The organism is Telluria sp. RB2R28 (genome assembly GCF_059685835.1).
Map to the genome: position 1 here is coordinate 1 of NZ_JCASIK010000006.1, position 115,343 is coordinate 115,343.

Genomic DNA, 115,343 nt, shown 5'->3' on the forward strand with positions numbered 1-115,343 from the left:
CGCCATTCTCAATCGGTTCACCCGGTTGGGCACGCCTACGACTATGGCGGTGAGCATGCCGTAATTCCGCCTGGGGTTTGGGGAATTACGAACTCTGCTGATTTATGCAACAAAGCCGTATGAGATCGATCTTAATTCCACCTATCTACAAGCCATCGGCTATGTCCGAAGCGGTACGCTGGTCTGTTCGTCACAAGGTGATATCCCAACACCTCTTGGTAGTGCTTCGTTCCGAACTTCAAATGGCGTCAGACTGTATCTGGACATTCCTTTGGGGCAGGAAACCCGCAGTGCCCTGGTTGCTATCGAACGAGGTGGCATTGCAGTAATCGCTCACCGAGATCTGCCTTTAGATACTTGGATTGAAAAGTCTGGAGTTTCTGTCGCGGTAATTCACCTGGAGCGTCCCAAGAGCGCCAGACCTGCCATCACTCGTGGTTATATCGACAGCAATTGGGGCAGGCGTTTGAGTTTCGGCATCGAAACGACATTTGTCGACCGAGGCTATTTGGTCGCGATTGTGCGTTCGGTGCGTGTCCCATCCGTCGCCATTGTGGCTCTCCCCATTTCCCATGTCCATGTGCAAACCAACAAGATTGCGGCTCGTCTGATTCCCGCTGGCTTTGTCACAGGGCTTGCTGTTGCCGGTATGCTTTTACTACTGACGCGACGCCAATTATCGGTTGCTTCTTCTTTACGATACGCTTTACGCCACAATGAGTTCTTTCTTCTTTACCAGCCCTTGATCGATCTTGCGACAGGCAGGTGCGTTGGTGTGGAGGCCCTGCTACGTATGCGCCGTGGCACGGGTGAGATAATTGGACCGGACTTATTCATCCCAATTGCTGAAGAAACTGGCTTGATCACCCGGTTAACTGAACGGGTTATACAACTGATCGAACAAGATACAGGCAATTTCCTTGCACTGCACCCGAACTTTCATATTGCGATCAACATTTCGTCTGACGACCTCCAGAGCGAAAAATTGTTATATGCGATCGACAGGTTTTTAGAGCGCACCCGTGCTGTGCCATCGAATCTCATTGTCGAAATTACCGAACGTGGCTTTATCGATCTTGCGCTCGCAACGCGGGCCCTTGCGGCCCTGCGAGCGCGCGGGATTCTAGTCGCCGTGGACGACTTCGGTACCGGTTATTCCAGCCTGTCGTATCTTGAGTCACTCGACCTGGACCTGCTCAAGATCGACCGGTCATTCGTCCAGACCATCGGTACTGGCGCCCCGACCAGTCAAGTGGTAGGACACATCATTGCAATGGCTAAAACCATTGGTTTAAGGATGATTGCCGAAGGCATCGAGACACAAGAACAGGCGGCATTCGTTGCCGAACAGGGGGTCGAATACGCGCAAGGATGGCTCTTCGGGAGACCTATGACATTTGCCAAGATTCAAGAAACGTTGGCAGCACAAAATGACGTTCCATCGTTAGGAAGGTAGCAAATTTGTTATCTTGTCGCTCGAATTTTCCTGCCTATGTAAGGTGTCGAGGGTATGTACACTATTTCTGTTGCCAGACAAAGCGGTGTTAAGGAAAACGCACAGGCTATTAATCAGTTGCAAGCGATATTGGTCAGCACGCCGCAAGAAGTACGGCAAAGTCTTCTAAAAGCTAAGGCTGACCAGTGCGCTACTGCTGCGCACGTCTTCGCCAGCTCGTCGAAACCCGCTTCGGGAGACATTGACAAAGACACTTCTCTAGCTTGCGAAACGCTGGCCCACGCTCACGGCCGAGCTCTAGGAACTGGAAGCAGCACTCGAACAATTAACGACCCAGTATGTACTACATCTACGTGAGCAGTTCGGCGTGGCGCCTCAGACGGCTGCAATGTTGATTGCTGTAGCAGGTGATAATCCTGAATGTCTACGTAGTAAGGCCGCACTCGCCGCACTGTGTGGTGTAAACCCGTTACCAGCGTTGCCGGGGAAGACGATCCGTCATCACCTGAATTAAAGCGGCGATAGACAAGCCAACCATGCATTGTTGACTATTGCCATGGTTTTTATGCGAAGCGAGCCATGAACACGTGCGTATGCTTAGCGACGATCGATTCAAGACATGCCTAACAAAGAAAATTATTGCTTGAAGCGATATCTCATCAGGGAGTTGCACCTCTGTATGTTGGTGGATTTGTGGATGAGCGAAGTGACTTCTTGACATGCAAACGTAATACTGCAACGGAAAAATTGTTCTTCGTGCTCAAGGCCAAGCGTCTGAGCAAGAAGCAATAACCGAACCAAGGATGATTACGTGCAGACGTGTTTGACTAAATCGAAAGGTTCTACAATCGACGCCAGCGTCATTCCACTATCGGCTATATAAGTACAGTGCAGTTTGAAAATCTAAAATACGCCTAATGGAAGAGTCCGTGACGATGGGGGAATGCCACTTTCGACATAGTAAGTGCTGGCGACTTGATAGGGGAAGCCCGTACGCGGTTCCCGGATGTGGAAAACATCATAGATAAACCATACTGCACAGGTACAGCTGCTACGGCTACATCACAATCAGGGCGCAGCGCGTCATTTTTCAAGTGAGTGACATGATTAGGCAAGGATATAAGGCGAATCGCAATGATACGTCCGGCCGCCCCGTGCTGCTGGACGCTTTCCTATATCCTTCCGCTGTTTTTTTAGTATTGCTGAGTAACTGCTGCTCTCCCCTCCTGCGAGATCGCGCCGGCCTTTTTTAGGCTCGAAGCGTATGTCCGCCTGCTCTTTACCCAGGTAGTTCACATCCTTCGAGCCACATCATGCCCATTACCGCGCCGTCTTATTAGAACTCGGCATTGTCAGTTTTTTACCGGTTGTTCCGGTATTCAGGAGTATTTCAGTGAGTAATCAACAGGCCAGCTTGACCCCCGATTGCGGCGTGTACGCCAAACATTGCATTGAACGTCGCGGCAAGCGGCGACTGGTCAAGGAGCTGCTGCAACGGCGCGTGAAGACGCGCCGAATATGGGCACGTCTGATGGCCACCAGCGCAGTAGCCGGTGCGCTGGCCGCATTGGCTTCACTGGTGCAATACGGGATGTACGCCTGACAGCGCCAGAGATTAGCCTTGTCCTCTTCAAACCGTTTCGGCAACGGGGCGGTCAACCGATATTCACTACCCGAGGGTTATCATGAAAAACCTATCAAACCTCATCGTGTCTTCCTGCGATCTGCAACAGCTGGAAGCCCTGCTCGACACACTGCCGGGCGGGCCGGGCAAGGCTCAACACGACCTTATTAATGAACTGGAGCGTGCCGAAATTCGGCGCCTGGCCGAGATGCCGCCCGACGTGGTCAGGATGAACTCCAGGGTGCGATTTTCAATGGACGTGCCGCCGACCCAGTTGTCCTTGACCCTGGTCTATCCCCAGGATGCGAACGGCCAGGATAGGATCTCGGTATTGGCGCCGGTTGGCAGCGCGCTACTGGGCCTCGCCGTCGGGGCCACGATAGCCTGGCCGCGTCCGGGGGGCGGCATCGTCAACATCCGCATCCTCGAGATCATGGCTCAACCTGAACCCGACACCGACAACGACACCAAACCCGTGAATGACCTGCCGACAGACAGGCAGGCCTGACCGGACTTAATCGGTACCATACTGGAGGTGCTGGCGTACTAGGTCGGCAACCGATGTCACCTGTAACTTTTCCATCACCCTCCCTTTGTGCACTTCGACTGTCCGTACACTGATGCCGAGCTCTTGCGCAACCTCGCGGTTGTGATTACCTGCGAACACCAGCAGCATGACTTCGCGTTCGCGTGGGGTGAGCGTCGCCGCGCGCCGGCGGTGCTCGCGCTGCGCCTCGGTCTGCTCCCGTTGCCCCGACTGGCGAGCGACTGCCTCCTCGATCGCTGCAATCAGCTGTTCTTCCTGCAGCGGCTTTTCTAGGAAATCGACTGCTTGCGAGCGAAATGCTGCGCGCGCCGAATCGACATCGCCGTGCCCCGTAATGATCAGCACAGGCAGTTTGCACCCTTGTTCCAGTAACAGCTTCTGCAAGGTCAGTCCATCGATGCCGGGCATGCGAATGTCCATCAGTATGCAGCCCCGGTAGTCGCTGGTCCAGGCGCCTAGGAACGCGGCGGCGTCAGCGAAAAAGGCGGTGCGGTAGCCGTTTAGGCTCAGCAGAAGACCCAATGCATCGCGTACTGCCGCATCGTCGTCGATGATGTAAACGGTATTTTCGATTCTCATGGTTGTTGTGTTGAGATTTCTTGGACTGCGCGGGCCGGTAGTGTGAGCTTGAGGACGGCATGCCGACTGGGCTGGACGGTGAGCGTGCCTCCATGGGCTTCGACGATCGAACGGCTGATGGCCAGTCCCAATCCGAGCCCGCTCGACTTGAGCGAGACAAATGGCTCGAAAAGGCGCGCACGGATACTGTCGGCAATACCGGGCCCGGTGTCGGCGATCCGGATCCAGATCGCTTCGCCGTCGACGCCGGCATCGACCGTAATGGTGCGGTCGGCCGCCGCCGATATCCCGGCGAGGGCCTGTACTGCATTGGCCAGCAGGTTGCGTAGCACGATGTCGAGCTGCACGCGGTCGCCCAGCAGCTCGATGTGGGGTAAGTGGTCGACCTGCAGGCAGACGTCATTCATCCTGGCCTGCTCGTCGAACGAACTGACCGCGTCCCACACTAGATCTGCCAGCGCGATCGGTTCCAGTAAGGTGGAGCCGGTGCGAAAGAATTCGCGCAGTCGCTTGAGTACGTTCGATGCACGTTGCGACTCCGCCGCCATCGCCTGGATCGTCTTTTGCAGCAGCGGATTGCCACCATCGCGTTGCATCAGGCGCTGACATGCGCTTCCATAGGCCGACAGTGCAGTAAGCGGCTGGTTCAGCTCATGTGCCACTGCCGCAGCCATTTCGCCCGCCGCAGCCAGCCGTAGAGACTGTTGAAGCTCGTCGCTGGCGCGGCGCGCCAAATCGACGGCGATACCGATCAGGAATCCAGAAAGCGTCAGGGTCAGCACCAGCATCTGGACGTTCGGCATCTGCTCGGCATAGACCAGCGGACGCAGCGTTGCCAAGGTCACGCCGACTTCGAGCACAATGGCGGCACTGACCGCACCGGCCATGCCCTGGCGTGCTGCCGCCCAGGCCAGCGGCAGGATCAGCAGATAGTAGGCAACCGACTCGGGGGCCACTCGTTCCAGCGCTACGCCAAGCACCACTGCGATCAGGACGGTGTAAGCCAGAGTGTCCCAATTGAAGATCCGAGACGTGAAGTTACTGCGTAGCTCGGGCGCAAGCAGGCACCATGCAGCTGGCATGATAACCAGGATTCCGGCGGTCTCGGCAATCGTGTAGCGAGTGAGCAGCGCAATCCATGCCGATTCCTGGCCAGCGCCATCGGCAGGCACCATCTGCGCATACAGCACCGCGCTGAACAGACTGCCCAGGGTCACCGCCGCAGCCCAGAGCAGCAGGCCACGATGGCTGGCGAAGAATGCACTGCCGGGCAAGAAACGGCGCATGTACAGGCCGAGCGCCACGTACATCGGCAAGGGTAACAAGCCGACCACCAGCGACCAGAGCGGCCGCGCCTGCACTGCTGGCGTGATGGCCGCAGCTAGCAACGCCGCAGCGAGCATCGGCAAGATCGCGGCCTTGCCATGCCTGAGCACGGTATAGGCGGCCAGTCCGGCCGCCGGATGCCACACCGGAGCAATGGTCTGGTAACGCGCCTCGGGGCCGCTCAAGATGTCGAGGCCGATATACACGGCGATAAAAAGACAGGCGCGCCAGATCGCTCCGAGCGCGTTACGCATTTGTGGGGTTGGCAGCAGGTATAAAAATTGGGCGGCGAAACGTAAGGCTGAACATGAGCTGCACTCTGTAGGTGTTCGGTTCGGCAGTATAGGGCTTTACAGCCGCCCATGCAGCTCCTTGCGCCGATCGCTTGCCGTTTTCGCCGGCTACCGCCACAAAACCGAACCACCTGAGGGAAGCCCTTAAGTGGCTTGGCGAATGGGCAAGACGGCATACGGTCGTCATACTGTTCTGTGGTCATAGGCATTGGATGGCACTGCCAATCCCTAGATCTGTGTGTAGCGCTGGCATCGTGCCAAGGTCCTGCGCACATCACGTTGATGAGGAGCTTGCTATGTTGTATGGGATTCTGGTCGCGACGAAATCTGGAGATGATGCGGAGCACGTGACGCAACGTGCGGCCATGCTGGCGGGCGGTTTGAAGGATGCCACGCTGGATATCTTCTCGGTGGTGACACCGGCCGGTACGCGCCGCATCGTGTCCTGGATGCGCAGGTCCGAGCATCACGCCGAGCGGTCGGAGCAGGAGCGTGCGATGCGGCGCATGAGCTGCCAGTCGGCATATCTGCGCGAGCAGTACGGCATACGTTGTACGGTCGCCTCCGGCGTCGGGGCGCTGGCGGCCCAGGTGGCGGCGCGGGTCAGGACAACCGCGGCCGACATAGTGGTATTAGGGGCTGGAAACCCTCGCTGGACACAGTCCTCGACCGGGGCCGGCGAAGCAGCCAAGATTGCACACATGAGCGGACGCCCGGTGCTGCTGGTGCGTAACGAGCCGAGCAGCGCCTATGTGCGGATCGCGATTCCGGTCGACTTTTCGGACGACGCCCTGCGCGTCACGGAAACCGTCATGCGGCTTCTGCCCGAAGCGCACATCACTTTCCTACATAGTTATCGAATAGCGGGGCAGGGCACAATGGCCAGTGCAGGCGTCATGGACCAGACTGTCGACAATTTTCGCTTGCGAGCGCAGCGTCGGGCACATGCGGCGTTTTCTATCTTCCTCGAGCGACTCGGCCGGCCGCTGACGAAATTTTCGCTGGTCCTGACCGCCCAGCCGGAAGCGATTGCCACGCGTACCTATCTGCGCACGGTGAAGCCAGACCTTATCGCGTTGGCCGACGGTGCTCATCCACTGCTGTTTGGCTGGCTGAACGAGTCTACGTCGTGGACGGTATTGAACGATACACGCTGCGACATGCTTCTATTGGAACCGGCTTCGGAACTCTGCGTTCGACACACGCCGTATGCACCCTCTATTGGCTGTGCGCCGGCAGCACGCTAACATTCTTAGTAGGCTGCAGTGAGCGGCGCACTACGTGATCCCCCTACGGGCAGTTCCGAATAGTCAAGCCATTCCGAATGGCCGATACTCGCCGCGGTGTTTCGCTACATAGGACGAAGCCGCACTCTAACGCATTCAACATCCAATGGATATCACTAAAAACTTTCTCAAGATGAAGCAGCCTTGTGGCAGCGGACTGCGATGGTTTCTGCGCCACTACGAAAAAGGATCTGATTATCAGAAGCTGCTCGACGCTCTCGTCGATGCGGACCGTGTCGACGACGCTGCCTGGCTGTTGACCCAATTCGGACCAACCAATGAGATTCGCATCGTCGACGATATCGATGCGCAGGCTGTTGTCTTCGCCGGTCGCCTCGAAGTACGCGGAAATATCAACGTCGACACGCAATTGCGTACAGGACGCACTGTTCACGCGCATGGGGCAATCGTCGCGGGGACGTCGATCACTTGTGGAGGCGACCTGATCGCCGGTGCCGGCATCCGGTGTGGAGGCGTCATAGAGTCCAGCGAAGGCATCGACGCGCAATGGGGCGTCGATGCGACAGGCGTGATCCGTACACGCGGCGACCTTCGTTGCGGCTGGTCGATCGTTTGCCACGACGGTTTGTTTATTGGCGGGAACTGCTTAGCAGGACATGACATCGATGTCTCAGGGCCTGTCGTGTGCAGCAAAGGTATCCGTGCAGGACAAGCGATTACTGGCCGTGACGTGATCCGCGCAGCCCAAGGTATCGAAAGCGGTGCCGCAATTTTGTGCGAAAACCACCTAGAAGCGAACTGGGGAATCAAGGCACGCTCCGGCATCTTCGCTCATGGCGCCATAAAGGCCGGAGAAAGCCTGCAGGCAGGGGAAGAGATTCGTGCGGGCGAGGGGCATGCAATCTACGCGGGGCTGAATGTTAGGGTAGATGCTTGGCAGTCAAGCGCGCGGGTGAATGCGCGGACCAAGCCGGAAAGGTTACTGAGTGGCTGGTGGTGCAGTACATAATTACCGCGCCATGTCTTACCAGCCTGCTTGCCCCGAGCGTGCATTGGCATGGTCTGGACCGCTCGCATGAACTGGTACTCCCCCCATTTTTAGAGCACGTAAAAGTGTAGGTTAAGTGGCGAGCGCCAATTTCCGTTTTGGCTTTATACCACCGAGCACCATGTTCTGCCGCTCGAAATCGTAGGTCCACAGCCAATTGGTAGCAAATTCCTGTACTTCTTGTAGGGGCAGCTCGACGTTAAGTAGACACTAAGCCGCTGATACGATAACCAAGATGCCGGCAGTTTCGGCGACCGTTTAGCGTGTGGGTAGCTCGATCCAAAGTGGTTTTTCGCCGGCGTCACCGATTTTCACTATCTGGCATAAAGCACAGCATTGAATAGGCTACCGATCGTCACTGATGCGGCCCGTAGCAGCAAACCGCGATGAATGGCGTAGAAGGCGCCGCCGGGCAGAAAGCGCCTCATGTAAAAAAAGCCAGGTACCAAATACGCTGGTAAGGGCAACAGCCCGACCGTCAACGATCAAAGCGGTTCAGCCGGCGGCCCAGGCCTAATGGCTACTGTAAGCAGCGCTGCCGCGAGCAATGTCAAGACTATGCACTTACCACATCAGGATAGCGAACCCGGCCACAGGATTCACACCGAGCAATGGTCTGGTAGCGTGCTTCAGGAACACTCAGTATGTCGAGGCTGACATACGCCGCGATAGAAAGGCAAGCTCGCGAGGCGGTTGCGTACGATGTGGCATGATGCATAACGGCATGTACACGTCTGGCGCAGGCATGGACATTACCCTCATTTGGAGGGTAGTGGGTAGGAGGCGCACGCATTGCACTCGTGATCGATTAAGCAGTATAGGACTTCAGAACCGCGATCTGGCACCTTCCATGCTGGCCCCTTTGTGACAACTGTCACACTGGCAGCGCACCGTAACAGCCGACTTGAAGGAAGCCACTGTTCAGCAAAGAGACCATAGGATGGCTACCGCAACTTTATCTGGTGTTAATTAAGCCGGCACGCACTACACGTTTTCTCTGCAAGATTTTGACGAGACAGCATAACCTTAGTTTCGGGGGACCTGTATTGCTATGTATGTATGTATGTATGGTTGAAACAAAGCCGCTAGCTGAATCATTTGCATTCAATCGCGTTTAGTTGTACGATGTCATACAACTTAAGATCAGTCGACTTCTGGAACTAGTGCTCCTCGTATGGTAAGTGGCGCACTTCGAGTGATAGAAGATTTGTATGACAAACGTAGTGTTGTACGATGTCCTATAACTTGCCAACGGCTACGCTACTCTCACCTTTTATCCGGGAAATCACCGCTCATGTACACTCCGCAAGATGTTAAACAGATACTCTCATCTGGCTTACTTTCGTTTCCAATCACCGACTTTGACGCCAATGGCGACTTTCGGCCAGATACTTATACCCAGCGCTTAGAGTGGCTGTCTACGTACGGCGCCACTGCCCTTTTCGCCGTCGGTGGTACGGGCGAATTTTTCTCACTCACCGCAGAGGACTACACCCAAGTGGTGACTGTCGCCGTTGAAACCTGCCGCGGGAAGGTACCAATTCTGGCTGGCGCCGGCGGCCCAACCCGCGTGGCAATAAAGTACGCTCAGGAGGCTGAGCGCCTTGGTGCCCACGGCATCCTTCTGATGCCGCACTATCTGACCGAGGCTAGCCAAGATGGCCTTGTGGAGCACGTTGCCGCTGTCTGCGCGTCAGTGAAGTTTGGCGTAGTCGTCTACAACCGCGACCGTTGCAAATTAAACGCTGCGTCGCTCATGAAACTGGCCGACCGCTGCCCGAACCTTATCGGGTTCAAAGACGGGATCGGTGAAGTTGAATCGATGGTTGCCATCCGCCGGAAGCTGGGCGACCGATTCACTTACATAGGTGGTCTGCCAACTGCGGAAGTCTACGCAGCGGCCTATAAGGCGTTGGGCGTGCCTGTCTACTCATCGGCCGTGTTTAATTTCATTCCCAAGACTGCAATTGAGTTCTACGAAGCCGTACGTTCTGACGACTTCGCGACTCAGAACCGGCTGATCGATGACTTCTTCCTGCCTTATTTAGCTATTCGCAACAAGAAGACAGGTTATGCGGTAAGCATTGTGAAAGCCGGAGCCAGCATTGTCGGATACAGCGCTGGTCCCGTGCGTGAACCGCTGACTGACTTGACGCCGGAGGAATTCGAGCAGTTAGCCTCTCTGATTGCAAAGCTCGGCCCCCAATAAGTTGTTTGCTCCGAATAGATAAAGGTGCGAGATGGCGGGAAGAACCCGCCATGCACTCCCAAGTCGGTAAGAAAATTTTTTCTCTTAAGATTAATCGCAGGGTATGGACTATTTCATGCTCGTGCTAAGCAGCGCAGCCTCGCTGCTTGTTGTGAGTTCGGATCTCAACGGGGTTGTCGACTATTTAGTTTCCTTATTCGTTTTGTTATCGTACTAGTGAGTTTCATAATGAATCAAGCAGCTCTGCACGACAGACCGCAGTTTTTCTCAGAACCCAGGGTGGTATTGGCATTGGCAACGCTTTGCTGTGTACTATGGGGCAGCTCGTATCCGGCAATCAAAAGCGGCTATGAGATGCTGGGTATCGCTCAGCAGGATGTCCCGTCAAAGCTTGTTTTTGCTGGCTTCCGCTTCCTGCTGGCAGGCATGTGCCTCATGGTACTAGCGGTCGTTATGGATAAACCAGTTTGGCGGCTAAGCAGGTACCAGTTCAGTCAGCTAGCCATGCTTGGCGTGGCACAAACTGGTATCCAATACGTGTTCTTCTATATTGGCCTGGCTTACACGACCGGGGTTCGCGCCTCGATCCTCAACGCCACCACCACCTTCTTCAGCATTGTCTTGGCACACATTATCTACTATGACGACAAGCTTTCCGCGCGCAAGAGTATCGGTTGCCTGTTCGGTTTTGCTGGCGTATTGACCGTCAACTTTAACGGCGGTCAGCTCGATACTCCCCCGTCCCTACAGGGCGAGGGCTTCATAGTAATCGCCGCGTTCGTGCTGTCGGCTGCGTCAATTTATGGCAAACACGTCTCCCAACACATCGACGCGATGGTGATGACCGGCTGGCAGCTGGCTATCGGTGGCTTAGTTTTATTAGTAGGCGGCTACGTAACCAGTGGCAGCTTAGGTTCCATGACGCTAGCGTCGATTGTTCTGCTGGTCTACCTGGCTTTGCTGTCGGCGGTCGCGTTCACCTTGTGGAGCCTTCTCCTGAAGTACAACCCGGTAGGCAATGTTAGTGCCTTCGCTTTCCTAGTGCCAATATTCGGCGCTGCGATGTCTGCATTTTTCCTGAGCGAGAGCATCTTAGAATGGAAGAACCTCGTAGCGTTAGTGCTGGTATGCGCCGGGATCTGGCTAGTTTCGCGAACAAGAATACCTAACATCGCATCCAACCCGACTAGCGGAAATGCTGATTAATCCAAATTTTTAGAAATCCCATGTCTAACTCATTGATTTATAATTAGAGAAAATTGCATCTAAGAATTAAGTAGAATTTCTTAGAAGGGCGCTCATTAATAGGGCTGATTTTTCGAGAATGCTCAAGAGTTATTAATGACAATCGGAATGCATCAGCATTCCGATCTGCTTGATATAAGTGATGTGCGTTAAAAAAACTCTAAATATCTCGTCAGCCTATGATGGCTTACTAAAGGCACAGTTGGCGCAGTAGACGCCACCACACATTGGACTCAACCCGAGCTTCTTTTAAAGCGTGTCGAAATTTTACTGGCAATACTTCGTGTAGTTACTATTTCATGAACGAGTATCTTCCTGGGTCTTGCTATTAAAATATAGTGGGTTCTTGAGTTTATCTCGCTTTTCTTGGGGCCGGAGTAATTGCGAATGCCGCCGTGGAAATCTGGCTCTTTGCTTTATCCAGTTAGGAGCTTTGGTTTTCGTATTTCGTTGGCAGCGCTGCCACTAGTATCTTTTGAGAATGTGGGCTGAAAAGCCCATCTTGGCCGCCCTACCTTGATAAAAACCACCTTAAGAGCCACGATAAAATCAGAAATTTTCGAGGAAATCTGCGATATATTCCCTAATATCATTTGTTTTTTTACTACTTCCGGCCCAAGCTTTCTAAAAACACAAAATTCGCGTGTTTTCAGGGATCCCTTTACGATCCCCGACCTCAAGAAAATACCGTGGCGATCGGTCTAAAAGGTCGAGTGTCGCTATGTCTGCACCCAATCCTTTTTTATACAGACTAGACCAAATCCAGCCAGTCGGACCAGTAAAGCAGCTTGTCAGGTTGAAAACCCACCGACCACCGCGACATGCAGGAATCTAGTCGAAGCGGCCTCTCGGCCTTTTCCAGTTGGCCCGGCTAGTTCAGGCACGACACGAAGAGAGTTTTTTTCACAAACGACGCGGTCGGTTTCGCTGCGTTACCGCAGCTGACGTAAAGATTCTTGAGGCAGCATTAAGTTGGCGCGCGAATATAGGCACTATGAGTCTGGATTGAACCCCTAACAGCCCAAGACCCTCCCATCTCAAGATTAATTGGAGATTCTCATACGACGTCGCTGACTTTCCTGCGCCACTTCTTCCAGCACCGATTCCAGGTCATCGACATCGACATCCAGTATCTCGGTGCGCCTACGTAATACCGCATCAAGGTCCGCACGTGTGAACATCTCCGTCGCGTCATGGTCGGCCGCAGGTGTCTTGTGAATCGCGCGGTGAGGATAGCGATGCCCGGTGAGCCTGTGATAAACAAGGGCGCCGGCAAGCAGGGCAACAGAATTGAGGCCGATCGGGAACAGTACGAATGCATAGCCGAGTGCATGAATCTTGCTGCCTCCCAGCACCGCTGTGATCGCCACCGCACCGGACGGTGGATGCACGCAGCGAAACGAAAACATCAGCATGACCGTGACTGCCACGGCAACTGCGGCCGCCAGGAGCGGCATCGCAATCAAGTAAGCGCAGCTGACGCCTGTAACTGCGCCGAGCAGATTTCCTCCGATGATCGCCCATGGCTGGGCCAGCGGGCTTGCCGGTACGCCGAACAACAGCACGGCAGACGCGCCCAACGGCGCTGCCAGCAATGGCAGATTGTCGATTGGCCCGCCGAAAAACCAGGCAATTACGCCCGTAAAAAATATCCCGATCAGCGCGCCAAGGCTGCTACGTAACTGTTCACGAGGCGCTATTTGAATCGGGGCAGGGAGGAAGTCGCGACACCATTGCTGAAAGGACGACAAGATGAACTCTTTCTAAAAACTGAGTGGGCTGTTCGGGCTGCGAATATAACAATCCACAACCATAAGGTCCAAGACCGATATGCGATGATGTCGATAAGTAAAACGAATCATTGGAACTTCCGTGCTGCTGCGCCACATCCGCTATTTTCTCGCCGTTGCAGAGCATCGCAACTTCACCCGTGCCGCGGCGGCGCTGCACCTGTCGCAACCGGCGCTGTCGCAGCAGATCAAGCAGCTCGAAGCATTGCTGGGTGTCCAGCTGTTTGACCGAAGCGGGAAAAGCGTGCGCCTGACCGATGCCGGCGAGGCATGGATGGGCCACGCCAAACTCGGCATGCAGCATCTTCACGTCGGCGCCCGCGCGATCCAGGATGTCGGTACAGCACACCGGGGCGTGCTGCGTTGCGCGGCGCCGCCGACGCTATCGCTGTATCTGATCGGTCCGCTGATCGCCCGGTTCCATGCACTGCATCCAGGGGTTACAGTCAGTTTTCTAGAAGTTGCGCAGGAAGACATTGAAGCGATGCTGGCCAACGACGAACTCGACATCGGCATCGCCTTCAACCCGCTGCAGCCGGGTGAACTCGACCACACACCGGTGTACGAAGAGCAGCTCGGCTTCGTGACCGGCGCCAGTCATCGACTCGCCGCCCGGTCTGCCGCGTTGCCGCTGGCGGCGTTCGCTGCCGAACCGCTGGTTTTGCTCAACAAGTCGTTCGCCACCCGCCAGCAAATCGATACGTACTGCGCGTCGCACGGTATCGCGGTAAAGGTCGCCGTCGAAGTCAATGCCATCGGCGCGTTGGTCGAGATCGTCCGTCAGGGAACGCTGGGGACAGTTCTGCCCAACCCGATCTCTGCCGCCTATACCGATCTGCACGCGGTTGCGCTGCAGCCGGCAATGATGTCGCGCCATATCGTCTACGCCTGGCGCAAAGGGGCGTATCGCACGGCGGCAAGCAAAGCACTGGTCGACGTATTGACCGACCTGGTGCGGGATTTGACGTCAGGCGCCTGATGGTCTGTGCTGGCGCGCCACTGACAGTCTTTGCCGCTGCACGGATTTAATTGCCGCGATAAGTCGAATAGCCATAAGGGCTCAGCAGCAGCGGCACGTGGTAATGCGGCACACTGCCGTCAGCCGTAAAGATGACAGGGATCTCGGGGAAGAACGTCGGGCTCTTGTGCTCGGCAAACCACTTGCCGGTCTTGAATGTGACCCGGTAAGTGCCGCGTACCATTGCCACGCCGGCGGGGAACAGGGCAGGGATGCGGCCCTGGGCATTGGTGACGCCTTCGCCGAGCATCGTCCATCCGTCGCCCACGCGTTGTTCGAGGGTGACAGCCACATCGGCTGATGGCAAACCGTCCTGCAGGTTGAGGACGTGGACGCTGAGCGGGTTGATCGCCGTGGCAGGTGCGACAGTGGGTACAGCTGCGGCACTGGCGCAGTGCGCAGCAGCGCCGAGGGTAATAACGAGCAGGGTCTGAATGAATTTCATGCGTTCTCCGTAGAGGTAGGTGTAAAAATAATCGGAACGTCAATGTCGCCAGCGATCAGGGCGTCTTGCGGAACACGTTATCGATTGCAGCCTGTGCGCAGGCTTCGTCTGTGGCCGGTCCGCCAGCGCCGGCAATGCCGATGGCGCCAATGAGCTCGCCGTCAGCCACCAGTGGCACGCCACCACCAAGCAGCAGCAGCGTGTCGACCGTGTTCAGGTTGGCTGCTTCGGCGCTGGCGCGGGCATTGGCGGCCAGTACGCGGGTCGCCGTTCTGGTAGACAGCGCCGTGTAGGCCTTGCGCTGGGCAGCGACGGTGTTGTGCGGTCCCACGCCATCATCGCGGCGCAGGGCAACCAGGTTGCCGCCGCGGTCGACCACGGCGGCGGCCAGCACTTTGCCGTCGGCATGGCAGGCGGTCATCGCCGCGTCGAGCAGGCGGCTGGCGCCCTCGAGTGAAATAGTGCGGTGGGGTACGGTCAGCGAGGCGGCGGTGCTGGCCTGGGGGCAGGCCAGCAACAACACGATCAGCAAACCTGCAGGCAGTGGGTGGTACATGGAATCATCCCGGTGGTGTTCGAATGGCCGAATGGTACGCAGCGCCTGGCGACAACCAGATGACGGCCAGATGACAGTTTTGTCATCTGGCGCGCGGCGGGCAGTAAGATTGCGGCACAAGGAGCCAGGCAATGCGCATACTGATCGTGGAAGATGAACGCAAGGCGGCCGACTACCTGCAAAAGAGCTTGCGCGAGTCCGGCTACATCGTCGAAGTGGCAAGCAACGGTTTTGACGGTCGTTACATGATCGAGGAGTTCGACTTCGATCTGGTGATCCTCGACGTGATGCTGCCCGGCCTTGACGGCTGGGCGCTGCTGCAACTGGTGCGCGCCAGGTCGGCCACGCCGGTGATGTTCCTGACGGCGCGCGACGCCATTGAAGACCGCGTGCGCGGGCTCGAACTGGGCGCCGACGACTATCTGGTCAAGCCATTTTCGTTTGCCGAACTGCTGGCGCGCGTGCGCACCTTGCTGCGGCGCGGGCCGTTGCGTGACATGCAGGAATTTCGCGTCGCCGACCTGCAGGTGGATGTGCTGCGCCGCCGGGTCACGCGTCAGGGCGACCGCATTACCCTGACGGGCAAGGAATTCGCACTGCTGCACCTGCTGGTCAGCCGGGTCGACGAGGTGCTCTCGCGTGCGGTCATCGCCTCGCACGTGTGGCAGATGAACTTCGACAGCGACACCAATGTCGTCGATGTGGCCATCCGCCGCCTGCGCGTGAAAATCGACGATCCCTATCCACTGAAACTGATTCATACGGTACGTGGCATGGGTTACATGCTGGGAGAGACGCCATGAAGCTTGCATTGGCGCCCCGTTCGCTGAGCATGCGCCTGGCGCTGTGGTTTGCCCTGGCAAGCGCGCTGCTGCTGGGGGCCATCGGCGTGTTCTTGTACCGGTCCCTGGCAAGCGAGCTGGCGTGGCGCGACGACATCGCGCTGGCAGGCCGGATCGATCGCATGCGCGCGCTGGTTGCCGACAGCGACAGTATCGAGGCGTTGCGCCGGCGCCCGCAACTGTACGCCAACATGCTGGGCAACCGCGACAACGCCTTGTGGATGCTCAACGCCACGGGGCAGCTGCTGATCGCCGTGAATCCGGGCGGCCTGGCGCTGCCGTCCCTGCCGCCCGCGCCATCGATCCGGCTCACCGATGTTGCAACCGGCCAGGCGGCGCGGCTGGCCTGGGTCGATGTCTGGCAGGGCAACCGCCGTTTCACTGTGGTCGCAGCGAAGATGCTGGCCGAGCGCGAGCGCATGCTGGCCAGCTACCGCATGACGCTGGGGGCGGCGCTGGCCGGCGGGGCGCTGCTGTCGTTTGTACTGGGCTGGCTGATCAGCCAGCGCGCGCTGCGGCCTGTGCGGCTGATGGCGCAGCAGGCCGCCGCCGTCGATGTGCGGCGCCTGCAGCAGAACGTGGCGGTGAAGCTGACACCGGTGCCGCTGGAAGAAACGCAGGAACTGCAGCAACTGGGCGCAGCGCTCGACCAGATGCTGACGCGCCTGGCCGACGGCTTTGTCCAGCTGTCGCGCTTTTCCGAAGACCTTGCCCACGAGATGCGCACGCCGTTGCATAACCTGATGGGCCACACGGAACACGCGCTGCGCAAGCGCCGCAGTGCCGATGACTATGAGCAGCTGCTGGCGTCGAATCTGGAAGAATACGAGCGCCTGGCACGCATGATCGACAGCATGCTGTTCCTTGCGCGCTCGGAGCAACCGGCCAGCGGCGTCACGGTTGAAACCATTGATCTGGCAGAGCTGTGCGCCCAGTTGGTGGACTATTTCGAAGGCGTGGCCGAAGAAAGAGGGATCAGCGTGGTGGTGCACGCGGCAGGCGAACTGGTTGCTGACCGCGCGCTGGTGCGGCGTGCCCTGGCTAACTTGCTGGCCAATGCGCTGCGCTACGGCGCTGCCGAAGGTACGGTGACGATCCACACCTGCACCGATGCTGAGACGGTCAGGGTTGCCGTGCACAATACCGGCGCCCCCATCCCGGCTGTCCATCTTCCGCACGTGTTCGAGCGATTTTATCGTTGTGACCCGGCACGCAGCCAGGGCGGTGATTCGGGCGGCTTGGGCCTGGCCATTGTCGCCTCGATCATGCATTTGCACGGTGGTGAAGCGTGTGTCGAAAGCGATGAGATGGGCAATCGGTTCGTCCTGTCGTTCCCACAATCTGAGGAACAATGATCACGCACTACCTGACCTATTCATGCAAACACTATGGGGGGCTGCACTTGGGTGAACCCAGTCGGTAAGTCGAGTACAATGATTGCCTATAAGAAAATAACTGTCTGTATCAACACGCAAATTTCAGCTAGAGCGGCCATTCGCTATCACTGAACTAAACTAGCGTAAGTTCGGAGCGGGAAACAGGAATTATGTTAAACAGGGGCCGGCTTGGGAAACCGCAGTGAGACCGAACGAAATTGAGGCTAACTCGGTGACCCGGTACGCTTCTGTAAAGTGATCCAGACCGCGAACAGGGGGATTGCTTTCCAGCGACGTGAGAGGCCGACGATGATATGCACCAAGCTAAACGCATCAACCAATTCGCTCCATCACTGCAACAAACCAGTTTGCACAAACTGGATGAAAAAATGCACAATTGTTAAAAGCCAGATGCGCAGTTAGCCCCGGCCAATGCAACTGCAAGCCGCACGGCTATTAGAGGAGCACTGTGCTGTTTGGGATACTTCCCTGTCACGCTTTGGGCAACGTCTGCATATAACTTATCTTGCGCTTTGAGTCATGAAATTTACTAGTTCCGCTTACACCGGAATGCACTCAAGCAATGAATCACCGATTTGAGACTAAATTTCAGTCCAGTTCGCGCGCTTCGCGATGGGCCGCTGTGTGACGATATGTTAGATTTTAGTGAACGAGCCCGCCATATGCTGACTGCACCGATGCCATTGGACGAACCAGAGCGCCTGCGGGCGCTCGAACGGCTCGGCGTCCTCGACACCGCGCCCGAACGCGAGTTCGATGCCTTTGTGGCACTTGCTGCCTTGGTGTGCGGCGTTCCGATCTCGCTGATCAGCCTGATTGACCACGACCGGCAATGGTTCAAGGCCAGTGTGGGCTTGCCCGTGATGAGAGACATGCCCCGTGACGTGGCGTTCTGCGCTCACGCGATCCTGCACGACGGCATCTTCGAGGTGCCTGATGCCCAGGCCGACTCGCGCTTTGCCGACAACCCGCTGGTTGCCGTGGCGCCAGACACACGCTTCTTTGCCGGCGCCACGCTGCGCCTGAGCGACGGTACGCACGTCGGCACGCTGTGCGTGATCGACCGAGTGCCGCGCCGTCTGAGCGCAAAGCAACGCGAGGCGCTGCGCCTGCTGTCAATCGCTGCCGTTCAGGCGCTGGAAACGCGCCGCATGGCACAGGCTGTAGCAGCCAGTGAAATCCTCTTCCGCGCGCTCAGCGAGGCGTCACCGTTCGGTGTGTACGCCACCGATGCGGCCGGCGGCTGCACATATACCAACACGCATTGGCAAACCATCTACGGTCTCAGCCAGGCTGAAGCCAATGGGGAAGGCTGGAGTCACACCCTCCACCCCGACGACAAGGCGGCAGTCTTCGCCCAATGGCAGCAGGCAGCAGTATTGAAGCAGGAATTCGACATGGAGTTTCGGGTTCGCCGACCCGATGGCACGGTGCTCCACGTGCGCGCTGTGGCGCGTGCCTTGCTGGATGGCGATGCTGAGGTCACAGGCTACGTGGGTTCGGTGGAGGACATCACCGAGCGCTTGCAGTCGCGCCGTGCGCTCGACGAAGAGCGCGTGCGCCTGGCAGCGATCATTCAGGGAACCGGCGCGGGCACCTGGGAATGGAACGTTCAGACCGGCGAGACGCGCTTCAATGAGCGCTGGGCCGAGATTGTCGGGGCCACCATGAATGAGCTTTCCCCTACCACCATCCAGACCTGGGTCGATCTGACCCACCCTGAGGACATGGCGCGATCCAGTGCGCTGCTTCAAGCCCACTTTGCGGGTGAGATGGCGGCCTACGAATGCGAGGCGCGCATGCGCCACCGCGACGGCCACTGGGTCTGGGTGCTCGACCGCGGCAAGGTGCTGACCAGCACAGCAAACGGCCAGCCCGAGTGGATGTTCGGCACGCATCTGGATATCACAGCGCGCAAGGCGCAGGAAGATCGAGTGCGCAAGAGCGAGGAACTGCTCAACCGCACCGGCGCGCTGGCACAGGTCGGAGGTTGGGAGATCGACATCACCAGCGGCAGCATTCACTGGTCCGAGCAGACATGTCGCATCCACGGCGTGGAGCCCGACTACCAGCCCCAATTGACCGAGGCAATCGACTTCTATGCGCCGCAAGCCCGCCCCATCATCGACGCAGCGGTGGCGCAGGCCATGGCGGACGGCACCGACTGGGACCTGGAACTACCCTTCATCCAGAAGTGCGGTCGCAGGATCTGGGTACGTGCGGTGGGCCATGCGGAGTTCGAGTGCGGAAAGCCGGTGCGGCTGTTCGGGATCTTCCAGGACATCACCCAACGCGTGGAAAGCCGCCTGGCCCTCGACGCCGCTCAGCAACGCATTGTACTGGCGACGGAAGTCGGTGGCATCGGAGTGTGGGAGCTGAACGTGCAAACCGGCGTACTCACCTGGGATGGACTGATGTACGCGCTGTACGGTCTGTCCGAGGGCTCGGGTACGAACGGCTACGAGCTCTGGACTCGCCACCTTCACCCCGCTGATCGACGCCGCGCCGAGCTGGAATTCAAGTCTTCGTTGGACAGCGGTGACGACTTTCGCTCTGAGTTTCGTGTGATCTGGGGAGACGGCTCCGTACACTTTCTGTGTGCCACTGGCAGGGTGACGCGTGATGCCGCAGGCCAGGCTCTACACATGGTGGGCGTGAATTGGGATGTGACGCCACTGCGCGAGCTGGCCAACGAATTGGCCGAACAGCATGAGCTCCTGCGCGTGACGCTGCAGTCGATCGGCGACGCCGTGATCACCACCGACGCGCACAGCCATGTGACTTGGTTGAACCCGGCAGCCGAGCGCATGACCGGCTGGCTGTCCAGTGAAGCGCTGGGGTGTTCACTGACCGAGGTCTTTCACATCGTCAACGCAGAGACCCGTCATCCCATCGAGAACCCGGTAGCCGCCTGCCTGGCACAAGGCAAGATCGCGGGCCTGGCCAAGCATACGGTGCTTATCTCGCGCAGTGGCGACGAGTTCGGCATCGAGGACTCCGCTGCACCGATACACAGCCCCAGTGGTGACCTGCTCGGCGTCGTGCTGGTCTTTCACGACGTGACCGAACAACGGCGACTGTCCGGCGAGATGAGCTACCGCGCGACGCACGACGCCCTCACGGGCCTGGTTAACCGAGCCGAGTTCGAGACACGGCTGCACCGAACGCTGGAAAAGGCATACGAGGAACGCAGCGAGCATGCATTGCTATACATCGACCTCGACCAGTTCAAGCTTGTGAACGATGCCTGCGGCCACTCCGTGGGAGACCAGCTCCTGCAGCAGGTAGCCAAGCTGCTGCGCGAAGCCGTGCGCGCGTGCGACACGCTGGGCCGCCTGGGGGGCGACGAATTTGCGGTCATCCTGGAGCAATGCCCATCCGATCAGGCCCTGCACGTGGCGCAGCAGATCTGCGACCGCATGGAGGAGTTCAGGTTCGTTCACGACGACCGACGCTTCCGGATCGGCACTAGCATCGGCCTAGTGCCGGTAGACAACCGATGGGCCAACACAGCCGCCGCCATGCAGGCGGCTGACACCTCGTGCTATGCCGCTAAAGAGGCGGGCCGAAACCGTGTACATGTCTGGTTGGACACTGACCAAGCTATTCGTACACGTCATGGCGAAATGCAGTGGGCCACGCGGCTGGAGCAAGCGCTGGATGAAGACAGGTTCGTGCTCTACGCGCAGCGCATCGAAGCACTTGGAGATGGCTCTACTGGGATGCACGCTGAAGTGCTAATCCGCTTGCTGAATACCGATGGCAGCTTGATCTCTCCGGGAGCCTTCCTGCCGGCTGCAGAGCGCTTCCATATGGCCACGCGCATCGATCGCTGGGTGCTCAAGCGCGCCGTACAGCAGATCCGGGCCATTTCAGATTTAAATTCTATCGACACGCTCTGCATTAACCTGTCGGGGCAGTCGGTGGGCGATCGGGCGTTTCACCGGCATGCCATCGAAACGCTGACGGAAGCCGGCAGCGCGGTCTGCCGGCGAATCTGTCTGGAGATCACAGAGACCGCCGCAGTCACCAACATGGCGGATGCTGCGACCTTCATTGAACAGGTCCGCGCTCTAGGGGCGAGGGTGGCGCTCGACGACTTCGGGGCCGGAGCTTCGTCATTTGGCTACCTGAAAAACCTCAAGGTCGATGTGCTAAAGATCGACGGCAGCTTTATCCGCGACGTGATCGACGACCCGCTAGACGCAGCCGCTGTACGTTGTTTCATTGACGTGGCTCGGGTATTGGGGGTTAAGACGGTAGCTGAGTTTGTGGATCGGCCTGAAGTGCTGGAGCGCGTGGGTGAGATGGGCATCGACTATGCGCAAGGGTTCCTGCTACACAAACCCGAGCCGATAGAGAATCTGTTCAGCGCTGCCGCGCGACTCGCGCGGGTCTGAATCAACTTAGCAGCTCATCGTCACGTATACGACGACATCGTTCAGCTGCTGGCCTGTGAAGGTGTCCCGGGCCGCTACGAGTTCGACATCGGCGCACTTCGCCGTATCTACCTCGGCGCGCGTATGCGGCCGGAGTGAAAGGAGCGGGTTTTGGCCGCAGTCGAGGTGCGACATTCATCAAACTCTACGAAATAAGTATGGATCTAGGCTACTTCAGGCTGAACGCGCAAAAAATGCAGGATCGATCGTGTTAGTGCCCATCTATTGGCGCAGCGCCTGGGTGTCTTGGAGGAACCAAGACACTTGCCGCCATATGCTCATGACTGCAAGCGTTCCGGGCTGTTTAAGGACGTGAATTTGGGCGGCGGGACCAGCTACAGCAAGGTTTTAGTTAACAGGGCACCCAAAAGAATCCTGTGTTACGCTTGATCTCTACCTGATACTTTCGAGTGACTCGGGTAAACTAAGCCTTCAGAACAAGCTAAACGCAGCCAGCATGCCGCTGACGCCACGTTTAGCCATCCATTTCCGGAAACTATTGAACGTATCGCAAGCTGTTGCTGCTTGGCGGCTCTGGCGCTCGAGCAGAGTAGTGACGCGTTCGACGTGCTGCAATCCCAGCCGCACCTCGGTAAGCGGTCGCAGGAAATATGGCGCATCATTGCCCGGCACTTGCTGCGGTTGCCGTCTGATTGACCATCGCGTTTTCGATCTCAGGCAAGTGGTCCCCAGCGTCGCCTTTTCGGTCTTTGGTTAGCTGCAGCGTGCGATGCTAATGGGCGTAACTATATTCGTACTACCGTTTCGGATCGGGAGGCGCTGACCGTCAATCGTCGATGGCTCGTAGTGAATAGGCTTCGCCATGCTGTTTCGCTCGCAGCCATACTATGTCAGCTAAGCGGGCACGCAGCGGCACGTGAGCGTCGTGACCTACCAATTTCGCAAGTAGATCGAGCACCAGAGCTGTTAAAGGAGTTCAGGATCGAAACAAGTGGTTCCTTCGGGCCAAACTGCGAAATGGGTGAGAGGAGAGCGCGGGCTTTCTCGCTGCAAAACGTTCGAACGTATTCGACCGAACAAGTCGAGCATTGCGGCGAACTCGGTGTTGCCATCGGTGCGCGCCTCTTCCGCTGCCTCTAACAGTGTTCCCGTCGGTGTGCTCAGCGGCGTGTCGGGATTTCAGCAATGATACGCGCGTCACCAGACTGATAAACGTGGTGAAGGGTCGGCGTGCTCACGCTGAAGGACGGGGCGTCGGTCATTCGTTGAGCGAAGGAACTCTTCGGAAATTATATTGTTGACGCGATCGAGTGTGCATCAATGGGCCAGGGCAGCCGCTACAAAGAGTAGCCAATCGTTGCGCGCGCGCCATGGCTGTTCGAGATCATCGGACTTCGATTCGAAATTTTCCAAGACCGGGGAAATTTATGTCTTGCATGGCCAAGTCGAATTCTTCATCGATATCCGCGGCTGGAGTATCTACATCCCCTTGCGTGGCCAGGTTTGCGAATCGGCTACTTGTAACTGCCTGGTGCTATTCCGACAACATGAGCGGACGCTACTGGAAAATATGAACGGATGAGCTGTTTATAAATTATCAATCATCGTGCACGCATTGTTGGCGAATCCGATAGCAGCTCAAAATCCTGCTCAGTCATGATTCCGCTGCAGCATAGCAAATGAAGCGCGAGAGCTAACTCTTGGCTCTCGCGTAGGTTCATCAATTAATGACGACTTGCGCGTCAAGCCGCTCTTCGGCCAAAGTTTACTGTAATGACATTTGTGCCGACCTCCCGCCCGTCCTTGCTTACTGACGTTTCTGAGATAGCCATAGATATGTCGGTCTGAACCGCCGCACTGGATACTTCGCTGGAAGTTTCGACGGCCTCTTGCATGGTTATGGATGCATTAGCTGCGAGCCGGCGACGCCCCTTGTGCATCGTTGTCTCGCTCTTCGATGCGAAAGCGGCGTCAAGACGCTCCGCCAGACTCCTTGTACAAAGATGGACATAGCGGAGAAGCATACGAACATCTCGGTGCCCAGAGAAGTGTTGAAGGTCGATCAGTGAGAATCCACCGAGTGTGCTGCTCCCCATTTCAGCAACTCGTGAAATCGCTTCGTGACGCAGATCATGTACGCGGAATTCGTTTTCGCCAGTCAGACCGGCTGCAACGCACATCCGAGCCCAAGCCTTTCGCAATCGGTCGACGCTGATCGGAAAGACGAGTTCACCGTTACGAGGAAGGATGTCGAGCATCGCTACTAGATCGCTTCGAAGTGGCAACTTTCGCGAACGCCCGTTCTTTGTCTCTAGTAGGAGCGCTGTCTGAGCATTGAGGTCAACGTTACTCCAAGATAGTGTCAACGTCTCCGTTCTCCGGGCGCCAGTCATCAATTGAAACTGAACAAAGGTTGAGAAATAGAGGATGGGATCGAGCGTCTGTTCAGCCTGTATCTGTAATGTTTGAAGATCTTTGAGATGTCGGTAGCGAGTGACTGAGTCATCGCTGTCACCTTGTTTCTGATTGAAAAGTTCATCAACCCGTCGCCGGAGTGTGGCCCGCCGGTCCTCCTCCAGCGCTGCGGTCATCAGACATTTTTCCTCACTGAGGGACAATCGCCGGTCGCGTTCATTGTAATAGCGTGGGCGCTTGACACCATCCATGGGACTTTTCTCGACATGAATTCGCCACGTATTGATCGCATGCCGGCAGACTGCAGAGAAGATGTCGATTTCTCGGTCCACAGTCGACGGTGCGACTACTTGGCCGCGCTCATCCATGTAGTCCCTAAAGTCGTCGGGAACAATGCGAGCGAAGGGTTTGCGAATAAACTTGCTTGCTTCACAGAGTTGCCCCACGCGTTTGCCAGCAGGCTTCCGTATCTTCATCTTCGCTACGTTCTGATGTGGGTTTGGATGCGACTTCACCACTGACATGAGGTCTTCACGGTCAAGCCCAACATCTTCGAGTAGTGCATTGATCTTGTATGCAATAACCTCGAAGCTCTTATGTCGAGGGGCTTCCTCTCGAAGGTAGCGGACGAGAAGGTCTGCAAGTGTGATTCGGTAGCCCGTGGCGTAATCGGTGAAGATGCTGCGGCGCTGTTCGCTCTCAAGACGGGCCTGGATGTCCTGAGCCTCTAGCAGGCTCGTAGCGTGGAGGGTTTGGCCGGTCCGGTTGATGCTTCGGTCTCGGATGATGAAGTAGTTGTCGAGACGGTTCAGACGTGGCTTGAGCTTTTGAGCGACCAGCAACTGACAATACTCGTCAATTGCTGCCTTCGCATTGTGTGCGAACGTCCGAGTCAAATCGTCGCGGTTCTTTACCGAGACTTGGTGGTGAGAACGGTTTTCAATCGATGCCATAGTGCATTACTCCAAAGGTTATGGAGTACGGTATAGGGCGATCGCGTTGTGATGATTCGTCGACAAGGACGCTATTTGCAAATAGCGCTAGAGACGCACACAGTTATTTTTTCAGAGGCAAATTGCGCAGGAATTGCCACTGATCTGCCACGAGCCACCGCACAAAGCAAGACAGAGGAGTGACAACCTGCTGTTTTGATTGAGGAATTTTTGGTCGGGGTGAGAGGATTCGAACCTCCGGCCTCTACGTCCCGAACGTAGCGCTCTACCGGGCTAAGCTACACCCCGACGGTTCGGGGTGTACGTACAACCACCCCGGGATGGTCGTAATATAAAATCGCTCAGTGGTTCCTGTCAACGGCAAAGCTGCTCAGTTGCAGCAGGCTGTTCTTGAACAGGCTGTCGGGCAAACCGGCAATCGCTTCCGATGCCCGGCGCGCTGCCTGTTCGGCCTGTGCCCGCGTGTAATCGAGCGCGCCGCTCGACGTTACGGCAGCCAGTACGGCGTCGAATTGTGCCTCGTCGCCTTGCTCGATGCAGCTGCGCACCAGTTCGCGCTGCTCTGGCGTGCCGTGTTCCATCAGCCAGATCAGGGGCAGGGTCGGTTTGCCTTCGCGCAGATCATCCCCCAGGTTCTTGCCGATCTCGGCGGCGTCGCCAGCGTAGTCGAGCACGTCGTCGATCAGCTGGAACGCGGTGCCCAGCGAGCGGCCGTATTCGCCGGCGGCGGCGATCTGGGCGTCATTCGCGCCGGCGATCAGCGCGCCGAGTTCGGCAGCGGCTTCGAACAGCTTGGCAGTCTTGGATCGGATCACGAGAAGGTAGCTCGCTTCGGTCACGTCCGGGTCGTGCATGTTCAGCAGTTGCAGGACTTCGCCTTCGGCAATCACGTTGGTGGCGTCGGACAGGATCTGCATGATGCGCATGCTGTCCAGGCCCACCATCATCTGGAACGCGCGCGAGTAGAGGAAGTCGCCGACCAGCACCGAGGCGGCGTTGCCGAACAGCGCGTTGGCGGTCTGGCGGCCTCGGCGCATCGACGATTCGTCGACGACGTCGTCATGCAGCAGCGTTGCGGTGTGAATGAATTCGACGACGGCGGCCAGCTCGTGGTGCGCGGTGCCCCGGTAGCCATAGGCATTGGCCAGCAGCAGCACCAGTACTGGACGGATGCGCTTGCCGCCGGCACTGATGATGTACTCGGCGATCTGGTTGACCAGCGTGACTTCGGAATGCAGCCGCTGGCGGATCACCGTGTTGACGGCCTCCATATCGGGCGCGATCGACTGGACGATGGTGTTCTGTTGGGCGTGTTGGGTAGCGGCTGACAAGGCTGACCTGCGTGAGCGTTGGGTTAACTATAAGAGTGAGGCGATTATACGTCATGGGAGGGCGAACCGTCGGGCTGAGAGGGGTGCGCCTGCGAGAGAGCGGGCGATGCAGCCATGGACGCCGCCCGATGCCGTGAAGCGATCGCCGAATGGTTTTGACGCACTGCACCGACTTATGTATAATCCTCTGTTCCCCGGCTTAAGATTAGTCCTGCGTGTCAAGCGCAGGTCGACGCGCCGAGGGGTTCTTTTAACATTTGATGAGGTTTCAAATCATGTACGCGGTCATAAAAACCGGTGGCAAGCAATACAAAGTTGTCGCTGGTGAAAAACTTAAAGTAGAACAGATACCGGCAGACATTGGTTCCGAACTCACGATCGATCAGGTCCTCGCCCTTGGCGAAGGCGAAAGCATCAAGTTTGGTGCTCCGCTGGTCGAAGGTGCAACGGTGCTGGTGAAAGTGGTTTCGCAGGGTCGCCACGACAAAGTGCGTATCTTCAAGATGCGTCGTCGTAAGCACTACCAGAAGCGTATGGGCCATCGCCAAAACTTCACCGAAATCCAGATCGTTTCGATCAACGGCTAATCCCGTTTCCGGTCCCCAGCAACGTCATCCAGGAGTAAATAAATGGCACACAAAAAAGGCGGCGGTACTACCCGCAACGGCCGTGACTCAGAAAGCAAGCGCCTCGGCGTGAAGATCTACGGCGGCCAGGCAGTCAACGCCGGCGGCATCATCATTCGTCAGCGCGGCACCCCAGTGCGCGCCGGCACCAATGTCGGTACGGGCAAGGATCACACCCTGTTCGCGCTGGTCACTGGCACCGTCAAGTTCGTCAAGCAAGGCGTCGGCTCGAAGCAATTCGTGACCGTCGTTGCTAACGAAGCAGCGGAAGCAGTCGCAGCGTAATAACGCACTCGCGCCGCTTTCGAGCGGCGCTTCTTTGCAAGGCGCAAGCCTTCCATCGAAAGGCTCTGCCCACGGTAGGGCCTTTTTTAGTTTTTAAGCGGTCACAATCATGAAGTTTATCGACGAAGCAAAAATTGAAGTCATCGGAGGCGACGGCGGCAACGGATGCGCCTCGTTCCGGCGCGAAAAGTTCCGCCCATTTGGCGGTCCCGACGGCGGCGATGGCGGCACGGGCAGCTCGATCTTTGTGGTTGCCGACCGCAACGTCAACACGCTGGTCGACTTTCGCTACTCGAAAGTCCACACCGGCAAGCACGGCGAACCGGGCCGCGGCTCGGATTGCTATGGCAAGGGCGCCGAAGACATCTATATGCGCATGCCGGTTGGCACGCTCATCATCGACGATGTCAATGGCGAAATCATTGCCGACCTGACCGAACACGGCCAGACCGAACTGCTCGCCAAAGGCGGCGAGGGCGGCTGGGGCAATATCCACTTTAAAAGTTCGACCAACCGCGCCCCGCGTCAAAAGACCGAAGGCAAGGAAGGCGAGCGTCGCACGTTGCGCCTGGAACTGAAAGTCCTGGCGGACGTGGGCCTCCTGGGCATGCCGAACGCCGGTAAATCGACCTTCATTACCGCCGTCTCGAACGCGCGTCCGAAGATCGCCGATTACCCGTTCACCACCTTGCACCCGAACCTGGGCGTGGTGCGCGTGTCGCACGAAAAGAGCTTTGTCGTGGCCGACATTCCGGGCCTGATCGAAGGCGCTGCCGAAGGTGCGGGCCTGGGTCACCAGTTCCTGCGTCACCTGGCGCGTACCGGCTTGCTGCTGCACATTGTCGACCTGTCGTCGTTCGAAGCGAACATCGATCCGGTCAAGGAAGCCAAGGCCCTGATCAAGGAACTCGAAAAGTACGACGAAGAGCTTCTGAACAAGCCGCGCTGGCTCGTGCTCAACAAGCTCGACATCCTGGACGAGGCCGAGCGCAAGAAGCGCGTCAAGGACATGATCAAGCGCCTGGCCTGGAAGGGCCCGGTGTTCGAGATTTCGGCGCTGAACCGCGAAGGTTGCCAGGAACTGATCAACGCGATCTACCTGCACCTGGAAGAGAAGCGTCATGCCGAGCACCGCGCCGAAGAAACCGCGATGACCGAAGAAGCGCGCGGGATTTCGTCGATCGATCCGGACGATCCACGCTTCAAGATCCTCGAAGACTGACCCTTGGCTGGTAGCGTTCCTCAGCCCGCCGCCTGGTCGCGCGCCTGGTTGCGTGGCCAGCTGTTGCAGCTGGTCGCCACCGTCAGCTCGCTGGCCTCGCTGGCGGCATTGCTCGATCCCGACCGTATTGCGTCGGCGATGGGCCTGTTTTTGGTTGGCGTAAATGGCTACAGCCAGTTTTATGCCATCTATGTGGGCGTCCGCCTCGCTACCGCGGGGTTGGCGCTATTGGCGGCCAGGAACGGCAATCAGCCGATCCTGGGCGACCTGACTGCCTTGTTCCTCCTGGCCCAGCCGGCCGGCCGCCTCGCCGCGGCCTTTGCGATCGGCTTGCCCACGGGGGTCTTATTCGCTGTCTGCGCGGTTGAACTGCTGGCAGGATGTGCCCTGCTCGCATTGCGCCCGCGGGGAAAATTCCTGTCGCCATGAACTCCGCCCTCCAACAAGCTTCCCGCATCATCGTCAAGGTTGGCTCCTCCCTCGTCACCGACGAGGGCAGGGGGCTGGACCATACCGCCATTGCCCGCTGGGCGTCCCAGATTGCCGCGCTGCGCGCCCTTGGCAAGGACGTGGTCCTGGTCAGCTCGGGCGCCATTGCCGAAGGCATGCTGCGCCTGGGCTTTACGAAGCGCCCCACTGATATCCATGAACTGCAGGCGTGCGCTGCCTGTGGTCAGATGGGCCTGGCGCAAATCTATGAAACGAGCTTTCGCGCGCACGGCGTGCAAACGGCCCAGGTGCTGCTCACGCATGCCGACCTGGCCGACCGCGAACGCTATCTGAACGCGCGCTCGACGCTGACCACCTTGCTGCGCCTGAACGTGGTGCCGATCATCAACGAGAACGATACCGTCGTCACCGACGAGATCAAGTTCGGCGACAACGATACGCTTGGTGCGCTCGTCGCCAACCTGATCGAGGCCGATGCGCTCGTCATCCTGACCGACCAGCCCGGCTTGTACTCGGCCGACCCGCGCAAGAACCCCGATGCGTGCCTGATCGCGCACGCCCAGGCCGGCGATGTGGCACTGGAAAGCATGGCAGGCGGCGCCGGCAGCAGCATCGGCAGCGGTGGCATGCTGACCAAGGTGCTGGCGGCCAAGCGCGCTGCGCGTTCCGGCGCGCACACCGTGATCGCCTGGGGGCGCGAGCCGGATGTTCTCACCCGCCTGGCGGGTGGCGAAGCGATCGGCACGCAGTTGCTGGCTCCGACCGGTCGCCTGACGGCGCGCCGCCAGTGGATGGTCGACCATCTGCACACGAGCGGCGAAGTCGTCATCGATGCCGGCGCGGCAGCCAAGCTCACGCGCGAGGGCAAGTCGCTCTTGCCGATCGGCGTCATCGCCGTCAAGGGCGAGTTCGGCCGTGGCCAGGTGGTCACTTGCGTGGACGAAGCGGGCAAGCCGCTGGCGCGCGGATTGACCAATTACGCGAGCAGCGAAGTGCGGCGCATCATGCGCCATTCGTCGACCGAGATCGAGCGCATCCTGGGCTTCGTCGAAGGGCCTGAGCTCATCCATCGCGACAATATGGTCTTGTTGTAGGCAGCGAGCACTAACCAACCGGCTGTTGCGCCAATCTGACGCAACAGCGAGTTTGTCTCCCAATTCGTCCAAAAATATTGCCGCAGAGATTCAAGCGTTACGCTTGGGGATACACTGCGCTTAAGCGCGTCATGCGTATATTCAGGATGTTCACCATGAACTTAAGTCGCAAATTACCACTGGGTTTTGCCGCCGTCACGCTGCTCGTCGCCTGCGCGGGCTTCTTTGGCATGGCGCAGATGAACAGCTCGGTCGATACCTACCGCCAGGCGGTCGCAACCGAAAGCCAGGCGCAGCAGGTGCAGGCGCTGCTGTCCCATTTCCGCAAACAGGTCCAGGAGTGGAAGAACACCCTGCTGCGTGGCAAACCGGACAGCGAACGCGTCAAGTACTGGAACGCGTTCCAGAAGAACGAGACGGAAGTCGCGCAACAGGTCAAGGCCTTGGTGGACGCCATGCCGGAAGGCGAGGTACGCACGCTGGTGGCGCAGTTCGGCGCGGCGCACGCGACCATGGGCGCGGACTTCCGGCGCGGCTACCAGGATTTCGAAGCGGCCGGTTTCGATGCCGCCGCTGGCGATATCGCGGTCAAGGGCAAGGACCGTGCCCCGGCCGAACTGCTGGTGCAGGCCGAGGAAAAGATGTCAGCCGTCAGCCTTGCCAGCGTGGCCCAGGCCGATGCGGTCGGCAAGCGGGCCACGCTGCTCAGCTATGGCCTGATGCTGCTGGGCGCCGTAGTGGCCGTCATCGCCGGCGTTCTGGTGTCGCGTTCGATCACGCGGCCGCTCGACGAAGCGGTCGAGGCAGCGCGCAGCGTCGCGGCGGGCGATCTGCGTACCGCGATCACGGTGCGCAGCAACGATGAAACGGGGCAACTCTTGACGGCGTTGAAGGAGATGTCGGCCAGCCTGCAGCGCATCGTGCTCGAAGTGCGTGGTGGGGCCGAGACCATTGCGGTAGCGTCCGGCGAAATCGCGCAGGGCAACCTCGATTTGTCGGCGCGCACCGAGCGCCAGGCCGGCGCGCTTGAAGAGACGGCGTCGTCGATGGAAGAATTGACCTCGACCGTCATCCAGAATGCCGACAATGCGCGCCAGGCCAGTGTGCTGGCCGTGTCGGCCTGCGATGTGGCGGTCAAGGGCGGCAAGGTGGTCGAGCAGGTGGTGGGCACGATGGCGTCGATCAGCGCGTCGTCGCGCAAGATTACCGACATCATCGGCGTCATCGACGGCATCGCGTTCCAGACCAATATCCTGGCGCTCAATGCAGCGGTCGAAGCGGCGCGCGCTGGCGAGCAGGGCCGTGGCTTTGCCGTCGTGGCTGGCGAAGTGCGCACCCTCGCGCAGCGTTCGGCGACAGCGGCAAAAGAAATCAAGGACCTGATCGGTGAATCGGTGGCCTGCGTGGAAACGGGCGACCGACTGGCCGGCGAAGCGGGCGTGACGATGGGCGAGATCCTGGCCAGCGTGCGCGGCGTGATGGACATCATCACCGAGATCAGCGCCGCCAGCAGCGAGCAGAGCCAGGGCATCTCGCAGGTCAACCAGGCCGTCACCGAAATGGATGTCACGACCCAGCAGAATGCGGCGCTGGTCGAGCAGGCCGCCGCCGCAGCGCAGTCCCTGCGCGAGCAGACAGTGGCGCTGACGGACGTGGTCAGCGTGTTCAAGGTCGAAGAGCCGGGCGGCGCCGTGGTGGCGCCCCGTACCAAACTGGCACTGGCTGCTTGACACGCACCGGGCGCGCGGTAAGATGCCCGCGCGCCCGTATTGCCGGGATGGGCCCGGCAACCGGTGGCGCACCTTGTGAGCCACCATCCGATGACGCCTCTTTCACCTTCCGCCGTGGTCCAGGCGCAGCTCGACGCCTACAACGCCAAAGATCTTGATGCACTGATGGCCACCTATGCGCCAGACGCCGCGCAATTCGCGCTGCATGGCGACCTGCTGGCGCGCGGTCACGAACAGATCCGGCCGCGCTACGAACAGCGTTTCCTTGAGCCGGACCTGCACGCGCGGCTGCTGTCGCGCACGGTGCTGGGCAACTTCGTCACCGACCTCGAAATCGTGACCCGCAATTTTCCGGAAGGTCAGGGCACGGTCGAGATGCTGTGCGTCTACGAAGTAGTTGAGGGACGTATTGTGCGCGCGTCGTTCGCGACTGGCGAGACCCGGATTTAACCTGCCGCAGGGATCGCGGCCTCGGCTGCCGTGGCCGCAGCAACAGCAGCCGGCTCGAGTACGCCGGCTGGCGCCGGTGTCTTGTCCCTGAACTCGCACAGGTCGGCAATCAGGCAGTTCCAGCATTTCGGCTTGCGCGCCACGCAGGTGTAGCGCCCGTGCAGGATCAGCCAGTGGTGGGCGTCGTGCAGGAATTCCTTCGGCACGAACTTCAGCAACTTCTGTTCGACGATGTCGACGTTCTTGCCCGGGGCGATTTTCGTGCGGTTCGAGACGCGGAAGATGTGCGTGTCGACTGCCATCGTCGGTTCGCCAAAGGCCGTATTCAGCACGACGTTCGCCGTCTTGCGGCCCACGCCCGGCAAGGCCTCGAGCGCTTCGCGCACGGGCGGCACTTCGCCGCCATGCTGATCGACCAGGATCTGGCAGGTGGCGATCACGTTCTTGGCCTTCGTGTTGTACAGGCCAATGGTCGCGATATAGGTCTTGAGCTCATCGATGCCCAGGTCGAGGATCGCCTGTGGCGTGTTCGCCACCGGGAACAAACGGCGCATGGCCTTGTTCACGCCGACATCGGTCGACTGGGCCGACAGCAGGACCGCGATCAGCAATTCGAACGGCGTCGAAAATTCGAGCTCGGTGGTGGGCGTCGGGTTGGCGGCGCGAAAGCGCGTGAAAATCTCGTAACGTTTGGCGGAATTCATGCAGGTCAGGTCGGGTCGGAATTGCCGGCGGCCTTCAGGCGCGCGCGTTCCATGGCGGCGGCGATGATCGCGCGCTTGCGCTCTTTTTCTGCCAGCTCTTCAGGGGTATTGGTTGCTTCGGCCGTGACTTCACGCAGTTTTTGCACGGCCTTGGCAGCCAGCCGCGCGTCGTTCTCGTCGCGTTCGCGGCGCAGGCGCGCTTCGCGGAAGTCGTGGCGGCTGCGCGCCGCATCGGCGGCCGGCTGGCTCCAGGCATCCCAGCCGGTGCGCTCGCCCGTGACCGGCACCATCGCGATGCAATCGACCGGGCAGGGCGCCACGCACAGGTCGCAGCCGGTGCACAGGCTCGGCAGGATCGTGTGCATCTGCTTGGCCGCGCCCAGGATCGCATCGACGGGACACGCCTGGATGCACAGCGTGCAGCCGATGCACAGCGCCTCGTCGATGAAGGCTACCGGGCGCGGGCGCTCGAGCCCGTTGGCCGGATTGATCGGGATCACGGCGCGGCCCGTCGCGGCGGCCAGGCGGCGCACGCCTTCCATGCCGCCGGGCGGGCACTGGTTGATGTCGGCTTCGCCGCTGGCGATCGCTTCCGCATACGGACGGCACGCGGGATAGCCGCACTTGGTGCACTGGGTCTGCGGCAGCAGGTCTTCGAGCTGATCGGCGAGGGGTTTGGTCACGGTGTGGCGGATCTGGTAAAGCCGACATTATCCGCCAAAATGCCGGCTGCTGCGATGAAACCCGGCGCGCCGGCATGGCGGCCAACTGGTGGATCACGTACGTGGTCAATCGAACAGAGGTGTGGGCCGTAACCTGCTGTACTATAAACCGATCCACCGACGAGGACTGACATGAACGAATTGATCGCCCCGTTGCTGTTTGCTGCCATTTTTTCTGCAGGCGACAACCTGCACACGCGCAACACCAAGGACAGCCATGCCACGGCGCCGCCCGAGCAAACCGAGGCGGCGCTGGCGCTGCCGTCCCTGTACCGCAGCGTGGAATCCAGCGGCGAATTGCGCCGTGGCGAGCGCTTACCTGCACGCTATCAGGCCGCCCAGTACGTGGTCGAGGACTGGCGCAAGCTGCGCCTGACCAAGCCACCGCGCGGGCACCAGTGGGTGCAGGCCGATCGCAGCTTCGCGCTGGTGGCCATCGCCACTGGCCGGGTCGAGCAGGTGGTGCTCGGGCGCTGAGCGTATCTAGAGCACAAAAAAAATGCCATGGCGCTTGCCATGGCATTGTTTATTCAGCGGTTACTTATTTGTTGCCGCGGATGAATTCCGTGATCTTCGGACACACGATCTCGCGCCAGCGGCGGCCAGAGAAGATGCCGTAGTGGCCGGCTTTTTCGACGACAAACGCGTGTTTCATCTCTGCCGGTACGCCACTGCACAGATCATGCGCAGCGCTGGTCTGGCCGATGCCCGAAATATCGTCCAGCTCGCCTTCGACAGTAAGCAATGCCACCGTTTTGATGTCCTGCGGGCGCACCAGATTGCCGCCGACGTTCCACGTGCCTTTTGGCAGGCTGAAGTCCTGGAACACGGTCTTGATCGTGTCCAGGTAGTACTCGGCGGGCATGTCGAGCACAGCATTGTATTCGTCGTAGAACTGGCGGTGCGATTCAGCCGAATCGTCGTCGCCCTGCACCAGGTGCTGGTAGAACTCGCGGTGGCTCTGGGCGTGGCGGCCCGGGTTCATCGCGATGAAACCGGCGTGCTGCAGGAAGCCCGGATACACCTTGCGGCCAAAGCCCGGGTAGTTGCCTGGCACGGAATAGATCACGGTGTTCTCGAACCACGAGAACGGCTTTTCGACGGCCAGGTCATTGACGGCGGTGGGCGATTTGCGCGGATCGATCGGGCCGCCCATCATCGTCATCGTCTTCGGCAGTTTGGCGTCGTTCTCGCTTGCCATCAGCGCAATCGCGGCCAGCACCGGCACGGTCGGCTGGCACACGGAGATCACGTGCACGTCCGGGCCCAGATGACGGATGAAGTCCTGGACGTAGAAGATGTAATTGTCGAGGTGGAACGGGCCATCGGACAGCGGCACCATGCGTGCGTCGGTCCAGTCGGTGACGAACACATCATGGTCGACCAGAAGCGCCTTGACCGTGTCGCGCAGCAGCGTGGCATGGTGGCCGGACAGCGGCGCGACCAGCAGCACAGTCGGTTGGGCGAGGGCGGCGATGCCGGCGTCGGACAAGTCCTTCTTGAAGTGCAGCAGGCTGCAGAACGGCTTTTCGAGCACGATCTCTTCGACGATGCCGACTTCTTCGCCCTTGATCGTGGTGGTCTTCAAGCCGAATGCCGGCTTCTGGTATTCCTTGCCCAGGCGGTACATCAGCTCGTATCCGGCGGCGATCCGCTGCGAAAACGGGGTGTGGGCAAACGGCGAGACGGGATTGGAAAACATCTTCGACGACGCCTCAGCCCACTGCATGAGTGGGGTCAGGAAGGAGCGTTGCATTTCGTGCAATTGGTAAAGCATAAATAAATCCTTCTATTAACTGCGCGCGCCGCAAAAGATTTGCGTTGAAGCTTCAACGATTATAGGGGATTTGCTTTTGGCTTGTGGAAACCTGAGCGGGCCTGACGCTGAAGCATGCTGCACTTGTAGCATATTTGCCCGTGCGCGCTTCGTTGGGCATCCCACATAAAACAAAACGCCCCGCGATGCGGGGCGTTTTAACGGGACGTTGTCGTTGCGATGTTACTGAACGACTGTTACCGGCTGTTTAGTCGAAGACTGGCGTCTCGACGCCCAGGATCTTGTGCAGCTTTGGCGACGTGGTCGTGTACTGCATGTGGATCTTCTTGTCCGGGAAGATGTAGGGTGCAGCGCCGAACGCAGCCAGTGCCGCTTCGTGGAAGCCCGACAGGATCAGCTTTTTCTTGCCCGGATAAGTGTTGATGTCGCCGACAGCGAAGATGCCCGGGACATTCGTCTCGAACTTTTCAGTATCGACCACCTTCAGCTGCTTGCGCTCGATGTCCAGGCCCCATTCGGCGATCGGGCCGAGTTTTGGCGACAGGCCGAAGAACACCAGCAGCATGTCCAGCGGGACGCGGCGGGTAACGCCGTCAGCGCCCGTGACCTTCACTTCGGTCAGCTTGCCGTCTTTTTCATCGAAGCCGGTGACCTGGCCGGTGATCAGCTGCATTTCGTATTCGTCGCACAGCGCCTTCATCTTGGCGACCGAGCTTGGCGCCGCGCGGAAGTCGTCACGGCGGTGCACCAGCACCACGGACTCTGCCTTGCCGACGAAGTTCAGCGCCCAGTCGAGCGCCGAGTCGCCGCCACCGCAGATGACGATGTTCTTGCCGTCGAAACGTGCCGGATCCTTGACACGGTAGAACAGCTGTTCGTTTTCGAACTTGTCGATCGCGTCGACCTTGATCGTGCGCGCCTGGAACGAACCGACGCCGGCAGCGATGAAGATGGTCTTGGTGATGAACTGGGTACCGGTCGACGTCTCGACATTGAACCGGTTGTCTTCACGGCGCTGCACGCCGGTGACTTCCTGGCCCAGGTGGAACGTTGGCTCGAACGGCTCGATCTGCTTGAGCAGGTTGTCGGTCAGTTCCTGGCCCGTGCAGACCGGCACGGCCGGAATGTCATAGATCGGCTTGTCCGGATACAGTTCCACGCATTGGCCGCCGACAGCTGGCAGCGAATCGATGACGTGGGCCTTGATTTCAAGCAGGCCCAGTTCGAAGACCTGGAACAGGCCGACCGGACCGGCGCCGATGATGACGGCATCGGTTTCGATGGCGCCGGCGAACGAACTGTTGGGAGTGATGCTGCCCGCTTCGTGGGTGGCACTGATAGTCATGCGCTTAAATCCTGTGATGTTTGAATGGTGAGGCGACGGCGGCCGGAGCCGCCACGCGTAACGCCCGCGGGACCGGCGCCGGCGCACAAGGGCCGGCGCGACGGCGACCTGACCGCCCGATCAGCGAACCAGTTGATCGAGCTTGTCCGTGACGTCTTTCCACTTGTCGGCCTCTGGCAGGGCGGCTTTCGTCTTGGTAATCGACGGCCAGAAACGCGACAGATCGGCATTGATCTTGATGAACTGCTGTTGATCGCCGGGCACGTCTTCTTCGGCAAAGATTGCATTCACGGGGCACTCGGCGACGCACACGGCGCAGTCGATGCACTCGTCGGGATCGATGGCGAGGAAATTCGGGCCTTCCCGGAAACAATCTACCGGGCATACATCGACGCAGTCGGTGTAACGACAGCTGATGCACGATTCGGTGACAACGTGGGTCATAACAGTCCTATCAGTTGGTGGGGTGTCGCATTGCCGGGCGCACGAGGGCCGGCCGGACAAGACAAAGCACTGTATTTTAGGGCAATTCGGGTTTTCTCACAAACTCGCTTATATACACAATGGACATAAGCAAATGACGAGCGGTACCGCACGGGCGTGCGGTTCGCGCACGCGTGCGGGCGTCAGGCAGCCTGGCGCAAGGGTACCAGCAGATTTTGCCATTCGCCGCCGCCGATAGCGGTGCGTGTGCTGACGCTCATGCTCATGCTCATGCGCGCAGTGGCGCGCCGGTGGCCGGGGCGGCCGTGGACGTGGGCAGGCTGGCGTCGACAGGGCTGGCGTGGCCGGATCCGGTGTGCCGGCGCGCCGCCATGTATGTGGCGCCATCGTATTCGGGCAATTGCATGGTGCCGCAGCAGGCGCGCCGGTCTTGCCGGGCGCCAGGCGCATCACACACGCAGGCGGCCAGCGGCGCGCCGGGCAGGTACACGTCTTCGGTTGCGCCAGCTGGCGATGCGCCGGTCTCGACCACTTCGCGCCGGCTGAACTGGTTGCGGATGAAGCCGCCATACGCAGCGGGTTTGCCGTCGGCCGCGACCGCCAGCAACATGCCGTTGACGACGTCGGCGAACGTGGCGGCGGCATCGGGCGCGCCGATCAGGGCGCGCAGCAGCACGCCGCCCAGGTAGGCCGCCACCCGGTGCAGCACGGCCGCGTCGTCTTCGCGCTCAGGGTTGCGTTCATGGGCGAACAGGTCGGCCAGCACGTCGTACACGGCGCCCGTAAACACCTGGGAAATGGCGTGCACCTGGGTGCCCACCTGGCTCAGGCGCAGGTCGTTGTCGGCATTGCGCAAGCCATTGCGATTGCCCAGCGCCAATCCGAACTGCTCGGCGACGTCGGCCAGGAAGGATGTGTCGTGCAGGTTGGCCTTGGTCTGGGCGACGATGGCTTCGCACTGGTCGAACTGCGACAAGGCCAGAAAGACGGCAGTGAGATCGCCAAATGATTCGTGCAGGCCGCCCGTCTGGGGCGGGGCGTCGGCCTGCAGCCAGCGCGGCTTGATGCCGTCGAGGATCGCGTGAGCAGTCTCGTGCGAGACGATATCGAACGAGCGGCAGGTAAACACGCGCCCGGCGGCGCCGGCGGGGACGAAGTCGCCGAACTTCAGGCAGCCCTGGCTGCGGCTGTAGAACGCGTTCATGATGTTGGGCAGGCCGTGCGGGAAGACGCGCAGCGGATTGGCGTCGATACTGCTGTTCCATTGCCATGGCAGCGGCATGGCAACGCCGGCCGCTGCCAGCACGCGCTGGTACATGGTCAGGGTCTGGCGCACGACGGCAAAGGTGTGCACGGCGTCGAACTGGGGCGTGTCGGCCTGGGTAACGAAGTCGCCGGAGGCGTTTGGTTCGACCTGCTCGATGCCGGGCACGCCGGGCGCGATGCGGGCGTCGCGCGGGCCGGCCAGCACGGCGCCGGGCAGATACGCCGTGCGGGTGCCGATGGCGCCGACCGACGGGTCTTGCTTCCACATCAGCACGCGGGCGCCGAAGGCATGCGGCAGCGGCTCGGCATCGACCGGCGGGCCGGGGTCGGGCTCGGCGCTGGCGGCAGCGCCATCGACCAAACGCGCCACGCGGCCAGGTTGACGAGCCCGTACACCGTGCGGCGCCTCGTGCGATTGCTTGGGGTGTATTTCCATGACGGCTCCTCGCGTAATGACGGCGTTCGCTTTCATGGTCGCCCGCCATGACGGGCACGCTTTGAGACGCGTCAATTGCGGCGTGACGAATGCATCAGTTCTAGCGAACTCTGGCATACGACCGCGTCAACTGGCATCATGGCGGATTGTTCGCAATATTTAGGAAGGAATGTCCCGATGGCGGAAATCAGCATCGTCCAGCAACACACCCTGAGCCCGGCTGCGGCGCGCACGGCGGCCGAGCAAGTGGCGCAGCGTATTGCGACCGAATATGGACTGGCATGCCAGTGGGATGGCGACGTGCTGCGCTTTGAGCGCAGTGGCGTGGAGGGGGCATTGACGCTGGAAGACCAGCAGGCGGCGATGCGGATCAACCTGGGATTCTTGATGGGCGCCTTTGCGCCGGCCATCGAGGCCAAGGTGGCGGAGAAGATGCGCAAGACCTTCGCCGCCTAGTACATTGATTCGTTGAATCAGCCTTTCAGCTCTTCGATCAGATCGATGTATTGCTGCTGGGCTTCTTCTTGCGACGTGCCGGCCAGACCGGCCCAGGCGTCGAACTTGGCGCGTGCCACGAAATCGGTCATGCCCGGACGCTCGCCGGTCGCATCGCCGCTCGAACCCTGCTTGTACAGCGCGTAAATCTTCAGCAAGGTCATATTGTCCGGACGCTCCGACAGATTCTTCGAATCGAGCTGGGCCTGGGTGAATTGTTCTTGGACGCTCATGGAAACTCCTGTGATGGTGGGTTGCAGTCTTGTCGCTTGGACAAGGCGGCAGGCATCTTAGCGCAGGAGGCGGGGGCGACCCGGGGATTGCGACGTACTTTAGAGGGGAACTTCAAATGCGGTGCAGTGCCTGCCATGACTCACCCGAGGGGGCGGTGCATGGCAGTGCAACGATGCTGCGGCTTAGACAGCCAGCAGGTCGACGTCGAAGACCAGGGTGGCGTTTGGCGGAATGACACCGCCGGCGCCGCGCGCGCCATAGCCCAGGGCTGCAGGAATGGTCAGGCGACGCGAGCCGCCGATTTTCATGCCTTGCACGCCTTCGTCCCAGCCGCGGATGACCTGGCCGGCGCCGAGTGCGAACTCGAACGGATCGCCACGGTCTTTGCTCGAATCGAACTTGGCGCCGAGGCTGCCGTCGTCGTTGCGCAGCCAGCCGGTGTAGTGCACGGTGACGTGCTGGCCAGCCTTGGCTTCGTCGCCGGTGCCGGTGACGAGTTCTTCGTATTGCAGGCCAGAATCGGTAGTGATGGTGGACATGGTCTTCCTTGTTGTTCAGATTGAATGACGATTGTAGTGCATGGGTCGGGAAACCGCCATTGTCCGGGCCAGCCGTGCGCCCGTTGCAGCCCGGCGCGCTCCCGTAGAATGTGCGCTCGACCTTCCCAACTGGAGTAGCCATGCCGCATGCCGACAGCGCGACCGTGATTCCGAGGACCGCCCCCATGAAGGGCGTCCTGCTTGCCTGGCGGCGCGCGCTGCGCTCGCAGTTCAGCGGGCGCATGCTGTTGCTGTCGCTGGTCCCGCTGCTGCTGTCGCTCACGCTGTGGGGCGTGGCAATGTGGCTGGGCCTGCAGCCGCTGCTCGACTGGCTGCACGGGCTGTTTACCGACTACGGCGGCTTCGATGCAAGCAACAGCATGCTGGGCATGCTCGGCCTGGGCATGCTCAAGGTGATGGTCGTGCCGCTGCTGGCGATTGCCTTGCTGCTGCCGCTGATGATTGCCTCGAGCCTGCTGTTCATGGGCATCGTTGCGATGCCGGCCATCGAGCGCCACGTGAGCGGCCGTCACTTCCCTGCGCTCGAGAAAAAGGAGGGCGGCTCGTTCATCGGCAGCCTGGCCATCAACGTCGGTAGTACGGCCGTGTTCGCGCTGTTGTGGCTCTTCACGCTGCCGCTGTATGCCATCCCGCCACTGGCCTGGCTGGTGCAGGCCGGCCTGTGGGCCTGGGTCACGTCGCGCGTGATGAGCTACGACGCACTGGCCGCGCACGCCAGTGGGGCCGAGCGCCAGGTGCTGATGCGCACTTGCCGTCCGGCGCTGCTGACGATCGGCCTGGTCTCGGGCCTGGCCGGTGCACTGCCCGGCATCGCGTGGATGGGCGGGGCAGTGATCTCGGTCGTGCTGTTCCCGGTGCTGGCGCTGGTGTCGCTGTGGCTGTACATCATGCTCTTTTTGTTTGCCGGGCTCTGGTTTCAGTACTACTGCCTGCAGGCACTGGCAGAGCTGCGCGCGCAGCACCTTCCAGCACATCCCGGCGCCGGCGCTTCCATCTGAATCAGCGATGCGCTGTGCACCGGCACCGTGCCGGGCGCGTTAACTGCCAGCATCGACCGTGCATACGGCGCTTGATGCGTTGCTGCCAACAGTCGTGACGCACAGGCATCGCTTGCAGTCATGCTATTTAACCAACCCGTTGTTTTTTTGCGAAAATATTCCGGTATAGGCCGATTTGTTAAACGGTATCTCGCGTCTATCTTATTGATGTGGTGGAATATTACCTATGGACGGGGCAATCTGGAGTGGGATTGCACTGCTGAAATTTGTGAACTAACAGACACCACAATCACTCGAACGGACCAGCAGCAATACAGATGGCGAGCAGGTTGGCGGGGGTTGCAAGCGTTTTGATTCGGACCGGTTAAGCCATCATGGAAAGTATTCGTCGCCTCGTGCGACCAAACAATGTATTCGGCAAGCGCGCCGCCACCTCGCGGAGCGAACCGACCATGGACGGCGCAGTTGCCGCGCCAGTCGTCGCCGCAGCGGGCGCTGCAGCGTCGGGGGCGTCTGCGTCCCCGTCCGCGCCGGATTCGGCGGGTGACGTTCCCCTGCACGATGCCTTCCCGCACCTGGCCGGCAACGGCTATGGCAGCGGCGGCGTACCGGGCGGCCCGTCCGGCGGGCCGGATGGCTCGCCACCAGCGCCGCGCAAGAGCCGCTGGAAGCTCTGGCTGGCGCTGATCGGCGTGCTCCTGCTCGCGATCGCGGCCGCCTGGGCCGTGATGGAAACCCGCACCTCGCGCCTGCAGGCGAAAATCTTCGCCGACATGGCCAGCGAACTCACGTTCCGCATGGCCGATGGCCCGAGCGATTCGATCCGCTTCCCGGCCGCCAGCCCGTATGACACCCGGCTCGGTTATGCCGGCCTGCCGAAATACCTCGAACGCCTGCAGACGCGCGATTACGCGATCGCGTCGCAGGCGCGCATCTCGCCGCAGATGGTCAAGATGGCCGATCTCGGCCTGTATGCCACCTACCACGAGAAAACCAAGGTCGGCCTCGAGATCCTCGATTGCCGCGCCCAGCCCCTGTTCACGTCGCGCTTCCCCGAGCGCTTCTACGACAAATTCGACGCCGCGCCGTCGCTGCTGGTGCAAAGCCTGCTGTTCATCGAAAACCGCGAACTGCTCGACGCAAGCCACCCGCGCCGCAATCCGGCCGTCGAATGGGACCGCTTCTCGAAAGCCGTGTTCGACAAGACGCTGGCCAGTGTCGGCCTGGGCGGCGACGGCCGCGTGGCCGGTGGCAGCACGCTGGCCACGCAGATCGAAAAATACCGGCACTCGGCCGAGGGCCGCACCGGCTCGCTGACCGACAAGATCATCCAGATGGCATCGGCCACGCTGCGCGCCTACCAGGACGGCGAAGACACCACCAATTCGCGCCGCCAGGTCGTGCTCGACTACCTGAACACGGTGCCGCTGTCGGCCAAGCCGGGTTACGGCGAAGTCAACGGTATCGGCGACGGCATGTGGGTCTGGTACGGCCGCGATTTCGCCAAGGTCAACGCGATGCTCAAGGGCCCGATGACGAGCCCGGATGCCGTGATGGCCTACAAAGAGGCGCTGTCGCTGATGATCGCCCAGCGCCGCCCGGCGTATTACCTCGGCGCCGGCGAGAGCGACCTGGAAACCCTGACCAACAGCCACCTGCGCGTGCTGTCGCAGCAGGGCGTGATTTCGCCGCAACTGCGCGACGCAGCCCTGAGCGCCAATCTGAAACCGGCGCTGCATACCGGCGTGGCGCCGCCACCGGCGGACGCGTTCGTCTCGCGCAAGGCAGCCAATGCGGTGCGCAACCACGTGGGTTACCTGATCGGCGACTCGCGCCTGTACAACGTCGACCGCCTCGACCTGTCGGTGGTCTCGACCCTCGACGGCAATGCCCAGCAAGCTGTCACGACCGCGCTGCGCAAGCTGTCCGATGCCGAACACGCGAAAGAAGCCGGCCTGACCGGCAAGGGTATGCTCGGCAATGGCGACCCGGCGCAAGTGGTCTACAGCTTCACGCTGATGGAGCGCGGCGAGCACGTCAACTACCTGCGCGTGCAGACCGATAACTACGACCAGCCACTGGACATCAACGAAGGCGCCAAGCTCGACCTGGGTTCAACGGCCAAGCTGCGCACGCTGGTGACGTACCTCGACATCGTCGACCAGCTGCACAAGCGCTTTGGCGCGATGGACAAGATCGGCCTGATGGGCGTCGAAGTCGATCCGAAAGACCGCATGTCGCTGTGGGGCCTTGAGTACTTCCGCACGCTGCCCGACGGCGCCGACCGTAGCCTCAAGCCCATGCTCGACGCTGCGATGGCACGCAAGTACTCGGCCAATCCGGGCGAGCGCTTCTTTACCGGTGGCGGCCTGCACACGTTCGGGAACTTCAGCAGGCTCGACGACAGCCGCATCATGGACGTGAACCAGGCGCTGCGCAGCTCGACCAACCTTGTGTTCGTGCGCATGATGCGCGACGTCGTGCGCTACTACATGTTCCAGTTGCCAGGCTCGTCCGCGCAACTGCTGGCCGACGCCGACGATCCACGCCGCGCCGCCTATCTGGCCCGCTTTGCCGACAACGAGGGCAAGGTCTTCATGGCCAAGTTCTGGAACAAGTACAAGGGCAAGACGCCGCAGGAAGTCGAGACGCTGCTGTTCTCCGGCGTGCGTCCGCTGGCCTCCAAGCTCGCGGCGGCTCACCGCACCGTGGTGCCGAACGCCACGCTGGCGCAGTTTGGCGCGTTCATCGATGCATCGGTCCCGGCCAGCAACGAGATCGATCCCGAACGCATCCCGAAACTGTACGAGACCTATGACCCACGGAATATGTCGCTGGCCGACCGCGGCTACGTGTCATCGGTGCACCCGCTCGAACTGTGGCTGGTGAGCTATCTGCGCACCCATCCAAAAGCGACCTGGTCCGAAGTGACGGCTGCAAGCGTCAAGGAGCGCCAGGAAGTCTACCAATGGCTGTTCAAGACGCACCGCAAGCACGCGCAGGACAACCGCATCGCCGGCCTGCTTGAGGTGGAAGCATTCCTGAAGATCCACGCGCAGTGGAAGAAGATGGGCTACCCGTTCGATTCGCTCGTGCCATCGTACGCGACCACGCTGGGCGCCTCGGCCGACCGGCCGGCCGCGCTGGCCGAGATGATGGGCATCATCGTCAACGGCGGCGTGCGCAAACCGATCGAGCGCATCGACTCGCTGCACTTTGCCGCGGCCACGCCGTACGAAACGCTCGTGCGCCGCAACAAGGGCGGTGGCAAGGAACAAGTGTTGGCGCCCGAAGTCGCGCGCGCCGTGGCGGACGCCATCCAGGGCGTCGTCTCGGACGGCACTGCCAAGCGCGTCAAGACCGCGTTCGTTCAGGCCGACGGCAGCATCATCGCCGTGGCCGGCAAGACCGGTACCGGCGACCAGCGCTTCGATGTGTATGCGCGTGGCGGCCGCCTGGTCGAGTCGCGCTACGTGAACCGGTCGGCGACGTTCGTGTTCAACATCGGCGAACGCTTCTACGGCAGCATGACGGCGTACGTGCACGGGCCGCAGTCCGAGAACTATGACTTCACCAGCGCGCTGCCGGTGCAACTGCTCGTCACGCTGGCGCCGAGCCTGATGCCGATGATCGAGCCGCCGGTCGCGCCGGCGCCCGTGCCCGGCCAGGCCATCGCCGCCGCGCCGCGGCAGTGCGTGCGTTGAGGCCAGGGCAGGATCCTCCGGGCGCGCCGGTCAAGGGGCTGCGCGCCCGCCTGCAGAACTTCAGCATCGTCTCGCTGCGCGACCTGGTCGTGGCCAGCGGGCCGACGATCCTGATGGTTGCGGCGGCCGTGATGCTCGCCTACTGGTGGGTCGACCCGGCGCCGCCGCGCACGCTCCGGCTGGCCACGGGCCAGGAAAATTCCGCCTACGAGCAATTTGGCAAGCAATATGCGAGCGTGCTGGCGCGCGACGACATCAAAGTCACGCTGCAGGGCACGCTCGGCTCGCAGGACAATCTGCAGCAATTGCTGGCCGGGCAGGCCGATGTCGCGTTCGTGCAAAGCGGCTCGACCGACGACAAGGTTGGCAACGCCGACAGCGTCGAGCGGCGCGGCCTGGTCTCGCTGGGCAGCCTGTTTACCGAACCGGTGTGGCTGTTTGTGCGCGCCGACGCAAATGTCACGCGGCTGCCCGATCTGCGCGGCAAGCGCATCAACCTGGGGCCGGAAGGCACCGGCGTGCCGCGCCTGGTGCGCCAGCTGCTCGACGCCAACAATATCGTGCCAGGCGCATTGACCATCAGCGACCTGGCCAATACGCCGGCCACCGTCGAATTGCTGGCCGGACGCATCGACGGCCTGGTCTTCAGTTCGGCGCCCGAAGCACCGCTGATCCAGATGCTGCTGCAAACGCCGGGCATCCGCCTGTTCGATTTTTCGCAGGCCGAGGCCTATACGCGGCGCCTGCCATTTTTGACGCACGTGGTGCTGCCGCGCGGGATCGTCGACCTGGGCCGCAACATCCCGAATCAGGATTACCACCTGATCGCGCCGACTGCCACGCTCGTCGCGCGCGAGGAAATCCATCCGGCGCTGGTGGGCCTCCTGGTCAAGGCGGCGACCGAGATCCACGGCGGCGCTGGCTGGTTCCAGCAGCAGGGCCAGTTCCCATCGCCGAAGTACACGGAAATCCCGGTTGCGCCCGAAGCGGCGCGCTACTACCGTGACGGCCCGCCATTCATGCAGCGTTATCTGCGGTTCTGGCTGGCCAACCTGGCCGAGCGGCTGTGGGTCGTGGTGGTGGCGCTGACGGCGCTGTTGATTCCGCTGTCCAAGATCGTGCCGCCGATTTACGTCTGGCGCGTACGCTCGCGCGTCTACCGCTGGTATGGCGAGCTGCGCGCGATCGAGCAATCGCTCGAGGAGAGCGGGGCGGACGCCACCGACGCGGTGCGCAAGGAATTGCTGGGCCGGCTGAACGGACTGGAAGACCGCGTCAATCACATTTCGGTGCCGCTCGCCTATGCGGACGAGTTGTACCGGCTGCGCAGTCACATCCACCTGGTGCGCGAGCGCGTGCGCGGCGTGCACGAAGAGCAGACAGCGCAGCCGTTGGCTTGAGCATGTCTTTTTGGAATTGACCGGGGAATCCCATTACACTGGCGTCCCCAGTCATCTCTTCGAAGGCCGTCATGATCCGCCGCACGCTTCCCGCCCTTGTTTTTGGCTTGTGCCTTGCCGCTGGCCTGGCCAGCCCGTCTGCCGTTGCCGGCGCTGCTGACAGTGGCAAGGACAGTGCCAAGGACAGCAAGCGCCCGACGCGCGAAGCCTATACCAAGTACGAGTACCGGATCCCGATGCGTGACGGCGTGCAGCTGTTCACGGTCGTCTACGTGCCGAAGGACAGCACGCGCAGCTACCCGTTCCTGATGCAGCGCACCCCGTACAGCGCCGGCGTGCGCGCCGAAGGTGAACTGCGCTACGGTGTGGACTGGCTGCCAGAGTCGCTGGGCCCATCGCGCGAATTCGAAGAAGCGGGCTACATCTTCGTAAGCCAGGACGTGCGGGGCCGCTACATGTCCGAAGGCGTCTGGCAGGAAATGACCCCGCACGGCAAGGCCACGCCCGCCAAGGGCGAGGGCCGCGAGAGCGACGACATGTACGACACGGTGGCCTGGCTGCTCAAGAACATCCCGAACAACAATGGCAAGGTGGGCATCTGGGGCATCAGCTACCCGGGCTTCTACGCCGCCGCCAGCGTCATCGATTCGCATCCGGCGATCAAGGCCGCCTCGCCCCAGGCGCCGATTGCCGACCTGTACATGGGCGACGATTCATACCACGGCGGCGCCTTCAAGCTGGCCGCCAACTTCGACTTTTATGCGGCCTTCACGGCGGCGCCGAATCCGACCCCGCTGCCGAAAACCGGCAGCGAATTCGATTACGGCGTGGCCGACGGCTACGATTATTTTCTGAAGCACCGCACGCTGGCGAATATCGCTGCGACCATGACCGACACGCAGCGCGAGCTGTTCATGCCGAACATCGAGCACGATACCTATGACAGCTTCTGGAAAGAGCGCGCCATCGGCCCGCACATCAAGAACGTCAAGGCTGCCGTGCTGACGGTGGGCGGCTGGTTCGATGCGGAAGACGCCGCTGGCCCGTTCATCGTGCACCGCGCGCTGGAAGCGCAGAACAAGGGCGGCAACCATGCCCTCGTGGTGGGCCCGTGGGTGCACGGCGGCTGGGCGCGTGGCGATGGCGCCCGGCTTGGCCATGTCAAGTTCGACGCGAAAACAAGCGAATGGTTCCGGCGCGATGTCCAGTTCCCGTTCTTCGAGCAGCATCTGAAGGGTGTCAAGCCGAACACGGCGCTGGCGCCGGTGACCGTGTTCGAGACCGGCACGAATGTCTGGCGCCAGTACGACGCCTGGCCGCCGAAAACGGCAAAGGCGCGCACGCTGTACTTCGGCGCCAATGGCGCGCTGCGCTGGCAGCAGCCAGCCGGGCCAGCCGGCACAGACGCCGGTTTCGATGAATACGTGGCCGACCCGGCGCGCCCGGTACCGTACATCGGCTATCCGGCGCTGGGCGTGCCGCGCGAATACATGGTGTCGGACCAGCGCTTTGCCGCCACCCGGCCCGATGTGCTGGTGTACCAGAGCGCCGTGCTGGAAGAGGATGTGACGGTTGCCGGGCCGGTGACGCCGAAGCTGTTCGTGTCGACAAGCGGGACCGACGCCGACTGGGTCGTCAAGCTGATCGATGTCTACCCGGCCAGCTTCCCGACCCCGGCAGGGGAGCGGGGCGGCGATGTCGGCCCGCCCGCGGTGAGTCTGGGTGGCTTCCAGCAACTGGTGCGCGGCAATCCGCTGCGCGGCAAATTCCGCAACAGCTATGAAAAGCCGGAACCGTTCGTGCCGGGCAAGGTCGAGCCCATCAAGTATGAACTGGGCCAGGTGAACCACACCTTCCGGCGTGGTCACCGGATCATGGTGCAGGTGCAGAGCTCATGGTTCCCGCTGATCGACCTGAATCCGCAAACGTTCATGCGCATTCCCGACGCCAGGCCGGGCGACTTCAAGAAGGCGACCCAGCGCGTGTACCACGCGCCAGGCATGGCGTCCGGGCTGGAGCTGATGGTGCTGCCGAACCCGGGTAGCTAAAAGCTCAGGCGCCAACCCACGGCAGGCCGGCCGTGCACCAGCCGCCGATCGTCTTGCGGTGCCCGTCGCCATCGCGGTCGCCTTCGAACCCTTCCAGGATGTCGAAGGCGTTTGCGTAGCCCAGCTCGGTCGCGACACGCGCGCTGTGGCGCGAGCGTACGCCCGAGCGGCACAGGAACAGCAGCACGTCGTCCTTGCCCGCCACCTGTTCGAGCTGGGCGCCAAAATCGGGATTGGGCGCGCCACCCGGATAGGTGGCCCACTGCACTGCCAGATGCTGCGCCTGGCTGATCGCGACGCGGCCCACCCAGTCGCGTTCGGCGTTGGTGCGCACATCGACCAGCTTGACGTCCGGGCCGCTCTGGAGCAGGTCGAACGCTTCCTGAGGCGTGACTGCACCAGCGTAGGGCTGGTCAGCGCCACGCTGGCGCGCCGTCGTGAGAATCTGTTCTTTGGTCATGTTGGTGATGTCCATTCATCGTTGATCGTGATCAATGCACCATTCTGGAGCGCAGCGTGGTGCGCCCAATTGGTGCAAGCACGTAGAATTGCTCGTTAATGGTGCAAATTAGCATAAAGGTAAATCTTGCCACATGCCCCCGGTTGAGGCGATTTTATGGGTAAACTAACCCATTGCCCAAGAACGATTTGCGCATAGCCTCATGCACTGAAGTTGGCATCGTCATTGACACTTAGTTGGCACATTTCGTGCTTCATCATGATGCAAGTTGTCGGTTCGCATAGACCGACATCCTTTTTTCAATTAGGAGATTCCGAATGGCAAAGTCCGCCGCAGATGTAATGCAAATGGTCAAAGACAACGAAGTCAAATTCGTTGATTTACGCTTCGCCGATACCCGCGGCAAGGAACAACACGTCACGGTCCCGGTGTCGCACTTCGACCTGGACAAATTCGAATCCGGCCACGCCTTCGACGGTTCGTCGATCGCCGGCTGGAAAGGTATTGAAGCGTCGGACATGCTCCTGATCCCGGATGCAAACACCGCCAATATCGACCCGTTCATGGAAGAGACCACGCTGTTCATGCAGTGCGACGTCGTCGAGCCATCGGACGGCAAGGGCTACGACCGCGATCCGCGCTCGATCGCCAAGCGCGCTGAAGCCTACCTGAAATCGTCGGGCATCGGCGACACCGCCTACTTCGGCCCGGAGCCAGAGTTCTTCATCTTCGACGCCGTGCGCTGGAAGCTGGACATGTCGGGTTGCTTCGTCAAGATCGATTCCGAAGAAGCATCGTGGTCGACCGACAAGGAATTTGAAGGCGGCAACAGCGGTCACCGTCCAGGCGTGAAGGGCGGCTATTTCCCAGTGCCACCAGTCGACTCGTTCCAGGACATGCGCTCCGAAATGTGCCTGATCCTCGAATCGATGGGCATCCCGGTCGAAGTGCACCACCACGAAGTCGCCGGCGCCGGCCAGAATGAAATCGGTACCAAGTTCTCGACGCTCATCGAGCGCGCCGACTGGACCCAGAACATGAAATACGTGATCTGGAACGTGGCCCACAGCTACGGCAAGACCGCGACCTTCATGCCAAAGCCAATGGCTGGCGACAACGGCTCGGGCATGCACGTGCACCAGTCGATCTGGAAAGATGGCAAGAACCTGTTCGCAGGCGACGGCTACGCAGGTCTGTCGGAAACGGCGCTGTTCTATATCGGCGGCATCATCAAGCACGCCCGTGCCCTGAACGCGATCACCAATCCAGGCACCAACTCGTACAAGCGCCTGGTGCCAGGCTTCGAAGCCCCGGTTAAGCTGGCGTATTCGGCCCGTAACCGTTCGGCTTCGATCCGCATCCCGCACGTGGCGAACCCGAAAGGCCGCCGCATCGAGACGCGTTTCCCGGATCCACTGGCCAACGTCTACCTGTGCTTCGCAGCACTGATGATGGCCGGTCTGGATGGTATCCAGAACAAGATCCACCCGGGCGAAGCGGCAACGAAAGACCTGTACCATCTGCCGCCTGAAGAAGACAAGCTGATCCCGACGGTGTGCGCATCGCTGGAAGAAGCACTGGATGCACTGAACGAAGACCGCGAGTTCCTGACCCGTGGCGGCGTGTTCAGCGACAGCATGATCGATGCCTACATCGACCTGAAGATGCAGGAAGTCCAGCGCATGCGCATGACCCCGCACCCAGCCGAATTCGATATGTACTACTCGTCGTAATCGGTCCATCCAGGCGGGCGTGGATGTGCATCGCGCCAGCCTGGCGGGTAGAACAAACGCGGGGAAAGCCATGCTTTCCCCGCGTTTTTTGTTGCTTGGGGTTTATATTCCTTGGGGTATAGTCAGGCGCATCTACAATAGCGTGCCCTTGCGACCAACCGGGATGGGAATGACAAATAGTGTGTTTCAGGCCAGTGTGGCCGTTTTTACCGCCGCGTTTGCCTCAGCGCTGCTGTGCGCCAGTGCACACGCGCAAATCTACCGTTGCACCGATGCCAATGGCCGGCCGCTCTATACCGACACCAAGGTCGGCAAGTGCCAGCTGATCGACACCGGCTACAGCGCGCCGCCGGCAGCCTCGCCCCCGATTCCTGCACCGCGCTCGGCGGGCGGCGGGGGCGCGTCAGGCGGATCGAATCCCGCCCCGGCGGCGACCCCGAGCGCGGCCCAATCGAACTTCCCGCGCGTGGACAATGTGCTGCAGCGCGCCCGCGACGACGAGCGGCGCGAGATCCTGGGCGATGAACTGCGCCTGGAAGAACGCAAGCTCGCCGACCTCAAGCGCGTCTTCAACAACGGCGAGCCGGAACGCCAGGGCAACGAGCGCAACTACGCCAAATACCAGGAGCGCGTGGCGTCCATGCGCGACGAAATCAATCGCAGCGAACGCAATATCGAAGCGCTCCGGCGCGAGATCGGCAGTATCAGATGACCCTGCCTCCGATGGCGCCGCCCGTGTACGACCCGGGCAACCCGGCCCGTTATGCCGGCCTGGACTTGCTGGCCTCGGCCGTGATGATGACCGGACCGGACGGCGAGGTGGTGTATGCCAACGCCGCCGCCGAAAACCTGATGGAGCTGTCGTTCAAGTCGCTGCAGCGTCATCGCCTGCCCGAGCTGTTTACCAACGGCGCCGAGATCGGCGTCCTGATCACGCAGGCGCTGGTGCACCAGTACGCCGACCTGCGCCAGGACCTGACGCTGCAGCGCAGCGGACGCGAACCGCTGCACGTGAACAGCATCGTCAGCGCGCTGGGCGATGGCATGGCGCTGATCGAGCTGCGCGAGAACGTGCAGCAGTTAAAGCTCGACCGCGAAGAGCGCCTGATGGACCAGAGCCAGGCCAACAAGGAACTGATCCGTAACCTGGCGCACGAAATCAAGAACCCGCTGGGCGGCATCCGCGGCGCGGCGCAGCTGCTCGAACTCGAGCTGCCGCCGCATCATTTGCTCGAGCTGCAGGAATACACGCAGGTGATCATCAAGGAAGCCGACCGCCTGCAAACGCTGGTCGACCGCCTGCTGGCGCCGCACCGCAAGCCGCACATCGTCGGCGACGTCAATATCCACGAAGTGTGCGAGCGCGTGCGCAGCCTGATCCTGGCCGAATTCCCGCAGGGCCTGTCGATCCGGCGCGATTACGATGCGTCGATTCCCGAGTTTCGCGGCGATATGGAGCAGCTGATCCAGGTGGTGCTGAACATCGCCCACAACGCCGCGCAGGCCGTCGCCGGGCGCATTGCGCAGGGCGACGCCGAGATCGTTTTGCGCACCCGTGTGGCGCGCCAGGTCACGCTGGCCAAGGTCCGCTACGGGCTGGCATTAGACTTGCATATCATCGACAATGGACCGGGCATCGCGCCCGATATCCGCGACCGCATTTTCTATCCGCTCGTATCCGGGCGTGACGGCGGGAGTGGCCTCGGGCTGACGCTGGCGCAAACGTTTGTGCAGCAACACCTGGGTGTGATCGAGTGCGAAAGCCGGCCTGGACTGACGGATTTCCGGATCCTGCTGCCCCTGCCATAAGCGGGAGACAGCGGACCGCACCGGCAAGTCCTTTATTGAATCCATGTTGCGGGAAGCACGAAACCATGAAACCAATCTGGATTGTCGACGACGATGCATCGATTCGCTGGGTCCTTGAAAAGGCCCTGGCACGCGAAAGCCTGGAGACCCGCAGCTTCGCCAATGCGCGCGAAGCCATGACCGCCTTTGAAACCGACACGCCGCAAGTGCTGGTGTCGGACATCCGCATGCCGGGCGAATCCGGCATCGACCTGCTGCAAGCGGTCAAGGAACGCCATCCGGGCCTGCCGGTCATCATCATCACAGCGTTCTCGGACCTCGACTCGGCGGTGTCCTCGTTCCAGGGCGGCGCCTTTGACTATCTGGCCAAGCCATTCGACATCGACAAGGCCGTCTCGCTGATCCGGCGTGCGTTAGAGGAGAGTTTGCGCGAAGCGAGCGTCGAGGCGCCACCGGCCGAAACCCCCGAGATCCTTGGCCACGCGCCGGCGATGCAGGAAGTGTTTCGCGCCATTGGCCGCCTGTCGCAGTCGAACGTCACGGTGCTGATCACGGGCGAATCAGGCACCGGCAAGGAACTCGTGGCGCGCGCGCTGCACAAGCACAGCCCGCGCGCGCAGCAGCCGTTCATTGCGCTCAACACGGCGGCGATCCCGAAGGACCTCCTCGAATCCGAACTGTTCGGCCACGAGCGCGGCGCGTTCACCGGCGCGCAGGCGATGCGGCGCGGCCGCTTCGAGCAGGCCGAGGACGGCACGCTGTTTCTCGATGAAATCGGCGACATGCCGTTCGACCTGCAGACGCGCCTGCTGCGCGTGCTGTCCGATGGTCACTTTTATCGCGTGGGCGGCCACCAGCCGGTCAAGGCGAATGTGCGCGTGATTGCCGCCACCCACCAGAACCTCGAGCAGCGCGTGCGCGACGGCTTGTTCCGCGAAGACTTGTACCACCGCCTGAACGTGATCCGCCTGCGCCTGCCGTCGCTGCGCGAACGCAACGAAGACATTCCCATTCTTACGCGCCACTTCCTGGTGCAAAGTGCGCACCAATTGGGGGTGGAACCCAAGCGCATGAGCGAGCAGGCAATGCGCTTCCTGTCGGGCCTGGAGCTGCCGGGCAATGTGCGTCAGCTGGAAAACCTGTGCAACTGGATCACCGTGATGGCCCCCGGTCAGACCGTGGAGGTCAAGGACCTGCCGCGCGACCTGACCCAGGGCTCGGCGCCGCTGACAGGCACCGGTGTGCCCAATGTCGTGCCGCTGTCCGACGGCATCGTCGGCGCTGGCGCGCTGCCGGTGGCGTCCGGCGGTGGCGTGGTGCTGCAGGCCGCCGGCGCGCCGTCGCCCGAAGGCTGGCTGGGCCTGCTTGAACTGCAGGCGGCCGGCATGCTCAGCGCAGGGCAGATGGACGTGATGGATATCCTTGGCCGCCAGTTCGAATCGGCCCTGATCCGCACGGCCCTCAAGCACACGCACGGGCGCAAGAACGACGCGGCCATGCGGCTCGGGATCGGTCGCAACACCATCACGCGCAAGATCGTGGAACTGGGGATCGACGGGGCGCGCGAAGAGTAGGGTTCAACCCTATATGCATACTTGTTGACTGTGCAATTTTGCGGTGATAACTTTCCTTCGTCATGAAGCCTGATTGTGCTCGCCAGCTTCTGGACACTGTTCACGTCATTTAACTTTTACATCAAGGGTTGATTCGAATGAAACTTGGAAAAATCATGTTCGCCGGCGCAGGTATGCTGGTCGCTGCCGTTGCCTTTGCCCGACCAGACTACGGTTACACCACGACGTACTACGCCGACGCAACGTATGGCAGTGTCGTGGGCGAGTCTGAATTCACCTGCAGCGGGCGCTGGTTCCGCAGCGGTGTCGAAACCGATTACTTTGTCATCTCCAACGAAAACAAGTGCTGATTGACGTTGTGCCTGGCGCCGGCATGTGGCGAGGCCAGGTGCTACAACAACCAGCAAACAAGGTAAGGTGACTCGCGCACTCTTTCCTTGCGGCGCGCAAGAGCTGGCCAGGCCGCGCGCCGATTGTTTCCTTCTTCGGCTTTGTTGGTGATCAGAAAATTATTCTCACCGGCATTGCCAATTCCTGTAGTGCCCCTTCCGCTTTTGGTAAGCTCTCGTCTTTTCCAGAGACATTACCGCACCAATCCCCATGCTGATCAATTGCGTCGCCTACCAGGAAGGCAAGAAGCTGTCCGATATCCCGGTCGAGGATATCAGCGAATACGTCAAGTTGGAGGACACCTTTGTCTGGGTCGCGCTGCGCGACCCAGACCCTGCCGACATCGCCCTGATGCAGGAAGAATTCGGCCTGCACGAACTGGCGGTCGAAGACGCACTGCGCGGTCACCAAAGGCCCAAGCTCGAAGAGTATGGCGACTCGCTGTTCGTCGTCGTGCAGATCGTCGAACTGGTGGGCGACGAGATGTCCGTCGGCCAGTTGTCCGTCTTCGCCGGCCCCAATTACGTGCTGTCGGTGCGGCGCGACGCCAATCAGGGTTTTCTCGGCGTGCGTGCGCGCGCCGAGCGCGAACCGCACCAGCTCAGAAAAGGCGCGGGCTTCGTGCTGTATGCGCTGGTCGATGCCGTCGTCGATCGTTACTTCCCCGTGGTCGACACCCTCGAATCCGAGCTCGAATCGATCGAAGACCATATCTTTTCCATGCAGGGCAAGCAGCGCGACAATGTCGAACGCCTGTACGACCTGAAGCGCAAGGCGCAGACGCTGCGCCACGCCGTGGTGCCGCTGATGGACGCGCTGGGACGCCTGTACGGCGGGCGCGTGCCGGGCGTGGTGGACGAGACCCAGGAGTACTTCCGCGACGTGCACGACCACTTGCACCGCATCGCCGGCCGCCTGGATGCCGTGCGCGACACCATCAACACGGCGATCCAGGTGACGCTGTCGATGGTGGCGATCGAAGAAAACGAAGTGAGCAAGAAGCTCGCGTCGTACGCGGCGATTTTTGCGGTTTTTACCGCGTTCGCCGGCGTGTGGGGCATGAACTTCGAATTCATGCCCGAGCTGAAATGGAAGTATGGTTACCCGTTCGCGATGCTGACGATGATCTGCGTGTGCGGCTACCTGTATCGCAAGTTCAAGCGGGTGGGGTGGTTATAGGGGCTGGCGCTTGCCAGCCGTGGCGGCCGCGCCGCTAGATGCCACGATCACCAGCGCGATGGCCAGCCACTGCAAGCTGGTCAGGCGTTCTCCGAGCCAGATGAAGCCTGCCAGCGCCGCGATGGCCGGTCCGCTGCTGACCAGGATGCCGAACACCCGCTGCGGCAGGCGCCGCAGCGCCATCATCTCGAGCGAATAGGGTAGGGCAGACGACAGCAGCGCCACCGCCACGCCGCCCGCCAGCATGGCCGGCGTAAACAGCGCCATGCCCGCATGCGCCACGCCGAACGGCACCGCGAACACGCTCGCCGCCAGCAAGCCCCAGGCCACGGCCTGGCCACTGTTCAAGGTCGAGACGCGCTTGCCAAACACGATGTACATCGCCCAGCAGAACGCCGCCGCCAGCGCATACGCGATGCCGGCCGGGTCGAGCTGCGTTGCGCCAGCCACCGGCAGCAGCAGCCACAGGCCGACGCCGGCGCACACGACCCACACAAAATCGCGTGCATGGCGCGACGACAGCACGACCACCGCAAGCGGCCCCGTGACCTCGATTGCCACCGCAATCCCGAGCGGAATGCGCTCGAACGCGCGGTAGATGCACAGGTTCATCGCGCCCAGCATCAGGCCATACACGAGCAGGTTGCCCACATCGGCGCGCGCCGGTCGGCCAAAGCGCCACGGCCGCACGATGGCCAGCAGGATCAGCGCCGCCAGGCCCACGCGCAGCGCGGTGACGCCTTCGCTGCCGACGGCCGGAAACAGCCCCTTGGCCCAGGCCGCGCCCGCATTGACCGACACCATCGAGGCCAGGATCGCCAGACCCGGGCCCCATGCGGCGTGCCGGCCGGCCGGGTTCAACGGGCAGCCATTGCCAATGCCACCGCCTCGGCCACGCGGATGCCGTCGACGGCCGCCGACATGATGCCACCTGCGTAGCCGGCGCCTTCGCCGGCCGGGAACAGGCCGCGCGTGTTCAGGCTTTGCAGGTCGTCGTTGTTGCGCCGGATGCGGATCGGCGACGAGGTGCGCGTTTCCACGCCCGTCAGTACCGCGTCTTCCTTGTAGTAGCCCTTGATCTGCTTGTCGAAGGCGACAAACGCTTCGCGCATCGCGACGATCGCGTAGTCGGGCAGCGACGTGGCCAGGTCGGTCAGGTGCACGGCCGGCAGGAACGATGGCGTGACCGAACCGAGCGCCGTGGACGGCCGGCCGGCCACGAAGTCGCCCATCAGCTGGCCCGGTGCATCGTAGGTCGAGCCGCCCAGCACGAAGGCGCGCGATTCGAGCTCGCGCTGGAACGCGATGCCGGCCAGCGGGTGGCCCGGATAATCCTCGGGCGTAATGCCGACCACGATGGCGCTGTTGGCATTGCGCTCGTTGCGCGAATACTGGCTCATGCCGTTGGTGACGACGCGGCCTTCTTCGCTCGACGCGGCCACCACGGTGCCGCCCGGGCACATGCAGAAGCTGTAGACCGAGCGGCCATTGGACGCGTGGTGCACGATCTTGTAGTCGGCCGCGCCCAGCAGCTTGTTGCCGGCGTTCGGGCCGAAGCGGCAGACGTCGATCAGCGACTGCGGGTGTTCGACCCGGAAGCCGATCGAGAACGGCTTGGCTTCGATGTACACGCCGCGTTCGTACAGCATCTCGAAGGTGTCGCGCGCGCTGTGGCCGATGGCGATCGTCAGGTGACGGGTGGGGATTTCTTCGCCGCTGGCCAGACGCACGCCGACCACCTGGCGCACACCGCCGGTTTCTTCGATCAGGACATCCTGCATGCGCGTATCGAAGCGCATTTCGCCGCCCAGGTTGATGATCTCGGCGCGCATCTGCTCGACCATCTTGACCAGGCGGAAGGTGCCGATGTGTGGCTTGCTGACGTACATGATTTCTTCGGGCGCGCCGAACTTGACGAACTCGGTGAGCACCTTGCGGCCGTGGTGGTTGCTGTCCTTGATCTGGCTGTAGAGCTTGCCGTCCGAGAAGGTGCCGGCGCCGCCTTCGCCAAACTGCACGTTCGACTCGGTATCGAGCTTGCGCTTGCGCCAGAAGCCGAAGGTGTCGACGGTGCGCTCGCGCACGACCTTGCCGCGCTCGAGCACGATCGGATTCAGGCCCATCTGCGCCAGGATCAGCGCAACAAACAGCCCGCACGGACCGGTGCCGACGACGACCGGGCGCGGGGTGCCGGGCGCCGGTTTGGCGGCATTGACGAACTTGTACTCGACGTCGGGGGCGGGCATGACGTGCGGGTCGCGCAGCTTTGCCAGCACGGCCTTGTCGTCGGCAACGGTCGCGTCGATCGAGTAGATCAGGACGATGGCGGATTTCTTGCGCGCGTCGTAGCTGCGCTTGTAGACGGCAAAGTCGAGCAGTTCGGCGTCAGCGATGCCGAGGCGGGCCAGGATGGCGTCGCGCAGGGCGGCGTCCGGGTGGTTCAGGGGGAGTTTGAGTTCGTTAATACGCAGCATGGGAGTGGTTGCTAGTGAGGCAACAAAGAATTGCGGGCAAGACGCTATTTTACCGCGACGTCCGAAGACGAGTTGGGCTATGGAATGAAAAAATGATCTGTCTAAGAAGACTGTATTTACAGAATTATTTTGTCGTTGGATTTTTTGGCGAAAGGTACGCTGATTTGGCAAGAGCGTGGCCGGACACATCGAATATTGTGGAAATGAGACAACGATTTTTGCGAGAGTGTGACCCCGTAATCGCCCCATCTTATGCGCCTTAATGTGCACTGCAACAGAGGGTAAATACCCCCTTTTTGGTGAGTGGACGCACCTGCCTGGTGCGCTGTGTCAGGGACGCCACATTGTGCATCTGAAAAATCATCATGCATATTGATATGCATGAAAAGTTGTTGACGCCATAACGCCAGATGAACGAACGTAGATGAACGTTCATTTTTTCTTTTGAAGAAAATTGGCATGAGCGTACTTACACGTTGGTCCGGGTGGAGTAAGGAATTGCGCCGCAGCCATCGCGCTGTCTGGTGCGACCGATAACAGGATTGCCATGAGCAGTCCGATATAAGCGAGAAAGCGAAATCACATGTTGAAGAAAACCGTATTAGTTCACACGCTGAGTCTGGCGTTCGGCGGCGCAGTGCTGGGCATGGCCGCAATGTCGCCAGCGATGGCACAGTCCAATGCATCGGGTTCGGTCTATGGCAAAGTCGCAGGCGGCGCCGGAGATACGGTGACGCTGGTTAACGCGGGTACCAATGCAACGCGTACGACGACTGTCGATGCAAGCGGCAACTTCCGCGTTACCAGCCTCCCTATCGGTGTCTACACCGCCACCCTGACCAAGGGCGGCGCGAGTGTCGGCAGCACCCAGGTCGAGGTTCTGGCAGGCCAGGGTATCGAAGCGAGTTTCGCGACTGCAGTGGCAGGCGGCGTTCAATCGGTCCAGGTGAGCGGTCGTCGCAACCGGATCGACGTGTCGAGTTCCAACAACGGTGCAACGTTCACGGCGCGCGAGCTGGAAAAACTGCCAGTCGGCCGCAATGTCGAATCAATCGTTCAACTGGCCCCGAACACCACACGCGGCGATCCGAGCTACCCGGCCGGCGCCAGTTTCGGCGGCGGCGCAGCGTCAGAGAATGCGTACTACATCAACGGCATGGTGGCGACCAATGCGCTGACGCAGCTGGGGGCAATGGAGCTGCCGTTTGGCGCGATCGCGCAAGCGCAGATTCTGACCGGTGGCTTTGGTGTCGAATTCGGCCGCTCGACCGGTGGTGTGGTCAATGTCACAACCAAGTCCGGTACCAATACCTGGGAAGTCGGCGGGTTGGCGTCCATCATGCCAAAATCCACCCGCGCCAAGTACCACGATTTGTACTATGCAAACACCGGCGTGTTCCCACGCACTGATGGCACGTTGTACCAGCGCCGTGAAGACAATGAGCTGACCGAAAAGCAGTATTCGGCATGGGCCGGCGGCCCGCTGATCAAGGACACCCTGTTCGGCTTCGTGGCACTGGAACAGACCAAGCGCGAACAGAACCTGGTGAACGGCACGAGCGCATCGACGGTGTTGGGCACCAGCGGTTATCGCGAAGCAGAAACGACGTCCAAGCGCTATCTCGGCAAGCTGGACTGGAACATCAACGATAACCATCGTATCGAGTTCACCTCGATCGGCGATCTGCCGGAAACCGACCTTCGTTACCGGTCGTATAACTACACGACCCGCGAAGTCGGTTCAACGGTCAATTCGGAAATCCACCAGGAATTCGGCCCGATCAACCCGAACGGCGGCAAACTGAACAGCCTGCGCTATATCGGCAATATCACCGACGACCTGACCATTAACATTCTGTACGGCAAGACCAAGTCGGAGCACATCTACGTTCCAACTGGTTACGATCCGACCTTGCTGCAAGTGACGGCATCGCCGGAGAACCGGGCTCCTGGTCTGGCGTATGTAGGTGGTCAGCGTATTACCGGCAACGTCCCGCTGAACGGCTCGACCGACGAGGTGAGCTCCAAGCGTCTGGATCTGGAATACAAGATTGGTGACCATACCTTACGTGCTGGTCTGGACAACAACAAGGCAGTCTCAACCGGTGCAGGCGATGCCTACGCTGGTGGCGGTCTCTGGACTTATCTGCGTGAACTGGAAAATGGTGTTCCACAAACGACCAGGCCAATCGCGGGTGACGGGAATGACATTCCGGCGCTGGGACAATTCGGCGGCCTTGCTGGTCAGGGCTATTACGTAAGCCGTACCATCTATTCGACCATCTCGAACGCGTTTGCAGGCCAGGATGCCCAATACCTGGAAGACCGCTGGCAGGTGAACAAGGACGTTCTGCTCACGCTCGGCGTGCGTCGCGAAGGCTTCTACAACGCCAATCAGGACGGTACCAAATACATCGAGATGAAGAACCAGATCGCGCCACGTGCAAACGTCGCGTGGGATGTGAATGGTGATGGCACATTCAAGGTGTTTGGCAGCGTTGGCCGCTACACCGTGCAGATTCCGACGCTGGTTGCGCTTCGTGGTGCGAATGGTTCGGTCTATACGACCCAGTATTTTGCCTATAGCGGTACCGACGCAAACGGTCAGCCAACTGGTCTGACACAGCTGACTGGCATTGGTTCGAACAATAATGAGTTTGGCCAGGCCAAGGATCCGAATACGGTCGCCGCGCAGGACATGAAGCCAGCGTTCCAGGACGAGATTACTCTGGGTCTCGAGCGCCAGTTGACGCCGGACTACAATTTTGGCGCCAAGTTCACTTACCGCACGTTGCGCTCAACGATCGACGATACCTGCGACCCGCGTCCGTTCGAACGGTTCGCCGAGCGTAACGGCATCGACACGTCGAACTACGGCGGATTCGGCTGCGCCAGCTTCAATCCAGGCGAAGCCAACGACTTCCTGGTGGATTATGCAAATAACGGCACCTACACCAAGGTACATCTGACCAAGGAAGAACTGGGATTCGACAAGCCGAAACGTACTTATGCGGCACTGGATTTCTTCCTGGAGCATGGCTATCGTAATGGCTGGTACGCCAAGGTCAACTACACGCTGGGCCGCAGCAAGGGCAATACCGAAGGTCAGACCCTGTCGGATACCGTCAACGCCCAGGGCGATGTGGCGGCGACCCAGACCTGGGATTATCCAGAACTGATGATCGGTTCGAATGGCTTGCTGCCAAATGACCGCAAACATCAGATCAAGGCCTTTGGCTTTGTCGATGTGACGGAAGAGGTCGTTATCGGCGGCAACCTGCTGCTGGCATCTGGCCGTCCGCGTTCGTGCTCCGGCACCAACCCGACCACCAACGCGCCGGGCTGGGAAGGTCCAAACTACCAGTCGGCTTCGCGCTACTGCCTTGGCGAAACTGGTGCTCAAAACACATTGGTTCAACGCGGTACGCTTGGTCGCTTGCCTTGGGAAAAGACGCTTGACCTGAACGTGGTCTACCGTCCGAACTTCCTGGCTGGTCTGGCACTGAAAATCGACGTGTTCAACGTGCTGAACGACCAGTCGACGCAGAAGGTCAACGAGCGTTATAACACTGGTAACAATCGTTACGCTCTGTACGAGACCCCGACCTACTACAGCGCACCACGCGCGGCGAGGTTCTCGGTCGAGTACAACCGTCGGTTCAATTGATCGAGTCTTTTAACCTGGCGCATTGCGAGCGTCACCACTGAGGGGCGGTAGTCGTCCTATAAAAACCCCTGCAGGCAGAGATGCCGGCAGGGGTTTTTATCATGCGCGTCACAAGTGAACGATGCGTACGTTGTTTGCAAGGGGACGCACGTGCTTCCCTCGTAGTCCCGGGCCGCTCTTTGGAGCGGCTTTTTTTTCGCACCGTAACTGTGAATATCTGCGCCGGTACTGATCAATTGCGCACTGTACGCAGGCGTTGTTGTTTTTGTTTCATATGAATTTTTCAAAATATCATTCCCGTATTGACATCAATTTGTCAGCCATGTTTTTATAGATGAGCGAGATACATATACGTACTTGCAAAAACCTGTTCGCTGTTCTGAGGGGAATATGCGCAACGGGTGGTTGATAACCGTGATCCGTATAAAAACCACAGTGGCGTATCCATGCGCCATTATCCAAATGGGATTAATCACATGATGTTGAATAAGACAGTTCTGGCCCGTGCACTGACGCTCGCCTTTGCGATGTCGGTCGGTTCAATGGTCATTCCGGGGAATGCACACGCCGCTTCCAATTCCGCTGGCGATATCGCCGGCCGCGCTGCTGCCGGCACGTTGGTGACGATCGAAAACCGTTCGCTCGGCCTGACGCGTACCGTCACGGCCAACCAGAAGGGTGACTTTTCGATATCGCTGCTGCCGCCAGGAACCTATACGGTTCGCGCTACCCGGCCGGACGGCACCACGCAAGAGCGCCAGGTGCAGGTCAATGCCGGTGAAGGCACGTCGGCCAACTTCGACGACGTCGCCAATGTCGTGACCGTGACTGGCCGCGCGATGCGCATCGATGTCAAGTCCCCGGAATCGAGCATGGTACTGAGCGAAGCGGCGATCGACCGGATTCCGGTAGCGCGCGATGTCACCGCAGTCGCCCTGCTGGCGCCGGGCGCTGTGCGCGGCGACAGCCGGATCGGCCAGACTTCGCTGCGCGGCGGCAACGTACCGTCGCTCGGCGGCGCATCGCCGGCAGAGAATGTCTATTACATCAACGGTTTCAACGTTACCAACTCGCTCAACGGCGTGGCGTTCAACCAGGTCCCGTTTGAAGCCATTGCTCAGCAACAAGTCAAAACCGGTGGCTATGGCGCCGAGTATGGCCGTTCATTGGGCGGCGTGCTCAGTGTCACCACCAAGCGCGGCACCAATGAATGGAAGGGCGGCGCCAACGTGATCTGGTCGCCGGAGTCACTGTCCGGCTCATCCGTATATGCCGAGCGCAGCGCCACCAGCGGTCGTTGGGACCTGCAGAATCGTCCTGGCGGCACCGACGACCTGAAAGCCAACGTGTGGGGCGGTGGTCCGCTGATCGAAGACAAGCTGTTCTTCTTCGGGCTGCTTCAGGGCGCCAATATCGAGCGCAAGACCTACGGTTCGAGCACCCAGGACGCTCTCAAGTCCACCACCCCGACCTACCTGGTCAAGTTTGACTGGAACATCACTGACAAGAACCTCCTCGAATTTACGGCCTTCAGCGACAAGCTCAAGGACAAGGTCAAGACATACCGCTCGCCGAACCCATACAGCAAGACCCGGGGCGATCTGCGTGGCGATGATGAATACACGACCGGCGGCGAGAACTTCATCGCCAAGTACACATCCTGGATCACCGACGACCTGACCGTGTCGGCGCTGGCCGGCCTTGGCCGCTACAACCGCAAGTCCAACATCCAGAGTGTCGCCTGCCCGTACATCACCGATAACCGTGTGACGCCGGCACCGATCCTGGGCTGCGCAACAGCCGTCAGCATTGTCGACCCGAATGCCAATGACGAGCGCAAGGCGATTCGTCTGGACGCCGAATGGCAGCTGGGCGACCACAGCCTGCGCTTTGGTCTCGACAACGAGGAGTACAAGGTTGTCGACGGCACCGTCACCTCGGGCGACGAACGGATCTGGATTCGCCGGCTGGGCGTGGGTAGCCGCCTGTCGAACGGCTATGTGAACAACACCGGCGCGCCACTCGAATACGTCGAGACCCGCTTCTTCGAGAACGGCGGCAAATTTACCACCAAGAACTCGGCCTATTATCTGGAAGATAACTGGCAGGTCAGCAAAAACGTCGTCGCCAGTATCGGCGTGCGCAGCGAATCGTTCGAGAACCTCAATGCCGACGACGCCTCCTTCATCAAGGTCGACAACACGATCGCGCCGCGCCTGGGCCTGGTATGGGACGTGCAGGGCAATCAGCAGACCAAGGTATTTGCCAATGCCGGCCGTTACTATATTCCGGTGATGTCCAATACCAACGTGCGCCTGTCGGGCGCCGAGTCCGATTACCGTGAGTTCTACGCTTATACCGGTACCAACAGCGCGGACCGTTTCCAGTTGCCAGGCCGTGGTGCGCAGCTCGGGACGCGCTCGGTCACCTCCAACGGCAAAGCGGGTGATCCGCGCTCGGTGGTCGATCCGGACATCGAACCGATGTATCAGGACGAATACATCATTGGCGCCCAGCAGGCACTGGCCGACCGCTGGTCGGTGGGCGTGAAGTACACGCACCGCAAACTGCGCAAGGTGATGGACGATATGTGTAACGGACCCGGCGCGCAGCAATGGGCGCTGGCCAATGGCTACAGCGAAGACAAGGCGGCGATTCTCGGCGAGACCATCGACCACTGCTTCCTGTACAACCCGGGCGGCGACCTGACTGCCAACGTTGACTTCGACGACGGCGCCGGCTTTACCCTGGTGAAGATTCCCGCATCGGCACTGGGTTTCGAGCAGCCAAAGCGGACCTTCAATGCCCTCGAGTTCACGTTTGAACGCGCCTGGGACGGTATCTGGAACCTGCAGGGTTCCTATGTGCTGGCCAAGAGCAAGGGCAATACCGAAGGCTACGTGAAGTCGGACATTGGCCAGGATGACGCCGGTATCAGCCAGGACTGGGATTATCCCGGCCTGATGGAGGGCGCCAACGGCTACCTGCCGAATGACCGCCGCCACACGCTCAAGCTGTTTGGCGCCTACCAGGTGCATCCCGAATTGCGCCTTGGCGCCAACCTGATCGTGCAGAGTGGACGCCCGCTCAATTGCATCGGTTATTACAACGGCAATCTGGATGAAGTGTCCGTGCTGTATCAGGCCGCGTCGTTCTATTGCGACGGCAAGTTCGGTCCGCGCGGTTCGCGTGGCCGTCTGGAGTGGACCAAGGAACTGGGCCTGCAAGCAACCTATCAGCCGAAATGGCTCAAAGGCTCCACGTTCTCGGTCGATGTGCTCAATGTGTTCAACGAACGCGGCGTCACTTCGGTGGAAGAGGGCGGCGAAACCGCACTTGGTACGCCAAGCCTGACTTACCTGCAGCCACTCGGGATCCAGAGCGCGCGCAGTTTCCGCTTCATGGCGCAGTACGAATTCTGACCGGACTGCGGTCAACATCGTCAAAAGTCGCCTTCGGGCGACTTTTTTTGCGTTTGCAATGGTGAGGCGGGACATCGCAACGGACGAGTGTTGTTTTCACGCCACCCTCATCGTGGGTGGGGCACCGATGCATCCATTTGGTGCACGTGCAAGAACGGCAGCATTTGTTTTTCTGGAGTGCACCGATATCGGGCACGCCAACTTTTTCTGTATTGTCGTCAAACTCTCGTCAATACAAGGGGTTAGTATTATTTTCACGCGCTGGGTCAGGCAGCATGAATTCGCACCACGGCAGTGCTGCACCGCAGTATTGACAGTGCTGCAGATCGCGGTCGAAAAACCGGTGTTGTATTTGTCACGCTGCACGAAAGAGGTTTGGTTGACACTGATTGTTTCAATATGTTTTTATGTGTCTACGCAAATAACGTTTAATTCATTAATAAGCGTTAATTGAGGCTGTTCGTCCTTTATAAGACGTCTGTATAAAAAACATTTTCACAAATGTATCTACAGGCAGATTTAATATTCAAGAGTTGATCACGCGTCATTCAACCAGGCTGCGGATGCGCGCCGGTAATGCTTAATGCATGAAAGTGCGACGCCGAATGGACCGATGTGATCGCAGGCGGCCGACACAGCGAAACAAGATACGTAATTACTCACAAGAAAAGCCCAAGGAGAAGTACACATGATGTTGAAACTGAAGTCGATGCCTTTCGCGATTGCCTGCGCAATTGCCAGCGGCGCCCTGACCTGCGCAGCGCCGGCGTTTGCCCAAGCCCAGCAGGGCAGCACCGAACCAGCCGCGCAGCGCGTGGTCGTGACGGGTTCGCTGATCAGCCGCACCAACACCGAAACGCCGACCCCGGTGCAGGTGCTGACTGCAGCCGACATCCAGAAGAGCGGCAAGACCTCGGTTGCCGAGCTCCTGACCGACCTGGCCGCCAACGGCGCCGGTACCCTGGGCACCGGCTTTGCCGGCGCGTTCGCCAATGGCGCATCGGGCATCTCGCTGCGCGGCCTGACCGTGGGCGCGACCCTGGTGCTGATCGACGGCCACCGCATGGCCCCGTATCCGCTGTCGGATGACTCCCAGCGTTCGTTCGTCGACGTCTCGTCGATCCCGTTCGATGCCATTGAAAGCATCGAGATCCTGAAAAGCGGCGCTTCGTCGCTGTACGGCTCGGACGCCATCGCCGGCGTCATCAACATCAAGCTCAAGAAAAACCTGAACGGCACCCGCCTGTCGGCCGAAGTCGGCGACACGCAGCACGGCGGCGGCAAGACCAAGCGCGCCTCGATCAGCACCGGCATCGGTGACCTCGACAACGATGGCTACAACGCCTTCATCACGGCTGAATACCGCAAGCAGAATGCGATCAAGGTCGTCGACCGCGAACAGTATGGCTACGCCAACCGCGACTGGCGTGCACGTGGTGGTAACGACCTGACCCTGGGCGTGCCGACCAACATCAACAACTTCCTGACCCCGGCCAGCAGCCCGTTCCTGTACAACGCGGCGAACCCGAACAACCCGGCGGGCGTCACCAACGTCAACAACCCTGCGAACTACCAGTTCCTCGACCCGACGAACTGCAACTTCACCAAATACCGCGCCGGCGGCTGCTCGGTGCGCGACGAACTGTCGAACATCCAGCCAGAGACCGAAAACGTCAACCTGATGATCGGCATGACGAAAAAGCTGAGCGAAGACTGGGAAGTGCGCTTCAACGGCTCGATGTTCCAGCGCGAAAGCACCAACAACCGCAATGCGGCCCCGGCAGCGTTCAGCCCGACCAGCTTCAACGGCACCACGACCCTGGTCAATGGCGTGCTGACATCGCGCGTGGGCGCCATTCCGAATACGACCTTTGCCGCTGGCGCACCGGTCGGCGCGAATATCACCAACCAACTGGGCGCACCGGCCCGCCTGTACGGCTACATCCCGGATGTCGGCGCCGCCCTGACCACCAACAACAAGACCACCGCGACCCGCTTCGCAGCTGACCTCGTCGGTAGTGCCTACGGCTGGGACGTGAATGCTGCGATCGGCGGCACCCGTGTCAAGAGCGACCTGAACTACAGCGGCTACGTCAACCGTACCAACCTGTACAACCTGCTGCGCAATGGCACCTTCAATGTGCTGGGCAACAATGCGCCGGGCGTCGTGGATGCCGTCTCGCCGCGTTTCAGCAACGAAATCGAATCGACGCTGAACTACGCCGACCTGATCGGTTCGCGTGAGCTGCTGTCGAATTTCGGCGCCGGTCCACTGGCCTTCGCCGCTGGCGTGCACTGGCATGAGCGCAAGCAGAATGCGCCACCATCGAGCCTGACGCTCAACGGCGCAGTCGCCAACACGGCAGCGTTCACCATTGGTGACGAAACCAACAGCGCGGTGTTTGCCGAGCTGCAGGCCACGCCGATCAAGAACCTGGAAATCGGCCTGTCCGGCCGTTACGATCACTACGACACCTACGGCAATTCGTTCACGCCATCGGCCAACTTCAAGTGGGCGCCAATCCAGCAGTTCGGCCTGCGCGGCACGTTCGCACGCGGTTTCCGCGCGCCGAACCCGGCCGAAGTCGGCAATGCCGGTTCGTTCTTCACGTTCAATGCGATCCGCGATCCGATCCTGTGCGCGAATGGCAGCCAGACCACGGCCGGCAACGTGCCGTCGGCGTGCTCGTTCAGCCCGCCATACGTCCAGACCACCAATCCTGATCTGCAGCCAGAGAAGTCGAAGTCGTTCACGGCCGGTATCATCGTCGAGCCAATGCGCGGCCTGAACATGACCCTGGACTACTACAAGATCCAGATCAAGAACCTGGTCGTCACGCAAGCAGGTAACGATCCAAGCTTCACGCCAACCTGGGTCCGCGGTCCTGCCAACACGATCGACATCGCCACCGGCGTGGGCAACAACACGGTGCCTGGCATCCCGGTCGCCGGTCCGATCCTGTATGGCCTGTCGCCTTACATCAACGCCGGCAGCACCGAAACCCACGGCATCGAAGCGGACATCCGTTACCGCTGGCGCCTGGCCAACGACATGGGCACTGTCAGCGCGAACCTGAGCGCAGCCCACGTCTTTGGTTATGTGACCGAACTGGGCAGCGATTCGTACCAGCTGGCCGGCACGCAAGGTCCATCGTCGGTTGGCGGCGCAACGGGTAATCCGAAAGACCGTGCGCAGTTCACCCTCGGCTACAACCGTGGTCCTCTTGACGTGACCGCCACCGTGAACTACACGAGCGGCTTCTCGACCTTCGACCCGGCACTGGGCGCGACCGATTGCGCATCGACCGCAGCCGACGTTGGTGGCCGTGCCTACTTCCAGGGTCTGGTCCAGCCGATTGGCTACTGCAACGTGTCGTCGTTCACCGTCACCAACCTGAACCTGTCGTACAAGGTCACGGATAACCTGACGATTCGCGGCGCGATCCTGAACCTGTTCGACAAGGAAGCACCATATGACGTCGCCACCTACGGCAACGCCGGTGCACAAACGTCGTACAACGCGTCGCTGCACCAGCCAGGCGCAGTGGGCCGCTTCTTCAGCCTGGGCGCGAACTACACGTTCTAAGCCTGTCGCTGTATAAAAAAACCCCGCCGGCAGCGATGCCGGCGGGGTTTTTTCATGCGCGCTCTATCTACTCAGATGGCGTCCCATGCCCCCGCCAGCACGGCGAGCGCGGCCAGACCAGCCGTCTCGGTGCGCAGCACGCGCGGCCCCATCGACAGCGACCGCGCGCCGGCGGCAACGGCCGCGTCTTCTTCGTGCGGCGTGAGCCCGCCTTCGGGGCCGATCAGGAGCGTGACCGCCTGCGGCGCATTCGCGCGCGCCCAGCCGGCCAGCGATTCGGTCGCGCGCGGACTGAGCAGGATGCGGGTCGTGCCCGCGCCAGCCACGAGCCACGGTTGCACCTCCATCATCGGCAGCAGCTGCGCCAGCCGGTTGCGCCCGCATTGCTCGGAGCCGGCCACGATCACGCCGTGCCAGTGCGCCTGGCGTTTTTCGAGCCGCTCGCCTGACAGGCGCACGACGCTGCGCGCCGCTGCCAGCGGCTGGATCGCGGCCACGCCCAGTTCGACGGCCTTTTCGATGATCCAGTCCATTTTCGAGCCTTCCGGCAAGCCCTGGGCCAGCGTGACAGGGTAGGGCGCTTCGGCCTCGACCGCCTCGTGCGCGTCGATGACGGCGGTGGCGCGCCGCTTGCCGGTCTCGGCCAGCGTGGCGCGGTACTGACCGCCTTCGCCATTGAACAGCGTCAGCGTGGCCCCTGGCTGCAGGCGCACAACATGCAGGTGATGCGCGACTGCTTCCGGCAGCTCGATGGTGCTACCGTTGACAAGCGGCTGGGGGCAATAAAAACGCGGCATGACGGTCCTGGAAGTGACATTGACAGGCCTGCATTTTAAATCCTCGCTACGGTGGTCTGGTAAAATAACGGGCTACGGCCAGCCGCACGCCACCAGCTTTCCAATCCCTGATCCACGATCTCCATGAAATCTACACAAACCACCACCCTGATGGCCAACGCGATCCGCGCGCTGGCGATGGACGCTGTTCAGCAAGCCAACTCGGGCCACCCGGGCATGCCAATGGGCATGGCCGAGATCGCCGTTGCGCTGTGGGACAAGCACTACCGTCATAATCCGGCCAATCCGGGCTGGATGAACCGCGACCGCTTCCTGCTGTCGAACGGCCATGGCTCGATGCTGCATTACGCGCTGCTGCACCTGGCAGGGTACGACCTGACGATGGACGACCTGCGCGCATTCCGCCAGATGCACTCCAAGACGCCGGGTCACCCTGAAGTAGGCATCACCCCGGGCGTGGAAACCACCACCGGCCCGCTGGGCCAGGGTATCGCCAACTCGGTCGGCATGGCGCTGGCCGAATGGCTGCTGGGCTACGAATTCAACCGTCCGGGCTACGACGTGGTGGATCACTACACCTACGCATTCCTGGGCGACGGCTGCCTGATGGAAGGCATCTCGCACGAAGTGGCGTCGCTGGCCGGCACCCTCAAGCTCAACAAGCTGATCTGGCTGTACGACGACAACGGCATCTCCATCGACGGCAAGGTCGAAGGCTGGTTCACCGACGACACGCAAAAGCGCTTTGAAGCCTATGGCTGGAACGTGATCCCGAAGGTCGACGGCCACAGCGTGAAAGACATCGACGCGGCCATCGAACAAGCCAAGACGTCGGACCGTCCAACGCTGATCTGCTGCAAGACGATCATCGGCAAGGGCGCACCGAACCTGGAAGGTGGCGACAAGGTCCACGGCGCCCCACTGGGCGACAAGGAAATTGCCGCTGTGCGCCAGCACCTGGTCTGGGACCCGATCCCGTTCGACATTCCTGCCGAACTGTACGAAGCATGGGACGCGAAAGAGCGCGGCGCCCAGGCCGAAGGCGAGTGGAACACGATGTTCGCGGCCTACCGCGGCGCGCACCCCGAGCTGGCGAGCGAATTCGAGCGCCGCATGAAGGGCGAGCTGTCGGGTGAGTTCACCAAAGCACTGGACGCTGCGATTGCCAGCTGCATCGAGAAGCAGGAAACCATCGCCACCCGCAAGGCGTCGCAAAATGCAATCCAGGCGCTGGCCGCGAGCCTCCCAGAATTTTTGGGCGGCTCGGCCGACCTGACCGGTTCGAACCTGACCAACTGGAAAGAATCGGTCGCCGTGCGCTCGGGCATCGCCGGCAACCACATCAACTACGGCGTGCGCGAATTCGGCATGGCCGCGATCCAGAACGGCGTGGCGCTGCATGGCGGCTTCATCCCGTTCGGCGCAACGTTCCTGACCTTCTCGGACTACAGCCGCAACGCGCTGCGCATGGCCTCGCTGATGAAGATCCGTTCGATCTCGGTGTTTACCCACGACTCGATCGGTCTGGGCGAAGATGGTCCAACCCACCAGTCGGTCGAGCACGTCTCGTCGCTGCGCCTGATTCCGGGCCTGGACAACTGGCGTCCATGCGACACGGTCGAATCGGCCGTGGCATGGGGCGCAGCAGTCCAGCGCAAGGATGGCCCGACGACGCTGATCTTCTCGCGCCAGAACCTGCCGTTCATGGCCCGCGACACCCAGCAGGTCGCCGACGTCGCCAAGGGCGGCTATGTGCTGCGCGACACGCCGGATGCCAAAGTCATCCTGATCGCCACCGGCTCGGAAGTCGAGCTGGCCGTGAAGGCCTTCGACGCACTGGCTGCTGAAGGCATCGCCGCGCGCGTCGTCTCGATGCCGTCGACCGACGTGTTCGACCGCCAGGACGCCGCCTATAAGGCCAGCGTGCTGACCCGCGGCACGCCGCGCGTGGCCATCGAAGCCGGCATCACCGCCTTCTGGTACAAGTACGTGGGCCTCGAAGGCGCCGTGGTCGGCATCGACACCTTCGGCGAATCGGCGCCGGCGCCCGTGCTGTTCAAGCACTTCGGCTTCACCGTCGAAAACGTGGTTGCCAAGGCCAAACAAGTTATCGCAGCGTAAGCATTCGCCAGAAAACGGACTGTCCCGAAGGGATGGTCCGTTTTACTATGTTCGTTACGAAAAAAGTTTTTTTTTCTAATCAGGAGCCAAGCATGACGATCAAAGTTGCAATCAATGGTTATGGCCGTATCGGCCGCAATATCCTGCGCGCCTTCTACGAAGGCGGCAAGAAACAGGACATCCAGATCGTGGCGATCAATGACCTCGGCAATGCCGAGTCGAACGCCCACCTGACCCGCTACGACACGGCCCACGGCAAGTTCCCTGGCACCGTCACGGTCGAAGGCGACAACATGATCGTGAACGGCGATCCAATTCGCGTGTTCGCGCAGCGTAACCCTGCAGAAATCCCATGGGGCGAGCTGGGCGTCGACGTCGTGCTCGAGTGCACCGGTTTCTTCACCACCAAAGAAAAGGCATCGGCCCACATCAAGGGCGGCGCCAAGAAAGTCATCATCTCGGCCCCGGGCGGCAAGGATGTCGATGCAACCATCGTGTTCGGCGTGAACCAGGACGTGCTGAAAAGCTCGGACACCGTGATCTCGAACGCGTCGTGCACCACCAACTGCCTGGCCCCGCTGGTCAAGCCGCTGCATGACGCCATCGGCCTGGAAACCGGCCTGATGACCACCGTGCACTCGTACACCAACGACCAGGTGCTGACCGACGTGATGCACGAAGACCTGCGCCGCGCCCGCTCGGCCACGCAGTCGATGATCCCGACCAAGACCGGCGCTGCCGCTGCAGTCGGCCTGGTGCTGCCAGAGCTGAACGGCAAGCTGGACGGCTTCGCGATCCGCGTGCCGACCATCAACGTGTCGATCGTCGACCTGACCTTCATCGCCAAGCGCGATACCACTGTCGATGAAATCAACGAGATCATGAAGACGGCCGCCGACGGCGCGCTGAACGGCATCCTGACCTATCAGACCGAGCCACTGGTGTCGGTTGACTTCAACCACAACCCGGCGTCGTCGAACTTCGACGCGACCCTGACCAAAGTGTCGGGCCGCCTGGTCAAAGTGACGTCGTGGTATGACAACGAGTGGGGCTTCTCGAACCGCATGCTCGACACCACCGTTGCGCTGATGAACGCCAAGTAACGTTTTTCCAGCTTCATCAAACCCCGGACGCCGCCTGGCCTCCGGGGTTTTTTCTTGTGCGCAGTCGTGGTATCGCCAGTATCTGCAGGCCACCCTCCGGCACCGGTGTGGGGCAGGTATGCACCTCGGCGGGGAGGCAGATCGTGTCGGGTTCGCGTCAAAGCGCGGTCGAGTTGCAGAAAAATCGACTCACTTGCCGGACAAATTGCGACCGCAACCGATCCCTGGTTGTTATTTAACAACGAATTTGTGACTATTTGATGACGATTCCGGTAGATGTGCCGAGAGTTTCGAAACATCGATCGCTCCACTTTGCATGTATTTCCGAGAATTTACGAGGAGTACATACACTGCAACGTAACATCCACAGGAACCTGGGATGCCTGCAGGAAGGATTTCTCCTTGGTAAGCCGAAACGTCGTTGCCATAATGAATCGACGCTGGACAGAGAGCGGCAACAGGCATGCTCCAATTTGGCGCGCTTATGAATGCAACTAAGGATGATCCAATGAAGTTCAACGAAAAGATGAGCGTGCGTGCAGTGCGCCTCGCCCTTGGCCTGGTATCCACATTGGCCGTGTCCCACACCATGGCGCAAGAGGCGCCAATCCAGCGCGTCGAAGTCACCGGCTCGGCGATCAAGCGCATCAACGTCGAGGGCGCACTGCCGATCCAGACACTGACCCAGGAAGCGATCGCCAAGACCGGCGCCAACAGCGTTGCCGAGTTGCTCCAGACCCTGCCTGCGATGCAGGGCTTTACCATTGGCGCCATTGCCGCCGGCACCAACTCGGGCGGTCGTGTTTCGGCCTCGATCCACGACATCGGCGAATCGTACACGCTGGTGCTGCTCAATGGCCGCCGCCTGGCGCCACAAGGTTCGGGCAGCACGGTCAACCTGCAAGCCATCCCGATGAGCGCTGTCGAGCGCGTTGAAATCCTGACCGACGGCGCCTCGGCCCTGTATGGTTCGGACGCCATCGCCGGCGTGATCAACTTTGTCCTGAAGAAGAACCAGCAGGGCGGCGACATCGAAGCGAACTACAGCCAGCCGACGGCCGGCCAGGCAGGCGGTTCGCGCTATATCGCCGCAACCTACGGCATGGGCGACCTGGACACCGACGGCTGGAACGTGCTGGCCAGCTACCGCCGCGACGAGCAGGACCAGATCCGCTCGACCGAACGCGACTTCGCCAACACGGCCTTCCGCAAGTTCTCGCGCAATGGCACCAACTACGTCTACGACAACACCAGTACCGCGTCGGTGCCGGCCAATGTCACCGTCGCATTCCGCAACCCGGCCGGCGTCGCCGCGCTGCCATCGGTCGGCTTCTCGCCATACCTGCTGGCCAACGGCAATTGCCCGACGCTGACCGTGGCGAGCATCAACAACAACGGCACCACGGCACGCAACTGCACGTTCGACTACATCCAGACCGTCGAAATGGTTCCGGAAAACAAGCGTGACAGCCTGTTCCTGAAAGGGACCAAGAAGCTGGGCGACAAATGGGAAGCGTTCACCGACATCGCTTACTCGCGCTTCGACCTGACCGCGCGCATCGCGCCAAACACCGCGCCGTTCACGATCGTCGCCGGCTCGCCGCAGTTCAACCAGTATGTGGCGCCGTACCTGAACGCGACCCAGCTTGGCCGCGTCAACACCGTCTCGGGCAACTACCGCGCCTATGACTGGGGCACCCGCGACAGCCAGACGATTACCGAGTCGAAGCACGCGGTGGCGGGCGTTGAAGGCGAGTTCGCCGGCTGGAACATCAACAGCGCGCTGACCTGGTCGGAAAACTCGATCGACGAGCGCTATGTCGGCGGCTACATGAAGAACGCCGAGTTCCGCAACATGCTGACCAACCGCCTGTTCGATCCGTTTGCACCGATCGGCGCGCAAAGCGAAGCGACCCAGAAACTGATCGACGCCTCGATCTTCAACGGTTCGATCCGTGAAGCCTCGACCACCCTGAAGGCGGCCGACGTGCGCGGTTCGCGCGAGCTGTTCGCCCTCGGCGGCGGCGCAGCCCAATTGGCCCTCGGCGCGGACTACCGCGAATACCACTACCAGCAGGATCCATCGGCCGATGCGGTCAACGGCGTGATCTACAACTTCAACGCGCCGGCCCGGTATGACATGAAGCGCGACAACGTCGGCGCCTTTGCCGAAATGCTGGCCCCGTTGACCAGGCAGATCGAGGTCACGGCGGCGCTGCGCTACGACAGCATCTCTGCCATCGATGATGGCGTGCGCGGCCGCAAGGTCGGCAGCGACCAGTCGAAGACCACGTACAAGGTCTCCGCCCGTTACCAGCCGATGCCGGAACTGCTGTTCCGCGGTTCGTACGGCACGGGCTTCAAGGCGCCTGACATGCTCAGCCTGGCGCAGCCAACGGTCAACGCCGGCTTCACCGCGTCCTCGTGGGCCTGCCCGATCCCCGATCCGACGCTGTGCCGTCCAGGTTCCACGCAGTACAACGTGCTCTCGACCGGTAACGAAGACCTGCGTCCTGAAACCTCGAAGCAGTTCACCGTCGGCATGCGCTTCGAGCCGTCGCCACGCTTCTCGGCAGGCCTGGACCTGTGGGACGTGAAGATCAAGGATGCCGTGAGCGCCGTCAGCGAACAGCAGGCATGGGCTGACCCGGCTACCTTCCGCGCGCTGTTCCAGACCTACACGGAACCTGCAACCGGCAACACCTACTGGGCGTTCCTGCAGTCGTCGGTGAACATCGGCAAGACCCACAATCGTGGTATCGACTGGGATCTGACCGGCCGCCAGCGCTTCGGTTTCGGCACCTGGACGACGACGCTGAACGGCACGTACATGATGAAGTCGGACTACACGCGTGCAGGTACGGCGAACGACTGGACCAACAGCATGAACTACTTCGGCACCAACAATGCCGTCACGTTCCGCCACATTGTCCGCCTGTCGAGCTCGCTTGATACGGGCAAGCTGTCGAACTCGCTGATCGTCAATTACCGCAATGGCTATGTCGATGCAGCCGCCACGGTGCGCAACCTGGACACCGGCCGCAACGAAACCGGCTTCCGCCTGGATGTGCCATCGTTCCTGACCATTGACTGGCAAGGCCGCTACACCTTCACCGAGAACTTCATCCTGCGCGCCGGCATGAAGAATATCGCCGACCGCAAGCCGCCGCTGTCGCTGCGCGCCTCGTCGGGTCACCAGGTCGGGTTCGATCCGCGCTACGCCGATCCGCTTGGCCGTCAGCTGTACGTGACGGGCAACTACAAGTTCTGATCAGGGCTTGAGTTGAACGAACAAGGGCCGGATTCCTGACGGGATCCGGCCCTTTTTTTGTCTTCGCGTTGCTTGCTGTGGTCTGATCAGCGCTGGTCCGGCCACGGGGTCAGGATCTCGGCGCCGTTCTTCGTCACCACCAGCATGTGTTCCCACTGCGCCGACAGCGAGCCGTCGCGCGTCATCACGGTCCAGCCGTCCTCCAACTGGATTACGTCGTCTTCGCCCATATTGATCATCGGCTCGACCGTGAAGGTCATGCCTTCCTTGAGCAGCAGGCCCGTGTTCTTGCGGCCGTAGTGCAGCACCTGCGGTTCTTCGTGGTAGACGCGGCCAATGCCGTGGCCGCAGTAGTCGCGCACGACCGAGAAGCCGGCGCCTTCGGCCAGCGTCTGGATCGCGTGGCCGACATCACCCAGGCGCGCGCCCGGGCCGACGGCGCGGATGCCCGCCATCATGGCGTCATAGGTGACCTCGACCAGCTTCTTCGCTTCGGGCGATGGCGTGCCGGCAAAGTACATGCGGCTCGTGTCGCCATGCCAGCCATCCTTGATCACGGTCACGTCGATATTGACGATGTCGCCGTCCTTGAGGATGTCCTTTTCGCTCGGGATGCCGTGGCAGACCACGCCGTTGATCGACGTGCACAGGGTTTTCGGGAAGCCGTGGTAACCGATATTGGCCGGCGTGGCCTTTTGCACCTTGCGGATGTAGTCGTGGCAGCGGCGGTCGAGTTCTTCGGTAGAGACGCCGGGGACGACGAATTCCTTGATCATGTCCAGCACTTCGGCGGCCATGCGGCCGGCTACACGCATCTTGGCGATGTCTTTGTCGTTCTTGAGTTTGATGGTCATACGGGGAGGGAGTCACGCGGCAGCGCCGCAGGCAAACCGCCATGATACCGCGTTGGCGCAGGGCGGGCAGGGCCGGGATGTAAAAATGCCCGCCAAGCAGAGCCGGGCGGGCATTTACTGAACTTTTCAGGACAGGGTCTTGCGACCCCGATCCATTAGAAGTTCTGGGTGTAGCGGACGTAGAAGAAGCGGTCCAGCGACTGGTCGGCGTCGATCTTCGAGGCCGATGCCAGGGTGCTGTACACCATGCGTGGCGACTTGTCGAAGACGTTGTTGATACCGAACAGGAAGCGGCCGTCCCACGAGGTCTTGTAGCCGACGCTCACGTCATGGATGGTGACCGAACCCAGCTTGTTGGCGCCGGTGTTGCCGTCAGCCAGCACGAAGTTAGGCATGTTGCACTCGATCAGCTCTTCGACATCCCAGCAGGTGTCTTTGGTTGGGCTGTAGTAACGGAAGCCCCAGGTGGCGTTCCAGTTACCCAGTGCCCAGTCGATCGAGGTGTTCGACTTCACGCGGTTGTAGTAGTACTCGCCGACATACTCTTTCCAGCGGGTGCCTGGACCGTCGTTGGTACGGAACGAGTCGGTGTACGACGTTTCGTTACGGAAGCCAAACTGGCCGTAGGCGGTGCGTGGCAGACGATACGACACTGCCAGATCGACGCCTTCGGTTTCCATCTGACCCAGGTTGGCGTTGCCGCGCGACAGGGCCGTCAGGTTACCGGTGACTGGATCGCGACGCAGCGAGTTGCAGTAGTTTGCGTTGCCACCGATGTAGCACTCGTCGATGACGTAATCAGCGCCGATGGCGGTGATGCGGTTGTCGATGGTGATGTTGTACCAGTCCAGACCGACCGACAGGCCAGGCACGAACGATGGGCTGTACACGAAGCCCAGGGTCTTGGTGACCGCGGTTTCAGGGCTCAGGAACTGGTTGCCGGTGCCGCTGTTGAAGGCGACGAGCGACTGGGTGCCGCCGGCGCTGGTGATCGCGCCACCGGCTTGCATCAGTTGACGGTAGTTGACCGGGGTGCCAGTCACGCCGCCGAAGCCGCTGGTGCAGCGTGCCAGCACTGCTGGGTTACGCGATGCTTCGCCGAAACGGGTGTCGCAAGCGTCGGTGAAGGTGTCGAACGACTGCGAACCACCGCCCGAGATATCGTCCAGGGTTGGGGCGCGGAAGCCTTCAGCCCAGGTACCACGGACCAGCACGTCCTTGACCGGCTTGTACATGAAGCTGGCCTTGCTGTTGTTGGTCACGCCGAAGTTGCTGTAGTCCGAGTGACGGGTTGCCAGGTTGAAGCTCAGCAGTTCTGCGAACGGCTGTGCTTTCAGGACTGGAATGTTCAACTCGGCGTACGCTTCACGCACGGTATAGCGGCCGTAGGTTGCCTGACCCGACAGGTTGGTCGAGTAACCCGACTGCGAGAACTGGTCAGGAACGTCCGAACCCTTGACTTCGCGGTGTTCGATACCGACTGCCAGGCCCAGTGCGCCGGCTGGCAGCTGGAACAGTTCGCCGGCCAGGTCAGCGGTAGCGCTGTTGATGGTCGAGCCGTAGGTCTTGGTGCCGGTCGTGTTGACGTAGTCAAGCGCTGCTGCGTTCGATGCCGATGGGCCACCCAGGATATCCCATGGGGTGCACGATGCCAGGCCGATCGGGTTCGCTGCGGTGCCGCACTGGACGACGCCCGACGAATTCATGAACGATGGGCCCAGAGCTTGCTTCAGGTTCAGCAGATTGATGTTGCCGGTGTCGGTCGCGGTACCCGAAACCTTGTTGTGGTTGTAGCCAACGCTCCAGTTCCACGCCAGGTCCTTGACCATGAACTCACCCTCGAGGGTGGCATCGATGTGCAGGGTGCGGTTTTCGTTGTCGGTGACGCGTGGCAGCTCGATCGTACGACGCTGGAAGAACAGGTCCTGGCCGAGGCCGGCGCCGACGACGCTGCTGCCCAGTGGGTTGTAGTAGCTGTCCTTGTCGACATAGACCGGGAAGTTGGCTTGCGAGGTCGACTGCAGTGGGTAACCGGCGATCTGGCGCACCGACTGGCGCTGCGAGTACATTGCGGTCGTTTTCAGGCGCATGTCTTTTGGCAGCGCGATTTCGCCCTTGACGAACAGAGTGTCGAGTTCGCTAGGCGACAGCAGGTCCATGTCCTGGCTGCTGTTGTACTTGTCTTCCTGGATCGCCGACGAGTTGGTGTGGTAGTTGGCGATGTTGCGCGAATCCGCGCCCTGGCCGCGGCCGTCGAACGAGCCGGTGTGGTTCAGGTAGCGGTTGAAACCGCCCGCGCCGGTCAGACCGCCGCCGGTTGCCGGATTCACCGGTGCGATACGGCCCCATGGGCCGGCGCCGAGGCCGTCGAATGGATGGTCAGGACCATATTGCGTCCTGGTGATGTTGCGCTCTTGCGTGCCCACGCGACCGGTTTCGGTGTGCGACAGACCCAGCATCAGCGATGCCTTGTCATCGCCAGCGCCGTAGCTCAGCGAGAAGTCCTTGTTGCGGCCGTCGTTCTTTTCGTTCTGGCCGGTGTACAGGGACAGCTGGCCGCCCTGCATGTTCTTTTTCAGGATGATGTTGACCACGCCTGCGATTGCGTCCGAGCCGTAGATCGACGAGGCGCCATCCTTCAGGATTTCCATGCGTTCGATCATCGCCGACGGGATCGTCGACAAGTCGGTGTAACCTGCAACGGTCTGGGTCCAGCGCTTGCCATCAACCAGCACCAGCAGGCGGTTTGCGCCCAGGTTACGCAGACTGACATACTGGCCACCCGCTTCGGTGTTCGACGTCAGCGAGCCCGAACGCGAAAAGTCCGGTGCGCCGGCCGACGACAGGTTGTTGAGCACTTCGCCGACGGTCACCAGACCAGTTTTCTGAATCTGTTCCTGGTTCAGGATCTGGATCGGCTGCGCCGTTTCCAGGTCAACCTGGCGAATACGCGAACCGGTCACTTCAACGCGCTGTGGCGCAGCGACTTCCTGCGCGATCGCAGCGGTCATGCCAAGGGTCATACCGCCGAGGCAGATAGCGCGGACCGAACGGGACAAGAGTGTTTCCATCATGTTGCAGAACTCCTAGGGGTGTATGCGCGGCTGGACCTGGGTAAGGGCCTGCCACCGAAAAAATGTCGCGGTGCGACTCGCTGAAAAACGCCAACTAATTGGTCAAACGGCTTTTCAAGTCAGCAATAAAACCATTCGGGGGACTTCACTGTCAATGCATACGCACCAGAACGGTGAGAATGTGACCGTTTTGTTGCAGAAATGTGTATTTACTCATTTTCGATATCACATGTAATTGACTAGGGGGTTACTTGCTGATCTAAGTTTGGCTGGACGGCAAAAAGCCCGCCAGGCTTGCGCCTGGCGGGCTTTTTACGCAATTAAATTGCGGTTTACCGACGATTCATTTAAAACGCCTGATTGTAGCGAACGTAGACAAATCGATCGATCGGCAGTTCCGGGCTGACGGACGACGACGACGAGTTGCCGCCGGTGGCCGAGCCTGCGCTGTAGTTGATGACCGGTTTCTTGTCGAAGATGTTGTTCGCGCCGAGCAGCAGCTTGGCATTCCATGGCAGCGCGTAACCGATCGACAGGTCGCCGTACCACATCTCCTTGGCGCGGGTGTAGCCCGTGCCCCAGCTGGTCTTGGCGGTCGGGTCCGAGCATTCGCCCGGCAAGGTCAGCGAGAAGCAACGGTTCTTCTGGCTGCTGTAGAAGCGGGCCGTGAAGGTCGCGCTCCAGTTGCCCATGTTCCAGTCCAGCGAGGTGTTCGACTTGACGCGGAACGTGTCGTATTCGCCAGCGTATTCGACCCATTCCGAATCCGGGGTCGACTGCTGCTTGTACGTGTCCGTGTAGGTCGTTTCGCTGCGGATGCCGAACTGGCCCCAGGCCGTGCGCGGCAGGCGGTAGTTGATCGCCACGTCGACGCCTTCGGTCTCGACCTTGCCACGGTTGGTGTTGCCGATCTGCAGATCGACGACCTGGCCGCTGGCGTCACGCGTGATCAGCGAGCAGAAGTTTTCCACGTTGTACAGGAAGCATTCCTCGATCGTGTCGGTGGCCGACACGCCGGTGATCAGGTTGTCGATCTTGATGTTGAACCAGTCGACCGAGACCGACAGGCCCGGCACGCTCGACGGACTCAGGACCAGGCCCAGCGTGCGGGTCTTGGCGGTCTCGGGCAGCAGGAAGCTGTTGCCGGCGCCGGTCGTGAACGGGAACGGGGTCTGGCCGCCGGTTGCCGGCACGTTTGCCCCCGTCTGGTTTTTCTGGCGGAAGCCGGCAGGCACGCCGCGCGCCGCGCAGCGCTGGGCCACGGTCGGGTTGACCGCCGCTTCGCCGACGACGCTGTCGCAGGCGTCGAGGTAGCTGGCGAAGGTCTGCGAGCCGCCGCCGAAGGTGTCGCCCAGGGTCGGGGCGCGGAAGCCTTCGGCGTAGGTGCCGCGCGTGAGCAGGTCACGCACCGGTTTCCACATGAAGCTGGCCTTGCTGTTGGTGGTCGAGCCGAAGTTCGAGTAGTCCGAGTAGCGCGAGGCCAGATTCAGGCTGAGCAGTTCGGCAAACGGCACGTCCTTGAGCAGCGGGATGTTCGCTTCCAGGTACGCTTCGCGCACCGTGTAGCGGCCGTAGGTCGGATTGCCGGCCAGGCTCGACGAGTAGCCCGAGCGTTCGAACTGGCCCGGCACGTCGTCGCCGCGCACTTCGCGGTGCTCGATGCCGCCGGCAATGCCGACCGCGCCGGCTGGCAGCGTGAACAGTTCACCGCTGAGGTCAGCGGTGGCGCTGTTGACGACCGAGCTGTAGGTCGCCTGGGCAGTCGACATCACGTAATCGAGCGCTTCCGGGGTCGAGGCCGATGGGCCGCCCAGGATGTTCCACGGCGTGCATTCACCCAGGCCGATCGGCGCGGCGGCGGTGCCGCACTGGATGACGCCTGCCGCATTGCGGAACGACGGACCGAGGGCGCGCTTGAGGTTGATGAGGTTCAGGTCGCCATAGCCGGTCACCTGGCCATCGACCTTGCTGTGGTTGTAGCCGACGCTCCAGTTCCACGGCAGCGTGCGCAGCGAGAACTCGCCTTCGAGCGAGGCGTCGATGTGCAGGCTGCGGTTGCTGTTGTCGGTCACGCGTGGCACTTCAATCGTGCGGCGGTAGAAGAACAGGTCCTGGCCATTGCCGGCGCCGGCCACGGCGTTGCCGTACGGGTTGTAGTAGCTGTCCTTGTCGACATACACCGGGTATCTGGCCTGCGAGGTCGAGCTCAGCGGGTAGCCGGCAACCTGACGCGACGATTTGCGGTCGGCGTACATCGCGGTGGTCTTGAAGCGCATATTGGCCGGCAATTCGACTTCGCCCTTGACGAAGAGCGACGTCAGCTTGCTTGGCGTCAAAAAGTGCATCTGGCTGGTCGAGTTGAACAGGTCGGCCGGCGCATTGGCAAAGGTGTGGTAGTTGGCGGGATTGCGCGAATCCTGGCCCACGCCATCGCCCAGCGGGCCGCCGGTGTGGTTCAGCACGCGGTCAAAGCCGGTGACGGCGCCGGTCGGGCTGACCTGGCGAATGCGACCCCACGGGCCGCTGCCCAGCGCCGAATTCGGCCGCGTCGGGCCGTTCGTGGTGGCGGTGATGTCGCGCGTGCGCGCCCAGACGCCGCCCTGGTCGGTGTGGGTCAGGCCGAACAGCAGCGACGCCTTGTCGTCGCCGGCGCCGTAGGTGACCGAGTAATCCTTGGTCTTGCCGTCGTTTTCTTCGTTCTGGCCGTGGTAGACGCTGACCTGGCCGCCCTGCATGGTTTTCTTCAGGATGATGTTGACCACGCCCGAGATCGCATCCGAACCGTAGATCGACGAGGCGCCGTCCTTCAGGATTTCAACGCGCTCGATCAGTGCCGACGGAATGGTCGACATGTCGGTATAGCCGCTGACCGACTGGGTCCAGCGCTTGCCATCGACCAGCACCAGCAGGCGCTGCGCGCCCAGGTTGCGCATGTCGAGGAACTGGCCACCCTGTTCGCGGCTCGCGCCCAGCGACGAACCCCGCGAGAAGGCTGGCACACCGGCCGAGGACATGCTGTTGATGATGTCGCCGACGGTGACCAGGCCACTCTTCTGGATCTGCTCCTGGCTCATCACCTGAACCGGCTGCGCCGTTTCCAGATCAACCTGGCGAATGCGGGAACCGGTCACTTCGACGCGTTGCAAGGTCTCTTGTGCGATGGCGGTCATCGACGTCAGCGCCAGCGTCACGGCGAGTGCGATCTTGGTACGTTGTTGCATGTGCTCTCCATCCTGAGCCCCATGGTGTGGGGCAGTCTTATGATTGATCGGCGAACTGAGGCGTGTTCAACAAACGGCAATACTTTTTGTTGGACATGCATACTCCGCAGGTATCAAACCATTCGGTATTAACGGGTGTCAATATGTCAGGAGGGCATTTCTGTTGCAAATACAACAGTTAATAAAAAGAAATTAAATGACTAAAAAGTCAGCAGCTCGCATGTACTTTTGGGGTGCAATAATTACTGCTTCTGGATGGAGGTGGTGCGGGGAAAAACCATGCGCACCAGGGTGGTGCGCATGGAATCAACCGGTAAAACAGGCGTGCCACAGGCGCAGCACGCTGTCGGGATGGGCGCCCGCCTGGGCCGGCTCGACCCGGGTCTTGTCGTGGCCCTGCAGCCGCACGCTGTGCTGCAGCTTGCGCATCGCGCGATACGCAGCCGCGACCTGGCTGGCCAGGGCCGCGTCGATCAGGCCCAGTTCGCCGCACAGGTGCAGCAGGGCGATGTTGCCGGCGTTGGCGGTCAGCTGCGGGTAGGTGTGCGCATGGCGCAGCACCAGGTATTGCACGATGAACTCGATGTCGATCATGCCGCCCGCATCGTGCTTGAGGTCGAACTGGGCGCTGCGGTTCAGGTTCGCGTCATGCATGCGCGCGCGCATCTGCACCACCTCGTTTTTCAACACGTCTGCCTGGCCGGCGCGGTCCTTGCGCAGCACCTGTTCGCGGATTGCCTCGAAGCGCGCGCCGATGGCGGCGTCACCGGCGCAAAAGCGCGCCCGCGTCAGCGCCTGGTGTTCCCAGATCCACGCCGCTTCGCTCTGGTAGCGCTCGAAGGCGGCAATGGACGACACCAGCATGCCGCTGGCGCCGTCCGGGCGCAGGGCAATGTCGATGTCGAACAGGATGCCGGCCGGCGTCGGCGCCGTCATCCAGGTGATGAAGCGCTGGGCCAGCCGCGCGTACAGGGGCGGCGCGTCGCCGTCGTCGTCCTCGTACAGGAAGATCACATCGAGGTCGGACACATACCCCAGCTCCTTGCCGCCCAGCTTGCCGTAGGCGATGACGGCAAAGCGCGGTACCTCGCGGTGGCGGCCATTGACCGCGCGCCAGGCGTGCGTGACCACCGCGCCGACGATCGTGTCGGCCAGCGCCGACAGGTGGTCGGCCAGGTGCTCGACCGACAGTTCGCCGGCCAGGTCCAGCGCCAGCAGGCGAAACAGTTGCGCGTGGTGCGTCTCGCGCAGGATGTCGAGCTGGCGCTCGGTGTCGCCGGCAGCGTCGGTCAGCTGCATGTCGAGGGTGGCCGCCAGTTGCGGCAGTGCTTCGGCGCCGGCGTTGCGGTCGTCCAGCAACTCGTCGAGCAGGATCGGGTGCTGGGTCAGGAAGGTGGCGGCCCAGCCGCTGGCATTGATCATGCGGATCACGCGCTCGAGCGTGTGCGGGTATTCGGTCAGCAGCGCCAGATAGGCCGAGCGGCGCGCGATCGCCTCGAACAGGTCGAGCAGGCGCCCCAGCGTGGCGGCGTGGCTGCCCATCCCCGCGTCCGCTACGACCGTGGCAATCAGGGGCAGGGCGGCCTCGACCAGCGCCAGCAGGCGCACGCGGCTGAAGTCGGGCAGGCTGGCCAGGCGCGCGCCCTGCAGCGTGTTGGTCAGGCGGCCGGCGGCGGCGCGCGTGTCGTTGAAGCCCAGCCCCGCCAGGCGTGCGGCCAGCGTATCGAGGTTGTCCAGGTCGTCGACCAGCGCCGGGGTGTCCGGGTCTGGTTCAGGCGCTTCCTTGTCGGCGAAGATGGCGTCGAACTGCTGCGCGACGTAGGTGCGCTGTTCTTCCAGCCGTGCGAGCAGCGTGGCTTCGTCCGGGCAGCCCATCATGCGCGCCACTGTCAGGCGGTCGTCGTCGCTCACCGGCAGCGTGTGGGTCTGGGCGTCTTCGAGGTATTGCAGCCGGTGTTCGAGGTTGCGCAGGAAGGTGTAGGCCGCCAGCAGGCGCTCAACGGTGTCAACCGTCAATAGCTCACGCTCGGCCAGCAGCAGTAGCGTCTTGCGCGTGGAGCGCTCGCGCAGCGCCGGATCGCGCCCGCCGCGGATCAGCTGGAAGACTTGCGCCAGGAATTCGATCTCGCGGATACCGCCCCGGCCCAGCTTGACGTTGTGGCTGCGCTCCGGGTGCAGGCGCTCCTGGCGTTTCACCTCGGCGCGGATCTGGGCGTGCATCGTGCGGATCGCGTCGATGACGCCGAAGTCCAGGTAGCGCCGGAACACGAACGGCTGCACGATGGCGTCCAGCGCCGCGATGTCGTCCGGCTCGCCCGTGACGGCGCGCGCCTTGACCCATGCATAGCGCTCCCATTCGCGGCCCTGGACGATCAGGTATTCCTCGACCATGCCGAAGCTGGCCGCCAGCGGGCCCGACTTGCCGTTGGGGCGCAGCGCCATGTCGACCCGGAACACGAAACCGTCCTCGATCACTTCGGACAAGGCCGCGCTCAGGCGGCGCCCGAGACGGATGAAGAATTCGTGGTTCGACAGCTGGCGCTGGCCGGGTGCAGCGGCCGTGTCGCCGTCTTCCGGGTACACGAAGATCAGGTCGATGTCCGACGATACATTGAGTTCGCCGCCACCCTGCTTGCCCATGGCCAGCACGATCAGGTACTGCGGGCGGCCCGAATCCTCGCCCACCGGCATCCCGTGCGCCGCGACCAGCTCGGCCATCAGGCTGGTGACATGGGTCTGGATCGCGAAGTCGGCAAAGGCTGTCATCGCGGTGACGACTTCATCGAGGTCGGCCTGGCCGCCGAGATCGCGTGCAACGATGGTCGAGATCAACAGGTTGCGCACCCGGCGCATGGCGCGCTCGAGCGGCAAGCCTTTGCCCAGTTCACCCTCCAGCAGCGCGCGGAAATCGGCGTCGGCCAGCGATACGGCGGACAGGCTGGCGAGCTGTTCAGCGCGCTCGGGCGCGGCGCCCAGCCAGCGCGCGACGAAGCGCGACGCGGTGACAGGAACGGTGGCTGGGACAGACTGTGGTGCAGGGGAAACTTCGGTCATCGTTGATCCTGGGAAACGCGATGGATGGCCGTTTCAATAGGCCATTAGTCGGGGCCGGCAGGCAGTCGATGCGTTAAAATGGCCCGCTAACAGGCCGTCGCTGCTGCCCGGGTCAGCACCGATGGTAAGGTAGACGCCGCAACGCACGCAAGCGACCTGTTTTTTTGAGCTGTACATTTTTCGGCGAGCCTTTGTTATTAGCACCTTGATGCACAACCCGGATCCGCAGGCGACGTCCGCGTCCCGGCCGCTGGCCGTACGCTGGCGCCGGCTGCGCGCGTGCTATCGCTTCGCGAACCTGGCCTCGCACCACGTGCTGGGCTTCACCGTCAAGCTGCTGCTGGTCGTGTATTTCGCGCTGGCCGTGCTGTTTCTGGTGCTGCGCTACGCCATTCTTCCCAACATCGACCTGTACAAGAGCGACATCGAGCGCGTGGCCGGCAATGCGCTCGGCAGCCGCGTCACGATCTCGCAGCTGGCCGCGTCCTGGCATGGCATGCGCCCGGCGTTGTCGCTGCGCGACGTGCGCCTGCACGACCGCCGGGGCCGGCAAGTGCTGGCCTTGCCGCAAGTCAACGCCACGGTTGGCTGGTGGAGCATCGCCGCGCTCGAACCCCGTTTTGCATCGCTTGAAATCATCGGCCCGCGCCTGGCCGTGCGGCGCGGCCGCGACGGCGTGCTGGTCGTGGCCGGCGTGCGGCTCGAGCAGCAGCAGGGCGATGGCGCCGGCGCCGACTGGCTGCTGCGCCAGCGCGAAATTGTCATCCGCAATGGCCGCGTCGACTGGGTCGACGAATTGCGCGGCACGCCGCCGCTGGCACTGCAGGGCGTTACGCTGGCGCTGCTCAACCGCTGGGGCGCGCACCACCTGGCGCTGACGGCCACGCCGCCGGCGCGGCTGGGCGGTCCGGTCGACATCCGCGCGCGCTTCCGGCACCGCTTCGGCCAGCAGCCGTCCGACGTCACGCGCTGGAAGGGCGAGCTGTACGCCGACCTGCGCGACGTCGACCTGGGCGCGTGGAAGCGCTTCGTCGATTATCCGATCCAGCTGGAACGGGGCCGTGGTTCGCTGCGCACCTGGATCAACGTCGACCAGGCCCGCCTGGCCGGTTTTACCGCCGACCTGGCGCTGGCCGGCGTGAATGCGCGCCTGGGCCCGGACATCGCGCCGCTGCAACTGGCGCGCGTGTCGGGGCGTCTGAGCGCCCGCGAAACGCTGTTGACTGGCAAAGGCGATGGCAAGCCCACCTTCGGTGCCAATGGCCACGCGATGCGGCTCGACGGTTTCACGGTGGTCGCGCGCGATGGCCGCGCCTTGCCGCCCGCCACGCTCGAACAGACCTGGCGCCCCGCCGCGAACGGCAAGCCCGAGCAAGGCACGCTGCGCGCGCAAGGCCTCGATATCGGCGCGCTGGCGGCGCTGGCCCAGTACCTGCCGATCTCGCCGGTGCAGCGCGGCCTGCTGGCCGATTACGCACCGCGCGGGGTGTTGCAGGATGTCCGCGTCGAATGGGATGGGCGCTATCCCGGCGTGACGGGCTGGCGGATCCGCGGCGACGTCGCCGGGCTGGCACTGAAAGCCCAGGCCGCGCGTCCGGGGCGGGCCGCCACGCCCGGCTTCGAGAACCTGAGCGGGCGCATCGACGCCAACGAGCGCGCCGGCAGCGTCAAGCTCGACTCGCAGCAATTTGCCTTGAGCATGCCGGCCTGGTTCGCCGAACCGCGCATGCCATTCGACCGCCTGGTGCTGGATGCGCGCTGGCAGTTTGACGCGGGCCGGCAGTTGCAGGTCGATATCGACGACCTGGACTTTGCGCAGGGCGCGTTCAAGGGCTCGGTCTCGGGCCGCCACACCATGCCGCTCACGCCCGGTCACGGGCCAGGGACGGCCGACTTCACCGGCAGCCTCGACGGTTTCCCGATCAACAGGATCGGCGCCTTCCTGCCGCTGGCCACGCCACACGGCCTGCACGACTGGCTGGTCGGCGCGCTGCAGGGCGGCCAGTTGCACGACACCACGCTGCGCCTGCGCGGCGACCTCGCGCAGTTTCCGTTCAAGACTGCCGACACCGGCGAATTCCGCGTCGCCGGCCGCCTGGCAGGCGCGCGGCTCGAATACGCGCCTGGCCACCGCCATCCGGACGGCACGCCGCTGTGGCCGCTGGCCGAAGCGATCGACGGGCGCATCGTGTTCGACCGCGCGCGCATGGAAATCAACGGCAAGACCCTGCGCACGCTGGGCGTGGCGCTGTCGAACGTCAAGGCTGTGATCCCCGACCTGGGCGCGCATGACAAGATGATGCTGGAGATCGACGGCGCCGGTGCCGGGCCGCTGCAGGAATTCTTGCGCTACGTGGCCGCCACGCCCGTGCTGGGCTGGATCGGCCACTTCACCGAAGACACGCAGGGCACCGGCAACGCCAAGCTCGACCTGAAGCTGCGCCTGCCGCTGGCGCACATGAACGAAGCGAAAGTGCAGGGCAGTCTGCAGTTGCAGGGCAACGACGTGGTGCTGTTCCCCGAACTGCCGGCGCTGCAGAATGCCCAGGGCCGGATCGCGTTCCACGACCACGGCTTTGGCCTGGAAGGCGTGGGCGCCGATTTCCTGGGCGCGCCGCTGGTAGTGGGTGGCGGCACGACGCCTGAGGGGAGCACACGCGTGACGCTGGCCGGCACGCTGTCGGCCGAGGGCATGCGCCGCACGGCGCCGGTGCCCGCGCTGGGGCGCCTGGCCGAACGCCTGTCGGGCAGCACGCCGTATCGGGGCGAGATCGTCGTCAAGGCCGGGCATCGCACGATCACGATCGATTCGGCGCTGGCCGGGCTGGGGATCGAACTGCCGGCGCCGCTGAACAAGCTGCAGGACGCCAGCCTGCCGCTGCACTTCGTGCTCGAAGGCGAGCCGACCGTCGAGGGCCTGGCGCGCGACGTCATCCGCGTCGGCGTGGGGCAGAGCCTGGCCGCGCGTTACGAACGCGAAAAGCAGGGCAAGGGCGCCTGGCGCGTGACCCATGGCGGCATTGGCGTGAACGTGCCGGCGCCGCGCCCGGACCAGGGCCTGATGGTGCATCTGGACATGAAGGCACTGAACGTCGACCACTGGCTGGCGGCGGGCCGCGCCATTGCCGGCATGGACGTCAACCCGGCTGCCCCGGCAGCGGATGCAGCCCCCGCCAGCGGCGCCGATGTCACCCAGTACGTGCTGCCGGCCGTGGTGGCCGGCCGCGTCAGCGAACTGACGGTCGGCGAGCGGCGCGTGGCCGACGTGGTCATCGGCGCCACGCACGTGGGCGACACGTGGCGCGCCAACCTGCATTCGCGCCAGGCCAGCGGCTACCTGACCTGGGCCGAGACGCCCAGCGGCCTGGGCAAAGTCACGGCGCGCCTGGCGTCGCTCGTGATTCCCGAATCGGCCGAGGCCGAAGTCAAGGACCTGCTCGAATCGAACAAGGGCACGGCCAGCATCCCGTCGCTCGACATCGTGGCCGAGCGCTTCGAGCTGTTCAACAAGAACCTGGGGCGCCTGGAACTGAACGCCAGCAATGTGCGCGCACTGGCCGGACGCGAGTGGCGCATCGACCGGCTTGCGCTGAGCAATCCGGATGGCAAGCTGAGCGGGTCGGGCCGCTGGCTGACCAAGGATGGCAAGAGCAATACCAGCCTGAACTTCTCGCTCGACATGGACAATGCGGGGCGCCTGCTCGACCGCGTGGGCTTCCCGGACACGATCGGGCGCGGCAACGGCTACCTGCGCGGCGACATTTCGTGGGCCGGCCTGCCGTATGCGATGGACATCCCGAGCCTGTCGGGCCAGATCGAGATGAATGTGGAGTCGGGCCAGTTCCTCAAGCAGGACCCGGGCGCGGCCAAGTTGCTGGGCGTGCTGAGCCTGCAAGCCCTGCCGCGCCTGCTCAAGCTCGACTTCCATGATGTGTTTTCCGATGGCCTGGCATTCGACGGCATCACCGCCAACGCACTGATCACGCGCGGCGTGGCGCGCACCGACAACCTCAGGATGCATGGCGTGGCGGCCACGGTGCTCATGAACGGCACGGCCGATATCGCCAACGAGTCGACCAATCTGCGCGTGGTCGTGATCCCGGAATTCAATCTGGGCACTGGTCCGCTCGTATACGGTCTGGCCGTCAATCCGGTGCTGGGCCTGGGCGGCTATCTGGCCCAGCTGTTCCTGCGCGCACCGGTGATGAAGGCGCTGACTTACCAGATGCAGGTGACAGGGCCGTGGAAATCGCCGACCATTACCAAAATCCCCAACGGACCTGAAAGTGCACCGCAAGGCGCACCTGCCAGCACCTCTGCCACCCCCACCGCCAGCAAGGAATGACATGACGACCGTAGCCGCGATCCAGATGGTTTCCACTCCCCACCTTGAAGACAACCTGGTCACCGTGCGCCGCCTCGTGGCCGAGGCCGCCGGCAAGGGCGCCACGCTCGTGGCCTTGCCCGAGTACTGGCCGATCATGGGCATGACCGACGTCGACAAGGTGGCGCTGGCCGAAGACCCGGGCGCCGGGCCGATCCAGGAATGCATGGCCGGGCTGGCGCGCGAGCACGGCATCTGGCTGGTGGGCGGCACGCTGCCGATCGTCTCGCCGAGCGCCGGCAAGGTGCTCAATACCACGCTCGTATATGACCCGCAGGGCGTGTCGATGAGCCGCTACGACAAGATCCACCTGTTCGGCTTCAACAAGGGCACCGAATCGTACGACGAGGCGCGCACCATCGTGCCGGGCGATACGGTCGGCGTGTTCGATGCGCCGTTCGGGCGCGTCGGGCTGTCGGTGTGCTACGACCTGCGCTTTCCCGAGCTGTACCGCGCGATGGGCGAGTGCGCACTGATCATCGTGCCGGCCGCGTTTACCTACACCACCGGCCGCGCGCACTGGGAAGTGCTGCTGCGGGCGCGCGCCATCGAGAACCAGTGCTATGTGCTGGCGGCGGCCCAGGGCGGCATGCACGTCAATGGCCGCCGCACCTGGGGCCACAGCATGCTGGTCGACCCGTGGGGCGAGGTCAAGGCGGTGCTGCCGGAAGGCGAGGGCGTGATTGCGGGCGAGCTCGATCCCGTGTTCCTGCTCGGGGTGCGCGACAGCCTGCCGGCGCTGCGGCACCGGAAGATGTAAAAACGGCGTCGCCTGTACCGGGCGCAGCGATGCGAATAAACGGGATATGGCACAATGCCCGTTCCAACCGACCGCATGAATCGATCCACAATGACGCCATTCGAACCGAACCTGTCCTCCATCGCTGTTGCCCGCGACGTCCTCCTGACGCCATTTGGCCTGGACGAAGACAAGCTGCTGCGCGCGCTGGGGACGATGTTCACGCACAAGGTCGACTACGCCGACCTTTACTTCCAGTTCACCAAGAGCGAAGGCTGGAGCCTCGAAGAAGGCATCGTCAAGAGCGGCAGTTTTTCGATCGACCAGGGCGTTGGCGTGCGCGCCGTGTCGGGTGAAAAGACGGCGTTCGCCTATTCCGACGAGATTTCCGAACAGGCGCTGCTGGACGCTGCTGCCGCCACGCGCACGATCGGGCGCCAGGGCGCCGGGCGCATCAAGATCGCGCGCAGCACCCGGCACAGCGGCGGGCGCTCGCTGTACCTGCCCAACGATCCCCTGGCCTCGCTCGATGCGACGGCCAAGGTGACGCTGCTCGAGCGCGTCGAAAAGATGGCGCGCGCGAAAGACCCGCGCGTGGTGCAGGTGATGGCGGGCCTGGCCGGCGAATACGATGTCGTGCTGGTGCTGCGCAGCGACGGCGTGCTGGCGGCCGATATCCGGCCGCTGGTGCGCGTGTCGGTCACCGTCATCGCCGAGCAGAACGGGCGGCGCGAAGTCGGTTCGTCCGGCGGCGGCGGGCGCTTCGACTATGGTTACTTCACTGACGAGGTGCTTGATCGCTATGCGACCGATGCCGTCAAGGCGGCCTGCGTCAACCTGGAAGCACGGCCGGCCCCGGCCGGCCCGATGACGATCGTGCTGGGCCCGGGCTGGCCCGGCGTGCTGCTGCATGAAGCCGTCGGCCATGGCCTTGAGGGCGACTTCAACCGCAAGGGCTCGTCGTCGTATGCCGGCATGATCGGCCAGCGCGTGGCCGCCAAGGGCGTCACCATCGTCGACGACGGCACGCTGCAGGACCGCCGCGGCTCGCTCAATGTCGACGACGAAGGCAATCCGACCCAGTGCACGACGCTGATCGAGGACGGCATCCTGAAAGGCTACATCCAGGACACGATGAACGCGCGCCTGATGAAGATGCCGGTCACCGGCAACGCGCGCCGCGAATCGTTCGCGCACCTGCCGATGCCACGCATGACCAATACCTATATGCTCGCCGGCGACAAGGACCCGCAGGAAATCCTGGCCTCGGTCAAGAATGGTCTGTATGCGGTGAACTTCGGCGGTGGCCAGGTCGATATCACGAACGGCAAGTTCGTGTTTTCGGCCAGCGAGGCCTACATGATCGAAGACGGCAAGGTCACCTATCCGGTGAAGGGCGCCACGCTGATCGGCAATGGCCCCGAAGTCATGAACCGCATCTCGATGATCGGCAACGACATGCGCCTGGATTCGGGCGTGGGCGTGTGCGGCAAGGAAGGCCAGAGCGTGCCGGTGGGCGTGGGGCAGCCGACCCTGCGCATCGATGGCGTGACCGTTGGCGGCACGGCTTGAGCCTGTAGTGCTGTGGTATGCGGTAACAAGCTGTCTGTACAAGCCGTCATCGACCGATAAAGGGCTTGCCAAGTTTTGCGGGTTGTTGCTATAGTCAATTGACCAAACACGGACGACATCATGCGCCACGCTTTCTTTACCCGCTTTTTTTACTTTAGCCATTCCAGCCTCAGGCGGTGGAACAGCAGCGGGTACGCGCAGTAAAAGTCCCGGCAGCATCCAGACAAACCGCCAGCAATGGCGGTTTTTTTATTTTCAGACGGTATAAAACCAACTCAACCGAGTACGAAAGAGAGTCCAGCATGCCCCGCACCGACGACCTACGCATCCGTGAAATGAAGGAACTGACGCCACCCTCGCACCTGATCCGCGAGTACCCCGTCACCCCGGCGGCCGAGCAGACCGCGGCCGGCGCGCGCGTCGACCTGCACCGCATCCTGCACGGCCAGGACGACCGCCTGATGGTGGTGATCGGGCCATGCTCGATCCACGACCCGAAGGCCGCGATCGAGTACGCGCGTCGCCTGGTGGAACAGCGCCGCCGCTTTGCCGGTGAACTCGAGATCGTGATGCGGGTCTATTTTGAAAAGCCCCGCACGACGGTGGGCTGGAAAGGCCTGATCAACGACCCGTACATGGACAACAGCTTCCGCATCAACGACGGCCTGCGCATGGCGCGCGAGCTGCTGCGCGACATCAACGAGATGGGGCTGCCGGCCGGCACCGAATTTCTCGACGTGATCAGCCCGCAGTACATCGCTGACCTGATCAGCTGGGGCGCCATCGGCGCGCGCACGACCGAGTCGCAGGTGCACCGCGAGCTGGCGTCCGGCCTGTCGTGCCCCGTCGGTTTCAAGAACGGCACCGATGGCAATATCAAGATCGCGACCGAGGCCATCAAGGCTGCGTCGCAGCCGCACCACTTCTTATCGGTGACCAAGGGCGGCCACTCGGCCATCGTGTCGACCTCGGGCAACGAGGATTGCCACATCATCCTGCGTGGCGGCAAGGCGCCGAACTACGACGCCGCCAGCGTCGACGAAGCCTGCCGCCAGATCGCGGCACTGGGCCTGGCCAGCCGCCTGATGATCGACGCGTCGCATGCCAACAGCTCGAAAAAACCCGAGAACCAGGTGCCCGTGTGCGCCGACATCGCCACCCAGATCGCGGCCGGCGACGATCGCATCGTGGGCGTGATGATCGAATCGAACCTGGTGGGTGGGCGTCAGGATCTGGTGCCAGGCAAGGAATTGACCTATGGCCAGTCGGTGACGGATGGCTGCATCGACTGGGACAGCAGCCTGCAGGTGCTCGATGGTCTGGCAGCGGCGGTGCGCCAGCGCCGTTTGCGCCAGGAATAAACCAGACGGCGCGCGATGCGCCGCGGCAACGACAAAGGGGCGCACCGAGGTGCGCCCCTTTCGTTCTAACTTACTGCGATCAGAACTTGGCGGTCAGGTTCAGGAAGATATGACGGCCCATCGCGTCATACACCTGTGGGTAGGTATTGCCGTTGCCGAAGACCGCAGCGACCACGCCCGACAGCGGTGGGTCCTTGTCCAGCGCGTTGTTCACGCCTGCGCGCAGGGTGAAGTTACGGTTGATCTGCCAGCTGCTGACCAGATCCAGGTAGTTGCGTGCGCCAAGGCTTGCATCCGCTGGTTCCGATTCGGTGTCGAGGTCCACACCGCGCACGTAGCGCCAGGTCGCGCCCAGTTCCACGCCATTCCACGGGGTGCCCCAGACAGCGCGCACCTTGTGACGCCATTTTGGCAGCGGCACGCCGCAGGTAGGACCGTGCAGGCCGGCGCAGTCACGCGTCTCGCCGCCTGGCAAGTCCTGTTCCTTGAACTCCTTCAGGTAGGTGCCCATCAGCGACAGGTTCAGGCTGCCCCAGTCGCCCAGCTTGGCGTTCCAGTTCGCGCCCAGGTCGATACCCTTGGTCGACGACATGCCCAGGTTCTGGTTGGTGGCGACGATCTGCGCGGTTTCCAGCGCCCACAGGGTGCCCAGACGGTCACGCGTGATCAGCGAGCAGAACGTCGGGTCGCCCGTTGCCAGGCAGCTATCGAGGCTGGTCGTTGCCGGCAGGCCGCCGATGATGCCCTTGACCTTCATGTCGAAAGCGTCGATGGTGACCGACGTGTTGCGCGTCGGGGTCAGCACCAGGCCCAGCGTGTACGAGTCGGATTCCTCCGGCGCCAGTTTCGTATTGCCGCCGGTGATCTGGTTGTACTGCTGGGCCGGCGAATCGACGATGTTGCCGTACTGGGCAGCCGTGACGCCGGTGCGTGCGCACTGGGCCAGGGTGGCGGTCGGGGTCTCGCCCGCGCATGGGTCGGACGACATGTCGTACAGGGCCAGGCCGGCCGGCGTGTACAGTTCGACCACGTTGGCGGCGCGCGCGGCGCGCTGATAGCTGAAGCGGAACTTCGCTTCCTTGATCGGCGCCCATTCGATGCCCGCACCATACGAGCTGGTCTTCTGGCCGGTCGAGTAATCCGACTTGCGGTAGCTGGCCGTGACGTTGAGCTGGTCGGCGAACGGCTGCTTCTGCAGGATCGGGATACGGGTTTCGGCGTAGTAGTCACGCACGCTGAACTGGCCGCTCACGTTCTTGGTCGGGCCGCCCTGGCCGGCCAGATCGCCCGATTCGAAGGCGGCATCGTTGTCCAGCGTCAGCTTTTCGGTGCGGTGTTCCCAGCCCAGCGCCAGGCCGATGCCTTCGGTGCTGGTCGGGAGCTTCAGACCGTATTCACCCAGGTCGGTCGACAGGTTGACGCCCTGCACGGTCTGCGAGGTGCTGCCGCGCTGGAAGCCCGGGGTCTGCAGGTAGGTCAGTGCTTCCTTGGTGATGCCGCCGAGGCTCCAGATATTGTACGGAACGCAGTTCGGATCGATGCCGTTCAGGGTGCTGCGGCAGACCGGTGCACCGTTGGCGCCGGGGACGACGTCCAGGGCACGCGCGCTGCGCGCCACCGAGAAGTCGTTGAAGTAGGTTTCGGCGTAGCGGACCTTGCCAACCTGGGCGAAGACGTCGTACTTCCAGTTGCCGACATCGCCCTTGACGCCGACCACGCCGCGGTAGGACGTGTGGTTCAGGTCGTCGCGGCGGCCACCGCCTTCGACGTTGCGGCGGAAGATGACCAGGTCGGCCGTATCGCCAGGCGCGTTCAGGCCCAGCGTCTGGCGCCAGGCATTCGACAGCAGCGGGTTTTCGAAGGTGATCGCATTGGCGCCGGAAGCGTCGAGGCCGAACAGGCCGGACGGTGCGATCTGGGCGACAGTGCTGTCATCGTGGAAGCTGGCCTCGCCGTAGACGCGGGTCTTGTCGTTGATGTCGTAGTGCGTGAACGAACTGAACGTGTAACGCTCCGACGGACGGCGGAAATAGTTCAGCGGACCGAAGTTGTAGGCATCGTTCGCGCCGATATACGGACGCACGCCGCCATTCGCATCGGCCACGGTGAAGCTGCGCGTGCCGACCAGGAAGCGACCCGGGAAGCTGGTGCCGGAGCCGCCGCAATTGAACGTGTCGCCGGTGGTTGAGCCGCCCAGCGAGCACGCCGTGAAGTCACGCTCCGATTGCAGCAGCGGGTCTTCCTTCTTGTAGCCCAGGAACACCACGGCATTGCCGCGGCCGTCGGCGAAGTTGCCACCCATCGTCAGGCTGATGTCCTTGACCTTGGCATCGGCGCTTTTGTCACCTGGCAGCGCGAAATTGCGGCGCGTGGCGGCATCGGCTGCCGGCCCGCCGTTTTGCTGGTGGTTGTAGAACTGGTAGTTGCTGTCGATCTGGACGCCCTGGAAGTTGTCGTCCATTATGAAGTTGACGACGCCGGCCACGGCGTCGGAGCCGTAGATGGCGCCGGCGCCGCCGGTCAGCACTTCGACGCGCTTGACCAGGCCCACCGGGATCTGGTTCAGGTCGGCGGCCGGATTGCGCGGGCTGCCTGCTGGCAGGCGGCGGCCATTGACCAGCACCAGGGTGCGATCGGCGCCGAAGTTACGCAAGTTGACAGTCGCGGTGCCGGTCGAGCCGTTCGAGACCGAGCCGCCCTGGTCGGCGAAGACCTGGGGCAGGTTGTTCAGCAGGCTCTCGACCGAGCGCACACCTTCGAGCTTGATGTCCTTGGCGTTGACGACGGTAACCGGGCTGATGCTTTCCAGGTTGGCCGTGGCGATGCGTGAACCGGTCACTTCCACGCGCTGAGGTTCGCCTGTGGCAGGCGCCGTGTCCTGGGCGTGAGCCGCCGAGAACGCGACGACCATGCCGCCTGCACAGATCAGTCGAACCGATCGAGATAACACTGTTTCAACCATCATGTCGATTTTCCCAGGTAAGACCTGCAGGGCGGATGTCGCCTGCAGTAATGTCATTGGATTGCCACCGCGAATAGCGGTGTCGAATTTTTACTACTTGGCAATAAAAACATTTCCAGCAAGGCAGTGTCAACGTATAAAGTCTTTACGAATCAAAAATACAACTGTGCGCCAACTAGTCTGTACAAGTATGCATTTTGGTGCTAGTCATGATTCCGATATGAAAAATAATATGTGGAATATATGAAGGAAAATAGAGTTTGCTCGGTATTTAATGCGGTGGAAAGCCTAGTTTTTGGCAGAGATTGCTTTTTGAACGTATGTATGCGAGATCATATGTGACGCGTTGTCGACACGATTTAAATGTCACAAATGTCAGTACATTGGATAACCCGTATCTATCCCTGCATGACATCCTGCACCTGTCAGCGCACGCCGATATGCGCTATCGTGTCGGGTTCGCAACGCCTGTATCGGGTTGGTGAATTTCGCGGGAAATGGCACATTTGCCTGGTCCCGGTTCGGGAGTGTCATGCTTGCTTATATCGTCCGGCGCCTGTGGCAAATGTTGCCGACCATGGCAGGCGTCGTGCTGCTGGTGTTCGTGCTGTTCAACTGGGTCGGCGGCGACCCGGCCTATCTGCTGGCCGGCAAGATGGCCGATGCGAACGCCATCGAGAACATCCGGCGCCAGCTCGGCCTGGATGAGCCGTATCCGGTGCAGCTGTGGATCTTTGTGCAGCAAATCGTCACATTTGACTTCGGCAATGCGTGGAGTACGGGCGAACCGGTGGCGCAGATCATCACCAGCCGCCTGGGGCCATCGCTCACTGTCCTGATTCCGCTCACCGTGCTCGAAGTGTTCTTCGGCATCGCGCTGGCGCTGGGCATCGCCTTCGTGCGCGGCTCGCTGACCGACCGCGCCGTGATGATTGCCTGCACGGTGGGCATGTCGATCTCGATCCTCGTGTATATCTCGGTGTTCCAGTACGTGTTTGCCTACCAGCTGGGCCTGTTTCCCGTGCAGGGCTGGGGCAGCAGTCTGGGCGAGAATCTGCTGCACTACGCGCTGCTGCCGATCATCATTGGCCTGGCGGTCTCGATCGCGCCGACGCTGCGGCTGTACCGCAGCTTCGTGCTCGACGAAGTGGGGCAGGACTATGTGCGCACGGCGCGCGCCAAGGGCTTGAGCGAGCGCCGCATCGTCTGGGTCCACGTGCTGCGCAACGCGGCCATTCCCATCATCACGCACGTGATGGCGAACCTGCCGGCGCTGCTGATCGGCGCGTTTCTCCTCGAACGTTTCTTCGGCATCCCCGGCATCGGGCGCGAAGTCATTCTTGCCGTTGAACGCAGCGACTTCCCGGTGATCAAGGCGATCACGGTCTACGTCGCGGCCGCGACGATGGTGTTCAACCTGCTGGCCGACCTGCTGTACCGCGCCGTCGATCCACGCGTGCAATTCCGATGATGACAATGCAGACATCCGACGATTCAGCCGGCCTGTGGACGCTGGCCTGGCGCCGCCTGCGGGCGGACCGCGTGGCGATGGCGGCGCTTGCCGTCGTGGCCGGCTTTTTGCTGCTGGTGCTCCTTTCGAGTACGGGCCTGGTGGCCGCCGACTGGGAAGACGAAGTGGCCGTCAATTACGCGCCACCAGGCTTTGTCGGCGCCGATGCGACGGCGCGCGCCCTGGCGCAGGCGCAACTGCCACGCGCCACGCCGCCGAATGCGTTCGATCCGCTCGCGGCCGAACTGGCAGCGTTGCAGGCCCAGGTGGCAGCCTCTCACCCGCCGGTCGCCAAGCGCACGACGCTGCTGTTTGGCGCCGATAAATGGGGCCACGACATCGTCAGGAAAACGATCAAGGGTGGTGAAACGTCGATCGTCGTGGGCCTGGTTGCGGCGCTCTTGGCCGTCACGCTGGGCACGCTGTTCGGCGCCGTCGCCGGGTTCTTCGGTGGCTGGGTCGACGACCTGTTTAACTGGTTCTACAGCATCTTCACGTCGATTCCGTCGATCCTGATGATCCTGACCGTGGCCGCGGTGCTGCAGCAAAAGGGTGTAACGACCATCGTGCTGATCCTGGGCCTGACCGGCTGGACAGGGCCATTTCGCCTGATGCGCGCCGAGTACATCAAGCACAGCGCACGCGAATACGTGATGGCGGCCAACGCCATCGGCGCCTCGAACTGGCAGCGCATGTTCGGGCACATCCTGCCCAACGTGTCGCATGTGGCGCTGGTGCAGATGTCGATCCTCGTGGTCGGCTTCATCAAGGCCGAAGTGATCTTGTCGTTCCTGGGCTTTGGCGTGCCGGTGGGTACCGTCTCGTGGGGCAGCATGCTCAACGAGGCGCAGAATGAACTCATCCTCGGCAAGTGGTGGCAACTGGCGGCCGCGGCCGGCGCCATGGCGGTGCTGGTCACCAGTTTTTCGCTGTTTGCCGACGCCTTGCGCGACGCGCTCGACCCCAAGATCAAATGACCCACGAAACCATGCCTTTGCTGAGCGTGCGCGACCTGCGCATCGCGTTCCGGGTCGACAAGCACCGTACCAGCGCCGCGCTGAAAGGCGTCTCGTTCGACGTACCCGACAACACCACGGTGGCGCTGGTGGGCGAATCGGGCAGTGGCAAGTCGGTCAGCTCGCTGGCCGTGATGGGACTGCTGCCGCCCGAGACCACGATCGTCGATCCCGCCTCGCGCATCGCGTTTGCCGGGCGCGAGCTGCTGGGCCTTCCGCTGGCGGCGCGGCGCGCCTTGTGCGGCAAGGACATCGCGATGATTTTCCAGGAGCCGATGTCCTCGCTCAACCCGGTGTTCACGGTGGGGTTCCAGATCGGCGAAGTACTGCGCCAGCACATGGGCATGGACAAGCGCGCGGCGCGTGCCCGCACGCTCGACCTGCTGGCCGAAGTGGGCATCCCCGATCCGGCGCGCAAGATCGATGCCTACCCCGGCCACCTGTCGGGCGGCCAGCAGCAGCGCGTGATGATCGCGATGGCCATTGCCTGCGAGCCCCGATTGCTGATTGCCGACGAGCCGACCACGGCGCTCGACGTGACGATCCAGAAACAGATCATGGACCTGATCGCGCGCCTGCAGCGCGAGCGGCGCATGGCCGTGCTGTTCATCACGCACGACCTGGGGCTAGTGGGCGAGATCGCCGACCGCGTGATCTTGATGCGCCACGGCGAGGTGCGCGAGGAGGGCGCCGCCGCGCAGGTGTTCGGCGCGCCGCAGGACGCTTATACCCGGGCACTGCTGCATTGCCGGCCATCCCTCGATGCACGTCCGCTGCGCCTGCCGGTGATCGACGATTACCTGGCGGGGCGCGTGCTTCCGGGTGCGCAACTGCCGCAGCGTGTGCGCGGTACAAGCGCCGACGATGCACCGCTGCTGGTGGTCAGGAATCTGGCCAAGAGCTTCTGGACGCGCGAGGGCCTGTTCGGCAAGCGCGAATTCAGGGCCGTCAAGGATGTGTCGTTCACGCTGGCGCGCGGCAAGACGCTGGGCGTGGTTGGTGAATCGGGTTCGGGCAAGACGACGGTGGGCCTGACGCTGTTGCGGCTGCACCGCGCAACCGGCGGCTCGGCGCTGTTCGAAGGGCGCGATCTGGTGGCCATGTCCGACCGCGAATTTCAGCCCTACAAGCGGCGCATCCAGATTATTTTCCAGAATCCGTATGCCTCGCTCAATCCCCGCTTCACGGTTGGCCAGATCCTGCTCGAACCGATGCGCATCCACGGTATCGGCGCGCACGAGGCCGGGCGTGCGGCACTGGCGCGTACCTTGCTGGGGCGGGTCGGCTTGCCGGACGCGGCCTACGGGCGCTATCCCCATGAATTTTCGGGCGGACAGCGTCAGCGCATTGCGATCGCACGCTGCCTGACGATGCAGCCTGAGATCCTCGTCTGCGACGAATCCGTCTCGGCGCTGGACGTGTCGGTCCAGGCCCAGGTGCTGAACCTGCTGCAGGATTTGCAGGACGAATTTGGCCTGAGCTATATCTTCATTTCGCATGATTTATCGGTGGTGAAGTACATCTCTGACCAGGTGATGGTGATGCAGAACGGCGGCGTGGTGGAGGTGGCCGATGCCGACGCACTGTACCGCAACCCGCAGCATCCGTACACGAAATCGCTGCTGGCGGCGATCCCGCGCGGGGTGTAACGCCGGATCGTCGGCGGCACCGCGAAAAGACCGTTGCGAATATGCTAAACAGGCTACCGAAACAGGCCACATTCCGGTGGCGCGGGCGCAATTCACGTACACTGTGACGATGCCCCAGTTAGTCGAACTCATTCAAGTCTATGGCGTGCTGATCGTGTTCGGCATCGTTCTCGTCGAGCAGTTTGGCTTGCCCATTCCCGCCTACCCGATCCTGATCGTGGCTGGCGCGCTGTCGGTCGAGGCCGACGTCAGCTGGCAGCTCGTGTGGCTGGCCGCCATCAGCGCCTGCCTGATCTGCGATGTGTTCTGGTTCCGCGCCGGGCGCTTCTATGGCAAGCGCATCCTGCGGCTGCTGTGCAAGATTTCCCTTTCCCCCGATTCATGCGTCAACCAGACCGAAGACCGCTTCAGCCGGTTTGGCGTCAGGTCGCTGCTGGTGTCCAAGTTCATCCCCGGCTTCAATACCATCGCCGCGCCGTTGTCGGGCGCGATGGGCGTGGCCCCGAAGCCCTTCCTGCTGTACGCTGTTACCGGCGCGGCGCTGTGGAGCGGCGTTGGCATCCTGCTCGGCGCCTGGTTCCACGACAGCGTCGACGACGTGCTCGACATCCTGTCGACGATGGGCAGCACGGCGCTGGTCGTCGTCGCCAGCGTGCTGGGCCTGTTCATCGCCTTCAAGTATGCCGAGCGGCGCCGCCACCGTTCGCGCAGCGGCGCCGAGCGTATCGAGATGGCCGAATTGCTGGCGCTGATCGACAGCGGCGCACAGCCGGTGCTCATCGATGCGCGCAGCCTGACCGCGCAGGATCTCGAAGCGCCCATTCCCGGCGCGCTCATTTTCCGGGCGTGCGAGCCGGGTAAATTAATGGCGTCGCTCGACCGCAAGCGCGAGATTGTGGTCTACTGTAGTTGTCCCGACGACGTGACGGCCGCCCAGGTCGCACACCAGTTCGCGGCCAACGGCTTTCGCCGCGTGCGCGCGCTCAAGGGCGGGCTTGATGCCTGGAATGGGCGGGGTGACACTCCGTCCTCGCTGGACCCGGCTCCCTGCTGATCGGCCTGGCACGTAGCAGAGCTGGCGGCGTAGTGCAATTACGGTGATAAAGCCCATCTTTTACGTAAGTAAGCCCTGACACATGCCATTGTCTGTAGCAAAACTACAGATAGTTCTTGTCTTGGAGGCAAAATATTTAGTAAGCTTGCGGCTTCGCCTCCACTGTGCCCGCAATGACTGCTTCCATGTCCATGTCCATGAACGAGATTTCCCACCTGCATGCTGGCGGCCCCCGCCTGCTGGCCGATATCGGCGGCACCAATTGTCGTTTCGCGCTCGAGCGTGGTCCAGGGCAGCTCGAGGGCGTCGAGATTCTGCCATGCGCGGCCTATGCCACGCTGGGCGATGCAATGCGCACCTATCTGGCCAGTCCGACCGTCCAGGCGCTGACGTCCAGCCCGATCCGGCATGCGGCGCTGGCGATTGCCAACCCGGTCACGGGTGACTATGTGCGCATGACCAACCACCACTGGGAATTTTCGACCGAGGCATTGCGGGTCGAATGCGGCTTCGAGATCCTGATGGTGGTCAATGACTTTTCGGCGCTGGCCCGTTCGCTGCCGCATCTGGGCGAGCACAAGCGCCAGGTCGGCGGTGGCGTGCCCCAGCCGGATACGGCGCTGGGCCTGATCGGCGCCGGCACCGGCCTGGGCGTGTCGGGCCTGATCCCGTGCGCCAGCTCGTGGACGGCATTGCGCAGTGAAGGCGGGCACGTGAGCTTCGCGCCGATCAACGATGACGAAATCGCGATCCTGCAATTTGCATGGCGCGAATACGACCACGTCTCGTTCGAGCGCTTCCTGTCCGGCGCCGGCGTCGAACTCATCTACCGCGCGCTGGCCGACCGTGCCGGCAGCCCCAACGAGCGCCTCAGCGCCGCCGAGATTTCGCGCCGCGCGCTGTCGGGTGAATGCCCGCTGTGCGACGACGTGCTCGAGGCGTTCTGCGGCATGCTTGGCACCGTGGCCGGCAACCTGGCCGTCACGCTCGGCGCGCAGGGCGGTATCTATATTGGTGGCGGCATCGTTCCGCGCCTGGGCGCGCGCTTTGACCGCTCGTCGTTCCGCCGCCGTTTCGAACAAAAAGGGCGCTTCGTCCATTACCTGACAGCCGTGCCGACCTACGTCATCACTGCCGAGTACCCGGCTTTTGTTGGCGTGTCAGCGATTTTGTCGGAAAAACTGTCAGGCTGACGCCACTAGCTATCCGCCGCGTGGATGGTCGCTTGTCCACTGCGCGGTTTTATCGGGTACAATGGCCGCCAGTTGCAAGAAACGTCGTCGTCCCTCCGCGTGCCGCACAGGCCGCTCTCCGGCGCCTCCCGAACATGGCGAGTGCGCCGATGCGCCGCGTTTCCCAACGAGCATCAACACTCAGAGGCAGGTTGCCCGCGATGGGTTCCTTGCCCGTCGTGTAATAGACTGTCCGGCGCATCAGCCCCGGACCCACGGATTCCAGTATCAGGCAGCAGATCGCAAACAGCAGGCTAGCCGCCCACGCGCCGGCGCCGCTCGTTGCGTGGTCGCCGGGCGGTAACCGTGTTTGCCCTTGTTCTGTTGCGCGGATTCTGTTTCTGCTACCGCTATTGTTTGTGGATTGACGACATCGCACTATGAATACTGACGAGGCCAAGCGCGTCCTCGAAACCGCCTTGCTGTGCGCCCGCGAGCCAATGTCGATCCACGGCATGAAAAAGCTGTTCGCCGACGTCGATGCGAGCGGTCGCAGCCAGGGCGCCGGCGTTGGCGCCGATACGATCAAGATATTGCTGGAAGAACTCCGCCAGGATTGGGACGGGCGCGGCATCGAGATCGTCAGCCTGGCCTCGGGCTGGCGTTTCCAGAGCCGGCCCGAGATGAAGCCGTATCTCGACCGGCTGTCACCCGAGAAGCCGCCGAAGTATTCGCGGGCAACGCTTGAGACGCTGGCCATCATTGCCTATCGCCAGCCGGTCACGCGCGGCGACATCGAAGAAATTCGCGGCGTGGCGGTCAATTCGCAGACGATCAAGATGCTAGAAGACCGCGGCTGGATCGACGTGCTCGGCCACCGCGAAGTCGTAGGGCGCCCGGCGCTGCTGGGCACGACGCGCCAGTTTCTGGATGACCTGGGCCTGGCGTCGCTATCGCAACTGCCGCCGCTGCAGGCGCTGGCCGAAGGGCCGGATGCACGCAGCCTGGAAGCACTGGAAGCAGCACTGAACGACAATTTTGAGAAGGCGGACGCCGGCGCGCCCGTCTTACATCCGGACACTTCACCGATTGAAGTGTCGATACCAGACCTGACAGACGACGGAATTGCCGAGGCGGGTCAGCACAATAAAGATACGAATGATGAACCCAACTGAACCAACCGAAAACAAGCCTGTCGACGCAGCCGAGACCGCCGTCGCCAAGCCAAAGCGCCGCACCAAGGCCATGATTGCAGCCGATGCTGCTGCTGAAGCCGCTGGTGGTGCAGCCCCTGCCGCCGAAGCGCTGGCCAAGCCGAAGCGCACCCGCAAGGTCGCCGTCGCCGCAGAAGCAGGCGCCGACGCGCTGGCTGCGGTTGCAGTCGAGCCGTCTGCCCAGCCTTCTGCCGAGCCTGTTGCCGACGCGCCAGCCGCGAAAGTGCGCAAGCCGCGCGCGATGAAGGCCGCGAAAGAAGTCCAGGCCGCCAAGGAAGAGCTGGCGGCAGCGCCGGCCGCCGACGGCGCCGAGGCTGCACCTGCTCCTGCACCGAAGCCACGCGGTCCCCGTCAGATGCGCGAAAAGCGCGCCGAACGCGAAGCGCTCGAGCAGCTGGCTGCCCCTGCTGCTGCCGACGCGGCGCCAGAAGGCGACACGCCGGCTGAGGGTGCAGGCGCCGAGGCGGCTGCCGCCGTCGACGGCGCGCCACAAGGCCGCGGCCGTGGTCAGCAAAAGCCGGGCATGCGCAACCAGCAGAGCAACCGTCCGGTGCAGGGCGCCGGTCGCCAGGGCCAGCCGGTCAAGCAGATCGGCCGCAACGGCAAGCCGGGTAAACCCGGCGGCAAGCCGCAGCCAATGGACGAGGCCGACAACGTGTTCTCGTTCGTCACGTCGGACGACTTCGACGCCAACGACGGCGCCCGCCGCAATGCGCCGGTCAAGGCCGTGCGCCGCGACCTGACCGCCGACGACGACGCGCCGAAGCTGCACAAGGTGCTGGCCGAAGCGGGCCTGGGTTCGCGCCGCGACATGGAAGACCTGATCGTTGCCGGCCGCGTGTCGGTCAATGGTGAGCCGGCCCACATCGGCCAGCGCATCCTGCCGACCGATGCCGTGCGCATCAACGGCAAGCTGATCCAGCGCCGCGTGAGCAGCAAGCCGCCACGCGTGCTGGTGTACCACAAGCCGGCCGGCGAAATCGTCAGCCACGACGATCCGGAAGGCCGTCCATCGGTGTTCGATCGTCTGCCGTCGATGAAAGCAGGCAAGTGGCTGGCCGTTGGGCGCCTCGACTTCAACACCGAAGGCTTGCTGCTGTTTACGACGTCGGGTGACCTGGCCAACCGCCTGATGCACCCGCGTTATAATATCGACCGTGAATACGCGGTGCGCACGCTGGGCGAGCTTGAAGAAGGCATGCGCCAGAAGCTGCTGGCCGGCGTCGACCTCGACGATGGCAAGGCGGCATTCTCCAAAATCCAGAACGGTGGCGGCGAAGGCATCAACCGCTGGTACCGCGTGGTCATCGGCGAAGGCCGTAACCGCGAAGTGCGCCGCATGTTCGAGGCGGTCGGCCTGACCGTCTCGCGCCTGATCCGTACCCGTTACGGTGCGATGACGCTGCCAAGTGGCCTCAAGCGCGGTCGCTGGGAAGAATTCGAAGAAAACGATGTCCGTTCGCTGATGACGGCCTTCGGTGTCGAGAAAAAAGCGGCGCCGGAGAAAAACGCCAAGTCGGGCGGCAAGCCGGGCAAGGGTCCGCGTCCGAACGGTGCGCGCGATAGCGAGCGCGGTAATGAACGTGGCGGTGAGCGCGGCAACAGCCGCGGCCCTGAGCGCGGCAACGTGCGCAGCGCCGGCGGCGACGATGAACGTGGCAACGACCGCAGCGATGGCAATCGCATCGACCGCGCCGACGCCAACCGCAATGTCGATCCGTTCGGTCCGCAAGCAACGCGCGTGGGCAGCACCCGCGGCCAGGGCATCCTGAATGGTCCGGTGCCTGGCAACAAGCCAGTCGGCGGCCGTCCGGGTGGCCAGGGCGGCGGCAAGGGCCGCGGCGCCGGTTTCGGCGGCGGGCAGGGCGGCAAGACGGGTGGCGCTGGCGCCAGCAGCCGTCCACGTCAGCCCGATCCGTTGCAGACCACGTTCGGTTTTGCCAACACCGGTGGCGGCGCACGCCGTGGCGGTGCGGGTGGCGGCCAGGGTCCGCGCGGCGGCGCCGAGCATGCGGCACCACGCCGCGGCCGTCGCGGCTAAGCCTTATTCAGTGCGGGCTGCCGATGGCAGTCTGCTAACTGTTGTATAGCTGCTCATTTTGGCGTGCGGATTGCGAGGCACGCCGAAAAGCAGTATAATTTGCAGCCTAATCGAAGACCTTCCCGACGTGTTGTTCAGCGTGCATCCGGTGTAAGCGTCATATTTTGATTGGGGTGTAATGACAAAAAGATGGGCAGATGCCCATTTTTTTTTTGGTAAATCGTTTTAGAAGCCCTGGAGAAGTGCCGTGCAGCAGTTTGATTTAATCGCCACGACAGTCAGTGGTCTCGGTTATGAACTCGTCGACGTGGAACGAGGCGACCGCGGGATCCTGCGTGTGTATATCGATTTTCCGGCTGCCGACGCGGACGAAAAGGGCCCGATCACGGTCGAGGATTGCGCCAAGGTGAGTCACCAGCTGTCGCATGTCTTCACCGTGGAAAACGTCGATTACGAACGACTCGAAATTTCGTCGCCGGGCCTCGATCGCCCGGTACGAACCCTCGCCGATTTCGCGCGCTTTGCCGGCCTTGAGTGCACGGTCAAGCTGCGCGTCGCGGTGCCGGGCAGTGATAACCGCAAGACGTTCACCGGTATCCTGCGCGGCGTCGAGAACGACAAGGTCGGCTTGGAATTTGACAGTAAAGATGGCCCGGCGTTGATGGAATTTACGCTGGCCGAATTGGATAAGGCACGTTTAGTGCCGCAGGTGGATTTTAGGAGTCGCAAAGCATGAGTCGCGAAATTTTGTTACTGGTGGATGCGCTTGCGCGCGAAAAGAACGTCGACAAGGAAGTCGTTTTCGGAGCGCTCGAGTTCGCGCTGGCACAGGCCACGAAGAAGCGTTATGAAGGCGAAGTCGACATTCGCGTGTCAATCGACCGTGACACCGGCGAATTCGAGACTTTCCGCCGCTGGCACGTCGTTCCCGACGAAGCCGGCCTGCAGCTGCCTGATCAGGAGATCCTGCACTTTGAAGCCAAAGAGCAGATCTCGGACATCGAAGTCGACGAATACATCGAAGAGCCGATCGAATCGGTCGACTTCGGTCGCCGCTTTGCCCAGGACACCAAGCAGGTCGTGCTGCAGCGCGTGCGCGATGCCGAACGCGAGCAGATCCTGCAAGACTTCCTGGAGCGTGGCGATTCGCTCGTCACCGGCACCATCAAGCGCATGGAACGCGGCGACGCGATTGTCGAATCGGGCAAGATCGAAGCACGCCTGCCGCGTGACCAGATGATCCCGAAAGAGAACCTGCGTATCGGCGACCGTGTGCGCGCTTTCATCCTGCGTGTGGACCGCAATATGCGTGGCCCGCAGGTGATCCTGTCGCGTACCGCGCCTGATTTCATCATGAAGCTGTTCGAACTCGAAGTGCCAGAGATCGAGCAGGGCCTGCTGCAGATTAAATCGGCTGCCCGCGATGCCGGCGTGCGCGCCAAGATCGCCGTGTTCACGGCCGACAAGCGCATCGACCCGATCGGTACCTGCGTCGGGATGCGCGGTTCGCGCGTCCAGGCCGTGACCGGTGAACTGGGCGGCGAGCGCGTCGACATCGTGCTGTGGTCCGACGATCCGGCGCAGTTCGTCATTGGCGCCCTGGCGCCGGCGAATGTCTCGTCGATCGTGGTCGACGAAGAAAAGCACGCGATGGATGTCGTCGTGGACGAAGAAAACCTGGCCATCGCGATCGGCCGTTCGGGCCAGAACGTGCGCCTGGCGTCCGAGCTGACCGGCTGGAAGATCAACATCATGACGGCCGAGGAATCGGCCAACAAGGTGGAGCAGGAATCGGCGGCCATCCGCGCGCTGTTCATGCAAAAACTGGACGTCGACCAGGAAGTGGCCGACATCCTGGTGGAAGAAGGCTTCTCGAGCCTGGAAGAAATCGCGTATGTGCCAATTTCCGAAATGCTGGAAATTGAATCGTTCGACGAAGACACTGTCAACGAACTCCGTACCCGTGCACGCGATGCGCTGGTCACCGAGGCGATTGCTTCCGAAGAAGGCCTCGAAGGCATGGAAGAAGCTCTGGTCAATCTGGAAGGCATGGACCGTACCGTTGCCGGCAAGCTTGGCCTGGCTGGTATCAAGACGGTCGACGCATTCGCGGCACTGGCCTATGACGAGTTTGGCGCCATCCTGGCGCTGCCGTCGGAACGTGCCCGCGACCTGATCAAGAGTGAATTTAATGATGTGACCGACGACGAGATGAAGCTGGTCGATGGCAAGTACGACGACCGGGCGAAAGCACTGCAGGCGAAAGCCTGGAGCCTGGCTGAAACGGCCAAAGCTTGAGCAAATCTTTATCATCTGTCGCGACACATAGAAAAGAGGACTGAATGGCGAGTAACAACGTAGCCCAATTTGCCACCGAGCTGAAGATGCCTGCAGACCTGCTGCTGACGCAGCTGCGCTCGGCCGGCGTCGAAAAAAGTTCGACGTCAGATCCGTTGTCGAAAGATGATAAGGACAAGCTGCTGAACCATCTGCGTCGTACCCACGGCGCGAGCGACACCGGTGAAAAGAAAAAGATCACGGTAACGCGCAAGGAAACCAGCGAAATCAAGCAAGCTGATTCGTCGGGCAAATCGCGCACCATCCAGGTTGAAGTCCGCAAGAAGCGCACCTTCGTGCAGCGTGACGACCTGGTCACGACCAAAGCACCTGAAGAGCCAGTCGTCGACGTTGCTGAACAAGCACGTCGCGAAGAGGAAGCAGCGCGCCAGAATGAAGCGATTGCCCGCCAAGAGGCTGATCTGCGCGAGAAGCAAGAGCGCCTGATCAAACTCGAAGCCGAAGAAAAGGCGCAAGCCCAGGCAGCGCAAGAGCAGGCCAAGCGCGATGCGGCTGAACAAGCCAAGCGTGACGCCGCCGAGAAATCGGCTGCTGCTGCCGTGGCTGCCGGTGCTGCCAAGGAAGCGGCTGCCGGCGCGAAAGAAGCCGCTGCCGGTGCTGCTGCTGATGAGTCGGCCAAGCGCGCCGCTGAAGAAGTCAAGGCCCGCAATGAAGCGGCAAGCAAGGAAGCGGCCGAACGCGTTGCTGCTACCGAGCGCGCACGCAAGGCCGTGGCCGACGAAGTCGCGCAGATCAAGCTGATGATGAGTCAGCCGCGCCGCGTCATCAAGGCACCTGAGCCAGCACCAAAGCCGGTCGTCGCACCAGCGGCCCCAGCTGGTACGCTGCACAAGCCTGCCGACAAGAAGCCTGGTGAAGTCAAGAAAGACGACGCCAAGAAGCCTGGCGACAAGAAGTCGATCAAGTCGGCCAATGTGTCGTCGACCTGGTCGGACGATGCTAAAAAGCGTGGCGGCCCGAGCGTGAAAACGCGCGGCGGCGCAGGCAGCAGCACCGGTGGCCGTGATGGCTGGCGTGCTGGTGGCGGCCGTGGCGGTCGTCGTGGTCATGATGACCGCGAGACCAACTTCCAGGCGCCAACCGAAGCGATCGTGCGCGATGTGCACGTGCCGGAAACCATCACCGTGGCCGAACTGGCCCACAAGATGGCGATCAAGGCGTCGGAAGTCATCAAGCAACTGATGAAGCTGGGCCAGATGTGCACGATGAACCAGGTGCTCGATCAAGAGACCGCGATGATCCTGGTGGAAGAGATGGGCCACAAGGCCTTCGCTGCCGCCGAGGATGATCCAGAGGCACTGCTGGCCGATAACGGCGAGCACGCCGAGTTCGAATCGACCTCCCGCGCGCCGGTCGTCACCGTCATGGGTCACGTCGACCATGGTAAGACGTCGCTGCTGGATTACATCCGTCGCGCCAAGGTCGCTTCGGGCGAAGCCGGTGGTATTACCCAGCACATCGGTGCATACCACGTGGATACCCCACGCGGCATGATCACCTTCCTTGACACCCCGGGTCACGAGGCGTTCACCGCCATGCGTGCCCGTGGTGCCAAGGCGACCGACATCGTCATCCTGGTGGTGGCGGCGGACGACGGCGTGATGCCGCAAACCAAAGAGGCAATTGCTCACGCAAAAGCCGCTGGTGTGCCGCTGGTCGTGGCGATCAACAAGATCGACAAGCCGGGTGCCAACACCGACCGCGTCACGCAAGAGCTGGTCGCTGAAGGCGTCGTGCCGGAAGAATACGGTGGCGAATCGCCATTCGTGCCAGTGTCGGCAAAAATCGGTACCGGTATCGACGATCTGCTGGAGCAGGTGCTGCTGCAGGCCGAAGTGCTGGAACTGAAAGCGCCGACCGAAGCGCCGGCCCGTGGCCTGGTGGTCGAAGCCCGTCTGGACAAGGGCCGCGGCCCGGTGGCAACGATCCTGGTGCAGTCGGGTACCTTGAAGCGCGGCGACGTCGTGCTGGCGGGTTCGTCGTTCGGTCGTGTTCGTGCGATGCTGGACGAAAACGGCAAGGCAGTCACCTCGGCTGGCCCATCGATCCCGGTCGAAATCCAGGGTCTGACCGAAGTGCCGACCGCTGGCGAAGAAGTCATGGTCATGGCCGACGAGCGCAAGGCGCGTGAAATCGCCCTGTTCCGTCAAGGTAAGTTCCGTGACGTGAAGCTGGCCAAGCAGCAAGCCGCAAAGCTCGAGAACATGTTCGAGCAAATGGCCGAAGGCGAAATCAAGAACCTGCCGCTCATCGTCAAGACCGATGTGCAGGGTTCGCAAGAGGCACTGGTCGGTTCGCTGCAGAAGCTGTCGACCTCGGAAGTGCGGGTCCAGATCGTGCACGCAGCGGTCGGCGGCATCACCGAGTCGGACGTCAACCTGGCAACCGCGTCGAAGGCAGTCATCATTGGCTTTAACGCCCGTGCCGATGCCCAGGCGCGCAAGCTGGCCGAGTCGAACGGCGTGGACATTCGTTACTACAGCATCATTTACGATGCAATCGACGAAGTCCGTACCGCGCTGTCGGGCATGCTGGCGCCAGAAAAGCGCGAGACCATTACCGGTCAGGTCGAGATTCGCCAGGTCATCCTGGTCTCGAAAGTCGGCGCGATTGCCGGTTGCCTGGTCACCGATGGTGTCGTCAAGCGTTCGTCGTCGGTCCGTCTGCTGCGCAATAACATTGTGCTGTGGACTGGCGAGATCGATTCGCTCAAGCGCTTCAAGGACGACGCAAAAGAAGTGCGCGCCGGTCTCGAGTGCGGCCTGTCGCTGAAGGGCCAGAACGAAATCCAGGTCGGCGACGTCCTGGAAGTGTTCGAAGTCACCGAAGTGGCACGTACGCTGTAAGCGACACGTTGGCGTAACATGGGGGCCAGGACGCTTCGCGGCAACGTCGCGAAGGGCCTGGCCCTTTTATTTGGCTCTCTGATTTTCCAGAAAAAGATGCAGCAACATCATGGCTAAACACAGCAAAAGCATTCCCAAGCGCGGCCTGCGCGTGGCCGACCAGATCCAGAAGGATCTGTCGGAACTCATCGCCTTCGAACTGAAGGACCCTCGCGTCGGCATGGTCACGATCAGCGAGGTGCAACTGACCCCCGACTACGCCCACGCCAAGGTGTATTTCACCCTGCTCAAGGATGGCGTGGAAGAAGTCAAGCAGACGCAGGAAGGCCTGAACAAGGCGTCCGGCTACCTGCGCAATATGCTGGGCAAGCGCCTGCACATCCACACGCTGCCGGCGCTGCACTTCGTGCATGACACGTCGACCGTGCGCGGCCTGCAGATGTCGGCCCTGATCGACCAGGCCAATGCAACGCGCTCGAAGGATGACCCGGAATCGAATCCGGTACCCGAGGTGGACGTCGACCTGAACCAGGCGCAGGAGCAGGATCAGGATAGCGATGCTGGTGACGACGCCGACAAGGCGAACAAAGCGTGAACGGCCGGCCCGCCAAAAAACCGCGCGACCTGGTCAATGGCGTGCTGTTGCTCGACAAGCCAGTGGGCTTCTCGTCGAATGACGCTTTGATCAAGGCCAAGCGCGTGCTCAACGCGAAGAAGGCTGGCCATACCGGCACGCTCGACCCGTTTGCCACCGGCCTCTTGCCGCTGTGCTTTGGTGAAGCGACCAAGTTTTCGCAGGACTTGCTGGAGTCGGACAAGACCTATCTGGCAACCGTTCACCTGGGCATCACGACCACGACCGGCGACACCGAAGGCGAGGCCGTCGAGACGAAACCGGTCGATGTGACGCTGGATCAGATCGAAGCCGCGCTGGCGCGCTACCGCGGCCCGATCCTGCAAACGCCGCCGATGTACTCGGCGCTCAAGCGCGACGGCAAGGCACTGTACGAATACGCCCGCGAAGGCATCGTGCTCGAACGCGAAGCGCGGCCTGTCACGATCCACTCACTGACGCTGGTTGCGTACGACGCGCCGTTCCTGAAGATCGCCGTCACCTGCAGCAAGGGCACGTATGTGCGCGTGCTGGGGGAGGACATCGGCGCCGCGCTCGGTTGCGGCGCGCACCTGAATGCACTGCGCCGCACCGAAGTCGGGCCGTTGACGATCGAGGGCATGATCACGCTGGACGATCTGCTGGCGCACCCGGACCCGTTGTCGCTGCTGCAGCCGGTGGATGCCTTGCTGTCGAGTTTTCCCGCCCTTGAACTGACGCCCGAGCTGGCGCGCCGCTTCCTGCAAGGGCAGCGCCTGGCGCTCGGCAAGGAAGACATCGTCGTTCCTGAACAGCAGGGCAGGGTGCGCATCTATCACGATGGCAGCCTGCTGGGCACCGGTATTCTCGGTGAGTATGCGATCCTCGCACCCGAGCGCCTGATCTCCACCGCGCCGCAGGGGTGATGTCACGGGGCAGTCATATTGGGGCGCTACCCTTGCAGGCAGCGCCCCGTCTGCCCAATGACCGGGCAAGCTCTTGAAATACCTCGCTATTTCCAGCCACCCCGGTTAGAGCGGGACTTTACCTGCTATACTAGTCGGTTTCCGAAATCAGCAAGTGCGCGGCAACTTCGCGGCACCATCGCAGCAGCATCGCGGCAAGATCGTGGCAGCACCGCAGCAGTACTGTGGAAACATCGCGGTACAGCGCAGCAGATACTCGGCAGATCGTACACTTCCGTACAACGCAACTTCTCAGAGACCATGTCAAACACCAAACGCGCGATTCGTAATATCGCAATCATCGCCCACGTTGACCACGGCAAAACCACCCTGGTGGACATGCTGCTGCGTCAATCCGGTACGTTCCGTGAAAATCAGCAGGTGGAAACCCGCGTGATGGACTCGAACGACCTCGAAAAAGAACGCGGCATCACCATTCTGTCGAAGAACTGCGCTGTCGAGTACGAAGGTACCCACATCAATATCGTCGACACCCCAGGCCACGCCGACTTCGGCGGCGAAGTCGAGCGCGTGCTGTCGATGGTTGACTCCGTGCTGCTGCTGGTCGATGCGCAGGAAGGCCCGATGCCACAGACCCGCTTCGTGACCCGCAAGGCACTGGCCCTGGGCCTCAAGCCAATCGTCGTCGTCAACAAGGTCGACCGTCCAGGCGCGCGCGCCGAGTGGGCCATCAACCAGACGTTCGAACTGTTCGACAAGCTCGGCGCTACCGACGAACAGCTGGACTTCCCTGTCGTCTACGCATCGGGCCTGAACGGCTATGCCGGTCTGACCGAAGATGTCCGCAGCGGCGACATGAAGCCACTGTTCGAAGCCATCCTGCAACACGTGCCAGTCCGTGACGACAATCCGGATGGTCCGCTGCAGATGCAAGTGACCTCGCTCGACTACTCGTCGTACGTCGGCAAGATCGGCATTGGCCGTATCTCGCGCGGCCGCATCAAGGCTGGCCAGGACGTCATCGTCCTGAACGGTCCTGGTTCGACCCCGATCAAGGGCCGCATCAACCAGGTCCTGAACTTCAAGGGCCTGGAGCGCGTGCTGGTCGATGAAGCCGTCGCCGGCGACATCGTCCTGATCAACGGTATCGAAGAAATCGGCATCGGTTCGACCGTCTGCGCACCGGACACCCCGGACGCACTCGAAATGCTGACCGTCGACGAGCCAACGCTGACCATGAACTTCATGGTCAACAACTCGCCACTGGCCGGCCGCGAAGGCAAGTTCGTTACCAGCCGTCAGCTGCGCGAACGCCTCGACCGCGAACTGAAAGCCAACGTCGCACTGCGCGTTGCGCCAACCGACGACGACACGATCTTCGAAGTCTCGGGCCGCGGCGAACTGCACCTGACGATTCTGCTGGAAAACATGCGTCGCGAAGGCTTCG

Annotated in this window: 78 protein-coding genes and 1 tRNA gene (1 of these 79 running past the window's edge); 54 read left to right on the forward strand and 25 right to left on the reverse strand. The window is 61.8% G+C overall.

Features of this window, described 5'->3' with window-relative positions; translation table 11 throughout:
• The first annotated feature begins 124 nt into the window (after positions 1–124).
• From AC56LV_RS20370 to rnk, 4 genes are all read left to right on the forward strand, one after another.
• Positions 125–1,456: an EAL domain-containing protein gene (locus tag AC56LV_RS20370; RefSeq protein ID WP_499560505.1), complete on the forward strand. Its 1,332-nt coding sequence runs from the start codon at positions 125–127 to the stop codon at positions 1,454–1,456.
• Between the two features lie 388 nt (positions 1,457–1,844).
• Positions 1,845–1,970: a hypothetical protein gene (locus tag AC56LV_RS20375; RefSeq protein WP_499560507.1), complete on the forward strand. Its 126-nt coding sequence runs from the start codon at positions 1,845–1,847 to the stop codon at positions 1,968–1,970.
• A gap of 879 nt (positions 1,971–2,849) precedes the next feature.
• Entirely contained in the window at positions 2,850–3,059 is a 210-nt protein-coding gene (locus AC56LV_RS20380) for a hypothetical protein (RefSeq protein ID WP_499560235.1), read from the forward strand.
• An 82-nt stretch (positions 3,060–3,141) separates the two neighbouring features.
• Complete coding sequence (gene rnk, locus AC56LV_RS20385; protein ID WP_499560237.1) at positions 3,142–3,588, forward strand: nucleoside diphosphate kinase regulator; 447 nt, start codon at positions 3,142–3,144, stop codon at positions 3,586–3,588.
• A 6-nt stretch (positions 3,589–3,594) separates the two neighbouring features.
• Here rnk and AC56LV_RS20390 read toward each other — a convergent pair whose 3' ends face one another.
• Both AC56LV_RS20390 and AC56LV_RS20395 read right to left on the reverse strand, forming a co-directional pair.
• Entirely contained in the window at positions 3,595–4,206 is a 612-nt protein-coding gene (locus AC56LV_RS20390; protein WP_499560239.1) for a response regulator transcription factor, read from the reverse strand.
• Complete coding sequence (locus AC56LV_RS20395; protein ID WP_499560240.1) at positions 4,203–5,786, reverse strand: sensor histidine kinase; 1,584 nt, start codon at positions 5,784–5,786, stop codon at positions 4,203–4,205. The genes AC56LV_RS20390 and AC56LV_RS20395 overlap by 4 nt, the downstream gene beginning before the upstream one ends.
• A gap of 335 nt (positions 5,787–6,121) precedes the next feature.
• Here AC56LV_RS20395 and AC56LV_RS20400 point away from each other — a divergent pair, with 335 nt between their 5' ends.
• The 4 genes from AC56LV_RS20400 to AC56LV_RS20415 all read left to right on the forward strand — a co-directional run bounded on the left by AC56LV_RS20400 (position 6,122) and on the right by AC56LV_RS20415 (position 11,535).
• Positions 6,122–7,072 (forward strand): universal stress protein, encoded by a 951-nt coding sequence (locus AC56LV_RS20400; protein ID WP_499560242.1) that lies wholly within the window; start codon positions 6,122–6,124, stop codon positions 7,070–7,072.
• A 145-nt stretch (positions 7,073–7,217) separates the two neighbouring features.
• Positions 7,218–8,081 (forward strand): hypothetical protein, encoded by an 864-nt coding sequence (locus tag AC56LV_RS20405; protein WP_499560244.1) that lies wholly within the window; start codon positions 7,218–7,220, stop codon positions 8,079–8,081.
• A 1,333-nt stretch (positions 8,082–9,414) separates the two neighbouring features.
• Positions 9,415–10,329: a 5-dehydro-4-deoxyglucarate dehydratase gene (gene kdgD / locus AC56LV_RS20410; protein ID WP_499560246.1), complete on the forward strand. Its 915-nt coding sequence runs from the start codon at positions 9,415–9,417 to the stop codon at positions 10,327–10,329.
• A 228-nt stretch (positions 10,330–10,557) separates the two neighbouring features.
• Positions 10,558–11,535 carry a DMT family transporter gene (locus tag AC56LV_RS20415; protein ID WP_499560248.1) on the forward strand — a complete coding sequence of 326 codons (978 nt, stop codon included), beginning with the start codon at positions 10,558–10,560 and terminating at the stop codon, positions 11,533–11,535.
• A gap of 1,082 nt (positions 11,536–12,617) precedes the next feature.
• On the opposite strand, the gene AC56LV_RS20420 is transcribed toward AC56LV_RS20415, so the two are convergent.
• Positions 12,618–13,325 carry an HPP family protein gene (locus AC56LV_RS20420; RefSeq protein WP_499560250.1) on the reverse strand — a complete coding sequence of 236 codons (708 nt, stop codon included), beginning with the start codon at positions 13,323–13,325 and terminating at the stop codon, positions 12,618–12,620.
• Positions 13,326–13,446: 121 nt separating this feature from the next.
• Between AC56LV_RS20420 and cynR the strand changes: the two genes are divergently transcribed.
• The gene (gene cynR, locus AC56LV_RS20425; RefSeq protein ID WP_499560251.1) at positions 13,447–14,343 is read left to right on the forward strand and encodes a transcriptional regulator CynR; all 897 of its coding nucleotides are present in this window, start codon (positions 13,447–13,449) and stop codon (positions 14,341–14,343) included.
• Positions 14,344–14,389: 46 nt separating this feature from the next.
• Here cynR and uraH read toward each other — a convergent pair whose 3' ends face one another.
• Both uraH and AC56LV_RS20435 read right to left on the reverse strand, forming a co-directional pair.
• Positions 14,390–14,827 (reverse strand): hydroxyisourate hydrolase, encoded by a 438-nt coding sequence (gene uraH / locus AC56LV_RS20430; RefSeq protein WP_499560253.1) that lies wholly within the window; start codon positions 14,825–14,827, stop codon positions 14,390–14,392.
• Positions 14,828–14,882: 55 nt separating this feature from the next.
• On the reverse strand, positions 14,883–15,383 hold the full coding sequence (locus tag AC56LV_RS20435; protein ID WP_499560255.1) for a GlcG/HbpS family heme-binding protein: 501 nt from the start codon (positions 15,381–15,383) through the stop codon (positions 14,883–14,885).
• 131 nt (positions 15,384–15,514) lie between these two features.
• Here AC56LV_RS20435 and AC56LV_RS20440 point away from each other — a divergent pair, with 131 nt between their 5' ends.
• From AC56LV_RS20440 to AC56LV_RS20450, 3 genes are all read left to right on the forward strand, one after another.
• Positions 15,515–16,186: a heavy metal response regulator transcription factor gene (locus tag AC56LV_RS20440; RefSeq protein WP_499560257.1), complete on the forward strand. Its 672-nt coding sequence runs from the start codon at positions 15,515–15,517 to the stop codon at positions 16,184–16,186.
• The gene (locus AC56LV_RS20445; RefSeq protein WP_499560259.1) at positions 16,183–17,580 is read left to right on the forward strand and encodes a heavy metal sensor histidine kinase; all 1,398 of its coding nucleotides are present in this window, start codon (positions 16,183–16,185) and stop codon (positions 17,578–17,580) included. The genes AC56LV_RS20440 and AC56LV_RS20445 overlap by 4 nt, the downstream gene beginning before the upstream one ends.
• 704 nt (positions 17,581–18,284) lie before the next feature.
• Positions 18,285–22,022, forward strand: coding sequence for a PAS domain-containing protein (locus tag AC56LV_RS20450; RefSeq protein WP_499560261.1), 3,738 nt, complete (start codon positions 18,285–18,287; stop codon positions 22,020–22,022).
• Between the two features lie 1,742 nt (positions 22,023–23,764).
• Here the strand turns inward: AC56LV_RS20450 and AC56LV_RS20455 are convergent.
• The 3 genes from AC56LV_RS20455 to ispB all read right to left on the reverse strand — a co-directional run bounded on the left by AC56LV_RS20455 (position 23,765) and on the right by ispB (position 26,721).
• Positions 23,765–25,390, reverse strand: coding sequence for a site-specific integrase (locus AC56LV_RS20455; RefSeq protein ID WP_499560263.1), 1,626 nt, complete (start codon positions 25,388–25,390; stop codon positions 23,765–23,767).
• A 211-nt stretch (positions 25,391–25,601) separates the two neighbouring features.
• Positions 25,602–25,678, reverse strand: a tRNA-Pro gene (locus AC56LV_RS20460).
• Positions 25,679–25,731: 53 nt separating this feature from the next.
• The gene (gene ispB, locus AC56LV_RS20465; protein WP_332530217.1) at positions 25,732–26,721 is read right to left on the reverse strand and encodes an octaprenyl diphosphate synthase; all 990 of its coding nucleotides are present in this window, start codon (positions 26,719–26,721) and stop codon (positions 25,732–25,734) included.
• 275 nt (positions 26,722–26,996) lie between these two features.
• Here ispB and rplU point away from each other — a divergent pair, with 275 nt between their 5' ends.
• The 7 genes from rplU (at position 26,997) to AC56LV_RS20500 (ending at position 32,578) form a co-directional block, all read left to right on the forward strand.
• Positions 26,997–27,308 carry a 50S ribosomal protein L21 gene (gene rplU, locus AC56LV_RS20470; RefSeq protein WP_183549341.1) on the forward strand — a complete coding sequence of 104 codons (312 nt, stop codon included), beginning with the start codon at positions 26,997–26,999 and terminating at the stop codon, positions 27,306–27,308.
• Between the two features lie 42 nt (positions 27,309–27,350).
• On the forward strand, positions 27,351–27,632 hold the full coding sequence (gene rpmA / locus AC56LV_RS20475; protein WP_332530218.1) for a 50S ribosomal protein L27: 282 nt from the start codon (positions 27,351–27,353) through the stop codon (positions 27,630–27,632).
• Positions 27,633–27,741: 109 nt separating this feature from the next.
• Complete coding sequence (gene cgtA, locus AC56LV_RS20480) at positions 27,742–28,854, forward strand: Obg family GTPase CgtA (RefSeq protein ID WP_499560265.1); 1,113 nt, start codon at positions 27,742–27,744, stop codon at positions 28,852–28,854.
• Positions 28,855–28,857: 3 nt separating this feature from the next.
• A complete protein-coding gene (locus tag AC56LV_RS20485; protein ID WP_499560267.1) occupies positions 28,858–29,283 on the forward strand; it encodes a hypothetical protein in 426 nt (141 codons plus the stop codon).
• Positions 29,280–30,398, forward strand: a complete 1,119-nt coding sequence (proB, locus tag AC56LV_RS20490; RefSeq protein WP_499560269.1) for a glutamate 5-kinase — start codon at positions 29,280–29,282, stop codon at positions 30,396–30,398. The genes AC56LV_RS20485 and proB overlap by 4 nt, the downstream gene beginning before the upstream one ends.
• Positions 30,399–30,553: 155 nt before the next feature.
• Positions 30,554–32,128, forward strand: a complete 1,575-nt coding sequence (locus tag AC56LV_RS20495; protein ID WP_499560271.1) for a methyl-accepting chemotaxis protein — start codon at positions 30,554–30,556, stop codon at positions 32,126–32,128.
• 90 nt (positions 32,129–32,218) lie between these two features.
• Positions 32,219–32,578, forward strand: a complete 360-nt coding sequence (locus AC56LV_RS20500) for a nuclear transport factor 2 family protein (RefSeq protein ID WP_499560273.1) — start codon at positions 32,219–32,221, stop codon at positions 32,576–32,578.
• Here AC56LV_RS20500 and nth read toward each other — a convergent pair.
• Positions 32,575–33,282: an endonuclease III gene (gene nth / locus AC56LV_RS20505; protein WP_499560275.1), complete on the reverse strand. Its 708-nt coding sequence runs from the start codon at positions 33,280–33,282 to the stop codon at positions 32,575–32,577. The genes AC56LV_RS20500 and nth overlap by 4 nt on opposite strands.
• 5 nt (positions 33,283–33,287) lie before the next feature.
• The gene (gene rsxB / locus AC56LV_RS20510; protein WP_499560277.1) at positions 33,288–33,965 is read right to left on the reverse strand and encodes an electron transport complex subunit RsxB; all 678 of its coding nucleotides are present in this window, start codon (positions 33,963–33,965) and stop codon (positions 33,288–33,290) included.
• Positions 33,966–34,136: 171 nt separating this feature from the next.
• Here rsxB and AC56LV_RS20515 point away from each other — a divergent pair, with 171 nt between their 5' ends.
• Entirely contained in the window at positions 34,137–34,481 is a 345-nt protein-coding gene (locus tag AC56LV_RS20515) for an RcnB family protein (RefSeq protein ID WP_499560279.1), read from the forward strand.
• A gap of 64 nt (positions 34,482–34,545) precedes the next feature.
• On the opposite strand, the gene AC56LV_RS20520 is transcribed toward AC56LV_RS20515, so the two are convergent.
• The 4 genes from AC56LV_RS20520 to AC56LV_RS20535 form a co-directional block, all read right to left on the reverse strand.
• Entirely contained in the window at positions 34,546–35,781 is a 1,236-nt protein-coding gene (locus tag AC56LV_RS20520; protein ID WP_499560281.1) for a polyhydroxyalkanoate depolymerase, read from the reverse strand.
• Between the two features lie 247 nt (positions 35,782–36,028).
• Positions 36,029–37,126 (reverse strand): NAD(P)/FAD-dependent oxidoreductase, encoded by a 1,098-nt coding sequence (locus tag AC56LV_RS20525; RefSeq protein ID WP_499560283.1) that lies wholly within the window; start codon positions 37,124–37,126, stop codon positions 36,029–36,031.
• Between the two features lie 120 nt (positions 37,127–37,246).
• Positions 37,247–37,570 carry a ferredoxin FdxA gene (fdxA, locus tag AC56LV_RS20530; protein ID WP_183549368.1) on the reverse strand — a complete coding sequence of 108 codons (324 nt, stop codon included), beginning with the start codon at positions 37,568–37,570 and terminating at the stop codon, positions 37,247–37,249.
• Positions 37,571–37,838: 268 nt separating this feature from the next.
• Positions 37,839–39,272, reverse strand: a complete 1,434-nt coding sequence (locus tag AC56LV_RS20535; protein ID WP_499560284.1) for a hypothetical protein — start codon at positions 39,270–39,272, stop codon at positions 37,839–37,841.
• Positions 39,273–39,449: 177 nt separating this feature from the next.
• Here AC56LV_RS20535 and AC56LV_RS20540 point away from each other — a divergent pair, with 177 nt between their 5' ends.
• Positions 39,450–39,728 (forward strand): polyhydroxyalkanoic acid system family protein, encoded by a 279-nt coding sequence (locus tag AC56LV_RS20540; protein ID WP_183549374.1) that lies wholly within the window; start codon positions 39,450–39,452, stop codon positions 39,726–39,728.
• A gap of 17 nt (positions 39,729–39,745) precedes the next feature.
• Here the strand turns inward: AC56LV_RS20540 and AC56LV_RS20545 are convergent, their stop codons facing one another.
• Both AC56LV_RS20545 and AC56LV_RS20550 read right to left on the reverse strand, forming a co-directional pair.
• On the reverse strand, positions 39,746–40,000 hold the full coding sequence (locus AC56LV_RS20545) for an acyl-CoA-binding protein (RefSeq protein WP_183549378.1): 255 nt from the start codon (positions 39,998–40,000) through the stop codon (positions 39,746–39,748).
• A gap of 183 nt (positions 40,001–40,183) precedes the next feature.
• The gene (locus AC56LV_RS20550; protein WP_499560286.1) at positions 40,184–40,540 is read right to left on the reverse strand and encodes an FKBP-type peptidyl-prolyl cis-trans isomerase; all 357 of its coding nucleotides are present in this window, start codon (positions 40,538–40,540) and stop codon (positions 40,184–40,186) included.
• 140 nt (positions 40,541–40,680) lie between these two features.
• On the opposite strand from AC56LV_RS20550, the gene AC56LV_RS20555 reads away from it, so the two are divergent.
• The 4 genes from AC56LV_RS20555 (at position 40,681) to AC56LV_RS20570 (ending at position 48,711) form a co-directional block, all read left to right on the forward strand.
• Positions 40,681–41,559, forward strand: a complete 879-nt coding sequence (locus AC56LV_RS20555; protein WP_499560288.1) for an EI24 domain-containing protein — start codon at positions 40,681–40,683, stop codon at positions 41,557–41,559.
• Between the two features lie 374 nt (positions 41,560–41,933).
• Positions 41,934–45,263: a transglycosylase domain-containing protein gene (locus tag AC56LV_RS20560; protein WP_499560290.1), complete on the forward strand. Its 3,330-nt coding sequence runs from the start codon at positions 41,934–41,936 to the stop codon at positions 45,261–45,263.
• Positions 45,260–46,663: a TAXI family TRAP transporter solute-binding subunit gene (locus tag AC56LV_RS20565; protein ID WP_499560291.1), complete on the forward strand. Its 1,404-nt coding sequence runs from the start codon at positions 45,260–45,262 to the stop codon at positions 46,661–46,663. Before AC56LV_RS20560 ends, AC56LV_RS20565 begins: the two co-directional genes overlap by 4 nt.
• A 71-nt stretch (positions 46,664–46,734) precedes the next feature.
• Positions 46,735–48,711 carry a CocE/NonD family hydrolase gene (locus AC56LV_RS20570; RefSeq protein WP_499560293.1) on the forward strand — a complete coding sequence of 659 codons (1,977 nt, stop codon included), beginning with the start codon at positions 46,735–46,737 and terminating at the stop codon, positions 48,709–48,711.
• A gap of 4 nt (positions 48,712–48,715) precedes the next feature.
• Here AC56LV_RS20570 and AC56LV_RS20575 read toward each other — a convergent pair whose 3' ends face one another.
• Positions 48,716–49,171 carry a rhodanese-like domain-containing protein gene (locus AC56LV_RS20575; RefSeq protein WP_499560295.1) on the reverse strand — a complete coding sequence of 152 codons (456 nt, stop codon included), beginning with the start codon at positions 49,169–49,171 and terminating at the stop codon, positions 48,716–48,718.
• A gap of 317 nt (positions 49,172–49,488) precedes the next feature.
• On the opposite strand from AC56LV_RS20575, the gene glnA reads away from it, so the two are divergent.
• From glnA to corA, 6 genes are all read left to right on the forward strand, one after another.
• Positions 49,489–50,904 (forward strand): type I glutamate--ammonia ligase, encoded by a 1,416-nt coding sequence (glnA, locus tag AC56LV_RS20580; protein ID WP_499560297.1) that lies wholly within the window; start codon positions 49,489–49,491, stop codon positions 50,902–50,904.
• Between the two features lie 196 nt (positions 50,905–51,100).
• Positions 51,101–51,616, forward strand: a complete 516-nt coding sequence (locus tag AC56LV_RS20585; protein ID WP_499560299.1) for a DUF4124 domain-containing protein — start codon at positions 51,101–51,103, stop codon at positions 51,614–51,616.
• On the forward strand, positions 51,613–52,713 hold the full coding sequence (gene glnL, locus AC56LV_RS20590) for a nitrogen regulation protein NR(II) (protein ID WP_499560301.1): 1,101 nt from the start codon (positions 51,613–51,615) through the stop codon (positions 52,711–52,713). Before AC56LV_RS20585 ends, glnL begins: the two co-directional genes overlap by 4 nt.
• 65 nt (positions 52,714–52,778) lie before the next feature.
• Positions 52,779–54,287 (forward strand): nitrogen regulation protein NR(I), encoded by a 1,509-nt coding sequence (ntrC, locus tag AC56LV_RS20595; RefSeq protein ID WP_499560303.1) that lies wholly within the window; start codon positions 52,779–52,781, stop codon positions 54,285–54,287.
• A gap of 155 nt (positions 54,288–54,442) precedes the next feature.
• Entirely contained in the window at positions 54,443–54,637 is a 195-nt protein-coding gene (locus AC56LV_RS20600; RefSeq protein ID WP_499560305.1) for a hypothetical protein, read from the forward strand.
• 250 nt (positions 54,638–54,887) lie between these two features.
• Positions 54,888–55,856 (forward strand): magnesium/cobalt transporter CorA, encoded by a 969-nt coding sequence (gene corA, locus AC56LV_RS20605; protein ID WP_499560307.1) that lies wholly within the window; start codon positions 54,888–54,890, stop codon positions 55,854–55,856.
• On the opposite strand, the gene AC56LV_RS20610 is transcribed toward corA, so the two are convergent.
• Together AC56LV_RS20610 and AC56LV_RS20615 are read right to left on the reverse strand one after the other, a co-directional pair.
• Entirely contained in the window at positions 55,851–56,660 is an 810-nt protein-coding gene (locus AC56LV_RS20610; RefSeq protein WP_499560509.1) for an EamA family transporter, read from the reverse strand. The genes corA and AC56LV_RS20610 overlap by 6 nt on opposite strands.
• A gap of 53 nt (positions 56,661–56,713) precedes the next feature.
• On the reverse strand, positions 56,714–58,330 hold the full coding sequence (locus AC56LV_RS20615) for an NAD(P)/FAD-dependent oxidoreductase (protein ID WP_499560309.1): 1,617 nt from the start codon (positions 58,328–58,330) through the stop codon (positions 56,714–56,716).
• A 583-nt stretch (positions 58,331–58,913) separates the two neighbouring features.
• Here AC56LV_RS20615 and AC56LV_RS20620 point away from each other — a divergent pair.
• From AC56LV_RS20620 to AC56LV_RS20630, 3 genes are all read left to right on the forward strand, one after another.
• Positions 58,914–61,997, forward strand: a complete 3,084-nt coding sequence (locus AC56LV_RS20620; RefSeq protein ID WP_499560311.1) for a TonB-dependent receptor — start codon at positions 58,914–58,916, stop codon at positions 61,995–61,997.
• Between the two features lie 476 nt (positions 61,998–62,473).
• A complete protein-coding gene (locus AC56LV_RS20625; protein WP_499560312.1) occupies positions 62,474–65,419 on the forward strand; it encodes a TonB-dependent receptor in 2,946 nt (981 codons plus the stop codon).
• A gap of 688 nt (positions 65,420–66,107) precedes the next feature.
• Positions 66,108–69,005: a TonB-dependent receptor gene (locus AC56LV_RS20630; RefSeq protein WP_499560314.1), complete on the forward strand. Its 2,898-nt coding sequence runs from the start codon at positions 66,108–66,110 to the stop codon at positions 69,003–69,005.
• Between the two features lie 71 nt (positions 69,006–69,076).
• Here AC56LV_RS20630 and AC56LV_RS20635 read toward each other — a convergent pair whose 3' ends face one another.
• Positions 69,077–69,802 (reverse strand): 16S rRNA (uracil(1498)-N(3))-methyltransferase, encoded by a 726-nt coding sequence (locus AC56LV_RS20635; protein WP_499560316.1) that lies wholly within the window; start codon positions 69,800–69,802, stop codon positions 69,077–69,079.
• Positions 69,803–69,925: 123 nt separating this feature from the next.
• Between AC56LV_RS20635 and tkt the strand changes: the two genes are divergently transcribed.
• From tkt to AC56LV_RS20650, 3 genes are all read left to right on the forward strand, one after another.
• Positions 69,926–71,923: a transketolase gene (gene tkt / locus AC56LV_RS20640; protein WP_499560318.1), complete on the forward strand. Its 1,998-nt coding sequence runs from the start codon at positions 69,926–69,928 to the stop codon at positions 71,921–71,923.
• 92 nt (positions 71,924–72,015) lie between these two features.
• On the forward strand, positions 72,016–73,026 hold the full coding sequence (gene gap, locus AC56LV_RS20645) for a type I glyceraldehyde-3-phosphate dehydrogenase (RefSeq protein WP_258836371.1): 1,011 nt from the start codon (positions 72,016–72,018) through the stop codon (positions 73,024–73,026).
• 508 nt (positions 73,027–73,534) lie between these two features.
• Positions 73,535–76,297 (forward strand): TonB-dependent receptor, encoded by a 2,763-nt coding sequence (locus tag AC56LV_RS20650; protein WP_499560320.1) that lies wholly within the window; start codon positions 73,535–73,537, stop codon positions 76,295–76,297.
• A gap of 86 nt (positions 76,298–76,383) precedes the next feature.
• On the opposite strand, the gene map is transcribed toward AC56LV_RS20650, so the two are convergent.
• The 4 genes from map to glnE all read right to left on the reverse strand — a co-directional run bounded on the left by map (position 76,384) and on the right by glnE (position 86,500).
• Positions 76,384–77,151 (reverse strand): type I methionyl aminopeptidase, encoded by a 768-nt coding sequence (map, locus tag AC56LV_RS20655; protein WP_499560322.1) that lies wholly within the window; start codon positions 77,149–77,151, stop codon positions 76,384–76,386.
• Positions 77,152–77,306: 155 nt separating this feature from the next.
• On the reverse strand, positions 77,307–80,162 hold the full coding sequence (locus tag AC56LV_RS20660) for a TonB-dependent receptor domain-containing protein (RefSeq protein WP_499560324.1): 2,856 nt from the start codon (positions 80,160–80,162) through the stop codon (positions 77,307–77,309).
• A gap of 410 nt (positions 80,163–80,572) precedes the next feature.
• A complete protein-coding gene (locus tag AC56LV_RS20665) occupies positions 80,573–83,446 on the reverse strand; it encodes a TonB-dependent receptor domain-containing protein (protein ID WP_499560326.1) in 2,874 nt (957 codons plus the stop codon).
• Positions 83,447–83,752: 306 nt separating this feature from the next.
• Positions 83,753–86,500 carry a bifunctional [glutamate--ammonia ligase]-adenylyl-L-tyrosine phosphorylase/[glutamate--ammonia-ligase] adenylyltransferase gene (gene glnE, locus AC56LV_RS20670; RefSeq protein ID WP_499560328.1) on the reverse strand — a complete coding sequence of 916 codons (2,748 nt, stop codon included), beginning with the start codon at positions 86,498–86,500 and terminating at the stop codon, positions 83,753–83,755.
• A gap of 208 nt (positions 86,501–86,708) precedes the next feature.
• On the opposite strand from glnE, the gene AC56LV_RS20675 reads away from it, so the two are divergent.
• The 4 genes from AC56LV_RS20675 to aroG all read left to right on the forward strand — a co-directional run bounded on the left by AC56LV_RS20675 (position 86,709) and on the right by aroG (position 94,556).
• Positions 86,709–90,845, forward strand: a complete 4,137-nt coding sequence (locus tag AC56LV_RS20675; RefSeq protein ID WP_499560330.1) for a YhdP family protein — start codon at positions 86,709–86,711, stop codon at positions 90,843–90,845.
• 1 nt (position 90,846) lies between these two features.
• Entirely contained in the window at positions 90,847–91,644 is a 798-nt protein-coding gene (locus AC56LV_RS20680; RefSeq protein WP_499560332.1) for a carbon-nitrogen hydrolase family protein, read from the forward strand.
• A gap of 90 nt (positions 91,645–91,734) precedes the next feature.
• On the forward strand, positions 91,735–93,195 hold the full coding sequence (gene tldD / locus AC56LV_RS20685; RefSeq protein ID WP_499560334.1) for a metalloprotease TldD: 1,461 nt from the start codon (positions 91,735–91,737) through the stop codon (positions 93,193–93,195).
• A 302-nt stretch (positions 93,196–93,497) separates the two neighbouring features.
• Positions 93,498–94,556, forward strand: a complete 1,059-nt coding sequence (gene aroG / locus AC56LV_RS20690) for a 3-deoxy-7-phosphoheptulonate synthase AroG (protein WP_258836360.1) — start codon at positions 93,498–93,500, stop codon at positions 94,554–94,556.
• A 79-nt stretch (positions 94,557–94,635) separates the two neighbouring features.
• On the opposite strand, the gene AC56LV_RS20695 is transcribed toward aroG, so the two are convergent.
• Positions 94,636–97,467: a TonB-dependent receptor domain-containing protein gene (locus AC56LV_RS20695; protein ID WP_499560336.1), complete on the reverse strand. Its 2,832-nt coding sequence runs from the start codon at positions 97,465–97,467 to the stop codon at positions 94,636–94,638.
• A gap of 583 nt (positions 97,468–98,050) precedes the next feature.
• Between AC56LV_RS20695 and AC56LV_RS20700 the strand changes: the two genes are divergently transcribed.
• The 13 genes from AC56LV_RS20700 to typA form a co-directional block, all read left to right on the forward strand.
• Positions 98,051–98,989, forward strand: a complete 939-nt coding sequence (locus AC56LV_RS20700) for an ABC transporter permease (protein ID WP_499560338.1) — start codon at positions 98,051–98,053, stop codon at positions 98,987–98,989.
• Positions 98,989–100,005, forward strand: coding sequence for an ABC transporter permease (locus AC56LV_RS20705; RefSeq protein ID WP_499560510.1), 1,017 nt, complete (start codon positions 98,989–98,991; stop codon positions 100,003–100,005). The genes AC56LV_RS20700 and AC56LV_RS20705 overlap by 1 nt, the downstream gene beginning before the upstream one ends.
• Positions 100,002–101,693, forward strand: coding sequence for an ABC transporter ATP-binding protein (locus tag AC56LV_RS20710; protein WP_499560340.1), 1,692 nt, complete (start codon positions 100,002–100,004; stop codon positions 101,691–101,693). The genes AC56LV_RS20705 and AC56LV_RS20710 overlap by 4 nt, the downstream gene beginning before the upstream one ends.
• A 109-nt stretch (positions 101,694–101,802) precedes the next feature.
• Positions 101,803–102,747: a VTT domain-containing protein gene (locus tag AC56LV_RS20715; RefSeq protein WP_499560342.1), complete on the forward strand. Its 945-nt coding sequence runs from the start codon at positions 101,803–101,805 to the stop codon at positions 102,745–102,747.
• Between the two features lie 185 nt (positions 102,748–102,932).
• Positions 102,933–103,940 (forward strand): glucokinase, encoded by a 1,008-nt coding sequence (locus AC56LV_RS20720; protein WP_499560344.1) that lies wholly within the window; start codon positions 102,933–102,935, stop codon positions 103,938–103,940.
• Between the two features lie 419 nt (positions 103,941–104,359).
• Entirely contained in the window at positions 104,360–105,094 is a 735-nt protein-coding gene (scpB, locus tag AC56LV_RS20725) for an SMC-Scp complex subunit ScpB (RefSeq protein ID WP_499501169.1), read from the forward strand.
• On the forward strand, positions 105,081–107,174 hold the full coding sequence (gene rluB, locus AC56LV_RS20730) for a 23S rRNA pseudouridine(2605) synthase RluB (RefSeq protein ID WP_499560512.1): 2,094 nt from the start codon (positions 105,081–105,083) through the stop codon (positions 107,172–107,174). Before scpB ends, rluB begins: the two co-directional genes overlap by 14 nt.
• 247 nt (positions 107,175–107,421) lie before the next feature.
• On the forward strand, positions 107,422–107,910 hold the full coding sequence (gene rimP / locus AC56LV_RS20735; protein ID WP_183549472.1) for a ribosome maturation factor RimP: 489 nt from the start codon (positions 107,422–107,424) through the stop codon (positions 107,908–107,910).
• A complete protein-coding gene (nusA, locus tag AC56LV_RS20740; protein ID WP_183549475.1) occupies positions 107,907–109,472 on the forward strand; it encodes a transcription termination factor NusA in 1,566 nt (521 codons plus the stop codon). The genes rimP and nusA overlap by 4 nt, the downstream gene beginning before the upstream one ends.
• A 44-nt stretch (positions 109,473–109,516) precedes the next feature.
• A complete protein-coding gene (gene infB, locus AC56LV_RS20745; protein ID WP_499501170.1) occupies positions 109,517–112,378 on the forward strand; it encodes a translation initiation factor IF-2 in 2,862 nt (953 codons plus the stop codon).
• A 109-nt stretch (positions 112,379–112,487) separates the two neighbouring features.
• Complete coding sequence (gene rbfA, locus AC56LV_RS20750) at positions 112,488–112,973, forward strand: 30S ribosome-binding factor RbfA (protein WP_499560346.1); 486 nt, start codon at positions 112,488–112,490, stop codon at positions 112,971–112,973.
• Positions 112,970–113,896: a tRNA pseudouridine(55) synthase TruB gene (truB, locus tag AC56LV_RS20755; protein ID WP_499560348.1), complete on the forward strand. Its 927-nt coding sequence runs from the start codon at positions 112,970–112,972 to the stop codon at positions 113,894–113,896. The genes rbfA and truB overlap by 4 nt, the downstream gene beginning before the upstream one ends.
• A 300-nt stretch (positions 113,897–114,196) precedes the next feature.
• On the forward strand, positions 114,197–115,343 hold the 5' portion of the coding sequence (typA, locus tag AC56LV_RS20760) for a translational GTPase TypA (protein ID WP_499452502.1). 686 nt of this gene lie beyond the right edge of the window; 1,147 of the gene's 1,833 nt are visible here — the first part of the coding sequence; it begins with the start codon at positions 114,197–114,199; its stop codon lies beyond the right edge, outside the window.

Coding starts and splice junctions, on each gene's coding strand:
- aroG (WP_258836360.1), top strand. CDS start 93,498: ATGCCCCGCACCGACGACCTACGCATCCGTGAAATGAAGGAACTGACG.
- glnE (WP_499560328.1), bottom strand. CDS start 86,500: ATGACCGAAGTTTCCCCTGCACCACAGTCTGTCCCAGCCACCGTTCCT.
- AC56LV_RS20630 (WP_499560314.1), top strand. CDS start 66,108: ATGATGTTGAAACTGAAGTCGATGCCTTTCGCGATTGCCTGCGCAATT.
- AC56LV_RS20400 (WP_499560242.1), top strand. CDS start 6,122: ATGTTGTATGGGATTCTGGTCGCGACGAAATCTGGAGATGATGCGGAG.
- glnA (WP_499560297.1), top strand. CDS start 49,489: ATGGCAAAGTCCGCCGCAGATGTAATGCAAATGGTCAAAGACAACGAA.
- AC56LV_RS20700 (WP_499560338.1), top strand. CDS start 98,051: ATGCTTGCTTATATCGTCCGGCGCCTGTGGCAAATGTTGCCGACCATG.
- nusA (WP_183549475.1), top strand. CDS start 107,907: ATGAGTCGCGAAATTTTGTTACTGGTGGATGCGCTTGCGCGCGAAAAG.
- AC56LV_RS20610 (WP_499560509.1), bottom strand. CDS start 56,660: ATGGTGTCGGTCAATGCGGGCGCGGCCTGGGCCAAGGGGCTGTTTCCG.
- map (WP_499560322.1), bottom strand. CDS start 77,151: ATGACCATCAAACTCAAGAACGACAAAGACATCGCCAAGATGCGTGTA.
- AC56LV_RS20625 (WP_499560312.1), top strand. CDS start 62,474: ATGATGTTGAATAAGACAGTTCTGGCCCGTGCACTGACGCTCGCCTTT.
- AC56LV_RS20695 (WP_499560336.1), bottom strand. CDS start 97,467: ATGGTCGTCGCGTTCTCGGCGGCTCACGCCCAGGACACGGCGCCTGCC.
- AC56LV_RS20445 (WP_499560259.1), top strand. CDS start 16,183: ATGAAGCTTGCATTGGCGCCCCGTTCGCTGAGCATGCGCCTGGCGCTG.
- AC56LV_RS20575 (WP_499560295.1), bottom strand. CDS start 49,171: ATGACCAAAGAACAGATTCTCACGACGGCGCGCCAGCGTGGCGCTGAC.
- AC56LV_RS20710 (WP_499560340.1), top strand. CDS start 100,002: ATGACCCACGAAACCATGCCTTTGCTGAGCGTGCGCGACCTGCGCATC.
- AC56LV_RS20715 (WP_499560342.1), top strand. CDS start 101,803: ATGCCCCAGTTAGTCGAACTCATTCAAGTCTATGGCGTGCTGATCGTG.
- AC56LV_RS20515 (WP_499560279.1), top strand. CDS start 34,137: ATGAACGAATTGATCGCCCCGTTGCTGTTTGCTGCCATTTTTTCTGCA.
- AC56LV_RS20375 (WP_499560507.1), top strand. CDS start 1,845: ATGTTGATTGCTGTAGCAGGTGATAATCCTGAATGTCTACGTAGTAAG.
- AC56LV_RS20675 (WP_499560330.1), top strand. CDS start 86,709: ATGCACAACCCGGATCCGCAGGCGACGTCCGCGTCCCGGCCGCTGGCC.
- glnL (WP_499560301.1), top strand. CDS start 51,613: ATGACCCTGCCTCCGATGGCGCCGCCCGTGTACGACCCGGGCAACCCG.
- infB (WP_499501170.1), top strand. CDS start 109,517: ATGGCGAGTAACAACGTAGCCCAATTTGCCACCGAGCTGAAGATGCCT.
- AC56LV_RS20435 (WP_499560255.1), bottom strand. CDS start 15,383: ATGTACCACCCACTGCCTGCAGGTTTGCTGATCGTGTTGTTGCTGGCC.
- AC56LV_RS20525 (WP_499560283.1), bottom strand. CDS start 37,126: ATGACTATCAGTGCCACCCACGAAGCGGGCAGCATCACTCCCAACAGT.
- proB (WP_499560269.1), top strand. CDS start 29,280: ATGAACTCCGCCCTCCAACAAGCTTCCCGCATCATCGTCAAGGTTGGC.
- AC56LV_RS20550 (WP_499560286.1), bottom strand. CDS start 40,540: ATGTCCACCATCACTACCGATTCTGGCCTGCAATACGAAGAACTCGTC.
- AC56LV_RS20390 (WP_499560239.1), bottom strand. CDS start 4,206: ATGAGAATCGAAAATACCGTTTACATCATCGACGACGATGCGGCAGTA.
- rbfA (WP_499560346.1), top strand. CDS start 112,488: ATGGCTAAACACAGCAAAAGCATTCCCAAGCGCGGCCTGCGCGTGGCC.
- AC56LV_RS20665 (WP_499560326.1), bottom strand. CDS start 83,446: ATGCAACAACGTACCAAGATCGCACTCGCCGTGACGCTGGCGCTGACG.
- AC56LV_RS20440 (WP_499560257.1), top strand. CDS start 15,515: ATGCGCATACTGATCGTGGAAGATGAACGCAAGGCGGCCGACTACCTG.
- AC56LV_RS20615 (WP_499560309.1), bottom strand. CDS start 58,330: ATGCTGCGTATTAACGAACTCAAACTCCCCCTGAACCACCCGGACGCC.
- gap (WP_258836371.1), top strand. CDS start 72,016: ATGACGATCAAAGTTGCAATCAATGGTTATGGCCGTATCGGCCGCAAT.
- AC56LV_RS20495 (WP_499560271.1), top strand. CDS start 30,554: ATGAACTTAAGTCGCAAATTACCACTGGGTTTTGCCGCCGTCACGCTG.
- AC56LV_RS20450 (WP_499560261.1), top strand. CDS start 18,285: ATGCTGACTGCACCGATGCCATTGGACGAACCAGAGCGCCTGCGGGCG.
- AC56LV_RS20600 (WP_499560305.1), top strand. CDS start 54,443: ATGTTCGCCGGCGCAGGTATGCTGGTCGCTGCCGTTGCCTTTGCCCGA.
- rplU (WP_183549341.1), top strand. CDS start 26,997: ATGTACGCGGTCATAAAAACCGGTGGCAAGCAATACAAAGTTGTCGCT.
- AC56LV_RS20395 (WP_499560240.1), bottom strand. CDS start 5,786: ATGCGTAACGCGCTCGGAGCGATCTGGCGCGCCTGTCTTTTTATCGCC.
- AC56LV_RS20545 (WP_183549378.1), bottom strand. CDS start 40,000: ATGAGCGTCCAAGAACAATTCACCCAGGCCCAGCTCGATTCGAAGAAT.
- AC56LV_RS20455 (WP_499560263.1), bottom strand. CDS start 25,390: ATGGCATCGATTGAAAACCGTTCTCACCACCAAGTCTCGGTAAAGAAC.
- AC56LV_RS20680 (WP_499560332.1), top strand. CDS start 90,847: ATGACGACCGTAGCCGCGATCCAGATGGTTTCCACTCCCCACCTTGAA.
- nth (WP_499560275.1), bottom strand. CDS start 33,282: ATGAATTCCGCCAAACGTTACGAGATTTTCACGCGCTTTCGCGCCGCC.
- AC56LV_RS20555 (WP_499560288.1), top strand. CDS start 40,681: ATGCCGCATGCCGACAGCGCGACCGTGATTCCGAGGACCGCCCCCATG.
- AC56LV_RS20660 (WP_499560324.1), bottom strand. CDS start 80,162: ATGACCGCTGCGATCGCGCAGGAAGTCGCTGCGCCACAGCGCGTTGAA.
- AC56LV_RS20570 (WP_499560293.1), top strand. CDS start 46,735: ATGATCCGCCGCACGCTTCCCGCCCTTGTTTTTGGCTTGTGCCTTGCC.
- ntrC (WP_499560303.1), top strand. CDS start 52,779: ATGAAACCAATCTGGATTGTCGACGACGATGCATCGATTCGCTGGGTC.
- kdgD (WP_499560246.1), top strand. CDS start 9,415: ATGTACACTCCGCAAGATGTTAAACAGATACTCTCATCTGGCTTACTT.
- tldD (WP_499560334.1), top strand. CDS start 91,735: ATGACGCCATTCGAACCGAACCTGTCCTCCATCGCTGTTGCCCGCGAC.
- scpB (WP_499501169.1), top strand. CDS start 104,360: ATGAATACTGACGAGGCCAAGCGCGTCCTCGAAACCGCCTTGCTGTGC.
- rpmA (WP_332530218.1), top strand. CDS start 27,351: ATGGCACACAAAAAAGGCGGCGGTACTACCCGCAACGGCCGTGACTCA.
- rnk (WP_499560237.1), top strand. CDS start 3,142: ATGAAAAACCTATCAAACCTCATCGTGTCTTCCTGCGATCTGCAACAG.
- AC56LV_RS20520 (WP_499560281.1), bottom strand. CDS start 35,781: ATGCTTTACCAATTGCACGAAATGCAACGCTCCTTCCTGACCCCACTC.
- AC56LV_RS20635 (WP_499560316.1), bottom strand. CDS start 69,802: ATGCCGCGTTTTTATTGCCCCCAGCCGCTTGTCAACGGTAGCACCATC.
- rluB (WP_499560512.1), top strand. CDS start 105,081: ATGAACCCAACTGAACCAACCGAAAACAAGCCTGTCGACGCAGCCGAG.
- corA (WP_499560307.1), top strand. CDS start 54,888: ATGCTGATCAATTGCGTCGCCTACCAGGAAGGCAAGAAGCTGTCCGAT.
- fdxA (WP_183549368.1), bottom strand. CDS start 37,570: ATGACCCACGTTGTCACCGAATCGTGCATCAGCTGTCGTTACACCGAC.
- tkt (WP_499560318.1), top strand. CDS start 69,926: ATGAAATCTACACAAACCACCACCCTGATGGCCAACGCGATCCGCGCG.
- AC56LV_RS20560 (WP_499560290.1), top strand. CDS start 41,934: ATGGAAAGTATTCGTCGCCTCGTGCGACCAAACAATGTATTCGGCAAG.
- AC56LV_RS20535 (WP_499560284.1), bottom strand. CDS start 39,272: ATGGAAATACACCCCAAGCAATCGCACGAGGCGCCGCACGGTGTACGG.
- cgtA (WP_499560265.1), top strand. CDS start 27,742: ATGAAGTTTATCGACGAAGCAAAAATTGAAGTCATCGGAGGCGACGGC.
- AC56LV_RS20500 (WP_499560273.1), top strand. CDS start 32,219: ATGACGCCTCTTTCACCTTCCGCCGTGGTCCAGGCGCAGCTCGACGCC.
- AC56LV_RS20405 (WP_499560244.1), top strand. CDS start 7,218: ATGGATATCACTAAAAACTTTCTCAAGATGAAGCAGCCTTGTGGCAGC.
- AC56LV_RS20720 (WP_499560344.1), top strand. CDS start 102,933: ATGTCCATGTCCATGAACGAGATTTCCCACCTGCATGCTGGCGGCCCC.
- uraH (WP_499560253.1), bottom strand. CDS start 14,827: ATGAAATTCATTCAGACCCTGCTCGTTATTACCCTCGGCGCTGCTGCG.
- AC56LV_RS20650 (WP_499560320.1), top strand. CDS start 73,535: ATGAAGTTCAACGAAAAGATGAGCGTGCGTGCAGTGCGCCTCGCCCTT.
- AC56LV_RS20620 (WP_499560311.1), top strand. CDS start 58,914: ATGTTGAAGAAAACCGTATTAGTTCACACGCTGAGTCTGGCGTTCGGC.
- AC56LV_RS20540 (WP_183549374.1), top strand. CDS start 39,450: ATGGCGGAAATCAGCATCGTCCAGCAACACACCCTGAGCCCGGCTGCG.
- AC56LV_RS20705 (WP_499560510.1), top strand. CDS start 98,989: ATGACAATGCAGACATCCGACGATTCAGCCGGCCTGTGGACGCTGGCC.
- AC56LV_RS20415 (WP_499560248.1), top strand. CDS start 10,558: ATGAATCAAGCAGCTCTGCACGACAGACCGCAGTTTTTCTCAGAACCC.